The organism is Micromonospora sp. NBC_00389 (assembly GCF_036059255.1).
Lineage (GTDB): Bacteria > Actinomycetota > Actinomycetes > Mycobacteriales > Micromonosporaceae > Micromonospora.
Genome location: NZ_CP107947.1, coordinates 624,915 through 737,393 on the forward strand (window position 1 = coordinate 624,915; position 112,479 = coordinate 737,393).

Consider the following 112,479-nt stretch of genomic DNA (forward strand, 5'->3'; position numbering starts at 1 on the left):
CGTGCGCGGGGCTGCCGCCGAGGCGGGGGCCCTTGGTGGGCGTGGGCATGCTTGGTGCTCCTCAGTTGTGGCGGCAGCGCGGACTAGAGCTGCTCGGTCTCGCGGTAGTCGTCGGTGTCGTAGTCGGCCTCGCCGAAGGTGTCCACGACGTGCGCCGGGTCGAAGTTCGGGGCCGAATCCTTCAGCCCCAGGCCCATCCCGGCGAGCTTCATCTTGACCTCGTCGATCGACTTCTGACCGAAGTTGCGGATGTCGAGGAGGTCGGCCTCGGTACGCCCGATGAGCTCACCAACGGTGTTGATGCCCTCGCGCTTGAGGCAGTTGTAGGAGCGGACGGTGAGGTCGAGCTCCTCGATCGGCAGGGCGAGGTCCGCCGCCAGCTGGGCGTCCTGCGGGGACGGCCCGATGTCGATACCCTCGGCGGTCTCGTCCAGCTCCCGGGCCAGCCCGAACAGCTCCACCAGCGTCGAGCCGGCGGAGGCCAGCGCGGTACGCGGGCCCATCGACGGCTTGGTCTCGACGTCGATGATCAGCCGGTCGAAGTCGGTGCGCTGCTCGACGCGGGTCGCCTCGACGCGGTAGGTCACCTTGAGCACCGGCGAGTAGATCGAGTCGACCGGGATGCGGCCGATCTCGGCGCCGGACTGCTTGTTCTGTGCAGCCGTCACGTAGCCCCGGCCCCGCTCGACGGTCAGCTCCATGTCGAGCCGGCCCTTGCCGTTGAGGGTGGCGAGCTTCAGGTCCGGGTTGTGCACCGAGACGCCGGCCGGGGGCTGGATGTCACCCGCGGTCACGTCGCCCGGGCCCTGCTTGCGCAGGTACATGCTGACCGGCTCGTCGTGCTCGGAGCTGACGCACAGCTCCTTGATGTTCATGACGAGCTCGACCACGTCCTCCTTGACACCGGGGATCGTGGTGAACTCGTGCAGCACGCCGTCGATCTTGATCGAGGTGACCGCCGCACCCGGGATCGACGACAGCAGCGTGCGCCGCAGCGAGTTGCCCAGGGTGTAGCCGAAGCCCGGCTCCAGCGGCTCGATGGCGAACCGCGACCGGGTCTCGTTGATCGACTCCTCGGAGAGGGAGGGTCGCTGGCTGATGAGCATGGTTTCTCTTCTCTTCCGGGACGCCCGCTATTTGACGCCCACGACACAAACTGTTCCGGTGGCCCGCCCCTGAGGGCGGGCCACCGCAACGAGCTCCGACTACTTGGAGTAGAGCTCGACGATCAGCTGCTCCTGGACCTGCGTGTCGATGACCTGCCGGGCCGGGAGGGAGTGCACCAGGATCTTCATCTGGCTGGGGATTGCCTCGAGCCAGGCCGGCACCGCCCGCGAACCCGCCTGAGCCTGCGCCACGATGAACGGGGTGAGCTCCTTGCTCTTGCCCCGGACCTCGATGATGTCGTGCTCCTTGACGCGGTACGACGGGATGTCGACCTTCTTGCCGTTCACCGTGAAGTGACCGTGCTTGACCAACTGGCGGGCCATGTCCCGCGAGTGGGCGTAGCCGGCCCGGTAAACGACGTTGTCCAGCCGCGACTCGAGGATCTGCAGGAGGACCTCACCGGTCTTGGCCTGCTTGCCAACGGCTTCCTCGTAGTAACCGCGGAACTGCTTCTCCAGCACGCCGTAGACACGACGGGCCTTCTGCTTCTCACGGAGCTGGAGCAGGTACTCCGTCTCCTTCGTGCGGCCGCGGCCGTGCTGCCCGGGCGGGAACGGCCGGGACTCGAACGGGCACTTCGGGCCATCGCACTTGCTGCCCTTGAGGAACAGCTTCATCTTCTCCCGCCGGCAACGGCGGCAGTCAGCACCGGTGTAACGAGCCATCTCTCTCTACCTCTCAGACCCGGCGACGCTTCGGCGGACGGCATCCGTTGTGCGGCTGCGGGGTGACGTCGGAGATCTGCCCGACCTCGAGGCCCACGGCCTGCAGCGAACGGATGGCGGTCTCCCGGCCGGAGCCGGGGCCCTTGACGAACACGTCGACCTTGCGCATGCCGTGCTCCATGGCCCGACGCGCGGCGGCCTCGGCGGCCAGCTGCGCGGCGAACGGAGTCGACTTGCGGGAGCCCTTGAAGCCCACCTGGCCCGCGGAGGCCCAGGAGATGACCGCACCGGTCGGGTCCGTGATGGACACGATGGTGTTGTTGAAGGTGCTCTTGATGTGCGCCTGCCCGTGGGCGACGTTCTTGCGTTCCTTGCGCCGGACCTTCTTTACAGCGGCTCCGGCACGAGCCTTCGGTGGCATAAGTCTGTGCGCTCCTAGTTACTTCTTGCCGGGCTTCTTCTTGCCGGCGACGGTCCGCTTCGGGCCCTTCCGGGTCCGTGCATTGGTCTTGGTCCGCTGGCCACGCACGGGCAGGCCCCGGCGGTGCCGGATGCCGGCGTAGCAGCCGATCTCGACCTTGCGGCGGATGTCAGCGGCGACCTCGCGGCGCAGGTCGCCTTCGACCTTGTAGTTGCCCTCGATGTGGTCGCGGAGCTGAACGAGCTCCTCGTCCGTGAGGTCCCGAGCGCGCTTGTCCGGCGAGATGCCGGTGGCGGCGAGCGTCTCCAGGGCGCGGGTACGACCCACGCCGAAGATGTAGGTGAGCGCGATCTCCATCCGCTTTTCGCGGGGGAGATCCACGCCGGCTAGACGTGCCATGTGCGGGCGTACTCCTCGTGATGTGTGGCGGAGGTGTGGACCCGTCCCACCCCGCTACCGGCCGTCCCGTCTTTCCGACGCTGTCAGCGCCGGCGACCGGGATCGGTCGTTGCCCGAGCGGGCCCCGGCCTCCGACCGGGGGTCAGCCACGCAGAAGTACGTCTCGCGTACCGCTCGTGGCTGGGACGAGCATTTGTGTTGTGTGCGTCGCTGGGGATCTGCCCGGACCAACACCACCCGGCCGTGATCCGGCCGGACGGGCTGAGTCAGCCCTGGCGCTGCTTGTGGCGCGGGTCGGTGCAGATCACCATGACCCGGCCGTGCCGGCGAATCACCCGGCACTTGTTGCAGATCCTCTTGACGCTCGGCTTGACCTTCACGGTTGCCTTACTTCCCATCTGGCCCGGGGACGCGCAGAGCACGAGACCGGACGTCGAAGACGGACACGGGACTTCCCGGCCGCCGTCAGGACTACTTGTAGCGGTAGACGATGCGCCCGCGGGTCAGGTCGTACGGCGAGAGTTCGACGACGACCCGGTCCTCCGGCAGGATGCGGATGTAGTGCTGCCGCATCTTGCCGCTGATGTGAGCCAGCACCTTGTGGCCGTTCGCGAGCTCCACCCGGAACATAGCGTTCGGCAGGGGCTCGATGACCCGACCCTCGATCTCAATGGCTCCGTCTTTTTTCGGCATGTCCTCCGCTGTCCTGACGTCGATTGCTCCGGGCGGCCCACAACGTCTTACACGGGAAACTGACCAAGAATCAGAAGCCCGCGCCAGCCGCGGCTCCAGGTCCCACCGAAGCGCAGGGTGGGCATGCCGGAGTGGACGCTGTGCGCCGAGCTGAAAGTGTACGCCGGCCTGCGGGCGGTCGCCAAACCGGCCACCCACCGCACCGCCGTGTCGGCCGCCGGTCCCCCGTCCGAGCGTCCGATGATCTCCGCGGGCGGTCGCCGGCCGGGGTCACCAGACCGGCTCCCCCACGCCGGCGGATCAGCCGGCCGGTCGCGGCTCGTCCCGTTCGTCCGGTCCACCGGCGCGCAGCTCCCGTCGGCGGTCCCGCTTCGCCCGCTTGCGCTGCCGGCGGCGCTCCCGCTGGATCGCCTGGCGCCGCGGCTCTCCCCCGGTCAACCCGGTGACCGTGCGGACCACCAGCACCGCGCCCCACGGCCCGGCCACCCAGGCCGGCCAGAAGTAGAGCAGCTCCCGGCTGAGCAGCGAGGTCACCGCCCAGATGGTCACCACGATGGCGATCACCCGCAGGTACGGCAGCCACACCTCGGCGAGCCAGCGGGCGGTGACGCCACCGGCCGCCACCGGGGCGGGCTGGCCGCCCGTACCGCCGGCCAGCAGGCCGGCAGCCGGCGGGGTGACCGCCGCCAGCGCCGACTGCTCCGGGGGCGTCACCGGTGGCAGGTCGGTGAGCAGCACGTCCAGCTCGGCGTAGGTGCGCGCGGCGTAGGCCCGCTGCAACCGCTCGTCGTACTCGTGCAGGTCCAGTCGGCCTTCGCCGAGGGCCACCCGCAACCGGTCCGCAACCGCCTCACGGTCCGCGTCAGCGGCTCGCATCCCGTCCCGCCCGTCCATGCCGGCAAGCATGCCACCGACACGCCAGCGGCGTCCCACCCGGTCGTCCCGCCTTGATCCACCCGGGTCGCCGCGGCCTCCGGCGCCGGCCCTGCCGGCACTCGCCTGACCGGGTCGCCAGGCTGGCGCTCGTTCGGCCGGGTCGCGGTAGGTGTCGGTCAGGGGGCGGTCGAGGCGGCGGGCTGGCGTGCGGTGACCAGGTCGCCGAGTCGGGCCCGGCCGCCGTCGAACGCGGTGAGCACCCAGACTCCGTCGGGCAGCAGCGCCATCGAGTGCTCGACGTGGGCCGCAACCGAGCCGTCCCGGGTGACCACCGTCCAGCCGTCGGCGAGCTCGACCGTGCGCGGGGACGCCATGGTGATCATGGGCTCGATGGCCAGTGCCATGCCGGGGACCAGCCGTGGGCCCTTGCCCGGCCGGCCGTGGTTGAGCACGTGCGGGTCCTGGTGCATCTCGGTGCCGATGCCGTGCCCGCCGTAACCGTCGACGATGCCGTACCGGCCGCCCTTGCGGACCGCGGTCTCCACCGCGTGGGAGATGTCGGTGAGCCGCCCCTTGCCGCTGGCCGCACCGCGTGCGGCGGCGGCGATGCCGGCCCACATGGCGTCCTCGGCGACCTCGGCCATCTTGAGCAGCGCCGGGTCGACGTCGCCGACCCCGACGGTGATCGCGGAGTCGCCGTGCCACCCGTTCAGCACCGCACCGCAGTCGATCGAGATCAGGTCACCGTCCCGGAGCACCTGCCCCGGCGAGGGGATGGCGTGCACGACCTGCTCGTTGACCGAGGAGCAGATCGACGCCGGAAACCCGTGGTAGCCCTTGAACGACGGGACGCCACCCGCCTCGCGGATGGTCGACTCGGCGATGGCATCAAGGTCGGCCGTGCTCACACCGGGGGCCACCGCCTCGCGCATCCGGCGCAGCGCCTCGGCCACCACCAGCCCTGCGGCCCGCATCTTCTCGATCTGGTCAGGGGTCTTCAGCTGGATGTCCAGCTGGGGACGACGCATGGAGCCATTACCTTTCGTTGCCGAACAGCGGGGCACGTTGCACGTACCCCGCTGTTCGCACTCTATCCGCCGTGGCCCGGCGGGACCTCAGCCGCCGTACGACCGCAGCGCGTCGATGGCCCGGGTGGTGACGTCCTCCACCGGGCCGGTGGCGTCGATTCCGACCAGCTTGCCCTGGGCGCCGTAATAGTCGACCAGAGGGGCCGTCTTCTCGCTGTACTCCCGCAGCCGGGTGGCGATGGTCTCCGGCTTGTCGTCGTCGCGCTGGAACAGCTCGGCGCCGCACCGGTCACAGATGTCGGGCCGGGTGGTGGCGTCGAACTCGACGTGCCAGATCTTGCCGCAGCCCCGACAGGTGCGCCGGCCGGAGAGCCGTCGAATCACTTCGTCGTCGTCGACCACCAGCTCCAGGACCAGGTCCAGTGCGGTGCCCAGGTCGGCGAGGAGCTTGTCCAGCGCGGCGGCCTGCGGAGTGGTCCGCGGGAAGCCGTCGAGCAGGAACCCCTCGCTGGCGTCGGGCTCGGCCAGCCGGTCCCGGACCATGTTGATGGTCACCTCGTCCGGAACCAGCTCGCCAGCGTCCATGTACCGCTTCGCCTCGATGCCGAGCGGCGTGCCCTGGGTGACGTTCGACCGGAAGATGTCCCCGGTCGAGATCTTCGGCACCGAGAGATGGGCGGCGACGAACTCGGCCTGTGTGCCCTTGCCCGCGCCCGGCGGGCCAACCAGAACGAGTCTCATCTACCGCAGGAACCCTTCGTAGTTCCGCTGCATGAGTTGGCTCTCGATCTGCTTCACGGTCTCCAGACCGACGCCGACCATGATGAGCACAGCGGTGCCGCCGAACGGGAAGTTCTGGTACTGCTGGTTGTCCAGCCAGATGAAGAAGAAGTTCGGCAGGATCGAGATGACGCCGAGGTAGAGCGCGCCCGGCAGGGTGATCCGGCTGAGGATGAAGTCCAGGTAGTCGGCGGTCGGCTTGCCCGGGCGGATGCCCGGCACGAACCCGCCGTACTTCTTCATGTTGTCCGCGACCTCGGTCGGGTTGAACGTGATCGAGACGTAGAAGTACGTGAAGAAGATGATCATCAGGAAGTAGACCGTGATGTAGATCGGGCTACTCGGGTTGACCAGGTTGTTCTGGATCCACGCCTGGGTCTTGCCCGGGTCGGTCTGATCGAAGAACTGCAGGGCCAGCTGCGGCAGGTAGAGAAGCGACGAGCCGAAGATGACCGGGATCACACCGGCCTGGTTGACCTTGAGCGGGATGTAGGTCGAGGTGCCGCCGTACATCCGCCGGCCGATCATCCGCTTGGCGTACTGCACCGGAATGCGGCGCTGTGCCTGCTCGATGAAGGTGACCGCGGTGATGACCACCAGGACCAGCGCGATGACCAGGGCGAACATGTCCCAGCCCTTGCTGGTCTTGATCTGCCAGCCCTCGCTGGGCAGCCGGGCGGCGATCGAGGTGAAGATCAGGACGGACATGCCGTTGCCGACGCCCCGGTCGGTGATCAGCTCACCGAGCCACATGACCATGCCGGTACCGGCGGTCATGGTCATCACCAGGATGACCAGGGTCAGCCAGTCCGGGATGCCGGTGCCCGTGGGGATGATCGGGAACTGGTCGCAGCGGTTCTGGAAGAGCTGCCCCGAGCGGGCCAGCGCCACGAACGCCGAAGCCTGCAGCACACCGAGACCAAGGGTCAGGTAGCGGGTGTACTGGGTGATCTTTGCCTGGCCGGCCTGGCCCTCCTTGCGGAGCTGCTCCAAGCGCGGGATAACGACGGTGAGCAGCTGCAGGATGATCGACGCGGTGATGTAGGGCATGATGCCCAGCGCGAAGACCGAGAGCTGTAGCAGCGCTCCGCCGGAGAAGAGGTTGAGCAGGTTCAGCACACCCGTCGACTCACCCTGGAGGGTGTCGAGGCACTTCTGCACGTTGCCGTACGAGACGCCCGGACTGGGGAGCGTTGCACCCAGCCGGTAGACCGCGATGATGCCTACTGTGAACAGCAGCTTCTTGCGCAGGTCAGGCGTACGGAACGCACTGAGAAAGGCGGACAGCAACTTCTTCCTCCTGCGCGAGGCGGGCCGCCGGTGATCCCTGGCGGGTCGGGGTGGATCCCGGGCGAGCGCCCGGAATCCATGGCTGGGATGGGACTCTAACAGCCTCATCCCGGTCCGGGCAGATGCGCCCGGCTACATAAACCGATTCCGATATTACCGGGCGCATACGCCCCAGGCAGACCATGGCGCCCGCCAGTTGCTCACAACTGGACGGGCGCCATGGGTTGTACGCCTTACAGCTCGGTGGTGGAGCCACCGGCGGCGGCGATCTTCTCCTTGGCCGACGCACTGAACGCGTGCGCCGACACCTGGAGCGCCACCCCGCCGAGGTCCCCGGTGCCGAGGACCTTGACCGGGTGACCCTTGCGGACCGCACCGGACTCGACCAGCTCCAGCGGGCCAACCTGGCCGCCGTTCGGGAACAGCTCGGCGAGCCGGTCCAGGTTGACCACCTGGAAGACCACCTTGAACTTGTTCTTGAAGCCCTTCATCTTCGGAAGGCGCATGTGGATGGGCATCTGCCCACCCTCGAACGCCGCCGAGATGTTCTTGCGGGCCTTGGAACCCTTGGTACCGCGACCAGCGGTCTTGCCCTTGGAACCCTCACCGCGACCCACACGGGTCTTCGCGGTCTTGGAACCGGGCGCCGGGCGCAGGTGGTGCACCTTGATCGTCATTACTCGACCTCCTCGACCTTCACGAGGTGGCTCACAGTGAAGATCATGCCGCGGATCTCGGGCCGGTCCTCCTTGACCACCACGTCGTTGATCCGCTTGAGGCCGAGCGAACGCAGCGAGTCACGCTGGTTCTGCTTGGTCCCAATGCCGGATCGGAGCTGGGTGACCTTCAGACGTGCCATCAGTGCGCCACCCCCGCACGCGACGCCAGCATGGCGGCCGGCGCGACGTCCTCCACCGGCAGGCCACGACGCGCCGCGACCTGCTCGGGGGACTCAAGCCCCTTCAGGGCCGCCACGGTGGCGTGCACGATGTTGATCGGGTTCGACGAGCCGAGGCTCTTCGAGAGCACGTCGTGGATCCCGGCGCACTCCAGCACGGCGCGCACCGGACCACCGGCGATGACACCCGTACCGGCCGAGGCCGGCTTGAGCAGCACCACGCCTGCGGCGGCCTCGCCCGTGATCGGGTGCGGGATCGACTGACCGATCCGCGGGACCTTGAAGAAGTGCTTCTTGGCCTCCTCGACACCCTTGGCGATGGCCGCGGGCACCTCCTTGGCCTTTCCGTAGCCCACGCCGACCGTGCCGTCGCCGTCGCCCACGATCACCAGGGCGGTGAAGCTGAAGCGACGACCACCCTTCACGACCTTGGCGACGCGGTTGATCGCGACGACCCGCTCGAGGTGCGGGGTCTTCTCGACGGGCGCGTTTCCGCGGCCGCCCTCACGGCGGTTGTCGCGGCGACCACCCTCGTTGCCACCGGACCCGCCGCCACGGCGCTGTTGACCTGGCATCAGCAGCCTTCCTTATCTCTCGTGACGGGGTTGTTAGAACTCGAGCCCGGCTTCGCGGGCAGCATCGGCAAGCGCGGCGACTCGCCCCGCGTACCGGTTGCCACCGCGGTCGAAGACGACCTTGGAAACGCCGGCGGCCTTGGCCCGCTCGGCGAGCAGCGCGCCCACCTTGCCGGCAAGGGCGCTCTTGTCGCCCTCGGCACCGCGCAGCGAGGCGTCCAGGGTCGACGCCGACGCCAGGGTGTGACCCTTGGTGTCGTCGACGACCTGGGCGACCATGTGCCGCAGGGAGCGGGTGACGACCAGGCGCGGACGCTCGGCCGTACCGCTGACGTTCTTGCGGACGCGGAAGTGCCGACGCGCACGCCCAATGGCGCGCTTGGCGGCGACACCGCGGCGGCGCTTGAGCAGCGTGGCGCTCACTTCTTACCTGCCTTTCCGGCCTTGCGGCGGATGACCTCGCCCTGGTACTTCACGCCCTTGCCCTTGTAGGGCTCCGGCGGACGGATCTTCCGGATGTTGGCGGCGATCTCGCCGACCTGCTGCTTGTCGATGCCGGCCACGTGGAACAGGGTCGGCCGCTCCACCGTGAAGGTGATGCCCGCCGGCGCGGGGACAACCACCGGGTGCGAGAACCCGAGCGCGAACTCGAGATCCGTGCCCTTGGCGGTGACCCGGTAACCGGTGCCGGCGATCTCCAGGCTCTTGCGGTAGCCCTCGGTCACGCCGACGATCATGTTGGCGATAAGCGTACGGCTCAGGCCGTGCAGTTCCTTGGCCTTGCGCTCATCGTTCGGGCGGTTGACGCTCAGCTGCCCATCCTCGGCCCGCTCGATCGTGATCGGCTCGGCGAGGGTGTGCTGGAGCTGGCCCTTCGGGCCCTTGACCTTGACGGTCTGCCCGTCGATCGTGATGTCGACGCCGGCTGGCACCGGGATCGACTTACGTCCAATTCGCGACATTTCTACCTGTCTCCCGTTACCAGACGAAGGCGAGGACTTCCCCGCCAACACTCCGCTTGCGGGCCTGCCGGTCGGTCAGCAGTCCCTGGGACGTCGAAATGATCGCCACGCCCAGCCCACCGAGCACCCGGGGGAGCCCGTCCGACTTGGCGTACACCCGGAGACCGGGCTTGGACACGCGCTTGATGCCGGCCAGGCTCCGCTCGCGGTTCTGGCCGTACTTCAGCTCGACGACCAGTCGCTTGCCGACGGCGCCCTCCTCGGGCTCCTCGACCGACCAGGTGGCGATGTAACCCTCGGCCTTCAGGACCTCGGCAATGTTCGCCTTGATCTTGGAGTAGGGCATCTTCACCTGGTCGTGGTACGCCTGGTTGGCGTTACGCAGACGCGTGAGCATGTCTGCGATCGGGTCGGTCATCGTCATGGATTTCGTCAGCCTTTCTCGCCGGGGTTCCCGGGGCATCGACCCCGGGCCTACGGCGAAGAGCAATACCTAATCGGTGCAGGAGTTCCCGGCCTACAGCCGGGACGCGGTCGCCCTTACCAGGAAGCCTTGGACACACCCGGCAGCTCACCGCGGTGGGCCATCTCCCGGATGCACACCCGGCAGAGACCGAACTTGCGGTAGACCGCCTTCGGACGCCCGCACCGCTGGCAGCGGGTGTAGGCGCGAACCGAGAACTTCGGCTTCGCGGCCGCCTTGATGATCAGCGCCTTCTTGGCCATCTCAGTTCTCCTTGAACGGGAAGCCCAGGAGCTTGAGCAGCGCCCGGCCCTCGTCGTCGGTCGTGGCGGTGGTGACCACCGTGATGTCCATGCCCCGCTGGCGATCGATCCGGTCCTGGTCGATCTCGTGGAACACCGACTGCTCGGTCAGACCGAACGTGTAGTTGCCGTGCCCGTCGAGCTTGCGCCCGTCCAGACCGCGGAAGTCGCGGATACGCGGCAGCGCGATGGACAGCAGCCGGTCCATGAACTCCCACATCCGGTCGCCGCGAAGAGTCACCTTCGCGCCGATCGGCATGCCCTCGCGGAGCTTGAACTGCGCGATGGACTTGGTCGCCCGCCGCACCTGCGGCTTCTGGCCGGTGATCGTGGCGAGGTCGCGGACCGCGCCGTCGATCAGCTTGGCGTCGCGAGCAGCCTCGCCGACACCCATGTTGACGACGATCTTGACCAGCCGCGGCACCTGCATGGGGTTGCCGTAGCTGTGCTGCTCACGCAGCTGCGCCGCGATCTCGTTGCGGTACCGCTCCTTGAGGCGCGGCATGGTCTTTTCGGTAGCCGTGGTCATCACAGGTCCTTACCGGTGCTACGCGCGATGCGGACCTTCTGGCCGTTGTCGTCGATCCGGTAACCGACGCGGGTCGGCTTGCCGTCGGAGTCCAGGACCTGCACGTTCGAGACGTGGATCGCGGCCTCCTGGGTGACGATGCCGCCGGTCTTGGCGCCACGCTGGGTGGTGCTGATGCGGGTGTGCTTCTTGACCCGGTTCACGCCCTCGACCAGGACCTTGTCCTGCCGCGGGTAGGCCGCAATGACCTTGCCCTTGGCACCCTTGTCCTTGCCGGCGATGACGACGACCGTGTCGCCCTTCTTGACCTTCACGGTCACAACACCTCCGGCGCGAGGGAAATAATCTTCATAAACCGCTTGTCCCGCAGCTCCCGGCCCACCGGGCCGAAGATACGGGTACCGCGCGGGTCCCCGCCGTCCTTGATGATGACGGCGGCGTTCTCGTCGAAGCGGATGTACGAGCCGTCCGGCCGCCGCTTCTCCTTGGCGGTGCGGACGATGACCGCCTTGACGACGTCGCCCTTCTTCACACCGGCACCCGGGATCGCGTCCTTGACGGTGGCCACGATGACGTCGCCGATGCTCGCGTAGCGCCGACCGGAGCCACCGAGAACCCGGATGCACAGGATCTCCCGAGCACCCGTGTTGTCGGCGACGCGCAGTCGCGACTCCTGCTGAATCACGTCTATCTCCTATGTCTGCCGGTTCTCCGGCCGCCGTGGCGGCCGGAGCCTGGCGGAACCAACGCCCGACGCAACGCCGGGCGAGCTCGAGCTTTCGCTACTTGGCCTTTTCCAGGACTTCCACGATCCGCCAACGCTTGGTGGCGCTCAGCGGCCGGGTCTCCATGATCAGGACCCGGTCGCCGGTGCCGGCGGCGTTCTGCTCGTCGTGGACCTTCAGCTTGCTGGTCCGGCGCATGATCTTGCCGTACAGCGCGTGCCTGACCCGGTCCTCGACCTCGACCACGACGGTCTTGTCCATCTTGTCGCTCACCACGAGGCCCTCACGGACCTTGCGGCGAGCCCGCACGGTGGCGGTGGTGTTCTCGTCGGTCATGATGCAGTCACCTCAGTCGGCGCGGCCGAGAGCCCCAGCTCACGCTCACGCATGATCGTGTAGATCCGGGCGATCTCCCGACGGATGACCTGCAGCCGCCGGTTGTTGTCCAGCTGCCCGGTTGCGGCCTGCACGCGGAGGTTGAACAGCTCCGCCTTGGCCTCCCGCAGCTTCGTGACCAGCTCCTCTTCGGAGAGCTCACGCAGCTCGGTCGCCTTAACGCCCGCTGCCATCAGGATTCACCCACTTCGCGCGTAACAATGCGGCACTTCATCGGGAGCTTGTGGATCGCGCGACGCATGGCCTCTCGCGCAATCTGCTCGTTGGGGAAGGACATCTCGAAGAGCACCCGCCCCGGCTTGACGTTCGCGACCCACCACTCGGGCGAGCCCTTACCGGAACCCATCCGGGTCTCGGCGGGCTTCTTGGTGAGGGCCTGGTCCGGGAAGATCGTGATCCAGACCTTGCCACCACGCTTGATGTGACGGGTCATCGCGATACGCGCTGACTCGATCTGGCGGTTGGTCACGTACGCCGGCTCGAGAGCCTGGATCCCGAACTCGCCGAACACCACCCGGTTACCACCCTTGGACGCGCCACTGCGGTCCGGGTGGTGCGGCTTGCGGAAGCCCTTCGGGGGCTTGCGCGGCATCAGCATCTGTCAGCCCTCCTGCTGCGTTTCTGCCGGAGCGGAAGCCTTGGCGGCGACAGCAGCGCTGTCGACCGGCTCGCCGCTCGGAGTCTCGGCCTGCTGCGCGATGGTGGTCGCGGCAGCCCGGCCGGCCTCGGTGCCACCGGCAGTCGTGCCGGACGAACCGGACCGACCACGGCGCGGCCGCTCCGGACGGTCGCCACGCTCACCACGACGCGGACGAGACGGACCCGCCTCGGCCGGAGCCTCCCGGCCCGGAACCGCGTCGCCCTTGTAGATCCAGACCTTCACGCCGATCCGGCCGAAGGTGGTACGAGCCTCGAAGAAGCCGTACTCGATGTTGGCCCGCAGCGTGTGCAGCGGAACCCGGCCCTCGCGGTAGAACTCGGTCCGGCTCATCTCGGCGCCGCCGAGACGACCCGAGACCTGCACCCGAATGCCCTTGCAGACCGGGTTCTTCATCGCGGACTGCATGGCCTTGCGCATCGCCCGACGGAAGCTGACCCGGCTGGACAGCTGCTCGGCCACGCCCTGCGCGACAAGCTGTGCGTCCGACTCGGGGTTCTTCACCTCGATGATGTTCAGCTGCACCTGCTTGCCGGTGAGCTTCTCGAGCTCGCCGCGGATCCGGTCGGCCTCCGCACCCTTACGGCCGATGACAATGCCCGGCCGCGCGGTGTGGATGTCGACCCGGACCCGGTCGCGGGTGCGCTCGATGTCGACCTTGGAAATGCCGGCGCGCTCCAGGCCCTTGGACATCATCCGGCGGATCTTGACATCCTCGCCGATGTAGTCCTTGTAGAGCTTGTCCGCGAACCAGCGGGACTTCCAGTCGGTCGAGATGCCGAGCCGGAACCCAGTGGGGTGAACCTTCTGACCCATTACTCGGCGTCCTCCGTCTTGCTCTGCGCTTCGGCCGGTGCGGCCTGCGTCGCCGGGGCGGCCTTCTTCGCCGCGGCCTTCCTCGGCGCTGCCGGCGCGACCGCCTCGACCGCCACGGTGATGTGGCAGGTGCGCTTGCGGATCCGGTACGCCCGGCCCTGCGCCCGCGGCTGGAACCGCTTCATCGTCGGGCCCTCGTCCACGAACGCCTCGCTCACGAGCAGCGCATCGGGGTCCAGCCGCTCGTTGTTCTCCGCGTTGGCGATCGCGCTAGCGAGCACCTTGTACACCTGCTCGCTCGCAGCCTGCGGCGCGAACTGCAGCACCGTGAGAGCCTCCTTCGCGGGCAGGCCGCGGACGAGGTTGACCACCCGGCGCGCCTTCATCGGCGAGATGCGCACGTGCCGCGCAACCGCCCGCGCGCCCGGAAGCACCGGAGCGTCGCCCTTTCCTGGCATCGCTGTAACCCCTTGTTCCCTCTATCCGTATGCCCGCGGCGTCAGCGCCGACGGCTCTTCCGGTCGTCCTTCTCGTGACCCTTGAACGTGCGGGTCAGCGCGAACTCGCCGAGCTTGTGCCCGACCATCGCCTCGGTCACGAACACCGGGACGTGCTTGCGTCCGTCGTGCACCGCGATCGTGTGCCCGAGCATCTCCGGGATGATCGTCGAGCGCCGCGACCAGGTCTTGATCACGTTCTTCGAGCCCTTGTCGTTCTGAACTTCCACCTTCTTGAGCAGGTGGTCGTCGACGAACGGGCCCTTCTTCAGGCTGCGAGGCATGTCTTATCTCCCTCAGCCGCGCTTACGCGTGGCGTAGCGACGGCGGACGATCAGCCGGTCACTCGGCTGGCCCTTACGGCGGGTGCGGCCCTCGGGCTTACCCTGCGGGTTGACCGGGTGGCGACCACCGGAGGTCTTACCCTCACCACCACCGTGCGGGTGGTCGACCGGGTTCATGGCGACACCACGGACGGTCGGGCGCTTGCCCTTCCACCGCATCCGGCCGGCCTTGCCCCAGTTGATGTTCGACTGATCGGCGTTGCCGATCTCGCCGACGCTGGCGCGGCAGCGCACGTCCACCCGCCGGATCTCACCGGACGGCATACGCAGGGTCGCGTACGCGCCCTCCCGGCCGAGCAGCTGGATACCGACGCCGGCGGACCGGGCCAGCTTGGCCCCGCCACCCGGACGCAGCTCCACGTTGTGAATCGTGGTACCGACCGGGATGTTGCGCAGCGGCAGGTTGTTGCCGGGCTTGATGTCGGCGCCCGGGCCGGACTCGACGCGGTCGCCCTGCTTCATGTCCTTCGGCGCGAGGATGTACCGCTTCTCGCCGTCGGCGTAGTGCAGCAGCGCGATGCGCGCCGTGCGGTTCGGGTCGTACTCGATGTGAGCGACCTTCGCCGGCACGCCGTCCTTGTCGACCCGCTTGAAGTCGATCAGACGGTACTGGCGCTTGTGACCGCCACCGTGGTGCCGCGTGGTGATCCGGCCGTGGGCGTTACGCCCGCCCTTCTTCGGCAACGGAGCCAGCAGCGACTTCTCCGGCGTGGACCGGGTGATCTCGGCGAAGTCGGCGACACTGGAGCCTCGTCGGCCCGGCGTCGTCGGCTTGTATTTACGGATAGCCATTGTCTACACCCCTCAGCTGACCGGGCCGCCGAAGGCCTCGATACGGTCACCGTCAGCCAGCTTCACGATCGCCCGCTTGGTCGCCTTGCGCTGACCGAAGCCGGTCTTGGTGCGCTTGCGCTTGCCCTGGCGGTTGAGCGTGTTGACCGTCAGGACGCGGACGTTGAAGATCTGCTGGATAGCGATCTTGATCTCGGTCTTGTTCGCGTCCGGGTGCACCAGGAAGGTGTACCAGTTCCGGTTCAGCTCGCTGTAGCTCTTCTCCGAGACGACCGGCGCCACGATGATGTCGCGCGGGTCGGCGATGGTGCTCACTTGCCACCCTCCTCGGTGGTCTCGGCGGGCACGCCCAGGAACTCGTCCAGGGCGTCCTTGGTGAAGACCACGTCGTCGGCCACCAGCACGTCGTACGTGTTCAGCTGGCCGGACTCGATCAGGTGCACCCGCGGCTCGTTGCGCAGGGACACCCAGTTCAGCTCGTCGGTGCTGCTCAGCACGACCAGGACCCGACGGGCCTCGGTGAGCTTGGTCAGCGTGGCCAGGGCCGCCTTGGTCGACGGCTTCTCGCCCGAGACGAACGCCTCGACGACGTGCACCTGCCCGGCGCGGGCCCGGTCGGAGAGGGCACCCCGCAGCGCGGCGGCCTTCATCTTCTTCGGGGTCCGCTGGCTGTAGTCGCGCGGCACGGGACCGTGCACCACGCCACCGCCGGCGAACTGCGGCGCGCGGATCGAGCCCTGCCGGGCGCGACCGGTGCCCTTCTGCTTGTACGGCTTCTTGCCGCCACCGGCGACCTCGCCGCGGGTCTTGGCCTTGTGCGTGCCCTGTCGGGCCGCCGCGAGCTGGGCCACCACGACCTGGTGCATCAGCGCGACGTTGGCCTGCACGTCGAAGATGTCAGCCGGCAGCTCGACGGAGCCGCTGGTGCTGCCTTCGACGGTGCGCACGTCAACGGTGGTCACTTGGCCGCACCGCCCTTCTTCACCTTGCTCTTGGCCGCGGTACGGACCAGAACCAGCGCGCCCTTGGGACCAGGAATGGCACCACGGACGAGCAGGAGGTTGTTCTCGGTGTCGACCGCCTGGACGGTGAGGTTCTGCACGGTGTACCGCACGCCACCCATCCGGCCGGCCATCCGGGTGCCCTTGAAGACACGACCCGGAGTGGCGCAGGCGCCGATGGAACCGGGCGAGCGGTGCTTGCGCTCGACACCGTGGCTGGCACGCAGACCGTGGAAGCCGTGCCGCTTCATCGGACCGGCGTAGCCCTTGCCCTTGGTCTTGCCGGTGACGTCAATCGTGACGCCGGCCGGGAACTCGTCGACCGTGACCTCCTGGCCGAGCGAGTACTCCCCAGCGTCCGTGGTGCGCAGCTCGACGATGTGCCGGCGCGGCGCCACGTCCGCCTTCGCGTAGTGCCCGCTGATCGGCTTCTTGACCTTGCGCGGGTCGATGATGCCGTACGCCAGCTGGACCGCGGAGTAACCGTCCTTCTCGGCGCTACGAACCTGGCTGATGACGCACGGGCCGGCCTCGACCACGGTCACGGGAACAACACGGTTGTTGTCCCAGACCTGGGTCATGCCGAGCTTGGCGCCCAGGATCCCCTTGACTTGCCTGTCCATTTGTCCGGTCCCTACAGCTTGATCTCGATGTCGACGCCAGCCGGCAGGTCGAGGCGCATGAGCGAGTCGACCGTCTTCGGAGTCGGGTCGATGATGTCGATCAGCCGCTTGTGCGTGCGCATCTCGAAGTGCTCGCGCGAGTCCTTGTACTTGTGCGGCGAGCGGATAACGCAGAAACGGTTGATCTCCGTGGGCAGCGGCACCGGGCCCGCGACCTGCGCCCCGGTGCGCGTCACCGTCTCGACGATCTTCCGAGCCGAGGAGTCGACGACCTCGTGGTCATAGGCCTTGAGCCGGATGCGGATCTTCTGTCCCGCCATGGTGGCTTCTGTTCCTTCTCTCGATGCCGCTGTGTTGCGGGCGCCTGTGCCGGCTGGCACAGGCCCACTTCGCCGACCCCCGCGGTCGGGCGTGTCGCGCCCTCGGGCCGGGCTCCGCCCCGGAACTCCGGAGCGGTCCTGACCGCGCGGTGGGTCAAGGCGCCGATCGCATTACGCGACCTGAACGCCGTGCGAGGGTGGTTGGCGACCCAGGGTCGCCAACCACCCCAACGCTCGACTGTGCCGCCACCCGGAGGTTCAGCGAAGGCCGAACACAGGCGACGAACTGTCGTTACGCAACCTGACTAGTATGCCGCACGACCGGCGGCGGGTCTAATCGGGGTTACCTAGTTCACTTCAAGATCTTGGTGACGAACCCGGCGCCGACGGTGCGGCCACCCTCGCGGATCGCGAACTTGAGGTTGTCCTCCATGGCGATGGGCTGGATCAGCTTCACCGTCATGGAAGTGTTGTCACCCGGCATGACCATCTCGGTGCCCTCGGGGAGGGTGACGACACCGGTGACGTCCGTGGTCCGGAAGTAGAACTGCGGGCGGTAGTTCTGGAAGAACGGGGTGTGCCGGCCGCCCTCCTCCTTGGAGAGGATGTAGACCGTCGCCTCGAACTCCGTGTGCGGGGTGTTCGAGCCCGGCTTCACGACGACCATGCCGCGCTCGACCTCGTCGCGCTTGGTGCCACGCAGCAGCAGGCCGACGTTCTCGCCTGCGCGGGCGTCGTCCAGGGTCTTCCGGAACATCTCGATCGCGGTGACCTTGGTCTTGAAGCTCTTCTCCCGGATACCGACGAGCTCAACATCCTCGTTCGGCAGGAGAACGCCGCGCTCGACCCGACCGGTGACGACGGTGCCACGACCGGTGATCGTGAACACGTCCTCGACCGGCATCAGGAACGGCTTGTCGACGTCGCGCTCCGGCTGCGGGATCGAGGTGTCGACCGCGGTCATCAGGTCCAGCAGCTTGCCGGTCCACTCGGGGTCACCCTCGAGGGCCTTCAGCGCCGAAACCCGCACGACCGGCAGGTCGTCACCCGGGTACTCCTGCGAGGAGAGCAGCTCGCGGACCTCGAGCTCGACGAGCTCCAGGAGCTCCTCGTCATCGACCATGTCGCTCTTGTTGAGCGCCACGACGATGTACGGCACACCGACCTGACGGGCCAGCAGCACGTGCTCGCGGGTCTGCGGCATCGGGCCGTCAGTCGCCGCCACCACCAGGATCGCGCCGTCCATCTGCGCGGCACCGGTGATCATGTTCTTGATGTAGTCGGCGTGCCCAGGGCAGTCGACGTGCGCGTAGTGCCGCGACTCGGTCTGGTACTCGACATGCGCGATCGAGATCGTGATGCCGCGGGCCTTCTCCTCCGGCGCCTTGTCGATCTCGTCGAACGGCGTGTAGGGGTTCAGGTCCGGGTACTGGTCGTGCAGGACCTTGGTGATGGCCGCCGTCAGCGTCGTCTTACCGTGGTCGATGTGACCAATGGTGCCGATGTTGACGTGCGGCTTAGTCCGCTCGAACTTAGCCTTCGCCACTGGTGTCCTCCTGTGGACTTCTTGGTTCGTACGCCCGGCGCGCCGGTCGGCGCTTAGGACTCTGTCGACAGCCTTTCCGGCCTGAACGACCGGAGAGCTTTTGTGGGTTCTGCGGCGATGAAGCCTACAGGCCCGGTCTCACGCAATCCGATCGTGGTGGCCGCGGGCGGGTGAAACCTCCCGCGACCAACCACGAATCACCTGCTCAGAGCGTTACTCGCCCGTTGCCTTGGCGATGATCTCCTTCGCGACGCTCTGCGGAACCTCGGCGTAGGAGTCGAACTGCATGCTGTAGCTAGCCCGGCCCTGGGTCTTCGACCGCAGGTCGCCGACGTAGCCGAACATCTCCGACAACGGCACCAGAGCCCGGACGATGCGGGCGCCACTGCGCTCCTCCATCGCCTGGATGATGCCACGGCGGGAGTTGAGGTCGCCGATGACGTCACCCATGTTCTCCTCAGGAGTGGTGACTTCAACGGCCATCATCGGCTCGAGCAACGCGGGGTCGGCCTTGCGGGCCGCCTCCTTCATCACCATCGAGCCGGCGATCTTGAATGCCATTTCCGAGGAGTCGACCTCGTGGTACTGGCCGTCCAGCAGGGTCAGCTTCACACCGACCAGCGGGAAGCCCGCCAGGATGCCGTACTGCAGGGCGTCCTGCGCACCGGCGTCCACCGACGGGATGAACTCCCGCGGGATGCGGCCACCGCTGACAGCGTTGGCGAACTCGTAGGTCGGCGAGTCGTTGTCCAGCGGCAGCGGCTCGACGCTCACGATCACGCGGGCGTACTGGCCGGAACCACCGGTCTGCTTCTTGTGGGTGTACTCGATCTTCTCCACCTTGCGGCGGATCGTCTCGCGGTACGCCACCTGCGGCTTGCCGACGTTGGCCTCGACGTTGAACTCACGCCGCATCCGGTCGACAAGGATGTCCAGGTGCAGCTCACCCATGCCGGAGATGACCGTCTGACCGGTCTCCTCGTCCAGCCGGACGCGGAAGGTCGGGTCCTCCTCGGCCAGCCGCTGGATGGCCGTGCCCAGCTTCTCCTGGTCGGACTTGGTCTTCGGCTCGATCGCCACCGAGATGACCGGCTCCGGGAAGGTCATCGACTCCAGGATCACCGGGTTCGCCGGGTCGGAGAGGGTGTCGCCGGTGGTGGTCTGCTTGAGACCCTGCACGGCGATGATGTCGCCGGCCTGCGCCGACGGACGCTCTTCCCGCTTGTTGGCGTGCATCTGGTAGATCTTGCCGATCCGCTCCTTGCGGTCCTTGGTGGAGTTGACCACCTGGGAGCCGGACTCGAGCAGGCCGGAGTAGACCCGGACGTAGGTGAGCTTGCCGAGGTGCTTGTCCGTCTGGATCTTGAAGGCCAGGCCGGAGAAGGGCTCCGACTTGGACGGCTTCCGGATCAGCGGGGTCTCGCCATCGGGAGCCGTACCCTCGATGGCCGGAACGTCCAGCGGCGACGGCAGGAAGTCGACCACGGCGTCGAGCATGGGCTGGACGCCCTTGTTCTTGAACGCCGAGCCGCAGAGCACCGGGTTGGCCTTGCCAGCGATGGTGGCACGCCGGATGGCGGCCTTGATCTCCTCAACGGAGACCTCGTCGCCTTCCAGGTACTTCTCCATCACCGAGTCGTCGACGTCGGCCAGCGTCTCCATCAGCTTCTCGCGCCACTCGGCCGCGGAGTCGGCCAGCTCGGCCGGGATCTCCTCGATCGCGTAGTCGTCACCCTTCTGGGTCTCCCCACGCCAGGTGAGAGCGCGCATGCCAATCAGGTCGACGACGCCGATGTGGTCGCCCTCGAGCCCGATCGGGATCTGGAGCACCAGCGGGGTGGCGTTGAGCCGGTCGATCATCATCTGCACGCAGCGGAAGAAGTCGGCGCCGGTCCGGTCGAGCTTGTTGACGAAGCACATCCGCGGGACGTTGTACTTGTCGGCCTGCCGCCAGACGTTCTCCGTCTGCGGCTCCACGCCGGCGACACCGTCGTAGACCGCGACCGCACCATCCAGCACCCGCAGCGACCGCTCGACCTCGACCGTGAAGTCGACGTGGCCAGGCGTGTCGATGATCTGGATCGTGTGGCCCTTCCACTCACACTTGGTAGCAGCGGAGGTGATGGTGATACCACGCTCCTGCTCCTGCTCCATCCAGTCCATGACGGCAGCGCCCTCGTGGACCTCACCGATCTTGTACGTGATGCCGGTGTAGAACAGGATCCGCTCGGTGGTCGTGGTCTTACCGGCATCGATGTGCGCCATGATGCCGATGTTGCGTACGTTGGCGAGCGCGTCTGCGGCGGCCACTTCAATCCCTACTTATCGTCGTCTCGACTCAACTGGTGGCGGTTCCGGCGCCCGAGGGCGCCGGAACCAGGGTGTTACCAGCGGTAGTGCGCGAAGGCCTTGTTGGACTCGGCCATCTTGTGCGTGTCCTCGCGCCGCTTGACGGCGGCACCGAGGCCGTTGCTCGCGTCCAGCAGCTCGTTCATCAGCCGCTCGACCATGGTCTTCTCGCGCCGGGCGCGGGAGTAGGTGACCAGCCAGCGCAGGCCCAGCGTGGTCGCCCGAGTGGGACGGACCTCGACCGGAACCTGGTAGGTGGCGCCACCGACACGACGGCTGCGCACCTCGAGGGTCGGCTTGACGTTGTCCATCGCCCGCTTGAGGGTGACGACCGGGTCGGTGCCGGACTTCTCGCGGCAGCCCTCGAGGGCCGCGTACACGATGGATTCGGCGAGCTGACGCTTGCCACGGAGCAGGATCTTGTTCACCAGCTGGGTGACCAGCGGCGAGTTGTACACCGGGTCAGCGACCAGTGGCCGCCGCGGAGCGGGTCCCTTACGCGGCATGTCAGCTCTTCTCCTTCTTCGCGCCGTAACGGCTGCGCGCCTGCTTGCGGTTGCGGACACCCTGGGTGTCCAGCGAGCCGCGAACGATCTTGTAACGCACGCCGGGGAGGTCCTTCACCCGGCCGCCGCGAACGAGCACGATCGAGTGCTCCTGCAGGTTGTGACCGACGCCCGGGATGTAGGCGGTCACCTCGATCTGGCTGCTGAGCTTCACACGAGCGACCTTGCGCAGCGCCGAGTTCGGCTTCTTGGGGGTGGTGGTGTACACGCGGGTGCACACGCCGCGCCGCTGAGGGGAACCCTTCAGCGCCGGGGTCTTGGTCTTGCTCGTCTTTGCTTGGCGGCCCTTTCGGACCAGCTGCTGGATCGTGGGCACCGGGTTTCTCCGCTCCCTTCGGCCGCAGTCTTGCGGCCGCGCCGTCTGCTCGTTAGCCGGCCTGATGACCGGCTCTCCTACATTCCGACCAGGGCCACCCTGCGGCGGTCCCGGCACCCGCGGTCGGGCGTGTCGCCCAGCTCACGGTCCCGGTGCGGACGCTTTCGCGGCGTACCGGGGTCTGTCACCGGCACGCGGGTCGCCCCGCCCCGGATCTTTGGCTTGTCGTGCCGCCGTCCGGACTCCGGAACCAGCGCACGCACGAGTTGCCCGGGCACGCCCGGGCACAAGGGGAAAGAGTACCTACCACAGCCGCACAGGTCAAAACGGAATGGCCCGGCGAATGACTCACACCCGCCAGCCGGATCTCGTCCTGCCCCGTCGCCCGCGATGGGCACCTACGACTACAAGTGTACCGGCTTCCCCGCCGGACCACCCGTCGCCCCCATCCCGGGCACCCGCGACCTGGTGCGCCACCTGCGCCGACCCCCGTCGGAGGGCTGATCCGACGGTGACCAGCCTCACGCCAGGGAGATCACCAGCGCCAGGCCCAGGCCCAGGAGGCTGAGCAGCGCTCCCCCCGCACCGCAGCTGATCCCCGCCACCGCCAGGCCGCGGCCGGTGAAGCGGACGGCGGGTGGTGGAGCCGGCCGGCGGATCTGCCGCTGACCGAGCAGGCCGGCGACGACCGCGGCCACCCCGGCCAGCACGCCGAGTACGGCGAACGCCCCGGACGCCCACGCCCCTCCGTAGTTCGAGAAGGCCACCCCGAAGCAGGTCACCAGCAGCGCGACGAGGAGCGACGCGATCCCGGCCACCAGCGCCCCGACGGCCAGCCCGGAGGTGACCGGTGGCACGTCCAGGTACACCACGCCGAACGGCGTGCCGGGTACCTGCTCCACCCGCTTCGGCGGCCGGCGCTGGTCGTCGGTCGGTGGCGGCGGCACCGACCGGCCCGGCGCCGCACCCCATGCGGGGGCATGACCCGCCGGCGGCTGTCGCCAGCCCGTAGGCGCCCCATACCCGCCCGTCGGTCCGGACGACGGCGCGGGCGGTGGTGGCGTGCCCCCACCCGGCACGGACGGGATCGGGGCACCCCACTGAGGCGAGGACGCCGGCGCCGTACCCGGGTCGGGGAAGGCGGCGGGCGAGCCCGGCTGCCCGGTCGGATCGGGCCGCGCCCAGCCGCTCGGCTCGGACGGGCCCGGGGCCCGGTCCGGCGCGCCAGGATTCCCGGCTGGTTCGTCCGGGGGCCGCGCCGGTTCCGTCACGAGGTCCTCCTGTCGACAGGGCCGCCACCGCCGCGCGGCGGACACCGGCCAGGCTACCGCCGGGGGCGCCGCCGTCGGCGGCTGCGGGCCGCTCAGTCCATGTTCGAGGGGTAGTCGTGGCCGAACGGCGCGCCGGCCAACCTGACCACGCCGACCACCACCGCGGCCACCACGCTGACCGCGACCAGCACCAGACCCGCCCAGGCCATCCGCTCCCCCTGCCGCAGCCAGGCGCCGCCGGTCAGGAAGCCCCCCGAGGCGTACGCCTCCCGGCGCGCCTGCCTGGCCAACTGGAGCGCCACCGTGGCGGGCACCACCCCGCCGATGAACAGGCCGGTCAGCAGGCCGAGCAACCCCAGCGCGAAGACAGCCCGCGCCTTCGTGCTGCGGGCCGGGTCGGGATCGAGCGGGTGGCGCGGGCTCTGCTGCGCCACGGACACCTGCCCGGGTGCGGTCGTCATGCCTCCATCATGCCGAACCCAGCCTGCGGGTGGGCAGGTCCGGACGCGACGAGGCCCCCGGCGGATGCCGGGGGCCTCGTCGTGCGTTGGTGCTTAGCGGTACGACCCGAAGTCGAAGTCGTCCAGCGGCACAGCCTGCCCGCTGGCCGGCCCGAACCCGTAGTCGGTCTCCGGGTACCCGGTCATCGAGTAGACCTTGGCCTTGGCCTCCTCGGTCGGCTCCACCCGGACGTTGCGGTACTTGCTGATACCGGTACCGGCCGGGATGAGCTTGCCGATGATCACGTTCTCCTTGAGGCCGACCAGCGAGTCGCTGCGCGAGTTGATCGCAGCGTCGGTCAGCACCCGGGTGGTCTCCTGGAAGGAGGCCGCCGAGAGCCAGGAGTCGGTGGCCAGCGAGGCCTTGGTGATACCCATCAGCACCGGACGGCCGGCGGCAGGCTCGCCGCCCTCCGAGACGAGCCGGCGGTTCTCCGACTCGAACAGTGCCCGGTCGACCAGCACACCCGGCAGGAACTCGGTCGAGCCGGAGTCGATGACCGTCACCCGCTTGAGCATCTGGCGAATGATGATCTCGATGTGCTTGTCGTGGATGAGCACACCCTGCGAGCGGTAGACCTCCTGGACCTCCTGGGTCAGGTGGACCTGGACCGCCCGCGGACCCATGATCCGCAGAAGCTCGTGCGGGTCGATGGTGCCCTCGGTCAGCTTCTCGCCGACCGCGACGTGACCGCCGTCGTGGGTCCGCAGCCGGACCCGCTTGGAGATCTTGTCGTAGACGATCTCCTCGCTGCCGTCGTCCGGAACCACGATGATCTTCCGCGAGCGCTCGCCGTCCTCGATCCGGATCCGGCCGGGGGTGTCGGCGATGGGCGCCTTACCCTTCGGGACCCGAGCCTCGAAGATTTCCTGGACACGCGGCAGACCCTGGGTGATGTCCTCACCCGCGACACCACCGGTGTGGAAGGTACGCATCGTCAGCTGCGTACCCGGCTCACCGATCGACTGGGCGGCGATGATGCCGACCGCCTCGCCGACGTCCACGGTCTTGCCGGTCGGCAGCGAGCGCCCGTAGCAGGCACCGCAGACACCCAGCTTCGACTCGCAGGTGAGCACACTGCGCACCCGGACCGTCTCCACGCCGGCGGCGACAATCTTGTCGACCCCGATGGAGTTGATGTCCTGACCCCGCTCGGCGACGACGGTGCCGTCCGGCCCCTTGATGTCGTCGGCCAGGGTACGGGCGTGCACGCTGGTCTCGGCGTGCTCGTGCACGACCAGCTTGCCACCCTCCAGGCGCTCACCGATCTGCATCGGGATCGCCCGGTCGGTGCCGCAGTCCTCCTCGCGGATGATCACGTCCTGCGAGACGTCCACCAGACGACGGGTCAGGTAACCCGAGTCAGCGGTCCGCAGCGCGGTGTCGGCGAGACCCTTACGGGCACCGTGCGTGGAGATGAAGTACTCCAGCACGGACAGACCCTCCCGGTAGCTGGCCTTGATCGGCCGCGGGATGATCTCGCCCTTCGGGTTGGCCACCAGACCACGGATCGCCGCGATCTGCCGGAGCTGGAGCAGGTTACCGCGGGCACCCGAGTTGATCATCTTCCACAGTGGGTTCTCCTGCGGCAGCGCGGTGTCCATCTCCTTGGCGACCTCGTTGGTCGCCTTGGTCCAGATCTCGATGAGCTCGCCGCGACGCTCCTCGGCGGTCATCAGACCACGCTGGTACTGCTTGTCGATCCGGTCGGCTTCCTTCTCGTACTTCGCCAGGATCTCCGCCTTGCGCGGCGGAGCGATGACGTCCTCCATGCCGATCGTGACGCCGGACCAGGTGGCCCAGTGGAAACCGGCCTCCTTGAGCCCGTCCAGGGTGGCGGCCAGCGCCACCTTGGGGAAGCGCTCGGCGAGGTCGTTGACGATCGCGGAGAGCTGACCCTTGCGGATCTCGTAGTTCACGAAGCGGTAGCCCTGCGGCAGCGTCTCGTTGAACAGCACCCGACCCAGCGTCGTGTCCACGGTCAGCGGGTCACCCTCGACCCAGCCCTCCGGGGCGGTCCACTGCTCAGCACCGGCGCCGTTGTCGACCCCGGTCACGCCGCGCAGCCGGATCCGCACCGGCGCCTGCAGGTGCAGCTCACCGTTGTCGAACGCCATCCGCGCCTCGGCGTCCGAGCTGAATGCCCGGCCCTCGCCCTTCTCACCGGGGGTGAAGTGGGTGAGGTGGTAGAGACCGATAACCATGTCCTGGGTGGGCATGGTGACCGGCTTGCCGTCGGCCGGCTTGAGGATGTTGTTCGACGACAGCATCAGGATCCGCGCCTCGGCCTGGGCCTCGGCGGACAGCGGCACGTGCACCGCCATCTGGTCACCGTCGAAGTCGGCGTTGAACGCCGTGCAGACCAGCGGGTGGATCTGGATCGCCTTGCCCTCGACCAGCTGCGGCTCGAAGGCCTGGATGCCCAGGCGGTGCAGGGTCGGCGCCCGGTTGAGCAGCACCGGGTGCTCGCCGATGACCTCTTCCAGCACGTCCCACACGACCGGGCGCTGCCGCTCGACCATCCGCTTGGCGGACTTGATGTTCTGCGCGTGGTTGAGGTCGACCAGCCGCTTCATCACGAACGGCTTGAACAGCTCCAGCGCCATCTGCTTGGGCAGACCGCACTGGTGCAGCTTGAGCTTCGGGCCGACCACGATGACCGAACGGCCGGAGTAGTCGACGCGCTTGCCCAGCAGGTTCTGCCGGAACCGGCCCTGCTTGCCCTTGAGCATGTCGGACAGCGACTTGAGCGGGCGGTTACCCGGACCGGTGACCGGCCGGCCGCGGCGGCCGTTGTCGAACAGTGCGTCGACGGCCTCCTGGAGCATCCGCTTCTCGTTGTTGACGATGATCTCGGGCGCGCCGAGGTCGATCAGCCGCTTGAGGCGGTTGTTCCGGTTGATCACGCGGCGGTACAGGTCGTTCAGGTCCGAGGTCGCGAACCGGCCACCGTCGAGCTGCACCATCGGGCGCAGGTCCGGCGGGATGACCGGGACGCAGTCCAGCACCATGCCGAGCGGCGAGTTGCGGGTGTTCAGGAACGCCGCCACGACCTTGAGCCGCTTGAGCGCCCGGATCTTCCGCTGGCCCTTGCCGGACCGGATGGTCTCCCGCAGGCTCTCGGCCTCGGCGTCGAGGTCCATGTTCTGGACCAGCGCCTTGATCGCCTCGGCGCCCATGGAACCGGTGAAGTACTCACCGAACCGGTCGCGCAGCTCGCGGTAGAGCAGCTCGTCGGTGACCAGCTGCTTCGGCTCCAGCTTGCGGAAGGTGTCCAGCACCTCGTCCAGGCGGTCGATCTCGCGCTGGGCCCGGTCGCGGATCTGGCGCATCTCGCGCTCTCCGCCCTCCTTGACCTTGCGCCGGACGTCCGCCTTGGCACCCTCGGCCTCCAGCTCGGCCAGGTCGGCCTCGAGCTTGGCGGCCCGCTTCTCGATCTCCGAGTCGCGGCTGTTCTCGGACTGCCGCTTCTCGGCCAGGATCTCGTTCTCGATCGTCGAGAGGTCACGGTGACGCGACTCCGCGTCCACGCTCGTCACGACGTACGAGGCGAAGTAGATGATCTTCTCGAGGTCCTTGGGTGCGAGGTCCAGCAGGTAGCCCAGCCGGCTCGGCACGCCCTTGAAGTACCAGATGTGGGTCACCGGAGCGGCCAGCTCGATGTGGCCCATCCGCTCACGACGGACCTTGGAGCGAGTCACCTCGACGCCGCAGCGCTCACAGATGATGCCCTTGAACCGGACGCGCTTGTACTTACCGCAGTAGCACTCCCAGTCCCGCTGCGGACCGAAGATCTTCTCGCAGAAGAGCCCGTCCTTCTCCGGCTTGAGGGTGCGGTAATTGATCGTCTCAGGCTTCTTGACCTCGCCGTGCGACCACTGACGGATGTCGTCGGCGGTGGCGAGACCAATGCGCAGCTCGTCGAAGAAGTTGACGTCGAGCACTATGTCCCCTATGTCGTCGTCTGTACTGCTAATTCTCGGGCGAGGTCGGGGGCCGGCAGGCCGGCCCCCGACCGCTCACCTCAGACCTCTTCGACCGAGCTCGGCTCGCGCCGGGACAGGTCGATGCCCAGCTCCTCAGCGGCCCGGAACACCTCGTCGTCGGTCTCGCGCATCTCCAGGGCCACGCCGTCGCTGGACAGCACCTCAACGTTGAGGCACAGCGACTGCAGCTCCTTGAGCAGCACCTTGAACGACTCCGGGATGCCCGGCTCCGGGATGTTCTCGCCCTTGACGATGGCCTCGTAGACCTTCACCCGGCCGAGCACGTCGTCGGACTTGATCGTGAGCAGCTCCTGCAAGGCGTACGCGGCGCCGTACGCCTGCATCGCCCAGCACTCCATCTCACCGAAGCGCTGACCACCGAACTGCGCCTTACCACCCAGCGGCTGCTGCGTGATCATCGAGTACGGGCCGGTCGACCGTGCGTGGATCTTGTCGTCGACCAGGTGGTTGAGCTTCAGGATGTAGATGTAGCCGACCGCGATCGGGTCCGGCAGCGGCTCACCGGAGCGACCGTCGAACAGCTGCGCCTTACCGCTGGAACCGATCAGCTGGTTGCCGTCCCGGTTGGGCAGGGTCGACGAGAGCAGACCGGCGATCTCCTCCTCGCGGGCGCCGTCGAAGACCGGGGTGGCCACGTTCGTGTCCCCCTCGGACTCGTGCGCGCCGATCGACCGCAGCTGCTTCTTCCAGGACGCGTCGTCGCCCTCGACCTTCCAGCCGGTCTTGGCGACCCAGCCGAGGTGGGTCTCGAGCACCTGACCGATGTTCATCCGGCTCGGCACACCCAGCGGGTTGAGCACGATGTCGACGGGGGTGCCGTCTTCCAGGAACGGCATGTCCTCGATCGGCAGGATCTTGGAAATGACGCCCTTGTTACCGTGCCGGCCGGCGAGCTTGTCGCCGTCCTGGATCTTCCGCTTCTGGGCCACGTACACCCGGACCAGCTCGTTGACGCCCGGAGGCAGCTCGTCGCCGTCCTCGCGGGAGAAGGTACGCACACCGATGACCGTGCCGGTCTCGCCGTGCGGCACCTTCAGCGAGGTGTCCCGGACCTCACGCGCCTTCTCACCGAAGATCGCGCGAAGCAGCCGCTCCTCCGGGGTCAGCTCGGTCTCACCCTTGGGCGTGACCTTGCCGACCAGGATGTCGCCGGGGACGACCTCCGCACCGATCCGGATGATGCCGCGCTCGTCGAGGTCAGCGAGCATTTCCTCGCTGACGTTCGGGATGTCGCGGGTGATCTCCTCCGGGCCGAGCTTGGTGTCCCGAGCGTCGACCTCGTGCTCCTCGATGTGGATCGAGGTGAGCACGTCCTGCTGCACGAGGCGCTGCGACAGGATGATCGCGTCCTCGTAGTTGTGGCCTTCCCAGCACATGAACGCCACGAGCAGGTTGCGCCCGAGCGCCATCTCGCCCTCGTCGGTGCAGGGACCGTCGGCGATGACCTGACCGGCCTCGACGCGGTCGCCCTCGAAGACGACCGGCTTCTGGTTGACGCAGGAGCCGGCGTTGGAGCGGCGGAACTTGTGCAGCAGGTACGTCCGGCGGTGGCCGTCGTCCTGGTGGATGGTGACGTAGTCGGCGCAGAGATCCTCGATCACACCGCCGACCTCGGCGACCACCACGTCGCCAGCGTCGACCGCGGCCCGGTACTCCATGCCCGTACCCACCAGCGGCGCCTCGGCCTTGACCAGCGGCACTGCCTGGCGCTGCATGTTCGCGCCCATCAGTGCCCGGTTGGCGTCGTCGTGCTCGAGGAACGGGATCATGGCGGTCGCGACCGAGGTCATCTGCCGCGGCGACACGTCCATGTAGTCGACGGCGCCGGGGACGACGTCCTCGGTCTCGCCGCCCTTACGACGACACAGGACCCGGTCCTCGGCGAAGGTGCCGTCGGCCCGCAGCGGCGCGTTGGCCTGGGCCTTGACGAACCGGTCCTCCTCGTCCGCGGTCAGGTAGTCGATCTGGTCGGTGACCCGACCCTCGATGACCTTCCGGTACGGCGTCTCGATGAAGCCGAACGGGTTAACCCGGGCGAAGGTGGACAGCGCGCCGATCAGGCCGATGTTCGGGCCTTCCGGCGTCTCGATCGGGCACATCCGGCCGTAGTGGGACGGGTGCACGTCACGGACCTCGAAGCCGGCCCGCTCCCGGGACAGACCACCCGGGCCGAGCGCGCTCAGCCGACGCCGGTGGGTCAGGCCCGCCAGCGGGTTGGTCTGGTCCATGAACTGGGACAGCTGCGACGTCCCGAAGAACTCCTTGATCGCCGCCACCACCGGGCGGATGTTGATCAGGGTCTGCGGGGTGATCGCCTCGACGTCCTGCGTGGTCATCCGCTCGCGGACGACCCGCTCCATCCGGGACAGGCCGACCCGAACCTGGTTCTGGATCAGCTCACCCACGGTGCGCAGGCGCCGGTTGCCGAAGTGGTCGATGTCGTCGGCCTCGTAGCCATCCTCACCGGCGTGCAGCCGGCAGAGGTACTCCACGGTGGCGACGATGTCGTCCTCGGTCAGCGTGCCGGTGGTGATTGGCACGCCGACTTCGAGCTTCTTGTTGAACTTGTAGCGCCCGACCTTGGCGACGTCGTACCTCTTCGGGTTGAAGAAGAGGTTGTCGAGCAGGGTCTGGGCGTTCTCGCGCGTCGGCGGCTCGCCAGGGCGGAGCTTGCGGTAGATATCGAGCAGGGCCTCGTCCTGGCCGGCGATGTGGTCCTTCTCGAGCGTGGTCATCATCAGCTCGGACCAGCCGAACCGCTCACGGATCCGCTCGGCCGACCATCCGACGGCCTTGAGCAGGACGGTGACGGCCTGCCGACGCTTGCGGTCGATGCGTACGCCGACCGTGTCGCGCTTGTCGATGTCAAACTCCAGCCAGGCACCCCGGCTCGGGATGACCTTGACGCTGGAGAGGTCGCGGTCGGAGGTCTTGTCCGGCTGCTTGTCGAAATACACGCCCGGGGACCGGACGAGCTGGCTGACCACGACGCGCTCGGTGCCGTTGATGACGAAGGTGCCCTTGGGCGTCATCATCGGGAAGTCACCCATGAACACCGTCTGGCTCTTGATCTCGCCAGTGGTGTTGTTGGTGAACTCCGCGGTCACGAAGAGCGGAGCGCAGTAGGTCAGGTCCTTCTCCTTGCACTCCTCGATCGAGGCCTTGACCTCGTCGAAGCGCGGCGCCGAGAAGGAAAGTGACATGGTGCCGGAGAAGTCCTCAATGGGACTGATCTCTTCAAGGATCTCCGCGAGACCCGAGCGTGCGTGCGGGTCGTCCGCCGACCGGCCCTGCCAACCCTCGTTGCCGACGAGCCAGTCGAAGGACTCGTTCTGAATGGCGAGGAGGTTGGGGACCTCGAGGTGTTCGGTGATCCTGCCGAATGAAACTCGGCGGGGAGCGAATGCGCTCGACGTACGACTGGTCTTCGCAGGGCGGGAAGCTGCCAAGATGCGTCCTTCCGAGGACCGGTGCTGCAGAACGGCTGGTACGCGTGCACTCCAATGACCCCACCAGAAATATCCGTAAACGGACATTTCCGAGCAGGGGTCTAGTCGGAAGGCAGCGCAAACTAGCAGTGTAGCCGAGAGGCTAACCGCTGTCCAGCCCACCCCGCAGGCCGTTTGCGGAACGTGCCTCGGCCCCCGGAAAACCGGGGTCTGCCGGGCCGCTCGGAACGCAACGTTCCCGCTGGGCCGCTCGGGTTGCAGCGGCTGATGGTGCCGTCGCTGTCATTACCCACTTCGTGGCCGTCGCAAGCGCGGTGTCTTGCTGGTGCCAGCGTGCCTGGCAGCCCGGGGTCGCGTCAAGGGCCGCTATCCGGGTTGTCCGTTCTTTCCCACCGGAGAGCGACCCGCTGCACTCGTCCGGGTACCACAGCGGCGGTCTTCGGCACCCAGCTCAGGACGGTTGCCATGGGCCCACCAACACCGCGGGCGGCGATCCGTGTCGGATCGCCGCCCGCCGCGACGCGATCGTGTCCCGGCTCAGCGAGCCGGGCACAGCGCTGGTGGAACGTCAGGTCACTTGAGGGTGACCTTGGCGCCCTCGCCCTCGAGCTTGGCCTTGGCCTTGTCGGCGGTCTCCTTGTTGACCTTCTCCAGGATGGCCTTCGGAGCGGACTCGACCGCGTCCTTGGCCTCCTTGAGGCCCAGGCCGGTCAGCTCACGCACGACCTTGATGACCTGGATCTTCTTGCCACCGTCAGCCTCGAGGATGACGTCGAACTCGTCCTTCTCCGGCTCGGCCTCGGCGGCGGCCGGGGCGGCACCCGGGCCGGCAACGGCGACCGGAGCAGCGGCGGTGACCTCGAAGGTCGTCTCGAACTGCTTCACGAACTCGGAGAGCTCGATCAGCGTCATCTCCTTGAACGCGTCGAGCAGCTCGTCGGTGCTGAGCTTCGCCATATCTGGCGTCCTTTCCTGAATCTAATAAGTAAGAACTGGTGCGCTCGGACGGCCTCAGGCCGCCTCGGCGCTCTCCTTCTCGCGCTTGTCCTGCAGGGCAGCCGCCAGACGGGCGGTCTTCGACAACGGGGCCTGGAACAGGGCCGCAGCCTTGCTCAGGTTGCCCTTCATCGCGCCGGCCAGCTTGGCCAGCAGCACCTCGCGGGACTCCAGGTCGGCGAGCTTCGTGACCTCGGCCGCGGAAATGGCCTTGCCCTCGAAGACACCGCCCTTGATGACGAGCTTCGGGTTGGCCTTCGCGAAATCGCGAAGCCCCTTCGCCGCCTCGACGACGTCGCCCGAAACGAAAGTCAGCGCGGTAGGACCGGTGAACAGCTCGTCGAGGCCAGTGATGCCCGCGTCCGTCGCAGCACGCTTCGCCAGCGTGTTCTTCGCGACCATGTAGCTGGTCTCGGCACCGAGCGAGCGCCGCAGCTGGGTGAGCTGGGAAACCGTCAGACCGCGGTACTCGGTCAGCACGGTGGCACCCGAGCTGCGGAAGCTCTCGGTCAGCTCTGCGACGGCCGTGGCCTTGTCGGCCCGGATCGGCTTGTCCGCCATGTCCCTCCTCTCTCGTTACTCGAGGCTGGTCCCCGTCGTGGCCGAAGCCGGAACGGGGGCGGAGGCAGCACGACAACGAGAAAAGCCCCGGCGCAGGGCGCACGGGGCGAGGGCCGGCGGATCGTCACGGTCGGCGGACCATGCTCACTGCCGAGTTACGCTTGCCGCCCTGCGCGGGTCGCCCGATGTCGCGGGACCTTCGACCGTGCCGAAGCACGGTGACCAGCGGTCTCTGGGTGGTTCCTCATCCATGACAACACGGATGACGTCTGAAGAGTACGCGACCCCATGACCAGCACCAAATCGCCCCGTGTGAGACAGGCCACCACCGGTCGTCCCCGGGCGCCTCAGCCCCGGGCCCGCCGCCGCCACAGGTAGCCGCCGACGGCCGCGCCGCTCCAGACCACGGCCCAGGCGGTGAGCCCGAGCAGGGTGAGCGCGGCGGCGTCGCCCGCGGTGGTCCGCGCCGTGGCCATGATCGGCGGTGCCAGCCAGGGAGCCACCGAACGGGCCAGGCCGAGCACCACCGCACCGACGCCGCCGAGGGCCAGCACCGCGACGCCGTACCCGGCACCGCCCACGGACGCCCGGCTGGCCAGGGCACCGAGGGCCACCCCGGCGGGTATGGCCAGCAAATGCGCCCACAGCCCGAGCGCGACGCCCACCGGCACCGACCGGTCCGTCGGGTCGACCGGGCCGGTGACCCCACCGACCAGCCACGGGAAAACCAGCGCGACGGCCACCGTGATCAGCGCCGCAACACCGGCGGCGAGCAGCCCCGCCACCCGCTCCCGGGCCACCCCGACCGTGACCTGGGCCAGCCGCCGCTGCACGTCCGGCTCAACGTCCAACAGGATCTTGGTCTGCCAGGCGAGCACCGGGAAGAGCACCACCGCGGAGACGCCGTACGCCTCCGCCGGCTGGGCCCGGCCGCCGCCGTACAGGGTGCCGAGTGCGACCAGGCCGGCGAGCAGCGGTGCCACCGCCCGTCCGGTACGCAGGAAACCGGCCAGCCGCAGCCGGATCAGGGCGATCACCGGGCCTCCCCGGCGGTTGGTTCGACCGCCACGCCCGCACCGTCCACCGGCTCCCCCGGCGGGGCCGTCGATGCGTCGGGGCGTACCCGCAGCACGTGGTGGCCCTCGGCGCGCAACCGGGCGACGGTGCCGGCGACCCGCGCGGCCGGCACCGCGACCTCGACCACCGCGATCGTCTCGTCCGGTGGCGACGTCTCCTCGGTCACGGTGCCGTCGGCCACCATCCAGCGGCGAGCGCCCGGCAGCCGGACCGTTTCACCGCGGTGGTCGCTCACCAGGACCGCACCGCCGGCGATCAGGACCTCGTGGATCAACTCGGGCACCAGCTCGCGAGTGGTGGCGTCCAGGCCCTCCCACGGCTCGTCGAGGACCAGCAGGCCCGGCGGACGCAGCATCGCCTGGGCCAGGCCCACCTTCTGCGCGGTGCCCTTGGACAGCTCCGGCAGGCGGACCGCGCGGAACGCGGCCAGCCCGAGCCGGTCGGTCCAGGTCGTCACCGCCTCGTCGGCCGCCGCGCGGCCCAGCCCGACAATCCGGGCCATCCCGGTCAGGTAGCGGACCACGGTGAAGGGCTGGTCGGCCGGGAAGCGCTCCGGCACCCAGCCCACCCGACCGGGCCGGTCGGTGACCCGCCCCCGGCCCGGCCGGAGCACGCCGGCGGCCACCTGGAGCAGGGTCGACTTGCCCACCCCGTTGCGGCCCAGCACGACCGCCACCTCACCCGGACCGATCCGCACGTCCACGCCCCGCAGCACCCACGGCCCACGCCGGTGGTACCGCAACCAGACGTCCTCCAGTCGCATGCGGCCGAGCCTGCCACACCTGAGACGCGCCGGGGCGCCGCCACAGTGTGGCGGCGCCCCGGTGGAGCGGAGTGTCGGCTCAGGCCTCGGCCGAGCCCTCCTGCAGGTTCTTCACCACGTTCGGGTCGACCGGGACGCCCGGGCCCATCGTGGTGGTGAGGACGACCTTCTTGAGGTACTTGCCCTTCGCCGAGGACGGCTTGGCGCGCAGCACCTCGTCGAGCACCGCCGCGTAGTTGTCCACCAGCTGGCTCTCGGTGAAGGAGGCCTTGCCGATGATCAGGTGCAGGTTGGAGTGCTTGTCCACCCGGAAGGTGATCTTGCCGCCCTTGATGTCCTGCACCGCCTTGGTGACGTCCATGGTCACCGTGCCGGTCTTCGGGTTCGGCATGAGACCGCGCGGGCCCAGGATCCGCGCGATCCGGCCGATCTTGGCCATCTGGTCCGGCGTGGCGATCGCCGCGTCGAAGTCGAGCCAACCACCCTGGATCCGGGCGACCAGCTCGTCGGTGCCCACCTCGTCCGCACCCGCCGCGGCGGCCTCTTCGGCCTTCGCGCCGGCGGCGAAGACGATCACGCGGGCGGTCTTACCGGTGCCGTGCGGCAGGTTGACCACGCCGCGGACCATCTGGTCCGCCTTGCGGGGGTCGACGCCGAGGCGCATGGCGACCTCGACCGTGGCGTCGAACTTGACGTTGGTGGTCTCCTTGGCCAGCTTCACGGCCTCAGAGGGGGTGTAGAGCTTGGACCGGTCGATGACATCGGCGGCCTTGAGGTAGCTCTTGCTGCGCTGCATTGCTGATTGCTCCTGTGGTCTCTGGCGGGCCGCTCGGCGCGGGCCCTCCCACGGTTCGGGTCGTTGGCCGGGGCCGACGTCATTCGTTGACGGTGATGCCCATCGACCGGGCGGTGCCGGCGATGATCTTCTCGGCCTGGGCCAGGTCGTTGGCGTTGAGGTCGGCCATCTTCTTCTCGGCGATCTCACGCAGCTGGGCGCGGCTGACCGAGCCGACCTTCTCGCTCTGCGGGACGCCGGAGCCCTTCTGCACGCCAGCGGCCTTGATCAGCAGCCGGGCGGCGGGCGGGGTCTTCAGAACGAAGGTGAAGGACCGGTCCTCGTACACGCTGATCTCGGCGGGGACGATGTCGCCCCGCTGGGACTCGGTCTGCGCGTTGTAGGACTTGCAGAACTCCATGATGTTCACGCCGTGCTGGCCGAGCGCGGGGCCGACCGGCGGCGCCGGCGTGGCCTGGCCCGCCGGCAGCTGAAGCGTGAACGTCTTGACGAGCTTCTTCTTCGGAGGCATGTCACTTCCTGGGGCTTGGAGCTGGGAAAATGCGGCTGACGCCGCCCTCGAGGCGCGCACGGTCAGCGCGGTGCGACAGCGGCGACGTTCAAGAGTAGCGCAGGCCGCAGCCCACTCGTCCGCCGAGGTCGAGCGGGAGGGCGTACGCCGACGTCGGCGGCGGGCCGGGCCCGCCGCCGACGACCGGTCAGATCTTGGCGACCTGGTTGAAGTTGAGCTCCACCGGCGTCTCCCGACCGAAGATCGACACCAGCACCTTGAGCTTCTGCTGGTCGGCGTTGATCTCGCTGATCGTGGCCGGCAGCGACGCGAAGGCACCGTCGGTGACGGTGACCGAGTCACCCACCTCGAAGTCGAGGACCTTGATCTCGGGCTTCGCCTTCTTCTGCTCGGTCTCGATGGCCGGTGCCAGCCACTTCAGCACCTCGTCGAGGGAGAGCGGCGCGGGCCGGTCGGCCCGGTCGGTCGCGCCGACGAAGCCGGTCACACCCGGGGTGTTGCGGACACACGAGTAGGACTCGGCGGTCAGCTCCATCCGGACCAGGATGTAGCCCGGGAAGACCTTGGCCTGGACCTGGGACCGCTTGCCGTTCTTGACCTCGACTTCCTCCCGGGTCGGCACCTCGACCTGGTAGATGAAGTCCTCCATGTCGAGGCTCGTGATCCGGGTCTCGAGGTTGGTCTTGACCTTGTTCTCGTAGCCGGCGTAGGAGTGCACCACGTACCAGTCGCCCGGCGCGTAGCGCAGCTTCTGCCGCAGCTCGGCGACCGGGTCGTACTCCTCGTCCGGCGCGGGCTCGGTGGTTGGGAACTCCGGCTCGCTGGCGGCCTCAACCGACTCGTCACCAGCCGCCGTCGCGACCGTGGACTGCTCGTCCACCGGTCCGGCGGTCTCGTCGTACTCAGGCACGCTCGCTCACTTCCGTCACTATCGGCTCTGGAGTCAGCCGGTCAGCTCGAGTTGCCGAAGACAAACAGCACGACCTTGGCGAACCCGTAATCCAGCACGGCCACGATCGTCAGCATCACCGCGACGAACGTCACCACCACCGCGGTGTAGGTCAGCAACTCCTTGCGCGTCGGCCAGATGACCTTACGCAGTTCGGCCACGACCTCGCGGAAAAACCGGGCGATGCGCCCGAAGACGCCCACCCGACCGGTTTCGGACCGGGTGGTCGGTCGGCTGTCCGCCGACTCCGCCCGGGCACGGGACCGCGTCGCGGTGCCTCCCCGGGAGACCGGCTCGTCCGCGCTGGTGGCGTCGTCGTCAGCTACCTCGTCGACGACCTCGTCGTCCAGACGATCGTCGCCGGCGTCCTCGCCGCGCCGCTTGTTGTCGGCCACTTCGCCCTCCGTCGCGGAAATCTCGGGTCGCACGCCGGGCGGCGTGCGCGGCGCTGTTCACGCCGGCCGGACCAACCGTCCCGCGACGGGCCGCGGCCGGTGGATCAACCGGGGGCCCGATACCTCGGGACCACCCCGCCAATGCCACCACCACGGGCCGGACGCCGCCATCTCGGCGGCGCGACCCACGGGAACGGTCAGGCCTGAGGCGCAGGGGTGACAGGACTTGAACCTGCAGCCTGCGGTTTTGGAGACCGCTGCTCTGCCAATTGAGCTACACCCCTGTGCGGCAACACTCGCCCCACGCGGCCACAGACGACCGAGCAGGGGTCACTTGCCCCACGGCGGACCAGTGTACGGGTAGCCGCTCGACTTTCCCAACCGGTCTCCCCGCCACGCGTGGCGGGCCTGACTCAACGCTTCGTACGGATGGTGGCGCGGGCCTGCGAGAGCACCTTCTCGCCCAGGCAGGTGGCGGTCACATCGAGCCGGGTGAGGCCGTCCTCGGTCACCTCACGGACCACCGCGGTGACCTCGATCTCGGTCCCCTGGTCGTCGTCGGGGACCACCACCGGCCGGGTGAACCGGACGTTGTAGTCGACCACCGCGTCGGGCGCCCCGGCCCACTCGGTGATCGCCCGGCCGACCAGCGCCATGGTGAACATGCCGTGCGCGATCACCCCGGGCAGGCCCACCTTGGTGGCGAACCGGTCGCTCCAGTGGATCTGGTTGAAGTCACCCGAGGCACCGGCGTAGCGGACCAGGTCCGCGCGGGTCACCTGGAAGGTCTTGGCTGGCAGCTCCATCTCACGCCTCCCCGCGTACGACGATCTTGGACCAGACGGCGACGACTGGCTCGCCGGCGACGGTGCTGACGTCGGTGCGGGTGGTCAGGAAGCCGTGCCCGCCCCGGGTGCTGACGTCCTCGATGGTGCTGGCGCAGACCAGCTCGTCGCCGGCGACCACCGGCCGGGTGTACGCGAACCGCTGGTCACCGTGCACCACGCGGCTGTAGTCGACGCCGAGCTCCGGGTCCTCGACGATCTGACGGCTGGCTGCCATCGTGACGACCACCGGGAAGGTCGGCGGAGCGACCACGTCCGGGTGGCCCAGCGCCTGGGCCGCCGCCGGGTCGTGGTGGGCGGGATCGGTGGCGCCGATGGCGGTGGCGAACTCACGGATCTTTTCTCGGCCCACCTGGTAGGGGGCGGTCGGCGGATAGGTCCGGCCGACGAAGGAAGGGTCCAGAGACATGCCGCGAACCTACACGGAAACACAATCGCCGATCTGCTCGGTCGGCGGCGGTGGAACCGCGCCAGCCCGGTCAGATCGGCGATCGGAGAGCTTCAACGGTGGCCGGCGTTGGAGCCGGCCCCAGGTCAGCGGGTCTCGCGGTGGACCGTGTGCCGACCGTCGCGCGGGCAGAACTTCTTCAGCTCGATGCGGTCGGGGTCGTTACGACGGTTCTTGCGCGTGATGTAGTTGCGCTCCTTGCACTCCACACACGCCAAAGTGATCTTCGGCCGGACATCGGTAGCCTTCGCCACGGCGGAGTGCCTTCCTCGCTAACGGAAACAACTACGACGCGCCAGCCTAGTCGCTGACAGCGCGGACATGCAAAGTGGGCGCCAGTGGCGCCCATCCCCACGACCACCGGAAACAAGCCCGGAAGACGAGAGTAGCGGTGGCCGGACTTGAACCGGCGACACAGCGATTATGAGCCGCTTGCTCTACCATCTGAGCTACACCGCCGTGGTGGGTCCAGCTGAACCCTCGAGCCCCCTTACGGAATCGAACCGTAGACCTTCTCCTTACCATGGAGACGCTCTGCCGACTGAGCTAAGGGGGCCTGCGCGATCTCCCCGTGGGGCGCGCAGAAGTAAGAGTACACGGCCCGGCTCGGCAGGTGAAATCGGATCCCCGGAGATCGTCTACGCCCAGTTCAGGGCACGACACGAAGGCGGGGAAGCTCTCCGACGGAGATCGTTTCCGGGTCGGCCTGGGCGCCGAACCAGGCCGCCAGCCGCTCGTACGGCAGCGGTCGGCTGAACAGGAAGCCCTGCCCGATCTCACAGCCGATGTCCTGGAGCAGCTCCAGGGTCAGCTCGCTCTCCACGCCCTCGGCCACCACCGCCAGGCCGAACTGCTGAGACAGGGTCACCACCGCGTTGACGATGGCCAGGTCCCCCGGATCGGTCGCCATGCCCTGCACGAAGGAGCGGTCCACCTTCACCTCGTGCACCGGCAGCCGCCGCAGGTGGGCCAGGGACGAATCACCGGTGCCGAAGTCGTCCACCGACAGCCGGACGCCGAGATCGCGTAGCCGGTGCAGGGTCGGGATGGGTCGGTCAGTGCCGTCCAGCACCCCCGCCTCGGTGATCTCCAGGGTGAGGCTCTGCGCCGGCACCCCGTACTCGGTCAACAACTCCTGCACCCGGTCGGGGAAATGCTGGTCGGTGAGGGTACGGGCGGAGAGGTTGACCGCGACGGGCAGCGGAAGGTCGGCCTCGGCCCAGTCCCGGCTGCGGCGCAGCCCCTCGCGGAGCACCACCTCGGTGAGCCGGCTCAACTGGCCGGTGTGCTCGGCCACCGCGACGAAGTCCTCCGGGGCGACGGTGCCGTGCGTCGGGTGCTCCCACCGGGCCAGGCACTCGACACCGACCAGGCGACGCTCCCGCAGCGTCACCTTGGGCTGGAAGTAGACCTCCAGCTCGTCCTGGTCCAACGCTCGGCGCAGGTCGCCGGCGAGGCCCAGTCGGCGCAGCGACCGCGACTCCAGCGCCGGGTTGAACAGCTGCACGCTGCCCGGTACCGATTTGGCGGCTGTGGCGGCGAGGTCGACCCGGAGCAGCAGGGTGGCCGCGTCGCTGCCGTGATCCGGGTGTACGGCCACCCCGACGGCAGTGTCCACATCGAGTGTGAGCGCGTCGAAGACCATCTCGTCACGAATTTGGTCGCGCAGTTGGCCAGCCAACTCCAGCGCCGCGTCGGCGTTCTCCAACCGCAGCGTCACCAGGAACTCGTCGCCACCAACCCGGCCGACCAGAGCCGACGACGGTGCGCTGGCCCGCAACCGGTTGGCGACCTCGGCGAGGACCTTGTCCCCGGCCGCGTGACCGAGGGACTCGTTGACCTGGCGCAACCCGTCGACGTCGAAGAGCAGCAGCGCCACCACCTCGTTGGGTGCGCCGATCTTGACCGACTCGTCCAGCGCGCCGGTGATCCGCCGCCGGTTGGGCAGCCGGGTCAGGGCGTCGTGGTACGCGTCGTGCCGCAGTCGATCGACCAGCCGGGAATTCTCCAGCGCCACGGCGGCGTGCGCGGCCACCGTCTCGAAGATGGGAATGTCACCGGGGGCGAAGTGGCCGATGTCGCTGAGCCGGTTCGCCACCTCCAGGGTGCCGATCACCGCCTGCCCGGAGCGCAGCGGCACCACGATCACGTCCTTGATCTCGCGGGCGCTGATCTCGCCGCGTAGCGCACTCTCGTCACCCAGCAGACGGCCCATCGACAACGTCTTCGCCAGGTCCCGCGCCCGCTCCCGCAGTATCGACGGGGTCGGGGCAACATCGAGCAGCCCTGGCGTATCGACCCGGGCCGTCAACAGCACCTCGGGGTGCCGGCCCTGGGCGGGCAGCCAGAGGGTGGCGGACTCCGCCTGCATGAGGGCACGGACCCGGTCGAGCAGGACGTCGGCCAGCGACCCGTCGGCACCGCTGGTCGTGATCAACCGGGCCAGGTCGTACATCCCGGTCAGGGTGCGGTGCTGCCGGAAGAACTGGGCGTAGGACCGGTAGACCAGGGTGAGTGCGGCGAAGAGGGCACCCAGCAGCAACGCGGACCACCAGGTCTGGTCCAGAGCGATCAGGACGAGCAGACCGACGGACGCGTTGATCGAGGTGGTGAGGAGCACCGACGGGGTGGTCCGCAGGGCTTCCCGGCCGGCCTGCCAGCCCTGTAGCAGCACGTGCACGCCGACGACAGAGGCGAGACTGACCAGGGTGATGGTGTTTACCGCGAGGAAGAGACTGCCCCAGGTGCCGGGGCCCACGCCCTCCAGCGGTGGCAGTCGCAGGAGAAGCAGGCTGGCCAGCGACGTGGCCGCAGCGGCCCTCGCGACGTTGAACCAGAACTTCGCTGGCGCGAAGCGCTGCGAGGCGCTCCAGATCAACGAGGCGACCGTGTAGATCAGGATCACGGTCAGCGGTGGCAGGAAGAACAGCCCTACCACGAGTGGGATCTCGGTGAGCGTCACGCCCACGGACTGCCGACGGACGACGAAGTTCAGCACCGGAATGCTGATGCCGGCCATCGCCAGGAAAATCAGGAACGCCAGCCCCCACTCCCCGTAGGGATGGTCGGAGATGACGCTGATCGCGGTGCAGGAGAGGATGGCGACCAGTGCCAGCGGGCCGGTGATTAGCCAGGCGTGGTCCGTGGACTTGCGCCGTTGGTCACGCCTGGCCATACCGCTCCCTCTGAAAGACGCCGCCCGTGGGTGCTGCCCTCATGGGCGACGACCCGCGAGGCTACCGGGAGGCGTCCACGCCCCAGACGACATCACCCAACCCCGCACCCCAAACGACGTCAGTCAGCTGAGCGCTACCTGCGCCGGGAAGGAAATCGGTGCCGAGCAGTCCTCCGAGGACAGCGGCGAGCACGAGGAGCGGGCCAAACAGTCGACCCAGTCTTCGACCAGACATGTTTGCTCCTGTCGGGGAAGTGTCACAGGGATGGTGGAGGTTCCACGATCGTGCCACACGGTCGGTACGCCGAAAAGCGGTGAGTGTGGGACCGGTCCGAGCGTTGAGAAGGTTGCCCCCTTCGGCCCAGTCCCCCGCGACGTGCCGGGCCAGATCAGGGCTGCTTCCTGCGACTTCAGCGCTTCACACAGCGCTTGATACGACCTTCAGCACAATTCACCCACGCCGTTCGGCTTCCGCCGGCGTGATCACGTGCAGTCGCTCTCCGTGACGGATCTGCTGGCCTGGAAACGCGCCGATGCGAGCCGAGACATCGACCACCATACCCGCTTACCGCGTCGACACAAGAAGCCGGACGCGACGAGTGGCACCAACCGCTGACGCCTCCATTGCACCGCTGGAAATTTCGGCGACGGTGGGGACGCGCCGGCAGATCATGTACGGGTGCCTGGTCACGATGCGCTCGCTCGCCTCCAGGGCGCCGCCGTCTTCTGGAGTATCGGGTCGGGCAGTGCAGCCCAGGTGATCGAGGCCGCCTGCGACTGCCTCACGGCAGGCATGGACAGCCCGACCCTCCGGATCCTCGCCGGCATCTCGCCCGTGAAGGGCAACGAGAGTGACGAGTTGCGGCGATGGCTCGACGTCGCTCTGGCGGAGCACTCCCTGACCTACCACCAGGAGGGCAGTCGCGAGGGTGCGGAGGAAGCGCTTCGGATCATGGCTCGGCGACTACTCGCAGAGACCATCGCGCCTCGCGATCTCACGTCCTGGGCGTACAGCTTCATCACGTACGAGGGCACTCCCCGGGCAGCCGAGTTGATGGCCCTCGACAACGCGTACGAGTACGTGGACGCCGTCCATGACGGGAACCTGTGCACCAGTACCGCGACCGTGGACATCGACGCGGACGTCATCGCCGAAGCGCGGCGCCTGGTCGGCGACACCACCGGCGAGAACAGCTGATCGACGACTGCGGGTTGCCTGTCAGGTGTTCCGGCATCCGCCCACCCGTTCACTGGGATGAAGGATCACAAGCTGGGTGGCGTACCCGAAGCGGCGAACGTCCTCACGGCCTGGAGCAGGCGGTCGAGGAAGGTGGACAGGTCCGGAGCCGCCACGTCAAAGTGCGGGTTCTCTGAGGTGTAGATGCCGGTGAGGACGAGGCCCGGCGGGAGGCGGTAGACCGGTGATCCGGCCGGCATGGCCAGCCCGTACTGCAGGCCGCCGCCGTCGCTGGCGAACACGACCACGTCGGCGCCGTGGCGGCTGCGATCGCTTTCAAGATCATGCGCGACGGGCGTCACGGGATTGATGCCGCAGGCGGCAAGCGCCCGGTGAGGAACCCGAGTGCCACGCGCTGACTTCGCAGCCCTCGCCTGTGACCTCCATAGGACTGACCAGGAGGGTCAGGCGCGAACCAGAGCGGGCTCAGGACTACCGCAGCGGCCGGAACGCGGCCCGCACCTCGGCGGAGAAGAGCTCCGGCTCCTCCCAGGCGGCGAAGTGGCCGCCGCGGTCGGCCTCGTTGAAGTACGCGGGGTCGGGGTAGACCGTCTCGACCCAGCTGCGCGGGGCAGCCCAGATCTCCTCGGGGAACGTCGTGAAGCCAACCGGAACCGAGACCGGCGGAGGAGCCTGGCCGGACGCACCGGCTGCGGCCAGGAACCGTCCGAATTCCCAGTACCACCGGGCGGACGAGGCGCCAGTGCCCGTCAGCCAGTACAGCGTGACGTTGTCGACGATGGTGTCCCGGGTGAGACCGCCCACCGGCTTGCCGTCGACGAGCGCGCGGGAGATCTTGTAGTAGCTGTCGGTGTCGTGGTCGAACATCCAGGCCGCCAGCCCGACGGGTGAATCCAGCAGGGAGTAGCCGATCGTCTGTGGCCGGGTGGACTGCTCCAGGAAGTAACCGAAGCCGTCCATCATGAACAGGTTGAGCGCGTCGTGCGCCGCGCGTTCCTGCTCGGACTTCGCCGGCAGTTGGTCCTTGATACCGATCGCCCCGGCGAGCAGGTTGACGTGGATGCCGAGCAGCCCATCGGGTGCTTGGCGGCCCATCGCGTCCGTGACGGCGGCACCCACGTCACCCCCCTGGGCGACGTAGCGCGTGTAGCCGAGGCGGGCCATCAGCTCCGCCCACGCTTGTGCGATGCGGCCGTTCTCCCAGCCGAGCTCGGTCGGCTCGCCCGAGAAGCCGTAGCCCGGCAAGGACGGCAGCACCAGATGGAACGCGTCCTCGGAGGTACCGCCGTGCGCGGTCGGGTCGGTGAGCGGGCCGATCACCCCGAGCAGCTCGACGACCGAGCCCGGCCAGCCGTGCGTCATGATCAGCGGCAGGGCGTTCTCGTGCTGCGACCGCACGTGGATGAAGTGGATCTCCACGCCGTTGATATTGGTCGTGTACTGCGGCAGGGCGTTCAGCTTCGCCTCGAACGCGCGCCAGTCGTGATCGGTCGTCCAGTAGCGGGCCAGCTCCTGGACCGTCGCCAGCTGCACGCCCTGAGAGCGATCGGTGACCAGCTCGCGGCTGGGCCAGCGGGTGGCCGCGATCCGGCGACGCATGTCGGCAAGCGCTTCTTCCGGTATGTCGAGCCGGAAGGGACGGATTTCGTTGTCGTTCGACATGTTCTCCACCTGCCGGATCGGGTCGGCCGACGCCGGGGCGCCGGCGGGGCTGGCACGCGCCCAGTCTCGCAGCGGCCCGGCGACCGGCGTACCGAAACGCGAATTCGTGCTCGGGTCCGACTGACTTCTGTCGTGGAAAGTGCGCCGGTCACGGTGGCAGTCGCCATTGGCCGCACTGAGGCGGAACTGGCCTTCGGTCTATTGCACAGCCGGCCTGCGCGCGGCGCGACGTACATCGCGGGCGGCGTCGGTGGGCAGGAGCCGCGGCTGGGATGGCGGCTTGACGCGGACCTGACCGGCGAGCCCGGCTTCCAGGTCGTGCAGCGCCGTCAGACCGAGGGTTCAACGGCACCCATCACGAGCTGACGCCTAGATCGGGCTGGACGCCCGTGGACTCCACGAGAAAGACCCCGGAGCGCGTTTCCGCAGCTCACGGGGCCGTCTCTGCACCTGGTGGCGGGTAGAGGATTCGAACCTCTGAAGCTTTCGCGACGGATTTACAGTTTTGCCCGTTATCAAGGTTGTCAATGAATGTTCGCGCAGGTCAGGGCCGCTTTTCTCTCCGGCTGGCCGACCTGGGCTCCCCCGCGTGCCCGTTGCGTGCCCCTCCGGAATGATCTTCGGCCTTTCGTGCCCGGTCGAGGAAGGCGGCTACCTCGGCGTCCCGGCCGTCGACTGCTCGGGCGTAGTGGCGAGTCGTGACGCTGGCGTTGGAGTGACCCAGCCTGCGGGCGGCGACCAGGACGCCATGAGAATCAGCCACCCAGCTCCCGTGCGTCGCCCGAAGATCGTGCGGAATCAGGTCAGTCAGGCCCGCCCGCTCTACCGCCCGGTCAAATCGGTACTTCAAGGCGGCCCGCAAGCGGGCCGCGCCGGCCCGGCCCCGGCCTGCTGGCGACCTCCGGCCGGCATCGGCCGGGCCGGCCGGCCACGCTGACGGACGACCAGGACCACGAAGACCTCGGGGCTCCGCCCCGAACCCCGGCCCTCCTCAAAGATGCCGCCGCGGCTCGCCTCGCCAGGCACCACAAGGGCTACCAGCCTCCCCGGACGGGGACCAGGTCGTTCGGCCGGTAGGGCGCTCCACCTGGTCCCCGTCCGGGGAGGCTGGACGGTCTACGACTGCCCGACGAGGAGATCCGCTTGAGTCGCAGGGGACTTGAGCCGCAGGCATTGGAAGCAGACCTGAGCGTGTGGGAGCGTCGACGTTCCACCTGGCGGAGCCGTTGCAGCCGGAGGCAGCTTTATCGCGGCGTGCGGCTCTGGCAGGTGGTTGGCGGTAATCATTGGGCTGGAGATGACACAAGCCAGGGTGAACGTTCGTCAACCAGGCGGGAGTCTTGGATGGGTCCACCGGGAGAACGCAATGAGGATTGGTTCACCAGCGTCTATGCGGCCGATTACCCACACGTGGTGAAGTACGGCCAGCGTCGGCTCGGCAATCTGGACACGGCGGCTGAACTAGCCCAGGAGGTGTTCGTCGTCGCCTGGCGGCGTCGCCGCGAGGTTCCGAACCGCAGCCTGCCCTGGCTGTACGGGGTGGCCCGTCGCCTGCTGGCGAACGAGTGGCGAACTCGGAGAGCTGCGCCGGAGGTGCTACCGATTGCCGACGCCGGCCTTCTGCAGAAGCCGGGCTCGTCCGGCGCCGACGCGACAGTGGGCGTCACCGATCTCCACGCCACTCTAGCCACCCTCGCCGACCTCGACCAGGAGATCCTCCGGCTGGTCGGTTGGGAGGAACTGACAGTTTCCGAGGCCGCTCAGGTCCTCGGCTGTACCCGCACCACCGCTGCCGTGCGTCTGCACCGCGCCCGTAGGCGCCTCAACGAAGCCATGTCGCACCGAGTTGTACCGCCGGCGCAGCAGCCGGTGTTGGCGAGTCCTCGAAAGGCCATGTGATGTTCGGAGAAGAGCGAACGCGTACCCTCCTCGGTCCGGCTGACCCGGCCCGGCACAGCACGATCGCACCGCCCCGGCTGTCGGCACACGATCTGATCGTCCGCACGGAGGCTGTCGCCGAGCCGGCCGCCCATCACCGCCGGGCACGCCCGACGCGCAGGCTGGTTCTGACCGCCGGGGCGCTGACCGTAGCGGTCGGCGCCGCGGCAATCGTCCAGACGTTCGGCCCGTCCAGCCCGGACACCTCGGGGATCGCCGGTCCGCCCGGGGCGGATCCGGGGGTGGTGCTCGTGCCGGTGGCGTACGGCTCTGTCACCCGTGATGCGGGGAGCGAGCTGCGCGCGTTGGCGAGCAGGCTTGTCGATGCGGAGTACGACAACCGCACCGGCCGGTACATGTACCACCACACGAAGACGTGGGGCGACCCGGTGATGACGTCCGCCGACGGTCGCCACCATGTCGCTTTCGCCGACGAGACCAAGGTCTGGCAGGCGGCCGACGGGACCGGTAAGCAGGTCAGGACCCAGCTTGAGCCGCAGTATCCGGACCAGGAGTCCCGGGAGTACTGGCAGCGGAACCTCAAGTCCAAGGCTTCCGCCTCCGGAACGCCCGCGCCCGACGACATGCCGCTGCCACCGGAGGACCTCGCACCGCTGCCGTCGGGTCGAGCCCAGATGAACGACCTGCTCAAGGTCAGGTACGGCGCGGGCGCCGTCAGCAAGGGAGTCAGCACGGTGTACGGGCGATATGTCGTTCCGCGCCAGACGCGAGCTGAGATCCTGCGGGGCCTTGCCGATGTGCCCGGTTTCCTGTGGCGGGGCCAGGTGACCGATCGGGCCGGCCGCAAGGGTGTAGCCATCACCTTCGACGACCGCGAGCACAACCAGCAGTCCCTTCTGATCTTCCACCCGAACACTGGGGAACTGCTCGCCCACGAGCTGCTGACCCTCTCGCCGGTACGGATCAGCTCGTACCAGGTAATCCTCGATACCGCCTGGGCCGATCAACCCAACTGAATCGCCGGTGCCGGGGGCCACTCCTACGGGGTGGCCTCCGGCCACCTCCACGGTCGGGGCTGGGCCATCCACGGGCCACAAGCCGGTGTCAACGGAGGGCATTTCAGGCCGCTCGAGGTCATGTCGACCAGGCAGAACGTAGTGCCCCGAACCGATCTTGTGCGATTCCCAAGCTGACAGTCTGGGAGCCACGCGTGGGAGCCATCGGGGCGGACTGGACCGGACGGGACGGGACCGATCGAGCTGCCGAGCGCCTGAGGACCAGGAGCAGGCGGACGGCCTCGGACGGCATTGACACCTTTTGGGAATCTACGGATCAGATGGCGGCGTGCCAGCCATGTGCCAGTAGCCGGCGCCCCGAACGGGCACGAGTGGGCACGAGCCGTGGTCCAGTCCCCAGCCACGAGCAGGCGTTTCGGGCATCCCGGGGCGGTGATCTTCGTCCTTCCAAACTGACGGTCTGGGTTCCGCGGACAGCTTGAAACTAGTCTCCACCGCCACCCGCGCCCCCATCCGGCGGAGGGTGATGCATGTGGTCAAGCGGCCCGTCGTCGGACCGGGAGTCTCGTGGCCTGAACAGACTGATCACCATGAGCACCAGGAGGGTCAGCAGAATCGCGACGACGACAACAAGCCCCGCCGTCTCAACCATCGACACCACCAGACGAGCCTATGAGTCCCAGGGGGTGAGTCCAGGCGGCTCAGTCCGCATCTAGTCCGCAAGAGGGCGACGGACAGCGGGGGAGTGGTGAGAGGTGCCGAGAGGTATCTCCGCTGCTAGAAGGCCATCCGGGCAGCTCGCCGGGCCGCCCATCTTGATCTCATAATTCTCAGGTCGCCGCGATCTGCCCAGGAGCTCTGTCACGACCCGCCAGGCCACCTGTTGCAGCTCGCCTATCGGCTGGCCGATGCTGCTGAGCAAGAGCACAGCCAAGAGGAGGGGACAGGGTTGCGGGAACAGGCCGACCGCCTCACGCTGATCGATCGTTGGCGCCACTTCGTACTGGACCGACCGGTCCTCGTGCATCCTGGCGAAACGATCTGGCACGAAGACGACCACCTCCTGGTACAGCGGCTCGATGGGCGAGTAGACGCCTACCCCGGCGTTATCAACCGCTGCAGGTGCCGGGACCGGGAGCGATAGCTGACAGCAACCGTTGACAGCAACAGCCTCGGACCACCGAGTACGGACGGAGACACCCACAGGAGCAGGGCCAGCCACGGACGCCGAGGACGGACCGTCTTGGACAGGCTCGCCGAGGCTACGGATCAGGCGGTCGCGGCATGCCAGCCACGTGCCAGTAGTCGGTGTCCCCGACGGGCACCAGCGGGCACGAGTCGTGACCCACTCCCCTAGCGCCAGCAGGCGTTTCGGGCATCTCGGGGCGGTGATCTTCGTCCTTCCAAACTGACGGTGCTATGACTCGCGGTCGTCGCCCGGTAGCAGCCTCGACCAGAGGTCATTCATGAGCAGCATCCCCCTGTCCGTCATTCGGCGATCGTCCTCGGCGTCCGGCGCCTCCCGCACGGCAACGATCACGACGACGCGGCCCTCATCGTCCGCGTCAGACTGGAAGGTAGCGATCTTGTAGCCGAGCCGGCGCCCAGCTCTACGGCCAGCCGAGCGAACCTCGGCGATCCGCTCTGCGTTCCACGCCTCGACACGCTCGACGTACTGCCAGTCGAGTTCAAGGTGCCGCGCGATCGTGAGCACCAGCTCATCAAACTCGCTTATGACGCCAGTCCCCTCGCGTGCCCGATACGTGCCCGATCGGTCGGTCGATCAGGAGCAACGGCGGTCAACAACGGCAGGAGACGACGAAGGCCCCTGACTAGCGTTTCCGCAGGTCAAGGGCCTTGCCGTTGCCTGGTGGCGGGTGAAGGATTCGAACCTTCGAAGCTTTCGCGACGGATTTACAGTCCGCTCCCATTGGCCGCTCGGGCAACCCGCCAGGGCACCCCACCGCGTCGCAACGCGGCGGCGGAAGCAAGGATAGCGGCTCACCCCACCCCCGTCGCAACCGGGTACGGTCAGGGGGTCGTGCCGCTGGTCGGTGGCCGACGGCAGGCCCAGACCTCCGGACAGCAGGAGTAGAAGCATGGCAGCGAACCCGTCGTTTGACATCGTGAGCAAGGTTGACCGCCAGGAGGTCGACAACGCCCTCCGCCAGGCGGAGAAGGAACTCGCGACGCGGTTCGACTTCCGCGGCACCGGTGCGGAGATCTCCTGGTCGGGTGAGGAGGCGATCGGCCTTCAGGCAGAGACCGAGGAGCGGGTACGCGCCGCGCTGGACGTGTTCAAGGAGAAGCTGGTCAAGCGGAACATCTCGCTGAAGTCGCTGGACGCCGGCGACCCGCGCCCGTCCGGCAAGATCTTCAAGATCGACTGCAAGGTGATCCAGGGCATCGAGACGGACAAGGCCAAGGCGATCAGCAAGAAGATCCGCGACGAGGGCCCCAAGGGTGTGCAGGCTCAGATCCAGGGCGACCAGCTGCGGGTCACCGGCAAGAAGAGGGACGACCTCCAAGCGGTCATCTCGCTGCTCAAGGGCGAGGACTTCGGCGTCGCCCTCCAGTTCAATAACTACAGGTAGGACAGCAGGGGAATACTGGGGCCCGGCTAGAAAGATCATTTAGCCGGACGCCACGTCCCGAGGCTAATCTGTCCGCTTTTTACCGGTGAGTGGTCGATGAGAGTTCTGGCTATGCTCCCCGGTCATGAGCGAGACGGTTCCCCAGCCTTCCCCATCAGCAGCTCCCACCGAGGCCGAGTCCCTGCTGTCAGTCCTCGAGCGCAACCGGCGGACCTTCGCCTGGAAGACGTCGGGGCTGGACGAGAAGGGTCTGCGCGCGACCACCGCCGCCAGTGCGATGACGCTCGGCGGCCTCGTCAAGCATGTGGCCCTGGTCGAGGCGGACTGGCTGGCCGTCAAACTCGCCGGACAGGACTACGGAGCCCCGTGGGACGCCGTGGATTTCGACGCCGACCCTGACTGGGAATGGCACACCGGGGCGCTGGACTCGCCGGAAGATGTCTACGCGGTGTGGCGAGACGCTGTCGAGCGGTCGCGCGAGCTCGTTGCTGACGTCATCAAGGAGCGCGGGCTGGACGGACCAGCGTCCTTCACCTGGCCGGACGGCCGCACCCCCACCGTCCGGGACATGTTGTTGGACATGGTTGAGGAGTACGCACGCCACACCGGCCACGCCGACATCCTCCGTGAGGCAGTGGACGGCCGCGTGGGTGAGGGCGCGCCCTCGGACTTCACCTTCTAACCGTCTGCGTGCGGTAAGACCGGGTGGCGCCCTCACTCGCCACCCGCAGGACTTTCCTCGGTCCGCCCCCGCGGGCATCTCATGCGACCCGTAAATTATGTAACGATCAACAAAGTATCCGAATCCCCCTTCGCTGGCCGGAACAGCCTCGCCGAACACCCCAGCAGCGGCGGGCCGCGCGAGGCACGGGTGACTACGGCGACAATTCTTTGGCAGTCGTTCCAGATAACCCTACCGTTGCGGCTGGCCCGCGATCGCGTGGCCGCACTGCGCAACTAGTGGAGCGAGCATGAACCGCCTGCAGTCCAAGGTCGTCATCGTTACCGGAGGGACCTCCGGCATGGGTTCGGCGTTTGCCAGGCGCGCCGCCTCCGAGGGGCAACCGTCGTGATCGGGGCACGTGACAAGGCACGCGGAGAGGCGACCGCTGCGGAGATCACGGCCGACGGAGGCAAGGTCCTCTTCGTCCCGACGGATGTCACGGTCGAGGAGGAGGTCGCCAACCTGGTCGACGTCACGGTCAGGGAGTTCGGGGGCCTGCACGCCGCCTTCAACAACGCGGGCGGCGGCAACATCCAGGGAACGATCCGGGACAGTGCGGCGTCGACCTGGGATCGCACCATCGCCCTCAACCTGACCAGCGTCTTCTACAGCCTCAAGCACGAGCTTCCGGCGATCCTGGCCAGCGGGGGCGGCTCCGTCGTCAACAACGCCTCCGTGGTCGGTGTGGCCGGCGATCCGACGGCTGTCGCGTACTCGGCCGCCAAGCACGGCGTCGTGGGCCTCACCCGCTCCGCGGCGCTCGACGTCGCCAAGCAGGGCGTGCGGGTCAACGCCCTGGTGACGGGCCTGGTGGACACCCCGCTCTGGCGCAACTTCACTGCGGCCAACCCGGATGCCGCGAACGACCTCCTCAGCCAGCAGCCGAGCGGCAGAGCAGCCGGGGAGGACGAGGTCGCCGCCTTCACGGCGTTCCTCCTCAGCGACGAGTCCGCGTTCATCAACGGTGCGGCCCTCGCGATCGACGGTGCACTGACCGCCCGCTACTAGAGCCTCCACATCCGGGCCCGGCCCCGCACCCGGCGGTCCGGGCCCGCGCTGACCCCGCCAGATTGGGCGCGGCAGGTGACTCAACCGACTGCGGGGTTGCATCCGGTACCCGGGTACGGGCTTACCGTCAGGTGGTGAGCGACCGAAACCCAGCGGCGGACGACACGTGGGTCCCCGACTCCTGCCGCCTGCCCACGGCCGAGCTGCCTCTCCGCCTCGCCGAGTTCGACCGGTTCTTCGCCGAGGCGGTTCTTCGAATCGAGCGGCCGTCCGCGCAGCGGCTGCGGCTGCACCTGGTCGGCACGGCGGAGGCCGAGCGCGGCGCCCGGGACCTGACCGCGCGCGAATCGGCGTGCTGTTCGTTCTTCACCTTCGGCGTCACCCGCACCGGCCCGGACGCGGTGACCGTGGACGTACAGGTTCCGGCCTCGCACGTCGGCGTCCTCGACGGCCTGGCCGAGCGGGTGCGGCCGGGCGGCGCACCGGGGGCGGCCGGGGCGTGGCTGCGGAGCGGACAACTGGCCGGCGCGGCGGGGGTGAACCCGCAGACGCTGCGCTACTACGAACGTCGCGGCCTGCTCGCCGCACCGCGGCGGTCCCCCGGCGGACACCGGCTGTACCCGGCGGAGTCGGTCACCCGGCTGCGGATCATCAAGACGGCGCAGCGTCTCGGCTTCACCCTCGGCGAGGTTGCCGAGCTGCTCGACGCCGAGCGGCGCCGACACGACCGCGGTGTCGGCCTACCGGCGCGGGCCACGGCCAAGCTGGCCGAGGTGGAGCAGCGGCTGGCCGACCTGACGGCTGTCCGAGACTCCCTGCGGGCGGCGATCTCCGCCGGCTGCGACGACCTGATCGCGTGCGCCGGCAGTTCCTGCTGCCCCCTGCCGTTCCCGGACCCACCGCCGGTCGATGCGACCACCGCCCGATCCCGCCGAGACCCCGGCTAGGGGCGACGCGCCAGGAAGCCGGGTCGCCGCGTCCGGCGGGTGGCTGGTCCGGCCCAGCCGCGCCGTACCGGTTCAGACTGTGACGGGTTCGTCGGTGCGTACCGTCGAGATTTCCGCGCGGGCGATGGGCCCGGCGGGCAGCGCGGCGACCGCGGCCCCGACGGCGACCGCCGCCCCGGCGAACAGGAATGCCCACGGCACGCCGCCGGCGTTGTCCACGATCAGGCCGGCCACCGCGCCGCCGGCAGCGCTCGCCGCCACCGACATGGTGACCACCCAGGTGTACGCCTCGTTCAGCATTCCGGCCGGCGCGATCCGACCGACCAGGGTGTTCTCCAGGGTCAGCGCGGGCGCGATGGTGGCCCCGCCGACGACCAGCGCGGCACCCAGCGCCAACGGTGTGGGCATCACCGCGAACACCACGAAACTGCCGGCCACCGCAGCGAGCAGCATGGCGAACTGCCGGGTCATGTTCGGCGACGGCCTGCGGACACCGAACCAGAGCCCGCCGGCCGCACTACCGATCCCCCAGACCGCCAGCAGGATCCCGGCCAGGCTCTCCGGGTCGTCGACGGTGTAGTCACCGGCGTACGCCGGGACGATCACGCCCGCGGCGCCGAACGCGATGCCGAGGCTGGCCACACAGACCAGCAGGGCCGGGAAGCCGGAGACCCGCAGCGGGCCCAGCCCCCGGGCGTGGTGCTCGCGCGGGTGCGGACGCCAGCCGCGCATCACCCGGCCGAGGGCCACGGCGGTGGTGCCGACCAGGGTGACCACGGCCGCCCCGATCAGCGCGGCCGCCGCGTCGGCGAGCAGCACGAAGCCGGCGACGAGCAGGGGGCCGATCACGAAGACGATCTCGAACAATGAGGTCTCCGCGGCCAGCGCGGTGTTGCGCAGGGGGTACCGGCCGGAGGCGGGGCCGGTCAGGTCGTTCCACGCGCCACGGATGGCGGCGGTGAGCGGTGGATAGGTGGCACCGGCGACACCGGCGGCCAGGTAGATGGCGGGAAGGGCGTCGTCGCCCGACCGGCTGGCCAGCAGCAGGCCGGTGAGCGCCAGCGGGTGGGCCACGGCGGTGACCAGCAGGACCGGGCTCGGGCCGACCCGGTCGGCGATCCGCCCGGCCACCGGGCTGAGCACGGCACCGGCGATCGCGTAGATCCCGCCCGCCACCGCAGCGAGCGCGTACCGCCCGGTCACCTGCTCGACCACCAGCAGCAGCGCCAGCGGCGTCATGCCGATCCCGAGCCGCCCGATGATGCCGGTGACCAGCAGCATCGGCGCCCCCGGGATCCGCCAGACACCCAGATACTGGCGCAGTGCGGCCACCGTGAACCTCCCGAGAATGTAATGAGCGTGAGCCCTTTAGACCCTAACGCCGGGTGCTTAGCGGGCAGAACCGGATATCGTATCGCGGCCGACACAGCACTCCGCCCGTACTCGGATGCGACCGGGTACGGGCGGAGGCGGAATCAGCAGGTCAGCGCTGGAACTGCACCGGGCCCGCGTTGGCGGCCATCTGCTCCAGCCGGGCGACCCGGTCCTCCATCTTCGGGTGGGTGGCGAAGAGCGTGGCCATGCCGCCACCCTTGAACGGGTTGGCGATCATGAGGTGCGCGGTGCTGGTGAGCTGGCCCTGGGCCGGCAACGGCCGACGCCGGGCCACCGCATCGATCTTGCGCAGGGCACTGGCCAGAGCCAGCGGGTCACGGCTCAACTCGGCACCCGAGGCGTCCGCCTGGAACTCACGGCTCCGGCTGATCGCCAACTGGATGACGCTGGCCGCGATCGGGCCCAGGATCAGGGTGAGCAGCAGCACAGCCGGGTTCGGCCGATCCTCGTCGTCCCCGCCGCCCAGCGGGATGAAGAAGGCGAGGTTCGCCAGCAGGGTGATGATGCTGGCCAGGCCGGCCGCCACGCTGGAGATGAGGATGTCCCGGTTGTAGACGTGTGACAGCTCGTGCCCGATCACACCGCGCAGTTCGCGGTAGTCGAGGATCTCGGTGATGCCCTGGGTCACACAGACCGCCGCGTGCTGCGGGTTACGACCCGTGGCGAACGCGTTGGGCTGCGCGGTCGGGCTGACGTAGAGGCGCGGCATCGGCTGCCGGGCCTCGGCCGCCAACTCCCGCACCATCCGGTACAGCTCGGGGAACTGTGCCTCGGTGACCGGTTGCGCCCGCATCGAGCGCAGTGCGAGCTTGTCGGAGTAGAAGTAGGAAACGCCGTTCATGACCAGAGACACGAGGACGGCGATGAACAGTCCGCCACTGCCGCCGAACCAGTAGCCCACCACGAGGATCAGCGAGGTGAGCAGGCCGAGCAGCGCGGCGGTCTTCAGACGGTTGTGGTGCACAATCACTCCTTCGGTGCACGGATCGCCGGGATCCGCTGACCGGTGTAACAACTCCGTACCCGCCAACCATCCGTCTCAACGCTGAGAAATGACTGAGACCTGCGGGAACGGGCCGCCCGGAGCGGGGCGGTCGGGTCAGCGGGCGGCCAGGTCGAGCACCAGTTGCGGCGCGACACCGAGCACCACGGTGGCCACCGTGGCCACCGCCAGCACCACGGCCACCACGCCCACCACGGGTACGGCCGCCGCGCCGCCTGGGAGCGTCGAGGCCGGTGCGGGCGTCGCCGTCGGCGCCCACAGTGCGGCGGTCACCCGCAGGTAGTACGCCAGGCCGATCACCGCGTTCACCGCCACCACCAGCGCCAGCCAGGCGGCGCCGCCGTCCAGCAGCGCCCGGACCACGGTCACCTTCGCGAACAGTCCCGCCAGCCCGGGCGGCAGACCGGCCAGTCCGACCAGCGCGAGGCCGAGCGCCGCGCCCCGCCACGGGTGCCGGCGGGCCGCCCCGCGCAGGTCGTCCAGGGTGCCGCCGTCCGCACCCGCCGGGCGCAGCGCGGTCACCGCGGCGAACGCGGCCAACTCCAGGACCACAAAGAAGACGGTGTACGCCACCGCGGCGGCGTACGCGGCGTCGCGTGCCTCACCCGTGCGGCCGGCGGCCAGCGCCAACGCGCCCAGCGGGGCGAGGATGTAGCCGGCCTGCGCGACCGAGGACCAGGCCAGCAGCCGGACGGTACGCCGCTGACGCAGCGCGACCAGGTTGCCGACGGTCATGGTGAGCACCGCGAGCAGGGCGAGCACCGGACCGGTCTGATCGCCCGGCAGTGCCCGCTGCACCACGGCGAGCAGCGCGACCACCCCGCCCAGCTTGGACGCCGTGGACAGGTAGGCGGCCACCGGCAACGGTGCTCCGTCGTAGGTGGCCGGCGCCCAGGCGTGGAACGGCACCGCCGCCACCTTGAAGGCCAGCCCGACCAGCACCAGCGCCACCGCTGCGGTGGTCAGCGGCAGGTCGCGCAGCTCCGGCCGCTCGGCGAGCAGCGTGCCGAGCCGGTCCAGGTGCAGCCCGCCGGTCACCGCGTACAGCAGCGCGGCGCCGAGCAGCGTCACTGTGGTGGCCACCACACTGACCACGAAGAAGGTGACCGCCGCCTCGGCACTGGCCAGGCTCCCCCGACGCAGGCCGACCAGCACGTACAGCGGCAGGGTCAGCGTCTCCAGGGCGACGATCAGGGTGATCAGGTCGCCGGCCGCGCCGAGCACCACGCCGCCGGTCATCGAGCAGGCGAGCAGGAAGCAGTACTCCCCCACCGGCGACCGCCCCGCCCGCAGCGCGGGCACGGACAGCCCGAGCACGCCCAGCGTGAGCAGCGCCACCACCGCGCCGACCAGGGCCGCTCGACCGCCGAAGATCCAGGAGCAGTCGGCGCCGACGCAGAACGTCTGTCGCTCCCCACCCGCGCCCACCACGGCGGCGCCGACGGCGGTGCCGAGCGCACCGAGCGCGGCCACCACGATCGTGGCCCGCGGCCGGGCCAGCAGCAGGTCGGTGATCAGCACGAGCACGGCGGTACCGGCGGCCAGGTAGGCCGGCAGCAGCGCCACGCTGTCCACGCTCTGCACCGCGTTCACGGGAAGACCACCCCCACGAGGGCGTCGACCGGGGCCTCGGCGACGCCGAGAACGAGCGCCGGGGCCAGCCCGATGGCCAGCGCGAGCAGGACCAGCGGCACCCACGCGGTCAGCTCCGCACCGGCCAGAGCGGGGCCGACCCGGCCGACCGCAGTGCTCGGCCGACCGTGGGTGACCTGGCGCAGCAGCCGCAGGAAGTACGCAGCGGTGAGCGCGCCGCCGACCGCGGCCAGCACCCCGAGGGTGGTCCAGAGCGGGCCGCCCACCTGGACCGCTGCGATCACCGCGAACGCCTCCCCCCAGAAGCCGGCCAACCCGGGCAGGCCGAGCGACGCGATCGCCGCGAACGCGAGCAGACCGGCCAGCCGGGGCGCGGTCTCTCGCAGCCCGGACAGCTCGGCGAGGCTGCCCGTGCCAGTACGGTCCTTCACCGCACCGGCCAGGAAGAACAGCAGACCGGTGATCACCCCGTGCGCGACGTTGCCGATCAGTGCCGCCTGGATGCCGGTGGTCGTCAGCGTGGCGACGCCCAGCAGCACGAAGCCCATGTGACCCACACTGGAGTACGCGATCAGCCGCTTGACATCGTCCTGCGCCAGGCAGACCAGCGAGCCGACCAGGATGGCGGCGACGGCCAGCACGCCGAGCACCGGCGCCGCCCAGCGGGCGCCCTCCGGCGCCACCCCCACGGCCACCCGGATCAGGCCGTAGGTGCCCATCTTGAGCAGCACCCCGGCCAGCACGACACTGCCGACCGTGGGGGCCTGCGTGTGCGCGTCGGGCAGCCAGGAGTGCAGCGGCCAGAGCGGGCTCTTCACCGCGAACGCGAGCGCGAGCAGGGTGAACGCCGCGAGCTGGGTGCCTCGGGACAGCCCGCCACCACCGGTCAGCGCCACCATGTCGGCGGTGCCGACGGCGGCGACCACGACGTACACGCCGACCAGCAGCAGCACCGAGCCGAGCAGGGTGTAGAGCGCGAACTTGCGGGCCGCCCGACGCCGGTCAGCGCCACCCCAGCCGGCGATGATCGCGTACATCGGCAGCAGGACGACCTCGAAGAAGAGGAAGAACAGCACCAGGTCCAGGGCGAGGAAGGTGCCCAGGATGCCCACCTCGACCACCAGCAGCAACGCCACCAGCGTCCGGCCGCTGCCGCCGTCCGGCACCCGCCACAGCGAGTAGCCGCAGCAGAGCAGGGTGAGCAGCGCGGTCAGCACCACCAGCGGCCAGGAGATGCCGTCGACGCCCAGGTGGAAGCGCAACTCCAGGCCGGGCACCCAGGGCAGGTCCAGCTCGTGCCAGGGGCGCACGGCCGGCGCGCCGGCCGACCACGCGAACCAACTCCGGTCGCCGAACACCAGCGGCACCGCGGCCAGCAGGGTCAGCGCCGCCGCGACCGTGCCGACCAGCCGGGCAGCCCGGTCTCGGGGCGTCGCGGCCACCGCGACCGCACCAAGTGCCGGCACCGCCAGTACGGCCACCAGCAGCACCTGCCCGAAGCTCATCGGGTCCCTCCGATCAGTGCGGCGGCCAGCCCGATCAGCAGCGCGCCGGCCAGCACCCCGGCGGCGGCACGGGGCAGCGCCGCCCGGTGCAGGGCGGCCAGCCCGGCACCGAGAGCGGACGCGGCCCGCCCGCTGCCCTCGACCGCCCCGTCCACGACCACCTCGTCGCCGGTGCGCGCGACCCGGGCGAGTGCGCGGACGGGGCGTACGACCAGGGCGTGCTGGACGTCGTCGAGCCGGAACGCGCGGGCGAAGACCGGTCGCAGCGGACCCAGCGCGGACGCCGGGTCGGCGGCCCGGTCGCGGCGCCAGCCCAGCACCACCAGCCCCGCGCCGACCAGCAGCAGCGCCAGCGGCAGCAGCAGCCCCGGCCCGAGATGGACCAGGCCGTCCTCGGCGCCCGCCACCGGCACGGTGGGGAACCGCAGCCGGTCGGCGAACGCCCCGACGAACCCGGCCAGGCCGAGCAACGCGGCCGGCACGGCCAAGAGCAACACCGGCCAGCGGAGCAGCGCCGGCGGGTCGTGCGGCTGGACCAGCGGCAGCCGGGGAGTGCCGAAGAAGGTCCGCAGCAGTAGCCGGCCGGCGTACCAGGCGGTGATCGCGACGCCGACAAGCCCGGCCAGCCAGACCAACCAGCCCACCCAGGACGGCGCCGGGCCGGTGCCCTCCCGGGCGGCCGCCTCGGCGACGGTCAGCACGCCGTCCTTGCTCCAGAAGCCGGCCAGCGGCGGCACCCCGGCCAGCGCGCCCAGGCCCACCACCGTGCACCAGAAGGTCACCGGCATGCTGCGACGCAGCCCGCCCATCTCCGACATCAACGTGGTGCCCACCGCGTGGATCACCGCGCCAGCGGCGAGGAACAGCAGCGCCTTGAAAGCGGCGTGGGTGAGCAGGTGGAACAGCGCCGCCGACGGCGAGCCGACCGCCAGCGCGCCGGTCATGTAGCCCAGTTGGGAGACGGTCGACCAGGCCAGGACCCGCTTGATGTCGTCCTGTGCGGTGGCCGCGAGGGCGCCGAGCAGCAGGGTGATCGCGCCGATCACCCCGAGCACGGTCAGCGTCACCGGCGCGGCCGTGAACAGCGGGTAGAGGCGGGCGACCGCGTACACCCCGGCAGCCACCATCGTCGCGGCGTGGATCAGCGCGGAGATCGGCGTCGGGCCGGCCATCGCGTCCGGCAGCCAGGTGTGCAGCGGGAACTGCGCGCTCTTGCCGGCCACCCCGGCCAGCAGCAGCAGACCGGCGGCGGTCAGGGTCGCGCCGGAGTGGTCGTGGGCGAGCACGTCGGCGATCCGGAAGCTGCCCGTGGACACGCCGAGCAGTGCGATGCCGAGCAGGAAACCGACGTCACCGACCCGGGTCACCAGGAACGCCTTCATCGCGGCGGCGGGCGCGCCGGGCAGCCGGCGGTCGTGGGCGATGAGCAGGTACGAGCAGAGGCCCATCACCTCCCAGCCGACCAGCAGCATGATCAGGTCGCCGGCGACGACCACCAGCAGCATCGCGGCGGTGAAGAGACTGATCTGCGCGGCGTACGGCGGATAGCGGTGGTCGACGTCGACGTCATCGTGCGGACCGCGCCGCAGGTAGCCGATCGAGTAGACCTGCACGGCCAGGGCGACCGCGGTGACCGCCACCGCGACCAGCGCGGCGGCGCCGTCCAACCGGACCCCCAGGGTCACCGTCAACCCACCGATGTCGACCCAGGTGGTCGACGTCTCCCCCGGTTCGTCGACCGTGACCAGCAGCGCGACGGCCAGCGCCAACGCGCCGGCAGCGCCGGTCACACCGAGCGCGACGGCCACCCGTCGGGCCCGGTCACCGCTCCCCGCGCCAGCGGTGGGATGGCGCGGGGCCGGCGGCAGCAGCAGGCCGAGCAGCCCGGCGACCAGCGGTACGGCGGGCAGCAGCGCCCCCAGCAACCCGGTCACCGGCCCACCTCCGGGTGCTGGCCGGCGCTAGCGGCGGCCGGCTGCGGCATGCCGGCGGGCCGCGGTGACTCGGCGGGCTCGGTCAACGGCACCTCGTCCACCGCCACGGTGGCCCGTAGCCGGTAGAGCTGGAGGACGATCGCCAGCCCCACCCCGATCTCGGCGGCGGCGAGGACGATGACGAAGAGCGCGAAGACCTGACCGGAGTGCGGCAGCACGGAACGCGCGGTGGTGTCCGCGGTAACCAGGATCAGGTTCACCGCGTTGAGCATCAACTCGACCGCCATCAGCACCAGCACCGCGTTGCGCCGGCGCAGCACCCCGTAGACGCCGAGGCCGAACAGCAGCGCGGCGGTGACGTACGGGATGATCGGCCTCACCGTCGACCCCCGGTCTCCACGTCGACCTCGCCCGGCTCGGCTGTGCCGTCCGGCCCGGGACCGGGCCGGCCGATGTCGGGCCGGGACAGCACCACCGCACCCACCAGTGCGGACAGCAGCAACACCGACAGCACCTCGAACGGCAGCACCCAGGACCGGAAGATCTGCTCCCCCAGCCGCTCGGCGGTGCCCGCCCCGGGCAGCGCCACCGTGCTCCACCGGTACGCATCGACGAGCAGGACGGTCAGCCCCAGCCCGGCACCGCCACCGATCAGCGCGGCCGGCCAGCCGGGCCGGTCCAGGTCGTCGGAGGCGCCGATCGGAGCCCGGGTCAACATCACCGCGAACAGCAGCAGCACCACCACCGCGCCCACGTAGATCAGCACCTGCACCCAGGCCACCAACTCGGCGCTGAGCACCAGATAGTCGCCGGCCAGCGCGCCCAGGCAGACCACCAGGTAGAGCCCGGCACGGACCAGGTGTTTGGTGGTCACCACCAGTACGCCGGAGCCGACCGCCACCGCACCGAGGGCGAGCAGCAGCAGGTCCGCGCCGGTCACCGGGCCGCCCTCACAGCTCGGACCGCCCCGCGTCGCGCCGTCACGACGCGGGACCCGGGTCGGTGCCGGGCTCGGGGCGTACCGCCGGCGGGGCCGGGCGTGCGGCAGCCGCCTTACGCGCGGCCGCCGTCTCCTCCTTGGCCGGATCGCCGTTCGGGTCGTGCGCGGGCGGCGGCGGGACGGTGGCCATCCACTGGCCGAGGTGGTCCTTGTCGTGCAGCAGGTCCTTGATGTCGTACTCGGCGTACTCGAACTCGGGCGACCAGTACAGCGCGTCGAACGGGCAGACCTCGATGCAGATGCCGCAGTACATGCAGAGTGAGAAGTCGATGTCGAACTTGTCGAGCACGTTGCGCTGGCGGGGGCGGGCGGCGCCGGGGACCGCCACCTCCTCCTTGTGCGAGTCGATGTAGATGCACCAGTCCGGACACTCACGGGCGCAGAGCATGCAGACCGTGCAATTCTCCTCCGAAAGCGCGATCACACCGCGCGAGCGGGGCGGCAGCTCGGGGACGACGTCGGGGTACTGCTGCGTGGTCGAGCGGCTGGTCATCGTCTTGAGGGTGACCGCCAGCCCCTTTACCAGGCCCGCGCCGGGAAGGCCGCGCTCGCTGGCGCCGGCCGGGTCGCCGTGCTCGCTGGGGTCGCTCATGTGGACCATCCTGCCCTGTGGCCCCGGCGCGCGCGACCACCACCCGTGCGTCGACGGCGGTACCCGTGGTCGCGGGGAGAGCTGACCATGCCGTTGGACCGGATCACGCGCCGGTAGCGGCGATACCTCCGGTCGGCGGGAGCATCTCGACGCCGAGCTGCTGGAGCAGCTGGAGCAGCTCGTTACAGCTCCACACCTCGACGATCCGGCCGCTCGCGTCGAAGCGCAGGAACGTCGCCCCGGAGTAGCTGACCACCTGCCCGGTCGGCGGCACCGGCCCGAACTGCCCGGCCTGGGTGCCGGCCGCCCGCCAGTGCACGGCCACCCGCTCACCGGCGGCCAACACGTCCACGATCTTGTAGCGCAGGTCCGGGAAGGCGGCCCGCCGCTCGCGGTGCCAGGCCAGCGTGGCCTCCGGGCCGGTGCCGCCCAGCCCGGGGCACTCGTCGGCGATCAGCTCGTACGCCGACTCCTCCCGGCGGGCGTTCCACACGTCGGCGATGAATTGCCGGGCCGCCGCCTCCACATCCGTCATCCCGGCAGGTTAGCCGGCACCGAACCGGTCGGGCAGGACCGGTCGGATCGCGAGGCGGTCGTGGCCGGATCGCACGCCGGCGCGCAGCGCGGACCGTAATCCGCGACGATGGGGACGAGACGGCAAGCAACCGGAGGAGTGACGTGGGCGAGGAAACACGCGGGAAGTACGTCGAGCCGGGTGCCGAGTTCACCCGGGACCAGCGGTACATCGCCACCCGGATCACCGCCGACGGGCGGGACGGGTACCCGGTGGAGCCGGGCCGGTACCGGCTGGTGGTCAGCCGGGCCTGCCCGTGGGCCAACCGTCTGATCATCGTGCGGCGGCTGCTCGGTCTGGAGGACGACATCTCGATGGCGGTGGCCGGCCCCACCCACGACGCCCGGAGCTGGACGTTCGACCTCGACCCGGGCGGGCGGGACCCGGTGCTCGGCATCGAGCGCATCCAGGAGGCGTACTTCAAGCGCTTCCCCGGCTACGAGCGGGGCATCACCGTGCCCGCGATCGTCGACGTGCCGACCGGGCAGGTGGTGACCAACGACTACGCACAGATGAGCCTCGACCTGTCCACGCAGTGGGGCGCGTACCACCGCGAGGGCGCCCCGCAGCTCTACCCCGAACACCTGCGGGCGGAGATCGACGAGGTCAACGACATGGTGTTCCGGGACGTCAACAACGGCGTCTACCGGTGCGGCTTCGCCGGCAGTCAGGAGGCGTACGACAAGGCGTACCACCGGCTCTTCGACCGGCTGGACTGGTTGACCGAGCGACTGGCCGGCCAGCGCTACCTGGTCGGCGACACCATCACCGAGGCCGACGTGCGGCTCTTCACCACGTTGGTCCGCTTCGACCCGGTCTACCACGGCCACTTCAAGTGCAACCGGCAGAAGCTGAGCGAGATGCCGGTGCTCTGGGCGTACGCCCGGGACCTGTTCCAGACCCCCGGGTTCGGCGACACCATCGACTTCGATCACATCAAGCGGCACTACTACGAGGTGCACCTGGACATCAACCCGACCGGGATCGTCCCGCTCGGCCCTGACCTGTCCAATTGGATCACCCCGCACGGTCGGGAAGCCCTCGGTGGCCGGCCCTTCGGCGACGGCACGCCGCCACCGCCCCCGGCCGAGCCCGTCGACCCCGCGCACACCCCGCTGCGCTGACCCGCAGTCGAGTCAGAGGGCGATGCGCACGGCGGCGGTGAGCACCAGCTGCGCGAGGGAAGCCGGCACCAGCACCAGCCAGCAGAGCCGCTGGAGCTGGTCCTCGCGCAGCCGGGGGTAGGACACCCGGAGCCAGATGATCACGAACGCCACGGCGAAGACCTTGAGCAGGGTCCAGAGCCAACCCAGCTGATCGTCGGCGAACGGACCCTGCCAGCCGCCGAGGAACAGCACCGTGGTCAGCGCGGCGATCACCACGATGCCGACGTACTCGGCGAGCAGGAAGAACGCGAAGCGCAGGCCGGTGTACTCCGTCATGTACCCGAAGACCAGCTCCGAGTCGGCCACCGGCATGTCGAACGGCGGCCGGCGGATCTCGGCCAGCCCAGCGACGAAGAAGATGATCATCGCGGGCGCCTGCCAGAGCAACCACCACGGCTGCCACGCCTCGACGATGCCCGACAGGCTGAGCGTGCCCGCCGCCATCGCCACCGAGGCGGCGGCCAGCACCAGCGGCAGCTCGTAGCCGAGCAACTGGGCGGCCCCGCGCAGCCCGCCGAGCAGGCTGTACTTGTTGGCCGACGCCCAGGCCGACATGAGCACCGCCACCACACCGACGCCGACCACGGCCAGCACGAAGAACAGGCCGATGTCCAACGGCTGCCCGACCAGGTCGTTCGGGCCGAGCGGAATGACGAGCAGCACCAGCAGGTAGGGCACCAGGGCCACCGCGGGCGCCAGCCGGAAGACCGCCCGGTCCGCCTCGCGGGGGGTGATGTCCTCCTTCTGCACGAACTTGACCCCGTCCGCCACGAGCTGCGCCCAGCCGTGGAAGCCGCCCGCGTACATCGGACCGAGCCGGCCCTGCATGTGCGCCATCACCTTGTGCTCGGCCTGCCCGACCAGCAACGGCAGGGTGAGGAACGCGACCAGCACGCCACCCACCCGCAGCACCAGCTCCACCCAGAGCGGCATCAGGCCGTACCCCCGTCGTGCTCGGTCCGGTCGTCGCCCGCCGGCGGGTCCGCAGCCGGACCGTCGGCCGCGCCGGGCGCGGGCTTGTCCCCCGGGCCGGCTGCGGGCGCGGGCTTGTCCGTCGGGGCCGGGCCGGCGCCGGGCGCGGGCTGGTCGGCCGGGGCCGGGCCGTCGGCGGTGCCGGCAGGCCGGGGAGTACGCGCCGGACGGGCCCCCGGAGCGGGCCGCGCGGGCCGCTCACCGGCCGGTCGGGCCGGGGTGCCGCCACGCGGACCCTCCCCCACGCCGCCCGCGCCGGCCGGGGTGGGCGTGGTCCCCCACTCGCCCGGCGCCGGCACGCCCGGCGGGCGGATCGGTCGACGGCCACCGCCGGCCTCGGACTCGCCCGGTTCCTTCGCGCCCGGCCAGGGTTTGGCCACCCGGGAGGCGAGCACGAACTCCTTGCGCAACGGATGGCCCTCGAACTCCGGCGGCAGCAACAGCGGTCGCAGCTCGCCGTGACCGGCGAAGCCGATGCCGAACATCTCGTGCGTCTCCCGCTCGTGCCAGGCGGCGCCCGGGTAGACGTCGACCACCGAGGCCACCGTGGCCGCGCCGCGGGGCAGCCGGGTGCGCAGCAACACGCCGTGCCGCAGCCGGGTCGACCAGAGGTGCGCCACCACGTCGAAGCCCTCGGCCAACTCGTCCACGGCCGAGAGCCAGTCGAAGAAGTCGCAGGCCAGCTCGGTGTCGTCGCGGGCGGCGCGTACCGCATCCGGCCAACTCGCCGGCGGCACGTCGACGGTGGCCCGGGCGAACCGCTGCCCGCCGGAGACCGACGGGGTCGCCTCGACCGGAGCGAGCAGCGCGACCAGCCGAGCGCCGACCTCTTCGGGAGTCATGCCGCTGATCCTAGGACGTCTGTCCCGCGTGGGCCCGGCCCGCGCCGGTCCACCGCCGGCACCCGGCGATCTGCCCGCTTTGCGGACGGCACGGCGGTCGGCGGGGAAAGATGAGGGGCGTGCGCGCTGTGACTGTGAAACCCGGGGTCGCCAACTCGCTGAGCCTCATCGAGGATCAGCCCGAGCCGCCGCCCGAGGAGGGTGCGGTCCTGGTCGAGGCGCTGGCGGTGGGGATCTGCGGCACCGACCACGAGATCATCGCTGGGGATTACGGCGAGGCGCCGCCCGGCGCGGACCGCCTGATCATCGGGCACGAGTCGCTGGGCCGGGTGCTGGAGGACCCGACCGGCACCCTGCAACCGGGCGACCTGGTGGCCGGGATCGTCCGGCACCCCGACCCGGTGCCCTGCCCCAACTGCGCGGTCGGCGAGTGGGACATGTGCCGCAACGGGCAGTACACCGAGCACGGCATCAAGGCGCTGCCCGGTTTCGCCCGCGACCGCTGGCGGATCGAGCCCGAGTTCGCGGTCGGGCTCGACCCGGCACTGGCCCGGGTCGGCATGCTGCTGGAGCCGACCAGCGTGGTGGCCAAGGCGTGGGACCACATCGAGCGGATCGGGCACCGGGCCGAGTGGCAGCCGCAGACGGTCCTGGTGACCGGGGCCGGACCGATCGGGCTGCTGGCCGCGCTGCTCGCCACCCAGCGCGGGCTCGCCGTCCACGTGCTGGACCGGGCGACCTCGGGGCCGAAACCGGAGCTGGTTGCCGCACTCGGCGCCACGTACCACGCGGTGCCGGTCAACGACCTGCCCTTCGATCCGGACGTGGTCGTCGAGTGCACCGGTGCGCCCACGGTGGTCATCGACGTGATGTGCAAGGCGGCCCCGACCGGGATCGTCTGCCTGGCCGGGGTGTCCAGCGGCGGCCGGACCATCGACTTCGACGCCGGGGCGCTCAACCGGGCACTGGTGCTGGAGAACAACGTCGTGTTCGGCTCGGTGAACGCCAACCGGCGGCACTGGACCATGGCCGCGCAGGCGCTCGCCCGAGCCGACCAGTCCTGGCTCGAATCGCTGCTCACCCGTCGGGTGCCGGTGGAACGGTACGCCGAGGCGTACACCGCCGAGGCGAACGACATCAAGGTGGTGCTGGAGTTCGCCTCCTGATCAACGCGCCGCCGGCTCAGATGCCGGGCAGCCGGCCGTTGCGGAACAGGTCCACGAAGAGCTGGTGGTCCTCCCGGGCGCGCAGCCCGTACGCGTGCGCGAAGTCCACCAGATGGGTGACGAAGCCCGACTCGTCGGCGCCCACCACGGCGACGATCGCCTCCTCGGTGGAGTAGTCCACCAGGTCGTGGCTGGACTCGTCGTCGGCGACCGAGTGCATCCGGGCCACCGCCCGGCCGAGGTCGACGAGCACCCCGGTCAGCTCCTCCGGCTCGTTCACGTCGGACCAGTCCAGGTCGGCGGCGTACGGGGAGACCTCGGCGACGAGCTGGCCGGCCCCGTCCAGCTCGGTGAAGCCCAGCCACGGGTCTGCGTGCGCCTGCAACGCCCGCTGCGACTCGGCGGTCCGGTGGCCCTGGTGCTGGAAGTAGCCCCGGACCGACTCGTCGGTGACGTACCGGGCCACCGCCGGCACCTGCGCCTGCTTCATGTAGATGACGACGTCGTTCTCCAGCGCCTGGGTGTGCCCCTCCAGCAGCAGGTTGTACGACGGCAGCCCGGCCGAGCCGATGCCCACCCCCTTGCGCAGCACCACGTCCTTGATCTGTGCCGCCACCGGGCGCGGCCGGGCCGAGGCGGTGGGCAGGGTGCCCAGGTAACCCTGGAAGGCGGCGAGGACCTTGGCCCGGGTGTCCCCGTCGATCTCGAAGACCCCGTCGCTCACGGAGAAGCGTCGCTCGTAGTTGTCGATGGTGGTCTGCGTGGCGAGCAGGTCGACCCGGGTGTTGAGCCGGGCCTGCTGGAGCACCCGGCGCAGCACCCCGTCGGCGTTGTCCAGGGTGATCGAGCCGATCGCGTCGTCCCCACCGGCGGCGATCGCCCGCAGCTCGGTCAGGTACGACCGGGCGAAGCCGGCCACCAGGTTGCCGATCACCGTGTCGGAGAGCGCCTTGCTGTAGCCGAGCAGCGCCACGCTGGCCGCGAACCGCCGCAGATCCCAGGTGAACGGCCCGACGTACGCCTCGTCGAAGTCGTTGACGTTGAACACCAACTGCCCGGAGGCGTTCATGTAGGTGCCGAAGTTCTCCGCGTGCAGGTCGCCGTGGATCCACACCCGGCCGGTCCGCTCGTCCAGGAACCGGTCGTCGGCGAAGTCGCCGCGCTGGTCGGCGTAGAAGAGCGCGGCGCTGCCCCGGTAGAACGCGAACGGCGACGCCGCCATCTTGCGGAACTTACGGCGGAAGGCGGCCGGGTCGATCGCCATCGAGGCGCCGAACTCCTCGGTGAGCACGTGCAGGATGTGGGCGGACCGCTGGTCCACGGGGTTGCTCATGGTCCGCAGGCTAGCCCGGCCCCACCACCCCGGGTGATCAGACAACCGACTGGTCCGCTCGGGCCGACCGGGCGAGGTGGGGGCCCGTCTCAGTCAGCGGTGGGCGGGCGTACCGGAGGTGCGGTGAGCGAGTCGACAGAACGCGGGGCGGAGGCTTCGCGGGGCGGGGCGTCCAGCGGCGCGGCGAGCAGATCCGGGCGGGGCACCCCGCCAATGCCGGACTGCTCGGCGGCGATCTTCTCCTGCAGGCGCAGGATGCCGTGCAGCAGCGCCTCCGGCCGGGGCGGGCAGCCGGGCACGTAGACGTCGACCGGGATGAGCTGGTCGACGCCCTTGGTCACCGAGTACGAATCCCAGTAGGGGCCGCCGCAGTTGGAGCAGGCGCCGAACGAGATGACGTACTTGGGCTCCGGCATCTGGTCGTAGAGCCGCTTGATCGCCGGGGCCATCTTGTCGGTCACCGTGCCGGAGACCACCATCAGGTCGGCCTGCCGGGGGCCGTGGGCGAACGGAATGACGCCGAGCCGCATGAAGTCGTGCCGGCCCATACTGGTGGCGATGAACTCGATCGCGCAGCAGGCCAGGCCGAAGTTGAAGACCCAGAGCGAGTAGCGGCGCCCCCAGTTCAGCACGAACCGGATCGGCTCTCCCAGCACTGCCGGTAGCTGCACGACGCCCCCCTCCTGTCACCCACTGGACAGTCAACCACAGCGTCCGGCGGCAACCCCGAGGGCCGTTGTGGACTTCTATCGGGGTACGGCGCCGAGAACGGCCGGGCCCGGATGTCCCGCACCCGACATAGAACCTCCGCCGTCGTGCGCAACCGGCCGGCGCGTCCGGTTGTGTGACCGGTGCTGGCGGACTCACCGCCTGCGGCCACCACGGGGAGGACGAGTGCTTGTGACGAGAGACGTACGGGTGGGTGGACCCCCACCCGAGCCACCGGGAACCACAGTCCCTCCGCCGGCCAAGCTGGTCTTCGACGACTTCTATCACGCCCACTTCCGCGGGCTGGTGGTGCAGCTCACCGCGTACACCGGCGACCGCGGGCAGGCGCAGGACCTGGTTCAGGAGGCGTTCTGTCGGGCGTACACCCGGTGGGACCGGCTGGCCCGGTACGAGGACCCGCTGGCCTGGGTGCGCCGGGTCGCCTGGAACCTCGCCCACAACCGCTGGCGGCGGCTGCGCACCGCCCAGGCGTGGCTGCTGCGGCAGCGGGAGACGCACGTAGCGGGGCCGAGCCCCGACCGGGTCGCCGTCGACGCTGCGCTGGCGCAGTTGCCCCCAAAGCAGCGGCGGGCCGTCGTACTGCACTACCTCGCCGACCTGTCGATCGCCGAGATCGCCGCCCAGGAACGGGTCGCCGAGGGGACGGTCAAGTCCTGGCTGCACCGGGGGCGGGCTGCCCTCGCGACACACCTACGCGACACCAACGAGGAGGTGCGGGATGTCTGAGCAGGAGACCCTCGGCTTCGCCGAGGAGTTCGCCCACTACCGCCGTACCGTGCTGGCCGAGGTCGAGGTGCCCGGACCCGCTGCCGTCCGGCGGGCGGCACGAGGGCGCGGCCGTCGCCGGTTGGCGGCGACCACCACCGTGGTGCTCGCGCTGTTCAGCGGGTCGGCCGTCGGGTACGCGGCGATGAACGACCCGGAGCTCCGCCCGGGTCCGGTCGAGCCCACGCCAAGCGCGCCGGTGTCGCCGTCGAGCGCCCCACCCAGCCCGACCGCCAGCCCTTCCGCGACCAGCGCCAGCCCGACCTCGCCCGGACCCGACGGTCGGCTCAGCCGGTCGCAGCTCCTGGGCGCGCCGGTGACCCTGCCGGCGTGGCGGGCCGGACGCGGCTGCCCGACGTCGGGCGTACGGCTCACCGCCGACGCCAGGGAGGGCGCGAACTGGCTCCAGGCGCTCGACCACGGCGACGTCGACGGGGACGGCGCGGTGGAGACGGTGGCGCTGGTGCAGTGCGTGCTCGGCACCGGCGGTCCGCAGCAGGTGGTCGTCTTCGACCGGGATGGCACCGGCCGGCTCGTCACGCTGGGTCGGGTGGTGGCGACGACCAAGGACAAGCCGCAATGGCTGTTCGCGCTCGACGTCGTCGTCGACGACGGCACGGTACGGGTGCAGGTCGGCGACATCGCGCCCGGAGGCGGCTGGCCCGGCGAGTGGTCACAGCGGCAGTGGCGTGGCTACCGCTGGCAGGGTGACGCCTTCGCCCAGGTCTCCGGCCCGACCAGCTTCGGCCCGAACCCGCACTCGGCGGATCTCGCCGTGACCGCCACCGATCTGGTGCTCGGCACCGCGTCGGACGGTTCCCACACGGGTACGACGACGGTACGGATCCGCAACCGGGGCGCCGGGCCGGTCCCGTACGTGGCGCTGCGGCTGAACGTGCCCCCAGTCGTGCGCCCGGACGTCGACGGCTGGGCCCCGTGCCGCAACGAGCCGCAGACGACCCAGGAGCCGGTGACCTGCGACCTGGGCAGGCTGGAGGCAGGGGCCGAGATGACGCTCACGCTGAGTTTCCGAGCCGGCCAGGGCGTCACGGTGGGCACGGGAACCGCCGAAGTGGACGCCCGGCCGATGGACAGCGGGTTCAACTTCCTGCTGGACACCCACGACGCCGACAACGTGGTCCGGATCGCCTATCGGTGAAGCGCTCGACGGGTTCGCGACGGCCGTGCAGCACGCCGGGTGGCGTGCGGCACGGCCGTCGCTCCCGTCACCAGCTCGGGCGTTGCAGCAGGCCGACGAACTCGACCAGCAGCCGCTCGCGCAGCGCCGGCGGCGCGGCGTTGAGCAGCGTGTTCACCACCGCCATCCGCTCGGGCAGCGGCCCGACGCCCGAGTCGCCGTCCGGACCCGGCTCGGCCCCCAGACCCAGCCCGGCTGCCAGGCCGACGACCAGCTCCGGGGTCAACGCGTCCGGCGTGAGGGCGCCGACCACGGCGGTCAATTCCGCAGGCAGCCGGACCGGGCCGGCCGCCCGGGCAGCCGCCACCGCGTCGGCCAGGTCCGGCCCGAACTCGGCCACCCGGGGCGCCACCGCGGCGGTCACCGTGAGGTGCACACTGGCCGGCAGGCCGGCGTACGACAACTGCGGCTGGGTGTGCCAGCCGCGCGCGGTCAACTCGTCGACGAGGACGAACAGGTCGGGGCCGCCCTCGGTGGCGGTGAAGCAGACCACGGTGGACTCCGGCTCGGCCATCAGCCGCAGCCCGTCGACCCCGCGCACGGCGGCGGCCAGCCCGGCCACCGCTTCCCGGGTGCGCTCGGCCAGCGCCAAATACCCGGCGTCGCCGAGGTGCCGCAGGGTCGCGTACGCGGCGGCGATCGGCCCGCCCGAGCGGGTGGAGGCGATCACCGGGTTGATCATCGTGTAGCCGGGCCAGTCCGCGTAGGCGAAGTACTGCGGGGCGCGTAGCGCGGCGTCGCGGTGCAGCAGCACGGACACCCCCTTCGGCGCGTACGCGTACTTGTGCAGGTCGACCGAGATGGAGGTGACCCCGGGTACCGCGAAGTCGAACGCCGGCACCGGGGCACCGAGGCGGCGCAGGTACGGCAGGGTCCAGCCGCCGAAGCAGGCGTCCACGTGGCAGCGCACCCCGGCCTCGGCCGCCGCCGCCGCGATCTCCGCGACCGGGTCCACCACGCCGTGCGCGTACGACGGCGCGGAGCAGGCCACCAGCACCGTCTCCGGGCGGATCGCGGCGGCCATCGCGGCCGGGTCGGGGCGCAGCGTGTCCAGGGAGACCGGCACCACGTCCAGCGCCACCCGCAGGTAGTGCGCCGCCTTGGCGAACGCCGCGTGCGCGTTCGCCGGCACCACGATCCGGGGTGCGGCCAGCTCGGGGTGGGCGTCCCGGGCCGCCTTGACCGCGAGGATCAGTGACTCGGTGCCGCCACTGGTGACACTGCCGACCACGTCCGGGGCGGTCGTGCCCGGCCCACCGCCGAGCACCCGGCCGGCCGCGCCGACCAGCGCGTTCTCCATCGCCAGCAGGGACGGGAACGCGGTCGGGTCCAGCCCGTTGACGTGCGCGCTCTCCCGGTGTGCGGCGGCGGCGAGGTCGTCCAGCCCCGGCACCGCCGGGTCGTAGACGTACGCGAAGAGCCGCCCGCCGTGGGTGGGCCGATCGCCCGCGCGCAGCTCCCGAACCTCGGCCAACGCGACGTCCGCCGCCACCCCGTCCCGGGACAGCGCCCCGGCCCACACCCTGTTCTCGTCGATCATGGACCTGTGGTGCCCTTCTCGTGACGGTCAATGGCTTTCGTCCCCCACCACAACCCCATGATCGACGCGTCGGTTGTGCGTGGCTGCGGCGAGGAGGGCGGGGGTGAGGGTGTAGCGGCGCAGGAGGAGGACGGGGAGACCTACCAGCAGGGCGGGCAGGACTGTGAAGCCGAGCAGGACGCCGAGGCGGGCGGTGTCGGACTGGGCGGCCGCCGTGCCGGTGTCGGAGGAGACGTAGCCGGAGAACTGGAGCACCAGGCCGTAGATGCCGGGGCCGAGGGCCAGACCGAAGGTCTCTCCGGCGGTCCAGAGGCCGGTGAAGACGCCGGCCTGCCGCCGGCCGGTGCGCGCCGTGTCGTACGCGATGCAGTCCGGCAACATGGCCAGCGCGAACACCTGCTGACCGGCGTAGCCGACGCCGATCACCGCGACCAGGAGATAGACCGCGACCGGCGGCAGTGCCGGCGCGGCGACCAGGGCGAGTGCCCCGGCGGCGAGGATCAGCGCGGCGGCGACCAGGGCGGCTCGCTTACCCAGCCTGGCCCCCACCCGGGTCCAGAGCGGCATCACCAGCAGCGCCGGCCCGACGAAGCAGACGAAGAGCAGGGTCGGGCCGCTCTGCTCGTCGCGCAGGATCTGCCCGGCGAAGTAGTTGACCCCGGCCAGGATGGTCGCCACCCCGGCGGACTGCACCACGAAGCAGATCAGCAGCGCCCGGAACGGCCGGTTGGCGCCGGCCACGGCGAGCTGGGCGCGCAGCGTCGGCTCGCTGCCGCCCACCGTGCCGGTCGGGGCGGACCGGGTGCCGAAGAACGCGCCGACGGCGCCGAGGGCGATCAGCAGCGCCACGAACAGGCCCATCCACCGGTGCCCGGGCAGGCCGTCACCGCTCGCGGTCACCACCAGCGGGGCGACCGCGCCGGAGACCAGGATGGCCAGTGCCAGCACGGCGATCCGCCAGGTCATCAGCCGGGTACGTTCGGCGTAGTCGTCGGTCAGCTCCGCCGGCATCGCCACGTACGGCACCTGGAAGAAGGCGAACGCGGTGGCGGTGGCGAGGAAGGCGAGCGCCACGTACGCCGGGGCGGCCGGGCCGTTGCCGAACGGCGCGGCGAAGATGGCCGCGAAGAGCACGGCGAGGGCGAGGCCGGCGACGAGCAGGTACGGCCGGCGGGCGCCCCAGCGCGACCGGGTGCGGTCGGAGATTCGCCCGGCGACCGGGTTGACCAGCACGTCCCATGCCTTGGGCAGCAGCACCAGAAGGGCGGCCACCCCGGCGGCGACGCCCAGCGTGTCGGTCAGGTACGGCAGCAGCAGCAGACCGGGCACTGTGCCGAACGCGCCGGTGGCCAGTGAGCCGAGCGAGTACCCGGCGTGCACCGACCGGGGCAGCGGACCGGCGGCGGGCAAGCCGGCGTCACCCGGCGGCGGGTTCATGGGGCCGAATGTTACTCACGTTATGGCGCCGGTCACATCCCCTCATCCGGCGACCAACCCGCGGCCCGGATGTCCACGCCCTCGCCGCGCAGCGGCGCCCCCTCGGCGCGCAGCCGGGCCCGCGCCTCCCGCTCGTGCCCCGGGGGCAGCCGACCGGCGGAGGTGACCACCCGGTGCCAGGGCACCGAGCCGCCGTGCCGAGCCATGATGCTGCCCACCAGCCGGGCCGACGCGCGGCCGGAGCGCTCGGCGAGCGCGTCGGCCACCGCGCCGTACGACATCACCCGCCCGGGCGGGATCCGCTCGACCAGGTCCAGCACCGCCTCGACGTACTCGTCCGGAGTCACAGTCCGCCACGATATGGGAACGCGACCGGGCCGCGCCGCACCGACCACGCAGAATGGGCGGGTGCGCGACGCAGTCACGGCGGCCCGACGGGTCGTCGTCAAGATCGGATCCTCCTCGTTGACCACCGCCAGCGGCGGGCTGGCCGACGAGCGGGTCGACGCGCTGGTCGACGCTCTCGGCAGGCTCGCCGCCGAGGGGCGCGAGGTGGTGCTGGTCTCCTCGGGCGCCATCGCCGCCGGCCTGTCCCCGCTCGGGCTGGCCCGACGCCCACGCGACCTGGCCACCCAGCAGGCCGCCGCCAGCGTCGGGCAGGGCCTGCTGATCGGCCGGTACGCGGCCAGCTTCGCCCGGCACCGGCTGACCGTCGGGCAGGTGCTGCTCACCGTCGACGACGTGACCCGACGGGCGCACTACCGCAACGCGTACCGCACCCTGCGCAAGCTGCTCGACCTGCGCGCGGTGCCGATCGTCAACGAGAACGACACGGTGGCCACCGACGAGATCCGGTTCGGTGACAACGACCGGCTGGCCGCGCTGGTGGCCGCGCTGGTGCACGCCGATCTGCTGCTGCTCCTCTCCGACGTGGACGCACTCTGGACCGGCGATCCGGCCCGCCCGCACTCGACGCGGATCGCGGAGGTCCGCGACGAGGCCGACCTCGCCGGGGTCGCCATCGGCAAAGCCGGCCGTTCCGGGGTCGGCACCGGCGGCATGGTGACCAAGGTCGAGGCCGCCCGGATCGCCACCGGCTTCGGCATCCCGGTGGTGCTCACCGCCGCCGACCTGGCCGCCCCGGCGCTGGCCGGCGAGCCGGTCGGCACGCTGTTCCACCCGCAACGGCAGCGCCCGGCGGCCCGGCTGTTCTGGCTCGCCCACGCCACCTCACCACGGGGGCGGCTGCACCTCGACCCGGGCGCGGTTGCCGCCGTCGTCGGGCGGCGCAAGTCGCTGCTGCCGGCCGGCATCACCGCCGTGGACGGGACGTTCACCGCCGGCGACCCGGTCGACCTGGTGGACACCGCCGGCGCGCCGGTCGCCCGAGGGCTGGTCAACTACGACGCGGTGGAGCTGCCCGGGCTGCTCGGTCGCTCCACCTCCGAACTCGCCGCGGCGCTCGGCCCGGCGTACGAACGGGAGGTCGTCCACCGCGACGACCTCGTACTGCTGTGAGCAGCTTGTCATCACGTGAGGAGTGCAGGATGAGCGTCGTCGAGCAGGCCCGACGGGCGCGGGACGCCGCCGCGGAACTGGCCGTGGCGACGCGTACCGCCAAGGACGCGGCGCTGGCCGCGATGGCCGACGCCCTGGTGGCGCGTACCCCGGAGATCCTCGCCGCCAACGAGACGGACCTGGCGGCCGGCCGGGACGCCGGGCTGACCGCGGCCGTGCTGGACCGGCTCGCCCTCGACGCGGGCCGCGTGGCCGGCATCGCCGACGCGCTGCGCCAGATGGCCGCGCTACCCGACCCGGTCGGCGAGGTGGTCCGCGGCTCGACCCTGCCCAACGGCCTGGAACTGCGCCAGATCCGGGTGCCGTTCGGGGTGGTCGGCATCATCTACGAGGCGCGTCCCAACGTGACCGTGGACGCGGCCGGGATCTGCCTCAAGTCCGGCAACGCGGCGCTGCTGCGCGGGTCGTCCTCGGCCGCGCACTCCAACGCGGCGCTGGTCGCGGTGCTGCGTGACGCGGTCGCCGGGGCGGGGCTGCCGGCCGACGCGGTGCAGCTGCTCGACGCCAGCTCCCGCGAGTCGGTCAAGGAGCTGATGCGCGCCCGAGGGCTGGTCGACGTGCTCATCCCGCGCGGCGGCGCGTCACTGATCCGCACCGTGGTCGAGGAGTCGACCGTGCCGGTGATCGAGACCGGGGTGGGCAACTGCCACGTCTACGTGGACGCCGCCGCCGACGTGGCGAAGGCCGTCGCGGTGACGCTGAACGCCAAGACCCAGCGGCTGTCCACCTGCAACACCGCCGAGTCGCTGCTGGTGCACGCGGACGTCGCGGACGCGTTCCTGCCGCCGATGCTGGCCGCGTTCGCCGAGGCCGGCGTGACCGTGCACGGTTCGCCCGAGGTCGCGGGACACTCCGCCGCCGTGGTCCCGGCCACCGAGGAGGACTACGCCACCGAGTACCTCTCCGCGGACATCTCCGTCGCGGTGGTCGACTCGCTGGACGCGGCGGTCGCGCACATCCGGCGCTACGGCACCGGGCACACCGAGGCGATCCTCACCGACTCGGCGAACGCCGCCCGCGAGTTCGTCGCCCGGGTGGACGCGGCGGCGGTCATGGTGAACGCCTCGACGCGGTTCACCGACGGCGGCGAGTTCGGCTTCGGCGCGGAGATCGGCATCTCCACGCAGAAGCTGCACGCCCGCGGCCCGATGGGCCTGCCTGAGCTGACCAGCACCAAGTACGTGGTCACCGGGGACGGGCACCTGCGCTAGCGGTACGGGCCGCGCCTCAGCCGGCCGGCGCCGGCCGGCAGGCCCGGATGGCGGAGAGGGTCGAGTGCACGTCGAACTGGTGCCCGTCGTCGCTCTCCCAGCCGCCGTCGCTGCGCTGGGTCTCGGCCAGCCGGCGAAGCGCCCGCACCATGATCCAGTCCTGCGGGTCGATGCCGACCCGGCGCAGCGTGGCCGCCAGCCAGGCCACGTCCCCCGGTGACATCCCGGGCATCCGCTCGGCGAGCACCACCTGGATCCGCGCCGACTCCTGGAACATGTCCTGCCGGTGCAGCACCGCCGCGCTCAGCCAACCGGCGGCCAGGAAGGACGGCCAACTGCCGTCGGGGCGCAGCCGCTTGGCGAGCGACTGGGCCGCCCCCTGCACCACCCCGGCGTACGCCCCGCCGACCCGGTGATCGAGCGGACCGGCGGCACGGGCGTCCAGGCCGGCGACGGTGAGCCAGAAGCCGGCGTTCGCGGTGAGGAAGAGCCCCGCCTCCGGGTCGCCGGGGCGGGCCCACTCCGGAGCCGACCCGGCCAGCGAGGGGTCCTCCTCCCAGCCCCCGTCGGGCTGCTGCCGGGACGCCAGCCAGTCCAGCGCCCGGCGCGCGGCGGGACGGCCGAGCGCCCCCAGGTCGTCCAGCTCGGCGAGCCGGAAGCAGGTGGCGTCGATCGAGGCCATCTCGCCGCCCCAGGTCGCCGGCCAGCCGCCGTCGGGAGCCGGGGCGACCTCGACCGTCTCCAGCAGCTCGGCGGGCACCGGCGTGCCGTTGCGCAGCCAGGAGAGGCGGGCACGTTCGACCGCATCTCCGTGCGCCACGACGAACCCGATCGCGGCTTCCAAGTCGACCACGGCGGAGACGCTACCTGCGCAGACACGATTCCGCCTCGGGGAATCGGCCAGCCGGGAATGGCTGCGTCGCTCCGCTCGGAGGGCTGCTCGGGGTCACTTGCGTCGATTCGCCAGCGGACGGCGCCGGCCGGGCCACGCCGGAGCCGGGGCGGCGGTGTGCGCCGCCCCGGCCGGCCGGTCAGTACGCGGGCAGCGAGGGGTCGATCTGCTTGATCCAGGAGAGCACGCCGCCCTGCACGTGCACGGCGTCGCGGAACCCGGCCGCCTTGAGCGCGGCGAGCGCCTCCGCGGAGCGGACACCGGACTTGCAGTGCAGCACGATCTGGCGGTCCTGCGGCAGCTGGGCCAGCGCCTCGCCCGAGATGATGTCGCCCTTGGGGATCAGGGTGGCGCCGGGGATCCGGACGATCTCGTACTCGGCCGGCTCCCGGACGTCGACCAGGAAGATGTCCTTGTCGGCGTCCTGCCACTCCTTGAGCTCCAACGCGGTGATGGTCGAGTCGACCACCGCCTCCTGGGCCTCGTCGGAGACCGCGCCGCAGAAGTCCTCGTAGTCCTCCAACAGGTCGGTGACCGTCGGGTTCTCGCCGCAGAGTGCGCAGTTCGGGTCCTTGCGAACCTTGATCTTGCGGTACTCCATCTCCAGGGCGTCGTAGACCATCAGCCGGCCGACCAGCGGCTCACCGATGCCGGTGAGCAGCTTGATCGCCTCGTTCACCTGGATCGAGCCGATCGACGCGCAGAGCACACCGAGCACGCCGCCCTCGGCGCAGGACGGGACCATGCCGGGCGGCGGCGGCTCCGGGTAGAGGCACCGGTAGCAGGGGCCGTGCTCGGCCCAGAACACCGACGCCTGGCCGTCGAAGCGGTAGATCGAGCCCCAGACGTACGGCTTGCCGAGCAGCACCGCCGCGTCGTTGACCATGTACCGGGTGGCGAAGTTGTCGGTGCCGTCGACGATCAGGTCGTACTGGGCGAAGATCTCGCGGACGTTCTCCCGGTCCAGCGCAGTGTTGTGGATCTCCACGTTGACCAGCGGGTTGATCTCGCGGATCGAGGCGGCGGCGGACTCGGCCTTGGACCGGCCGACGTCGGACACGCCGTGGATGATCTGGCGCTGGAGGTTGGACTCGTCGACGGTGTCGAAGTCGATGATGCCGAGCGTGCCGACCCCGGCCGCGGCGAGATACATCAGGGCGGGCGAGCCGAGGCCACCGGCGCCGACACAGAGCACCCGGGCGTTCTTCAACCGCTTCTGCCCGGTCACCCCGACGTCCGGGATGATCAGGTGGCGGGAGTAGCGGCGGATCTCGTCAACGGTCAGCTCGGCGGCGGGCTCGACGAGCGGGGGCAACGACACGGTGGACTCCCCGGGATCGGCGGTGTGAACCGCGCCATTGTTGCTCGCCGGGGCCCCGCTCGGCCATGAGGGAGGACACGTGGCCCGCAATGCGGGAGGGGAATAACCGACGGACCCATCGATCAGGGGACGAGGTCCCCCGCGTACCGACGGCCGTCGAGGTAGGGCCAGGCGTTGGCGACGCAGCCCTCCAGGCCGTACGTCTGCTGCTGCATCACCGGCGCCGGCTGGCCGGGGCCCGGGCAGGCCTCGTGCTCCTCACCGAACTCGTGGCCCACCTCGTGGTTGATCACGTAGGTGCGGTACGTCTCCAGCGGCGCGCCGTAGTCGGGGACCGCCTCCATCCAGCGGGCCAGATTGATGATGACCTGGCCGGGGAGCCGGCAGGAGGTGTATCGCTCGGTGGTCAGCCCGCCCTCGGCGCACATCCGCTCGGAGGTGACCGGGGTGGCCAGGTAGATCGTGAAGTCGGCGGCCCCCGCATCGGCCACCCGCTGCACGCGCAGCTCACCGGAGGCGATCCAGCTACGCGGGTCGGTCAGCGCCTCGTCCACCGTGCCGGCGAAGGCGTCGGCGTCCTGGCCGGTGCCGTGCTCGACCACGACCCGGTAACGGCGCAGCGGCCCGTCCTCGCCGTGCACCGGGGTCTCACCGTCGGCCGCGGTGAACCGTCCCGCGCCGACCGACGGGTAACTGGTGGGCGCCGGGTGCGCGCCCGCTCCCCCGCCGTGACCCACCCGGCCCTGGGTGGCGGCGGGCGCCTCGGCTGGCGGTTCGCCGCCCCACGTCAGCGTCACTCCGGCGCCGACGGCGAGCACGACCACCAGACCGAGCAGCAGACTGCGGCGGCGTCGCCGGCGCATCCGGAACAGCGCAGGCCGCACGCCCGACGCCCGGTATGCGGGTCGGCCGGGCGATTCGGGCGGGCCGTAAGGGGACGACGGCGTCATGACGTCCAGCTTGCCAGATTAATCGGGCATTTCTCCGCTTTCACCGCCAATAACGCAAGACACCTTATAAAGGCGTCGATTGGGTGCCGTGGCAGGCGCTCAGAGCATAGGACCGGCGTAGCGGCGACCGTCCAGGTACGGCCACGGATTGACCCGGCACCCGTGCAGGAAGAGGGTCTGCTGCATCATCACCGGCGCTGGCCGACCGGAGCCCGGGCAGCGCTCGTGCCGGTGCCCCAACTGGTGGCCCACCTCGTGGTTGACCACGTACGTCCGGTAGACCGACAGCGGCACACCGGCCTGGACGTAGTGCGGCACGGACAGCCGCCACCGATCCAGATTGATGATCACCCTGCCCGGCGTCCGGCAGGACGTGTACGGCCGGCCGCCGACCCGGATGTCCACCCCACCGTCGGCGCACATCCGGCCCGCCGTACGGGCCGTGGCCAGGTAGACGGTGAAGTCCCGGGGCGAGCCCTCGGGCACCTGCTGCAACCGCAGCCGGCCGCTGTCGACCCAACTGCCCGGCCCGGCGAGCGCGGTCTGGACCGCCTCCCCGAACGCGGCGGCGTCCTCGCCACTGCCCGACTCGACCGCCACCCGATAGCGCCGCAGCTCGCCCGCGCGGCCCAGCACCGGGCCGGCGCGGTCGTCGTAACCGAACCGGCCGGTGCCGGCGGTCGGCACCGCCCCGGACAGGCGCAGCACCGGGGACGGGCTCGGCGGCGCGGCAGGCGACGGGTCGGCCGACGGCCGCAGCGGCGCCGCCAGCAGGGGAGGCGGTGCGGCCGGCGACGGTGTGCGGATCTCCTCAGCGGCCAGCCGCTCGGCGCCGGGGTGCCCGCCCGGCCCTTCGGCGATCACGGAAACCGCCGCGCCGACGGCCAGCACCACGGCCACCAGTTGGGCGATCAACGCGAATCGCCGCTGACGGTGACCGGGGCGGCCGGCGGGGGTGGGCACCCGGTTCAGCCTGCCAGATCAGGCCGCCGGGCGGTCTCCTCCGTTTCGGCGAGCAGGCCGACAACCGCCCGGGCCACCAGTCGGGGGACCTCCAGTTGCGCCACGTGGCCGACGCCGTCGAGCATCAGCAGCCGGCTGTCCGGGATGGTCCGGGCGGTCTGCGGCGCGACCCGCACGTCGACCAGCCGGTCCTGCCGGCCGCCCACCACCAGGGTCGGCGCGCGCACCGCCGCGGCGAGCCGCCACAGCGAGCCCGGCCCCGGCAGGTACGACCGCAGGAAGCTGGAGACCAACCCGCGGAACGTCCGGACGTACGCAGACGCGTAGTGCTCCGCCTCGTAGCGCACCAGGATCTCCTCCAGCGCCTCGGCACGACGCTGCTCGCAGATCCGGCTGAGGTCGGCGACGCAGGCCTCCAGGACCTGCTCAGCCATGACCTCGGGGGCGAGCTGGGTGAGCCGCCAGGCGACCAACCGTTCACCCCCGGGGATGGCCAGCACCGGCAGCATCCGCCCCTGCAACGAACGACGGAAATCCAGGAACGGCAGCGCAGGAGAGATCAGGGTGAGGGTACGGACCAGGTCGGGCTGGAGCCCGGCCACCTGGACCGCGACCGCACCGCCCAGGGAGTTGCCGAACAGGTGCACCGGCCCTCGACCGGAGTGCTCGATCCAGCGGACCACCAGATCGGCGAAGGCCGGAATGGTGTAGCGGCGGCCCGGCTCGCTGCGGCCGAACCCGGGCAGGTCGATGGCCTGGCCGTCCAGCCGGTCGGCGAGCAGCCCGGCCAGGTCGGTCCAGTTCTGCGACGAGCCGCCCAGCCCGTGCACGTACAGCGCCGGCTCCACGCCGACGGCGGTGGCCGGGGTGTCCCGCACGTACGTGACCACGCCGTCGAGGCGGACCTCCCGACCCGGCCACGGCGGCGGGACCCGGTCCTCGGGAAGGAGATGGTCCGGCCAGAGGGTGGCGCGCTTCATCGCTCCAGTCTGCCCTGGACCACTCAGGACAGCAGCGCTTCCAGCCTTCGGTTGACCGCCGCCAGCGTCGCACGGACCACCGCCTGGCGCGGGTCACCGGCGACCAGGGCCGAGCCGGCGAGCTGCTCGACCCAGCCGTCACAGACCAGCAGCACCACCACGGTGGCCACCTCGCAGTTGCCGAACGGCACCACCGCCGCGTGCTCGACGAAGCAGCGCCCCCGCTCGGCGTTCTCGGCGCCACGCAGCAACTCGTCCACGGCGGCGGCCGCAGCGACCGCGCAGAGCCGCAGCACGTAGCCGTCGACCGCCGGCCCGGTGGCGTACCCGGCGGCACTCTCGCCGCCGGCCAGCAGCCGGACCTCCACGTTCGCGTCCAGGCCGAAGGTGCTGACCTGGACATGGTCGATCACCACCCGCGGCCCCGGCGCGCCGCCGGTGTCCAGCGGTCGGGACGGTGCCGACTCCGTCGTGGTCACCTGACCACCGGAGTACGACGTACCGGCCGTCGCCGGACTGCCGGTTGCCGCGCCAGCGGGCGCGGCCGAGACCGAGCCCGGCTCCTCCACCGTGGCGCGACCCCGGTGCGGGGCGCTCGGCCGGCGGCGACGCGAGCCGTCCGCCCCGACCTCCTGCTCAGGGCCTACGGGCGTGGCCTCGACCCGACCACCCGACGGCCGACCGACCGTGGGCGACCCGGTGGGCAGCACCTCGCCGGTACGGAGTTCCGCACCGGCGTCGCGCGGCTCGGCGCTCCGGGGGTCGGCGCTCCGGGGGTCGGCGCTCCGGGGGTCGGCGCTCCGGGGGTCCGGGGTACGCCGCTCGGCGGCCCGGGGCTCGACAGCCCGACGGCGGACCGGCGGGACCGGCGTGGTGGGCGGGCCGGGCAGGTTCTGCGGTGCGGCGGCCAGCCCCATCCGCTCCTGAAGCAGCCGGGCCACCTGTCGGCTCACCTCGGCCGGGTCGGCGCCGTCGGACAGGTCCAGCCGGAGACTGTGCGCGCCGGCCGGGGTTCGGCGCAGCGCCGCGTCGCGTACGCCGGCGACTTCCCGAACGGCGTCCAGGATGGCGTTGACGTCGAACCCCTCGGGGCGCTCCCGCAGCGGTGCGGGTTCGTCGTCGCGGCGTAGGTGGGTGGCGATGCGGGCGAGCTCAGGGGTTTCTGCGGGTGGCTCCACGGCTGGCGGCTCCGGCACGACGGGCACGTCCGGTTCCGCAGGGACGCGCTGCGGCAGCACCGCCAACGTCGGGTCCGGCGACCGACCGTCGTCGGCCGGTTCGGTCGGCGACGCCGGGTCGGGGGCGGATCGGCGAGCCGCGTAGGGAGGGGCGCTCGTCGGGGCGGGCGCGGGTGAGGTCCGGTCGCGGCGCCCGGGCCCGCTCGTGGCAGGGGCGACACCGGTCGAGGTCGGCGGGATGGCTGCTGGTGACGTGCCGGTCGCCGAGGGAGCTGAGCAGGACGGCTCGACCGGGGACGGCAGGGGCGGCTCAGGAGTCTCCGACCGAAGCCGGAACGGTGCGGCCGGCCGGGCTTCGGGCCGGAGCGGGCCGGACGGCTCATCCGCGCCGCTCGCGCGGGGCGTGCTCGCCGACCGACTGACCGGCCAGGAAGGGCGCTCGGTCGGGGTGCCAGCCGGAATGCGTCCCTCGGACCAGTCGGGTCGCTCGGCCCGCGTCGGGGTCGTCGGGGGCTTCGGGGTCGGCGGGGTCGTCGGGGTCGTCGGCGACCCGCCGGCCCAGGAGGGCCGCTCCCTCAGCAGCGCCGGTCCGGCCGGGGCCGGTGGCGCGTCGGCCAGCGCGGGAGGTGGTCCGGCCGGCGCCTCGGGCGGCGCCGGTGGCGGTGCTTCGGTCGGCGCGGGGTCGGCCCAGGACGGCCGCTGGACAGGGGGCGCACTGGTGGGCGCAGGGTCGCCGGCCCGGGCTGGCGGGCCACTGGCCGGGGTCGACCCGCCAGTCGGGGCTGATTCGCCAGTCAAGGACGGGCGCGACGGCCGGGCGCTGGCCGGCGTCGGGTCCGAACCGCCGGCCCAGGACGGCCGGCCGGGCGGCGGGGCACTGGTCGGGGCCGGACCGGCCCAGGACGGCGGGGACGGCGCGCCGCTAGTGGGCGCCGGGTCCGGGCCGCCGGCCCAGGACGGCCGATCGGCGCGTGCGGCACTGCTCGGCGCGGAATCGGCCCGCGAGGGCCGCTCGGCCGGTGGGCCACTGGTCGGAGCGGACCCGCCGGCCCAGGAGGGGCGATCGGCCGGTGGGCCACTGGTCGGAGCGGACCCGCCGGCCCAGGAGGGGCGATCGGCCGGTGGGCCGCTGGTCGGAGCGGACCCGCCGGCCCAGGAGGGGCGATCGGCCGGTGGGCCGCTGATCGGCGTGGGGCCGCCGGCCCAGGAGGGGCGATCGGTGGCGGGCGGCGCAGCCCGCGGCACCGGTGGCCCACTGGTCGGTGTCGGGTTCTCGCCGCCGGCCCGGAGCGACCGATCGGCCGGCGGGGCAGCGGTCGGCGCCGGACCGGCCCAGGACGGGCGGTGCGTCGGCGGCGCGCTGGTCGGCTCGGCTGCCGGCCCGCCCGGCCAGGAAGGCCGGTCCGCCGGGCCGGCCTCGGACGACGAATTCGGGGCTGTGCTGGTAGGGCTCGTCGCAGGGCGTCCGCCCGCCCAGGAGGGGCGATCGGCCGGGCCGCGCTTCGCGACCCGCTCCGGCGACGCCTCGGGCTCAGGTTCGTCTCGGGCGATGTCGCGCCCGCTGGGCGGGTCGACGCGTACGGGCTCGTAGGGGCGGGGTGACTCCACGCGCGCCGGCTCGTACGGCCGGTTGGGCTCGGCGACCAGGCCCGGCGCGGGCTCGTCCCGGGCCGGACGGCCAACCGGCTCGCCATCCTGCCGCGACCAGGGCGGGGCCCAGCCGCTGCCCCAGCTCGGGCGGTTCCAGCTCGGCCCGGACCAGTCCGGCTCGATGGCCGGAGGCTCACCGGCCCGGGGCACGTCCCCGCCGCGGTCGCCCCTGGCGGCGCGACCCGGCTCGGAGTCCTCGGCGTGCCCGGCCCCGTCCGGGGTGCGTCCCGGCTCAGCCGACGCGTCCGGGGTGAGCGGATCCCGCCAGCCGCGCGGCGCGGCCGGCGGTTCGTCGGTGGCCAGCCGCTCGGCGGTGGGCGCGTGGAAGCCGGGCGGGACCTCGAAGCCCGAGGCGGCGGTGCCGACGGGCGGCACCTGGACAGCTGGCGGCGCCGAGGTCGGCAGACCGGGCTCGGCCCAGCGGGCGCCGTGGCCGCCGGCCGGGTCCGCAGTGGAGTACGGGGCGGGGCCGGTGTCGGGCTCGCCGGTCCCCTGCTCCGGCGGCGGTGCGGGGCGCTGGGCGGGCACCACCAGCCGGTCGCCGGCCTGGTCGGGCCGGTCCTCGGCGGTCAACCCGGGCGGCGCGCTCACCGGCGCGGGCCGGCCCGCCGGGGGCTCGGCGCCAGGGTGGCGGACGCCATTGGCCTCGGCACCGGGGTGGCGGACGCCGTTGGCCTCGGTGCCGGCGTGGCGGACGCCGTTGGCGTGGTGGCCGTTGACCCGGGCCGGCGGCTCGAGGGCGTCGGGCAGCCCGGACACAGGTGGCGGCAGGTCGCCATGTCGCGAGGAAGAGGTGCGCCAACCGGACGCGGGGTCGGGCTGCCAACGCGGTGTCTGCTCCTGGGCACCCTCGTGCTCGGCGGCGCGGGACCATCCGCCCGCCGAGGGCGCCCACCCGCTGACGGGACGGCCCGGGTCGTCGTGCTGACCCGCTCCGTCGCCGTGCTCTCCCGGGGTGGGGACTCCGGGTTGCCCTGTTTCACTCACCGCGCGCTCCTTGGTCGCCCTCGCTGAGGCTACCGTGTGGTGACAGTGGCGATAAGTTACAGCGGCGGGCCATTTCCACGACGCGGGTCACGGGCTTCGCCCGGTCTGGGGGGAAAATGCCGGCTCGTACGCAGAACTCGGAGGAACCCATGACCGCTGCGGGCAACGGTGCGCAGACCGCCGGCAGGCCCACCCGCCTGCCTCGTTCCGCGCGCCGCAAGCAGTTGCTGGCGGCGGCGCAGGAGGTTTTCGTCGCGCAGGGCTACCACGCCGCCGCGATGGACGACATCGCCGAGCGGGCCGGGGTCTCCAAGCCGGTGCTCTATCAGCACTTCCCGGGAAAGATGGATCTCTACCTGGCTCTGCTGGACACGCACTGTGACGCCATCGTCGCCAAGGTGCACGACGCGATGCGCGGCACCAACGACAACAAGGAGCGGGTCGGCGCGTCGGTGCGGGCGTACTTCGACTTCGTCGATCACGAGAGCGAGGCGTTCCGGCTCGTCTTCGAGTCGGACCTGCGCAACGACCCAGCGGTGCGGCAACGCGTCGAGCGGGTCGAGCAGGGCTGCATCGCCGCGATCACCGACACCATCATCTCCGACACCGGGGTGAGCCGGGCGCACGCCGAGCTGCTCGCCTCCGGGCTGGTCGGTGCGGCCGAGACGGCGGCGCAGTTCTGGCTGGCCGGCGGCCGGCAGGTGCCGAAGGCCGAGGCCGAGGCGTTGGTGGCCGCGTTGTCCTGGCGGGGCATCGCGAGCTTCCCGCTGCAAGGTGAGTCAGCCTGACCACTGCCCCCGTGATCGGATAGCCTTCGCAGGGCGGTTCTTTCGCCCCAGTTGAGGAGGCACAGTGGAGGTCAAGATCGGCGTGCAGTACGCGCCGCGCGAGCTGGTTCTGGACAGCGCGCAGTCGCCGGCCGAGATCGAGCAGATCGTGACCGACGCCTTCGCCGGCAACGGCGGCACGCTCTCCCTGACCGACGAGAAGGGCCGGCGGGTCATCGTGCCGGTCGAGAAGGTCGCGTACGTCGAGATCGCCGAAGCGTCGCCCCGGGCGGTCGGTTTCACCGTCCGCTGACCGGTCCGGCCGTCGCGGCAGGTCGGCGCTGGCCCACCTGCCGCGGGCCGGCACCGCACCCGGCGGCCCGGGTGGTCAGTTGTTGAGCCCGACGGCGGCCATCCGAGCGGTATGCGCGGCGGTGAGCCGCCGGAACAGCCCCGACACGTCGACCCGGTCGCCCTGCGCGATCAGCGTGGTGAGCGCGGCCCGCTCGGCGGCGACCCGGCCGGCCTGGGACAGCGCCTCGCCGACCAGCCGCCGGGCCCACATGGAGAGCCGGTCGGCCACCCGGGGGTCGGCGGCGACCGCCACCCGGATCTCGGCGGCGGCGAACTCCGCGTACCGGGAGTCGTGCAGCACATCCAGCACCAACTGCCGGTCGGGCTCGTCCAGCGCGTCGGCGATCTCCCGGACGAAGTCGTCGGTGATGGCGTCGCCGACGTACGCCTTGGTCACCACCTCCGCCCAGTCCCGCGGCTCGGTCGAGTCGTGGTACGCCTGCAACGGCCGCAGGTAGGGCGCCATCGCGTCCTCGGGCGGCACGCCCAGCGCGGTGAGTCGGTCGGCGAGCCGGCGGTAGTTGGCGATCTCGGCCGCGGCCATCTCGCTCAGTGCGGCGCGGCGGCGCAGGTCGGGCGCGAGCCGGGCGTCGCCGGCCATCCGTTCGAAGGCGAGCAACTCACCGAAGGCGACCAGGCCCAGCAGGTCGGCGACGGCGGGACCGGGGGTGGTCGGCGCGGACACGAGCGCAGGTTACCGTGCGCGGCCCGGTGGTGTGGCCCGCGCGTGGTACGACCCAGACATCGACCCATCGTGTGACGCAGGTCACATCTGATGCCCCCACGTGGCGGGTGCCCGACGGGGAATCGGGACGGGTGCCTGCCTGTTCAGGTAGCATAGAGCAGTTGCCGTGGGCGCCGATCTGATCGAAGCTCAGCCCGCGGCGCGCGTGCGGCCCGGTCCGGCTCGGCAGTCTGCCCCCGACCGTGTGGCCCGCGTCATACCGACAGCGCCCTGAGGACATGATGGGGCGCACCCACGAGAGGGCACCCCCAAATCCATATGAGCGAGCTGACTCAAGATCTGATGGACGGCCAGGAACTGGCCCCCACCGCCCCGGTTCGACCCGAGGCTCCCACCTTCGCCGCACTCGGCGCCCGCGAAGAGACCGTCGAGGCGCTGGCCGCGGCCGGCATCACCCGCGCCTTCGCCATCCAGGAGTACGCGATCCCGATCGCGCTCCGTGGCGTCGACCTGATCGGCCAGGCGCCCACCGGTACCGGCAAGACCCTCGGCTTCGGCGTACCGCTATTGGAGCGGGTCTTCGCGCCGAACGAGGGCAGCGACGGCGTGCCGCAGGCACTGGTCGTCGTCCCCACCCGTGAGCTGGGCATCCAGGTCGCCAAGGACCTGGCCGCCGCCGGCCGGACGCGGGGCGTCCGGGTGCTGCCGATCTATGGCGGCGTGGCGTACGAGCCGCAGATCGACGCGCTGCGCAAGGGCGTCGAGGTCCTGGTCGGCACCCCCGGCCGGCTGCTCGACCTGGCCAAGCAGAAGCACCTGCGTCTGGACCGCGTACACGCGCTGGTGCTCGACGAGGCCGACCGGATGCTCGACCTGGGCTTCCTCGACGACGTCGAGAAGATCCTGGCGATGCTGCCGGAGGATCGGCAGACCATGCTCTTCTCGGCCACCATGCCGGACCCGATCGTCACCCTGTCCCGGCGCTTCCTGCGCCAGCCGATGACGATCCACGCCGGCCACACCGCCGAGACCGGCCCGTCGCCGCAAACCCAGCAGCTGGTCTACCGCACCCACTCGATGAACAAGGTCGAGATCGTGGCCCGGATCCTCCAGGCCGAGGGGCGCGGGCTGACCATGATCTTCACCCGCACCAAGCGGGCCGCCGACCGGGTCGCCGAGGACCTCGACTTCCGCGGGTTCGCGGTCGCCGCGGTGCACGGTGACCTCGGCCAGGGTGCCCGCGAGCGGGCGCTGCGGGCGTTCCGGGCCGGAAAGATCGACATCCTGGTCGCCACCGACGTGGCAGCCCGCGGGCTGGACGTCACCGGCGTCACCCACGTGATCAACTACGACTGCCCGGAAGACCAGGACACCTACACCCACCGGATCGGCCGCACCGGCCGGGCTGGCGCGACCGGTGTCGCGGTGACCTTCGTCGACTGGGACGACATGCCGCGCTGGCGGATCATCGACAAGACCCTGGGTCTGGAGATGCCGGAGCCGCCGGAGACGTACCACACGTCTCCGCACCTCTACACCGACCTGCACATCTCCACCAGTGTCGCCGGCACCCTGCCCACCGCGGAGCGGACCAGGGCCGGGCTCTCGGCCGAGATCGAGGAGGACCTGGGCGGGACCCGTTCCCGCCGGGGCGACAGCGGTGGCCGGGGCTCCCGACGCGGTGAGAGCCGCAGCGAGGGCAGGAGCGACGGCCGGGGCGAGCGCCGCGGCCGGGGCGATGACCGCCGGGACCGCACCGACGCCGGCACGCCGGCCGCCGAGGCACCCGCGGACGCCGCCGCCGGCGAGGAGGGCACCCGTACCCCGCGCCGCCGGCGTCGCCGCCGGGCCGGCGAGGCGGTCGCGGGCGAGCCGACCGCGGTGATCTCCACCGAGGTGGCTCCGGCCGAGCCAGCCGCCAGCGCCGACGGTGAGCCGTCGAAGCCGCGTCGCCGCCGGCGTCGCCGTGGTGGCGGTTCCGGCGCGGGTACGCCGGCCGAGGCGACCGCGGACTGACCCACAGCCACACCCGACATCCCCCGCACCGCCCCGCGCGGTACGGGGGATGTTCCCTTCCCACCCCACCTTTGGAAGATGGAACGATGCCCGAACCGCTCGACGCCGCCCTCACCGAGGTCCGGGCGCTGCTACTCGACCCCGCGCTGACCCGGGCGGTCGCCGCCGGGCGCCGCCGCGGACGCCGCCCCACGGTGGTCCGGGCCGAGCTGCGGCCGGTGACGCTCAAGGCCGGGCCCCGGCTCCAGATCACCACCTCCGACGGCGCCCGCCCGTACACCCGCAATGTCGCCCCCGGAGCGGAAACGGCCGCGGCGGTCGACGAACTGCTGGCCGAGCCATTCGGCAACTGGCACCTGGAGACGGCCGACGCGACGCTCCAACTGCGGGTGACCAAGTCGGGCGAAGCGCAGGTGCACCGGGCCGCGACGGCGCGGCCGGCGGCGACACCGGGCGGGAACGACCGGGCGAAGGAGTACCTGCTGGACCCCGGGGACGAGATCTTCACCGAGATCGGCGGCTCGGCGGCGAAGCGCCGCCAGGTGGACGCGTTCCTGCGAGCCCTGGCCGCAACCCTGCCCGACGAGCTGACCGGCCCGCTGCGGGTGGTCGACCTGGGCTGCGGCAACGCCTACCTGACCTTTGCCGCGTACCGCTATCTCTCCGGTCGGGGGCTCGACGTCAAGTTGATCGGCGTGGACGTCCGGGAGGACCAGCGGCGGCGCAACACCGAGTTGGCGCAGCGACTGGGCTGGGCCGACCAGGTCACCTTCGTGGCCGGCACGATCGCCGACGCCGTCGTCGACCCCGCACCGGACCTGGTGTTGGCGCTGCACGCCTGCGACACCGCCACCGACGAGGCGCTGGCCCGCGCGGTGCGCTGGGAGGCCCGCTGGGTGCTCGCCGCGCCCTGCTGCCACCACGACCTGGCGAAGCAGCTACGCGCCCACCCCGCCCCGGCCCCGTACGAGCTGCTGACCCGACAGGGCATCCTGCGCGAGCGCTTCGCCGACGTGCTCACCGACGCCCTGCGGGCCGGGCTGCTGCGGGTGCACGGGTACCGGGCCGAGGTGGTGGAGTTCGTGGACTCCCAGCACACGCCGCGCAACCTGCTGATCCGGGCCCGCCGTACCGGCGCCGGGGCCACCGACCCGCAGCGCGCGGAGTACCGCGAGCTGGTGGACCAGTGGCGGGTCACTCCCCGGCTGCAGACCCTGCTGGCCGCCGACGAGCCGCCCTCCGCCTGACGAGGACGGCGCCTCGGCGGTGGTCCGGTTGGTCGCTGCCTGAGACAAGTCCCATCAACGGGACAGTTTGTGCGGTCAGTCAATTGTTTCCGGCGGTGGGCGTACTACCCTCGGAAGGCGCATCGTCCCAGTGCTCCGGCCGGGAGGAGAAGACCCGCGAGGATGGCTTCCGCAGACGTTTCGCCGCAGATGGCGTTCGCCCGCTTCGTCCGGCGAGCCATCGATGACGCTCGCGACGAGCGCGGGTGGACGGTGACCGACCTCGCCTCCCACACGGGTGTGGGCCGCTCCACGGTGTTCCGTTGGCTGGCCGGTGACTGGCAGGACTACCCCGAACTGGCCAAGGTCCGCGGCTTCTGCGCCGCACTGGACCTGCCGGTCGCGGCCGCGTTCCGGGCGCTCGGGCTGCCCGACGCCGGCCCGGCACCCCGCCGGCGTAACGACGAGGGCCCGGTCGAGGCGGACGTCCGGGCGATCCTGGACCGGCTCGCCGACCCCACCGTCCCCGCCGAGGAGAAGCACCACATCCGCGATCTCCTCCGCTACCTGGCCCGCCGCCCCATCCGCCGCGCCGGCTGACCTACCCCGCCGGGGGTCAGGGGACCGTAAGGGTGAACTCGGCGGTGTGGACCTTGGCGGCGACCTGGAAGTCGAGGTAGAGGCGGTAGCGGCCAGGGCCGGGGGCGGTCAGCCAGAACTTCACCTGGCCGTCCACCAACTCCGGCTCCGGGTGCACGTGCAGATAGCCCAGGTCGCCCTCGCGCAGCGCCACCAGGTGCCCGTACGCCCCGAGGTAGCGCTCCAGCGGTGCGGCGCCGCCAGCGGCGTCGACCCGGAAGGTCAGCGGCACCGTCTCCCCGGCCTGCGGGTTGCCCTGGTAGCCGACGGTGAACCCGTCCACCGTCGTCGAGGTGGCTGGCGCCGGCAGCGCACAGGGCTGATACCCGCCGGGCGCGACCAGGTCCGCGCCGAGGGTCACCGCGGTCTGGCCGCCGTCGTCGGCGACCACGGTGAAGTCGGCGTACGCCCGCCAGACGCCGGGCTGCGCGAGGGTCAGCGGCACGGACCAGGTGCCGTCCGGAGCCATGGTCGGGTGCAGATGCTGGTAGCCGGTCAGGTCCCGGCGGACCACGATGAGGTGCAGCGGCTTGTCGTGCACGACGGCGAAGCGGGTGACCGGCCGGCGCTGCGCGTCCCGCACCTGGAACCGGAGCTGCCCCGGGCGACCGGCCAGGAACTCGGTGGCCAGCGGGGCCAGGGTGTACCCGGCCGAGCTGACCGACAGGCCACCCGGCTCGCTGCCCACGCCCTGGTCCGTGCCCGTGGCGCTGCCGTGGTCGTGCGGCTCCGTGCCCGCCGGGTGGGTGTGGTCGGCGGCCAGCGCCGAGCCGCCGGTGGTGGTGGTGGCGCCGTCGGCGTTCATCCGGCCGAGGCCGAAGCCGAGCAGCACCGCGAGCACCAGCCCACCGACCACCAGCGCCAGTCGGAGCGTGCTCCGGTCCGGCGCGGCGGAGATCTGGTCAGGCACCGCCGGCGTCCAACGCGTGGCCGGCCTCGTCGACGGGCTGATCGGTCATGCCGCCCACGGTACCGCCGCACCGGGCCAGGCCCGGCCGACGTCGGGACGGCGTGGCGACGGTCGCAATCCGTCCTGCCCGGGAACTTTTCCGCCGCGAGCGCGCGGCGGGCTCAGCCGGCCACGGCGAGGGCGAGCGGGAGCACGTCCGGCGCGCCGGCCCGGCGTAGGGCGCGGGTCACCATCGTCATCGTCCAGCCCGAGTCGACCAGGTCGTCCAGGAGCAGCACCGGCCCGGCCAGTTCGGCCAGCGCGTCGGCCAACTCGGCCGGCACGGTGAACGCGTCGTGCAGCGCGCGTACCCGCTGGGCGCTGTTGCCGCGCGGCCCGCCGGGGCCGCCCGGACCGGTCCGGGTGACCTCGCCCAACAGCGGCAGCCGGCCCACGGCGGCGACCCGCTCGGCCAGCGAGCCGACCAGCCGGGGCCGCCGACGGGAACCAACCGCGACCACCGCCACCGGGCGGCGAGGCCACGGGTCGTCGCCGTGCGCCCACGCCTTGAGCACCTCCACCACGGCGCCGGCCACGTCGTCGGGCACCAGCGCGTCGGGCGCGTCCGGGCCGACCAGGCCGCGCAGCCGGCCACCCCACCCCAGGTCGGAGAGGCGCCCGACGGCCCGGCCCGGCAGCGCCTGCTCCGTCGGGGGGATCCGGCCCTTCAGGGGTACGCCCACCGCGTCCAGCCCGGTCGGCCAGAGCTTCTTCGGGGCAATCTCCACGCCGGGTCGGCCCAGGAACGTCTGCGCGGCGGTCAGCGCGGCCGTCGACACGTCCGAGGAGAACAGCGGGTCAGCGCACCGGTCACACCGACCGCAGTCGGCTGTCCCGGTATCGTCCAGGCACTCCCGCAGATACCGCATCCGGCAGCCGGACGTGGTCGCGTACTCCCGCATGGCCTGTTGCTCGGCGGTGCGCGCCTCGGCGACGCGCCGCAACCGGGCCTCGTCGTAGACCCAGGGCTCGCCGGTGGCGAGCCAGCCACCGCGCACCCGGCGGACCGCGCCGTCCACGTCGAGCACCTTGAGCATCAGCTCCAACCGGGCCCGACGGAGGTCGACCAGCGGTTCGAGTGCCTGGGTGGAGAGCGGTCGGTCGCTCTGCAGGGCAGCCAGCACGGCCCGGACCTGCTGCTCGGGCGGGAACGCCAGCGAGGCGAAGTAGCGCCAGATCGCGGCGTCCTCGGCACCGGGCAGCAGCAGCACCTCGGCGTGCTCGACGGCCCGGCCGGCGCGGCCGACCTGCTGGTAGTACGCGATCGGCGAGGGTGGCGCGCCGAGGTGGACCACGAAGCCCAGGTCTGGCTTGTCGAAGCCCATGCCGAGCGCGCTCGTGGCGACCAACGCCTTGATCTTGTTGTCCAGGAGGTCCTGCTCGGCGGCCCGCCGGTCGGCGTCGTCGGCCTGCCCGGTGTACGAGGCCACCGGGTAGCCCCGGGTACGCAGGAACTCGGCCGTCTCCCCCGCCGCCGCGACGGTCAGCGTGTAGATGATGCCGGAGCCGGGCAGCTGGTCCAGGTGGTCGGCGAGCCAGGCCAGCCGGTGCGCCGGGGTGGGCAGGTCGAGCACGCCGAGGCGCAGTGACTCGCGGTCCAGCGTGCCGCGCAGGACGAGGGCGTCCCCCAACTGCTCCGCCACGTCCTGGGTGACCCGGGCGTTGGCGGTGGCGGTGGTGGCCAGCACCGGGGTGCGCTCGGGCAGGTTGCCGAGGAACGTGCGGAGCCGCCGGTAGTCCGGCCGGAAGTCGTGCCCCCAGTCGGAGACGCAGTGCGCCTCGTCGACCACCAGCAGCCCGGTGGTCGCGGCCAGCTTTGGCAGCACCCCGTCGCGGAAATCCGGGTTGTTCAGCCGTTCCGGGCTGATCAGCAGCACGTCCACCGCGCCGGCCTGGATCTCCGCGGTGATCTCGTCCCACTCGTCGAGGTTCGCCGAGTTGATCGTGCGAGCCCGGATGCCGGCCCGGGCGGCCGCCTCGACCTGGTTGCGCATCAGCGCCAGCAGCGGCGACACGATCACCGTCGGGCCAGCGGGGCGCTCGCCCTGGCGTAGCAGCGCGGTGGCCACGAAGTAGACCGCCGACTTGCCCCAGCCGGTGCGTTGGACGCAGAGCACCCGGCGCGCGTCGACCACCAGCGCCTCGATGGCCCGCCACTGATCTTCGCGCAGCCGGGCGTGGTCACCGGCCAGCCGGCGCAGCACCGCCTCGGCCCGCTCCCGTACCGCCGCCCGCTCTTCGCTCACCCGGCATTTCTACCAGCCCCGCCGGAAAACCCCGCGATCATCAGGGCCCGGCTGGCTCCGCCTTCACCGCCGCGGGGGTGCCTGTGGGCGGGGCGGGTGGCGGCAGGAAGAGCAGGACGCTGCGAAGCGCGTCGGTAACCGCGAGCGGCAGCGGGCAGCGCGCGGCCAGCTCCTCCATCGACGCGTACGGGCCGCGTACCCACCGGTCCATCGCCACCTGCCGGCGTTGCGCGTCGGTGAGCCCGGGCAGTGTGGCGAGTACGTGATCGGGTACGGCGTTGACGTCGATGAGCCCGCCGTCGTCGAAGGCGCGGGCCAGGTCCGGTCGGCCGATGGCGAACTCCTGACGCGCCGAGGGGTAGCGGTGTAGCAGGTTCCGCGCCTGCTGGCGGCGAACCCGTCGCTCCTCGTCGCGTGCCTGGGCCACGAGCGGCCGCCCGGTGACCCGTCCCCAGACCCATCGGTTGAGCAATACCACGTGTGCGGCGCCCACCACCCAGCAGAGACCGATCACGCCGAGCCCCAAGAACGCCTCCGCCGCCGAGTCCTCCGTCTCGAGGTCGTCGGTGGCGATCATGTAGACCAGCAGCGACGCGGTGATGAGATAGCCGACGGCCGCAAGGCCGAGCCGTCCACTGCGCCGCCGCACCGCGTACGCCAGCATCACCAGCCAGGTCCCGGTGCCGAACGACAGCAGTGGCAGGAGGGTGCCGGCGACGGTGGCCGTGGTGCTCACCCACGTCGGCAGCGGGTGCCGCTCCTGGCGCGGCTGGTCGACCCCGAACGGGGAAGGCGGGCCGGCGGACAGACCGCCCAGCGCGGGGTACAGCGGCGAGGGGAGATCCGCGTAGGGCGGGACGGCCGCCGAGAACGGCGGGGCCGACGCCTGGACCGGGGTGGTCGAGGCGGGCGGCGAAGCGGGGGGCGGCACGGTCGGGTTGAGGGCCGGGGCAGCCGGATGTGTGTCGGCGGACGGATGCGCCGGCACCGGGGGCACCATGCTCTCCGCCTGCTGTGCGGCGGGAGCCGAAGCGGGCCACCCCGATTCCGGGACGCCAGCGGTGAGGGTCGGGTCCGCGCGCAGTATCCGCCCGTGCAGCTCGCGGAGCGCCGCACCGGGCCCGATGCCGTACTCCTCGCGGAGGAAGCTGTCGATCTCCCGATACGCGGCCAGCGCCTCCGCCTGCCGTCCGCTGCGGTACAGCGCCAGCATGTACTGGTGGCGCAGCCGCTCCCGGACCGGGAACTCGGCCACCAGCTCGACCAGCTCGCCGACCAGCTCGCGATGCCGCCCGCTGTCCAGTTCCAGCTCCACGCGGGTCTCCAGAGCAACGGCCCGCAGTTCCACCAGTCGGTGCCGGGCAGCCTCGAAGACTCCTCCGGGGACGCCGGCGAACGGCTCTCCCCGCCACAGGTCCAGGGCAGCGGTCAGCTCGGCCAGCGCCTGCTCCGTACGTCCGGCCGCGTGCCGCTGCCGTGCGGCCTGGACGCCCCGTTCGAAGCGGACGGCGTCCACCGCCTCGGGATCCACCCGGAGCAGGTAACCCGCGTCGGTGAGGCTCAACACCTGCCCCGGCGTACGCGGCGACCGGTCGGGCTCCAACACCCGACGCAGTCCAGCGACATACTTCTGCACCACGTTGGGGCCGTTCGCGGGCGGATCGTCCGGCCACACCGCCTCGACGATCTGCCCGGTGGAGACCGAGCGACCGGCGGAGAGCAGCAGTACGGCCAGCACGGCGCGCTGCTTACCGGGGCCGAGATCGAGCTGGCGGTCGGCGTACCAGGCCCGCTGAGGCCCGAGGATCTCGAAACGCAGCGTTCCTGACATGCGAGTTTCCGCTCCTGACACCCCCGAGGGCGCCGGACGGCAGTGCCCGGCAGCCGGACGGCAGCATATCGGCAGCCGGACCGCCGTGCCGGCCGGCAACCTCGTCGTCGGCAGAAGCCACGCAGCGAGAAAGAGAAGTGCGATGACACAGGCAACGGGCACCGCCGGCACCATCCGACGGACGGTCGGCACGGTCGCCGCCGTGCTGGCCACGACCACCCTGCTCGCGGGTTGCGGGTCCAAGGACGAGCTGACCGCGGCACCGCAGAGCAGCCCGACCGCCAGCCCGAGTGCCAGCCCGAAGGACGCGCTCCTGGACGCCGTTCCGGATGGCACCGAGGGGGCGTTCCGGTTCAGCGGCAAGGACTCGTCCAGCACGCTCAGCGGCCGGATCGACCCGGAGGCGAAGGCGTTCGAACTCAACACCACCATGGCGCCGGACTCCGACGGCATCGTCGTGAAGATGTCGTTCCTGGTGATCGAGGACGAGAACTGGATAAAGGCAAAGTTCAGCGGCCGCCCGGGCCTGCCGAAGTTCCCGGACAAGTGGATGAGGCTGGACCGCACGAAGCTGACCGATGGCGGGAGTATCCCGACCTACGACGGCGTGGACCAGGGCAACGCCGGTCCGCTCATCCAGGCGGCAACCTCGGTCGAGGAGCAGAGCGCCGGGCGATACGTCGGATTCATCGACGTGAGCGACACGGAAGCGGCGAAGGCGCTGGATGACGGTGAGGCGGCGGCGCTCGGCGAGGCCGCCAAGAAGGTTCCGTTCACCGCCGTGGTCGGTGCGGACAAGCACCTGGCCTCGCTGACGCTGAAGATCCCGGCCGCTGGCAAGGCGAAGGCGTACGACTACGTGGTCACGTACGCCGACTACGGCAGCACTCCGAAGATCAGCGTTCCGACCGGCGCCGCCGCGACGAACGCACCGAAGATGGCGTACGAGATGTTGAACAACTGACCCACGACGCAGGGAGGGCGGCGGCCACACGGGGGGCCGCCGCCCCTTCTGTCGTACCTGGACGCTTGTGCGCTCAGCGGCCGAGTACCGAGCCCCCGTTGACGCCGAGCACCTGACCGGTGACGTAACCGGCAGCCGGGCTGGCGAGATAGCGAACGGCCTCGGCGATGTCGTCCGGCACTCCGGCCCGCCCGACCAGGGTCGCCGCCACCCGCTTGGCGTGCCCCTCGGCGGTCATCCGGTCACCGAAGAACTCGGTCTCGGCGACGTAGCCCGGGCTCACCACGTTGACCGTGATCTGTTCCGGGCCGAGCTGCGCTGCCAGGTCGTACGCCCAGCCGTGCAGGGCGGCCTTCGCCGCCGAGTACGCCCCGGCGCCGCCGCGCTGGGCGGCGATCGAGCTGATCAGGATCACCCGGCCGCCGGGGCGACGCAGGGCCGGACGCAGCGCCTCGGTCAGCAGCACGGCGGTGAGCACGTTGGCGTCCAGGTTGGCCCGCCAGTGCGCGGCGGTTCCGGCGAGCGTGTCGGTGTCCCCGCCGAGGTAGCCGCCGGCGTTGTTGACCACCACGTCGACCGGCCGATCGCCGATCGCCGCGAGAACCCGACCGAGCTGCCCCGGGTCGGTCAGGTCAGCGGTAACGGTGGTGACGGCGTCGGTACGACCACAGCCGGCGGAAATCCGCTCGGCGGTATTCGCCAACACGTCCGCCCGCCGCCCGACGATCAGAACGTCGTACCCATCCCCCGCGAGCACCCCCGCAACGGCCGCGCCAATCCCAGTCCCGCCCCCACTAACAACCGCAACCCGCCCGTCCATCTCCCGACCTCCCCATGCAGAGAACCCCGTCGATCATGAAGTTATCGCCCTCGGCCACGACGCGTCGTGGCAATAACTTCATGATCGACGGGGTGGGGGGTCAGCGTGAGGGGCGGAGGGATTTGCGGAGGTGGGACAGGCGGGGGGCCAGGCTGGCCAGGCCGCCGGGGAAGAAGTAGACGGCCAGGATGAAGACCGTGCCGAGGACGAACAGGGGCTGGCTCAGGGGGTGACTCAGGACGGCGGGCAGCTTGTCGACCGCGTCGGAGGTGCCGAAGGCGGTGAGCCGGTGGTCCAGGTACATGTAGAGGACGCCGCCGAGCACCGGCCCCCACCGGGTGCCCGGTCCGCCGAGAACCACCATGACCAGCAGCGACAGGGTCAGCTCGGAGGACGTGATGTGCGGCGACGCGCCGCCGACGATCAGGCAGTAGACCACCCCGCCGGCCGACGCGAGCCCGCCGGCCAGGGTGAACGCCACCAGCTTGTAGCGGTACGGGTCCAGCCCGAGCACGCCGATCCGCCGCTCGTCGTCGCGCAGCCCGGCCAGCACCCGCCCGGTCGGCGAACCGCTCACCCGGTGCACCACGAAGACCACCAGGGTCAGGTACGCCAGCGCCAGCCAGTACAGGTTGACCGTGTTGGTCACCCCCACCAGCCCGGCGGGCAGCCCGGACACATCCAGCGGCAGGCCCTCCTCGCCGCCGGTCAGCCCGCCGAAGTCCCGTGCCACCAGGATCGCCCCGACCTGAGCGAAGGCCAACGTGACCATGGCGAACGCGATGCCCACGGTACGCAGCGCCACCGCGCCGAGCAGCGCGGCGAGGATCGTGCCGCCGGTGACGGTCAACAGCGCCGCCTGCCAGAGCGGCAGGCCGGCCCGGGTGACCAGGATGTCGGTGCCGTACACGCCAGCGGCGAAGTACAGCGCGTGCCCGAAGGAGAGCATCCCGGTCCGGCCGAAGAGCAGGTCGTACCCGGCGGCCAGCCCGCCGAAGATCAGGCAGATGGCGAGCAGTTGCAGGGTGCCGGGCGAGTTGACCGGCCCCTCGAAGATCCCCGGCAGGGAGATCGTCGAGTACGGCAGGATCGCGAAGACGGCCAGCGCGACCAGCGGCAGGAACGGACGGACACGGTGCCACCGCCCCCGCTGCGGGGTCAGCTCGTCGGGTACCTGCGCGGGGGGCGCGTCGACCACGGAGTTCGTCATGCCGTTGCCACCTTTCCGGCGATGCCCTGCGGACGCAGCAGCAGCACGACGGCCAGCAGCCCGACCACGCAGATGTCGCCCAGACCGGACGTGCCGTAGTAGTTGACGAACTGTTGGACCAGCCCGACCACGACCGCCGCGTACGCGGAGCCGACCACCGAGCCCATCCCGCCGATCACCACCACGATGAACGCGAAGATCAGCAGTGAGCTGCCCTGCCCGGGCGAGACGGTGCCGAAGTAGACCCCGCCGAGTGCACCGGCGAGCGCGGCGGCCGCCCCACCGATCGCGAAGACGAGGGTGAACGCCTTACGCACGTCGATGCCGAGCGCGGTCACCATCTCCCGGTTCTCCACTCCGGCCCGGATCACCAGGCCGTACCGGGTCCAGCGCAGGAAGGCCAGCAGCGCGCCGAGCACCAGCACTGCCGCGATGATCAGCAGCAGGCCGCCGTTCGGCACCTGCGCGCCGAGGATCCCGGTGACCTGCCGGGTCCAGTCGGGGCGGGGGAACGGTCGGGCGTCCGCACCCCAGGTGGCCTGGAGCAGCGCCACCCCGGCCAGCGACAGGCCGACGGTGACCAGCACCTGCTCGATGGTGCGGGAGTAGAGCGGGCGAATCAGCACCAGCTCGACCAGCACCGCCACCAGCGTGCCGGCGGCCACCCCGAACGCGACCGCGAGCACGAAGCCGAACCCGTCACCACCGGCGCCCGGCAGGTTGCCCGCCGCCCACCAGGTGGCGTACGCGCCGACACCGAGGAACAGCCCGTGCGCGAAGTTGAGCACGTCGGCCAGGCCGAAGACCAGGGACAGCCCGGAGGCGACCAGGAAGTACAGCGCTGCCAGGCCGAGCCCGGTCAGCGTCAACAGGATGACGGTGCCCATCAGTGCGCCACCTCCGCCGAGCCGACGCCGAGCAGCGACTTGGTCAGCGCGGTCTCCAGCAGCAACTCGCGGGCGTCGCCGGTCCAGGCGACCTTGCCGGCTGCCAGCACCACCGCGTCTCGGGCCAGCCGCCGTACCACTGCCAGGTTCTGCTCGACGAGCAGCACCGGCACCGACTCCGCGACTCGTTCCAGCACCTCGGCCACCTCGGTCACCACTTTCGGCGCCAACCCCTTGGTCGGCTCGTCGACCAGCAGCAGCCGGTTGTCGTTGAGCAGCACCCGGCCGATCGCGAGCATCTGCTGCTGCCCGCCGGAGAGCGAACCGGCCCGTTGCCGTCCGCGCCGGTCCAGCTCCGGGAAGAGCGCGAAAACCTTGTCGTACGCCGGAGCGACGCCGCGCCGCTCGGCGAGCCGCAGGTTCTCCGCGACGGTGAGGCCGGCGAACACGCAGCGGTCCTCGGGCACGTAGCCGAGCCCGCCGCGAACCAGCCGGTGGGTGGGGCGGGCCAGCAGGCTCTGCGCGCCCATCCGGATGGTGCCGCGGATCTCCCCGGCGGGCGGGGTGAGGCCGACGATCGCGCGCAGCGTGGTGGTCTTGCCAACCCCGTTGCGGCCGAGCAGGACGGTCACGCCGGTCGGGGCGACCGTGAAGGACACCCCCTGGAGGATGTGCAGCCCGGAGATCCGGACCGACAGGTCCTCCACGTTGAGGATCGGCTCGGTCATAGCGACTCTCCGAGATAGGCCTCTTGCACGGTGGGGTTGGCCATCACCGTCTCCGGGGTGTCGCAGGCCAGCAGCGCGCCGTGGTGCATGACGGCGATCCGGTCGGCCAGCTCCAGGATGACGTCCATGTGGTGCTCGACCATCAGCACCGCCCGGCCGCTGTCCCCGGTCAACGACTTGATCACCGAGACCAGCTCGGGCACGTCCTCGGCGCTGACCCCGGCCATCGGCTCGTCCAGCAGCATCACCCGCGGTTCGCCGGCGAGCAGCAGAGCGATCTCCAGCTTGCGCTTCTCGCCGTGCGCCAGGGTGCCGGCCAGCGCCGTACCCCGGTGGCCGAGACCGACCCGGTCGAGCGCCGCGTCGGCGGCGGCGGCCACCTCCCGGTCGGCCGCCGCCCGCCGCCACAGTTTCATCGAGCCCCCGCGGTGCGCCTGCACGGCGAGCCGGACGTTCTCCCGCACGCTGAGCGAGCCGAAGACCGAGGACGCCTGGAAGGTACGGCCCAGCCCGAGGCGTGCCCGCCGGTGCGGCGGGAGCGCCCCGATGTCCTGCCCGTCCAGGGTGATCCGGCCCTCCGTGGCCTGGCGCAGGCCGGTGATCAGGTTGAACAGTGAGGTCTTGCCGGCGCCGTTCGGCCCGATCACGCCCAGGAACTCCCCGGGCGCCAGGTCGAGGTAGACGCTGTCGACGATGGCGACCTCACCGATCCGCCAGGTCAGACCGCGGGTGGCGAGCATGGTTCAGCCCTTCATGGCCACGGCCGGCGGCGCGGACTCGTCACCGGTGAGGCTCTTCTGCGCGGTTGCCGTGAAGGCGGTGCCGCTGCCGGTCAGCTTGGCCTGGAACATCGGCTGGAGCAGCGCGTGGTCCGCGGCCCGGATGGTCATCTTGCCCTTGACCCCGTCGAAGCTCCAGCCCTCCAGGGCGGTCACCATCTTGTCGACGTCGTCCCCGCCCTCCTGCACGGCGCGGACCACCATCTGGGCGGCGGCGAAGCCGTCCGGGTGGAACAGGTCCAGCGTGCCGCCGGGGATCTTCGCCTTGGCGGCCTTGGACGCCTCGGTGTCGCTGGCCCCGTCGAAGTAGTGCGACAGGAAGGAGATCTTCGTGCCGGCGGCGCCGAACGTCGGCCAGGAGGAGCGGATGTCCAAGCCGGTGACGACCGTGGTGGAGGAGAGCACGCCCTGCTGGTCGAGGCTCTGCCACATGGCCGGGGCGGTGGTACCGGCCCAGGCGACGAAGAGCAGATCCGGCTTCGCCGTCTTGATCTGGCTGGCGAACGGGGTGAACTCGGTGGCGCTGGCCGGCGCCCGGACGCTGCTCACCGTGGCGCCCGCGCCGCCGATGACCGCCTTGACGGCGGCCTCGTTGGCGTCGCCGAACGCGCCGTCCTGGGCGAAGACCACGACCTTCTTGCCGGACGGGTCGCCGATGAACGACTTGGCGGTCACCACATCCTGGTAGGACTGGCGGCCAGAGCGGAAGGTGTACTTGTTCGCACCGGTCACCGCGTCGGTGGCGGCCGGCCCGGAGATGAACAGGACCTTGTTCTGCGCCGCGATCGGCGCGACCTGGAGCGCCACGCCGGAGGCGGTGGAGCCGGCAATGATCTTCGTGCCCTTGCCGATCAGGTCCTTCGCCGCGGAGACCGCCTTGGCCGGGTCGCCCGCGTCGTCGACCTCGGTCAGCTCGATCTTCCGGTCACCGACCTTGCCGGTGCCCTGGGTGGCGAAGTCGAGCCCCGCCTTGAACCCCTCGCTGTACTGCTTTCCGTAGCTGGCCAGGGCTCCCGACTGGGAGTACACCAGGCCGACCTTGACCGGTGCGGCGCTGTCGCCGCCGCCGGTGGCGGTGTCCTGCGGGCTGCCACAGGCCGTGGCGGCCAACGCCGCGGCCATCATCGTGGCGGCGGAGAGGAACACCCGCCGCGTCGTCCGGACCGTCATTGCGACTCCACATGAGGACTCGGAGGGAGAGAACTTCTTCGTGTCGGCTCACGCTAGAAGTGACGTCACCCACGAGCTATGTGGCGGAAACACACAAGTAACAGGAATGAGGTGGCCGGGCGTTACAACGGGCCGACCTACCACGCGAAAGCCCGGTCGCCCGATGGCCCGCACCCCCACGGACCGCCCGAGCCCTGTGTCGTCGCGCGCCATCCGCGAGCCCGGGGCGATCTTGCGAGCGGGTCGTCGGTGAGCGTGAGTGGCGCGGGGGTGGAGGTGCCGCTGGCCCGCCGTCCGGGTGACGGACGACGGGCCAGCCTGCGAGCCAGGCGCGGATCAGCCCGGCGGTACGGCTCGGAGCCGATCAGCTCCGGGCCGGGTCAGCTCTCGGCGAGACCGGCGCGGGCGGCGACGGCGGTGTCCGGGTGGTCGGTGAAGACGCCGTCCAGGCCCAGGCCGAGGAAGAGCTCGTACTCCGCGGTGATGTCGCCGCGGCCGTTCGGGTCGGTACCGATCCGGAAGTCCACCGGCAGGAACTGGTTCTCCGCGCGGAACGTCCAGGAGTGCACGAGCAGCCGCTCCCGGTGCGCGTCGCGCACCACCGTGGTCGGGGCGAGCAGCGCGCCGGCCGCGTCCCGGGGCACGATCAGGTTCTTGTTCGCCCCGATGCCGTCGGCGTACGCGGCGATCCACTTCAGCCCGGCCGGCTTGGCCAGGTCCTGGTAGCTGCGGGAGTCACCGGCGACGGTGAAGTCGTACGGGCGGCCGGTGGCGTCGAGCAACTGGACCAGGTTGACGTCGATCATCCGGTTCAGCTTGCGCAGGTTGGCCGTCTCGAACGACTGGATGAAGACCGGCGCGTTGCGGTTGGTCAGCTTGTTCTGCCGGAGCACCCGGACCAGGGGCTCCTCCAGCGGCAGCCCGATCGAGGCGAAGTAGCTCGGGTGCTTGGTCTCCGGGTAGATGCCGATCGTGCGGCCCCGTGCCCGCCCCTCGGCACGGGCCAGGTCGATGACCTCCTGGAGAGTGGGCACCTCGAAGCGACCGTCGAACGCGGTGTTCGCAACCCGGACCTGCGGCAGCCGCTCCTTGGCCCGCAGTGTCTTCAGCTCGGCCAGGGTGAAGTCCTCGGTGAACCAGCCGGTGACCGCGACACCGTCGATGGTCTTCGTCGCCTTGCGGGCGGCGAATTCCGGGTGCGTCGACACGTCGGTGGTACCCGAGATCTCGTTCTCGTGCCGGGCGACCAGGATGCCGTCGGAGGTGGAGACCAGGTCCGGCTCGACGTAGTCGGCGCCCATCCGGATCGCCAGCCGGTACGCCTCCAGGGTGTGCTCCGGCCGGTAGCCGCTCGCGCCACGGTGACCGATCACGATCGGCCGGTCGGACGCCCGGGAGCGGTCCGTCTTGGCCGCCGGGTCGGCGGTGGCGATGGTCGGTACTGCCACGGCGGCGGCGAGCAACACGCCGGCCAGGCCGAGGGTCGAGAGGGTACGTCGCAACGCCGTCTCCTGTCGTCGGGGGAACCGCTTCAGCAGATCGGCTTCGATTGACCGGGAGTTGGTCGGTGACTGGCCGGCAGATGAATCTCCGGAATGAGCGTTCCCACTCCCCTGATGACACGGAAAAGGAAGATTGTCTGGTGCGCCGGTTTCTCCGCAACCCCGTGCGGCTGGTGCCGTTCGGGTTCCTGGTGCCGATCCTGCTCGGCACCGGGCTGCTGATGACGCGCTGGGCGACCGTCGACCACCAGCGCCCACCCCTGGTCACCGCGCTCTTCACCGCCACCTCCGCCGTGTCGGTCACCGGCATGGCCGTCACCGACACCCCCAACTACTGGTCCGGCGGCGGACTGTTGGTGATCACCCTGCTCACCCAGCTCGGCGGCCTCGGCATCCTCACCGTCGCGGCGCTGGTCATCCTGGTGGTCTCCCGCCAGCTCGGGCTGCGTAACCGGCTACTGGTGCAGGCCGAGACGGCGGAGTTCGGCATCGGTGACGTGGGGCGGCTGCTGCGCCGGATCGCGGTGACCGTCTTCGCCTGCGAGGCGGTGATGACCGCGCTGGTCGCCGGCCGGCTGTGGCTGGCCTACGACTACCCACCCGGGCGCGCCCTCTGGTCGGGCGTCTTCCACGCCGTCCAGGCGTTCAACAACGGTGGCTTCGCGCTCTACTCCGACGGTCTGCTGGCCTTCGACCGCGACCCGTCGGTGTCGCTGCCGCTGGCGTTCGGCGCGATCGTCGGTGGGCTCGGGTTCCCCGCCCTGTTCGAGGCGGTCCGCGAGTGGCGGCAGCCGACGCGCTGGGCGGTGGCCACCAAGCTGACCATCTGGGGCAGCGCCGTGCTGCTGCTGCTCGGCTTCGCCGGCCTGCTCGCCGCCGAGTGGACCAACGACGGCACCATCGGGCCGTACGACGTCCGGGGCAAGGCGCTCGCGTCGTTCACCCAGATCGCGCTGAGCCGCACCGGGGGCTTCAGCGTCCTGGACACCACCGCCCTGCAGGAGGAGAGCTATCCGCTACTGATCGTGCTGATGTTCATCGGCGGCGGCAGCGCCAGCACAGCCGGCGGGATCAAGGTCTCGACGTTCTTCCTGCTGGCGTTCACCCTCTGGGCGGAGCTGCGCGGCGAGCCCGACGTGACGGTCGGGCACCGCCGGGTGGCCACCGCCAGCCAGCGACAGGCCATCACCGTGGCGCTGCTCAGCGTCGCGCTGGTCACGGCCGGGACGATGACCCTGCTGCTGCTCACCGAGGGGGTCCGCTTCGTCGCGGCCCTGTTCGAGGTCACCTCCGCCTTCAGCACCACCGGCCTGACCATCGGGCTGGCCGGCACGCTGCCGGCCAGCGGCCAACTGACCCTGACCGTGTTGATGTTCATCGGCCGGGTCGGGCCGCTCACCCTCGGTTCGGCGATCGCCCTGAACACCCGGCGCCGGCTCTACCGCTACCCCCAGGAACAACCCGTTGTCGGTTAGCAGCAAGGAGGGTCGAGGTGTCAGCTAGGCGCGCGGACGGCCGCGGCGTCGTGGTGATCGGGCTGGGTCGGTTCGGCTGCCACCTGGCGGGGTCGCTGAGCCGGATGGACCGCGAGGTGCTGGCCATCGACCGCAACCCGGAACAGGTCCAGCGCTGGTCGGCTCAGCTCGACCGGGTCGTCCAGGCCGACGCGACCGAGGAGGGGGCGCTGCGGCAGCTCGGCGTTGCCAGCTTCGGGCGGGCGGTGGTGGCCATTGGGGCCTCGGTGGAGGCGAGCGTCCTCACCGTGCTGGCGCTGGTCGAGCTGGGCCTGCCGCAGATCTGGGCGCGGGCGACCTCGCAGAAGCACGCCAAGATCTTGTCGTCGGTCGGTGCGCACCACGTGATCTTCCCCGAGGCGGAGACCGGGGACCGGGTGGCGCACCTGATCGTCAGCCGGCTGCTCGACTTCATCGAGTTCGACGACGACTTCGCGATCGCCACCGTCCGGGTGCCGGAGTCCCTGGTCGGGCGGACCCTGCTCGACCTGCGTCCGGAGGAGCGCTACGGGGTCCGGGTGGTCGGCGCGAAGCTGCCGGGCGAGCGCTTCCGGTACGCGTCCGACAGCATGGCGCTGTCCGAGGGTGTGCTGCTGGTCGTGGAGGGCGGGATCGACCAGGTGCAACGGTTCGCGGGGCAGCGCTGAGCGGTCCAATTCTTCCCGCCGCCGTGACCCTTGGTCACTCTTCCGCTTTTCCCAAACCACCACCCTTGCCCTTGCTGGGCTTCGCGGGCTTGGCCTTCGTGGTGCCACTGCCCGAGCCCGAGCCGCCACGGACCGTCGCCGCCTTCGCCGGGGCCTTCGTGGCCGGCTTCTTCGGCGGGGCGGTGGACGGAGCGGTGCCGGCCACCCCGGAGACCCGTACCCCGCAGGTCGCGTCGCCGAGCCGGAACTCCACCGGCAGCGGGTTCGCCCCGCTGTACTTCCCGGCCAGGGTGAGCTTCTCGGCCGCGCCGGGCGCCAACGTGGCGCGCTGGGCCGCCGGCCGGATCAGGACCGTGCGCCCCTGCTGGTGCACCGGGGTCGGCTCCGCCTTCGTCACCGTCTGCTGACCGGGAAAGGTGAAGCTCATCGTCCAGTCACGCAGCTCGCTGCCCCCGGTGTTGGTCAGGGTCAGCTCGGCGGCGAAGTCCTTGCCGGAGTCCGCACGCAGCGCGTACGCCACCTCGCAGGGCGCCGCCTTCGGCAGACCCATCCGGGCCTCGGTAGGCGGCCGGTCCTCACCGCTGGCCGGGCTTCGCGAGGTGAACCCCCACAGCGCCCCGGTGACGGCGATCAGGCTGGCGGCGGCCACTCCGGCCTCCACCCGCCGGCGCCGGTTCGCCCGCCGGATCCGGTTGCGGGTACGGGACAGCGGCAGCGCGTCGGTCTCCGCCGACCAGGGCAGGATCGTGGTGCCCGCGCTGGCCAGCGCGGCCGGGTCCAGCGGTCCGGCGGCCGGCGAGACCGGCACCGCCGCCAGCATTCCGGCCGCGTCGGCGAGGGTGCGGGCCAGCTCGGCGGTGGCCGGCCGGTCCCCGGGCTGCTTGGCCAGGCAGCGCCGCACCAGGTCGGTCACCTCGTCGGGCAGCCCCGGCACGGCCTGCATCGGCTCCGGTTCGTTGTACATGTGCGCGCGCAGCATCTGCGTGGTCGTGCTGGCCTGCCACGGCAACCGGCCGGTGAGCATCCGGTAGAGCAGCAGCCCCACGGCGTACACGTCGGTGGCCGGGGAGACCTGGCCGTTGTCCAGCCGCTCCGGTGCGAGGTACGCGGGCGTGCCCAGCAGTGTCCCGTCCGGGCCCTTCTCGCTCTCCCCCACCAGCGCGGAGATACCGAAGTCGACCACCTTGACCCCGGTCGAGGTGAGCATCACGTTGCCCGGGGTCACGTCGCGGTGCACCACGCCGCGGGCGTGCGCGGTGGCGAGCGCGGAGCTGACCTCCGCGCCGACGGTCACCGCCTCCCGCCAGGGCAGGCGGCCTTCCCGGCCCAGCCGGTTCGCCAGCGAACCGCCGTCGACCAGCTCCATCACCACGTACGGCACGGTCAGGCCGACCTGTTGGGACTCGCCGTAGTCGTACACGTTGGTGATGTGCGGGTGGCAGAGCCGCGCGGCGGCCTGCGCCTCGATCCGGATCCGATGCCGGAAGGCCCGGTCGCTGGCCAGCCGGGAAGCCAGCACCTTCACCGCGACCTGGCGGCCGAGCACCTCGTCGTAGCCCCGCCAGACCACCGACATGCCGCCCGCGCCGAGCTGCTCGACGAGCCGGTACCGCTCATCGAGGAGTTGCGCGCTGTTCCGGTCCTCACCACCCATGGTGGCCGTTGTTGCCCGCACGGGGCCCGGCTACACCTCAAGTATCGGAATCGGTCAGGAATGTCACCCGTTCAGGCGGTCGCCAGCAGTTGGTCCACCGGGGCGTAGTCGTCGGTCAGCACCAACGCGGCACCGATGAAATCCGTCAGCTCCGGGCCGGACAGCAGGCTCACCTGCCGATCGACCTCGTCCAGCCGGGCGCGGACGGCGGCCAGCGGCAGTGGCGCGTCGGAGGCGACGATGAGGAAGTTGGCGCCCTGCTCCTCGGCGAGCGCCTCCGGCGGGGCGATCAACGCGATGTGCTCGAACTCGGCGGCCACCGTGGCCAGCTCCGCGCGGATGAACCGCAGCGGCGGATAGTCGATGACGTTCTGCACGTACACCCCACCGGGGCGGGTCACCCGCCGGACCTCGGCGGCCATTTCGCGGGTGGCCAGGTGCCAGGGCACCACCAGGTGGCCGAACGCGTCGCCGACCACCAGGTCACGGCTGTCCGTCGGCTCACCCACGACCAGCATCCGGGCGTCACCCACCACCGCCCGCAGCTCCGGCCCCGGGCGTACGCCCAACTCCCGCTCGCCCAGCTCGACCAGCCCGCCGTCGATCTCGAACACCACGTTGTCGGTGCCCGGCCGGGTGGCGGACAGGTAGCGCGGCACGGTGAACCCGCCGCCGCCCAGGTGCAGCGCGTCCAACCGCTGCCCGGCCGGCGCGGCCACGTCGGCGACCGCGCCGATCCACTTCGTGTACGCGTACTCCAGGTGCTTCGGGTCGGCCAGGTCCACGTACGAGTGCTGGGCCGAGTTGAGCAGCAGCGTGCGCCCGCTGGGCCGGTCCGGGTCGGACGTCACCCGGGCGCAGTGGTACGCCGTCTCGATGTCGCACGGGTTCGGCGCCACGGTGGTCAGCCCCGCCCCGACCAGGCCGAGCACGGCCAGCGCGGCCCGGGCCCGGGCCGGACCGGGCAGCTCGGTGGGCGCCTGCCGACGCAGGTACCAGCCGAGGCCGATGCCGGCCAGACCGAGCGCGATCGCCAGCGCGAGCAGGATCACCGTGCTGGGTAGCGCGGCGACCAGCACGAAGCCGGTGAGCAGGGTGGCGGTGATGCCGCCCAGGGTGCCGATCCCGGACAGCCGCCCGACCACCTGGCCGGTCCGGCGCAGGTCGGCGAGCTGGAGCTTCACCACCAGCGGGGTGACCGCCGCCAGCAGCGCCGCCGGCACGAACACGGCCAGCGCCACCAGCAGCAGGATGGCGGTCGCCGCACCGCCGCGCAGCACCTCACCGGCGTACCGGACCACCGGCAGGGTGATCGCGGTGGCGATGCCGGCCAGCACCAGCGCCGGCGCCAGCAGACCCCGCGGGTTGCGCCGGTCGGCCAGCCAGCCACCGGACCACGCCCCGTACGCGATCGCGGCCAGCGCGATGCCGATGACCGAGCTGGTCACCTGGAGGGTCACCCCGACGTACGGGCCGACCAGGCGCAGCGCGACGGTCTCCAGCACCAGTACGGCGCCGCTGGAGAAGAAGACCAGAAAGGCGGCCAGGCCGTTGGGCAGCGCCCGGCCGGTGATCGGCACGGACGAGGCCGAGGACGCCTGCGGGGCCGCCACGTCGGACGGTGGGGAGCTCATCGTCGCGATGGTACGCAGCGAAGCTGATGCTCCGGGTCAGTACATCGAGAGATGAACATGGTTCGTGTGGCTCGCTGCCGGGCTGCCGCTGCCGCTATACGAGCGCCAGCCGGTGCCGGGGTGCCAGATCTGCCGGTACCAGATCACGTAGAGCACGCCCAGCCGGTCGGCGTTGCGCACGTGCCAGGCGGCCAGGCTGTCCCCGTACGCCTTGTCGCCGCCGGTCGCGTTGCGGTCCTCGAAGCCGTTGGTGGCAGCCGCGAAGTCGCAGGCCCGCCCCTTCGGGTGCTCACCGCCGCCACCCTCGCGTTTGCAGGAGACGTACCGCTTGTAGCCGGCCGCCTGGGTCTGCTTGAGCGCGTTGAGGGTGCGGGGGGTGATGCAGCCGGAGGTGGTCGGGTCGTCCACCGAGCAGGACTCCGACGGCCAGGAACCGTCGGGGTTGCGCGGCGCCGGCTTCGCCGAGGCGGAGCTGCCGCCGCTGAAACCGTTGCTGCTGCCCGAGCTGACCTCGGCGAGCGCCGCCTCGGCCTCCTTCTTCTTCTTCGCCATCACGGCGAGCTGCTTCTGCTGCTCGCGGACCTCGGCGTCGATGGCGACCTTGGCCTGCTGCGCCTGCTGCCGGGCGTCGGCGAGATCGCGCAGCCGCTTGCTGTCCCGCTGCGCCATCAGGTCGAGGTCGGAAGCGCGTTGCAGGAACGCCTGCGGCGTGGCGGTGTTGAGCAGCATCGACGCCGGAGTGAGCCGACCGACCCGGTACGACTGCGCGGCCACCTCGCCAACCTGGGCGGTGAGCCCGACCAGCCGGGCTTCGACGGTGGTCAGCTCGCCGGTGAGGGCGGTCTGCCGGCGCTTGGAGTTGTCCAGCTTGGCCTTGGCCTCGATGTGGCCCTTGGCGGTCAGCTCCAGCGCGTCCTGCAGCTTCTTGCTGCCGCCCTCACCGGGCTCCGCGTACGCGGGCACCGCACCACCGGCGAGCACCAGCGTGACGGTAGCGAGCAGAGCGAGCAGCTGACTGAGCCTGGTCCTGGGCACGAAAGCGTCCTTCCGTCGACCGCCGGCCCCCGGTGAACTCCACTGCACGGCGGCGTCCCCGCCGGCGCCGATCGGCGGCCTGCTGGCGGAGACCGCCGGTCACGATACCGGAACGAGCGCCGGTGACCAGCCCCGTGCCCGCCCCGCCGCTCCGGTGTCGACGCAGCGTGCTGCCACCGTCGCGGACTGCGTGGATCAGGAGCCGAGCAGGGCGTCGTGCACCTCGGCCCAGACCTGCTCGTTGGCCGCGACGAGCAGGCCTCGCCCCTCTCCGGCAGGGTGATAGTCGACGCCGTCGAACCGGCGGGCAACGCCACCGGCCGCGCGGACCAGCAGGGCGCCTGGGGCGTGGTCCCACGGCAGGGTGCGCCAGAAGAGGGTGAACTGCTGCTCGCCGGTGAGGATGTCCAGGTACTCGCGGCCGGCGCAGTGCTGGCCGGGCAGCAACTCGCCGAGCCGCCGGCCGCCGGCGCGGACCCGGTCCCGGGCCTCCGGTGGCAGGAACCGGGTCATGGCCGCGCCGCGCAGCTCGCCCAGCGGCGGCACCCCGACCGCGCCGCCCGCCGGCCGACCGTTGAGCAGGGTGCCGTCGTCGGCCCAGCCGGCAGCCAGGGTCTCGGCCATCGGGTCGAGGATCCAGCCGGCGGTCAGCCGCCCGTCGGTCAGCAGCGCCACCATCAGCGCGAACGGCCGGCGGCCGGCGGCGAAGTTGGCGGTGCCGTCGATCGGGTCCACCAGCCAGACGTCCCCGCCGTCGCGCAGGTGCCGCAGCAGCCCTGGATCGTCGGCGACCCCCTCCTCACCGACCACCATCGAGCCCGGCCGCAGCCGGCGCAGCCTCGCGGAGATCAGCTCCTCGGCCCGGCGGTCGGCGATGGTGACCACCTCGCCGGGCGCCTTCTCCGACACGTCCGCCTCGTCGAGCTTGCGGAACAGCGGCAGCACGATCTGGTCGGCGGCCTCCCGGAGCAGGTCACTGACGTCGTCGAGCAGGGTGTCAGCCACGCGGCGGCAGCTTGACCACGCTGACGAAGAACTCGTCGATCTGGCGGACCACCGAGATGAAGCGCTCGAAGTCCACCGGCTTGGTCACGTAGGCGTTGGCGTGCAGCTGGTAGCTGCGCAGGATGTCCTCGTCGGCCTGCGAGGTGGTGAGCACCACCACCGGGATCCGGCGCAGTTCCTCGTCCTTCTTGATCTCTTCCAGCACCTCCCGGCCGTCCCGGCGCGGCAGGTTGAGGTCGAGCAGGATCAGGTCGGGCATCACCGCGTCGGCGTACTGGCCCTCCTGCCGCAGGTAGGCGAGCGCCTCGGCGCCGTCGGACACGACGGTCAGCCGGTTGCGCAGCTTGTGCTCCTCGAACGCCTCCTGGGTCATCAACACGTCACCCGGATCGTCCTCCACGAGCAGGACCTCGATCGGGCTCTTGCCGTCCGCTGGCGCGGTCATCCCACCGTCTCCCTCATGTCACCCGTTCTACCGCTTTCCCGGGACCCGTCGGCCCGGTCCGGCCGGTCCGCCTCGGCGGACTGCTCCGGCAGCGCGGGCGGCGTCTCGGCCGAGGGCTCGGATTCGCCCGTCGCGTCACCCTCGACCGGCGGCTGCTCCGGCGTCTCGGCGGCCGTGGCGGCCGCCTCGATGGCCTCGGGCAGCGCCGGCAGGGTGAACCGGATGGCGGTGCCCTCCGGCACGTCGGTGTCCACCCAGACCCGGCCGCCGTGGTATTCCACGATCTTCTTGGCGATGGCCAACCCGATGCCGGTGCCCGGGTACGCATCCTTCGAGTGCAGCCGCTGGAAGATCACGAAGATCTTGTCGGCGAACTCCGGCTCGATCCCGATGCCGTTGTCCTGGCAGGTGATCTCCCACTCGGTCCCGACCAGCCGGGCCGAGACGTGCACCTTCGGCGGCACGTCCGGGCGGCGGAACTTGATCGAGTTGCTGACCAGGTTGGCCAGCAGGTTGGTGAGCAGCGGCT

Annotated in this window: 115 protein-coding genes, 4 tRNA genes and 2 pseudogenes (2 of these 121 running past the window's edge); 22 read left to right on the forward strand and 99 right to left on the reverse strand. The window is 71.0% G+C overall.

Annotated features, from left to right (window positions below; translation table 11 throughout):
* The 55 genes from rplQ to OG470_RS03200 form a co-directional block, all read right to left on the reverse strand.
* Window positions 1-49, reverse strand: partial view of a 50S ribosomal protein L17 gene (rplQ, locus tag OG470_RS02930; RefSeq protein ID WP_328420494.1) — the 5' portion only. The gene continues 509 nt to the left of window position 1, outside the view; 49 of the gene's 558 nt are visible here — the first part of the coding sequence; it begins with the start codon at window positions 47-49; its stop codon lies beyond the left edge, outside the window.
* Window positions 50-83: 34 nt separating this feature from the next.
* Window positions 84-1,106 carry a DNA-directed RNA polymerase subunit alpha gene (locus tag OG470_RS02935; RefSeq protein WP_089018953.1) on the reverse strand — a complete coding sequence of 341 codons (1,023 nt, stop codon included), beginning with the start codon at window positions 1,104-1,106 and terminating at the stop codon, window positions 84-86.
* A gap of 99 nt (window positions 1,107-1,205) precedes the next feature.
* Window positions 1,206-1,832: a 30S ribosomal protein S4 gene (gene rpsD / locus OG470_RS02940; RefSeq protein ID WP_089018952.1), complete on the reverse strand. Its 627-nt coding sequence runs from the start codon at window positions 1,830-1,832 to the stop codon at window positions 1,206-1,208.
* A gap of 13 nt (window positions 1,833-1,845) precedes the next feature.
* Window positions 1,846-2,253: a 30S ribosomal protein S11 gene (gene rpsK, locus OG470_RS02945; RefSeq protein ID WP_007073011.1), complete on the reverse strand. Its 408-nt coding sequence runs from the start codon at window positions 2,251-2,253 to the stop codon at window positions 1,846-1,848.
* A gap of 18 nt (window positions 2,254-2,271) precedes the next feature.
* Window positions 2,272-2,652, reverse strand: a complete 381-nt coding sequence (gene rpsM / locus OG470_RS02950; protein ID WP_184178702.1) for a 30S ribosomal protein S13 — start codon at window positions 2,650-2,652, stop codon at window positions 2,272-2,274.
* A gap of 266 nt (window positions 2,653-2,918) precedes the next feature.
* Entirely contained in the window at window positions 2,919-3,032 is a 114-nt protein-coding gene (gene rpmJ / locus OG470_RS02955) for a 50S ribosomal protein L36 (RefSeq protein ID WP_012184307.1), read from the reverse strand.
* Between the two features lie 91 nt (window positions 3,033-3,123).
* Window positions 3,124-3,345 carry a translation initiation factor IF-1 gene (gene infA, locus OG470_RS02960; protein WP_007073013.1) on the reverse strand — a complete coding sequence of 74 codons (222 nt, stop codon included), beginning with the start codon at window positions 3,343-3,345 and terminating at the stop codon, window positions 3,124-3,126.
* 300 nt (window positions 3,346-3,645) lie between these two features.
* Window positions 3,646-4,239, reverse strand: coding sequence for a DUF1707 SHOCT-like domain-containing protein (locus tag OG470_RS02965; RefSeq protein ID WP_328420505.1), 594 nt, complete (start codon window positions 4,237-4,239; stop codon window positions 3,646-3,648).
* 158 nt (window positions 4,240-4,397) lie between these two features.
* Entirely contained in the window at window positions 4,398-5,249 is an 852-nt protein-coding gene (gene map, locus OG470_RS02970) for a type I methionyl aminopeptidase (protein WP_328420507.1), read from the reverse strand.
* Between the two features lie 87 nt (window positions 5,250-5,336).
* Window positions 5,337-5,990 carry an adenylate kinase gene (locus OG470_RS02975; RefSeq protein ID WP_328420509.1) on the reverse strand — a complete coding sequence of 218 codons (654 nt, stop codon included), beginning with the start codon at window positions 5,988-5,990 and terminating at the stop codon, window positions 5,337-5,339.
* Window positions 5,991-7,319, reverse strand: coding sequence for a preprotein translocase subunit SecY (gene secY / locus OG470_RS02980; RefSeq protein ID WP_328420511.1), 1,329 nt, complete (start codon window positions 7,317-7,319; stop codon window positions 5,991-5,993).
* 233 nt (window positions 7,320-7,552) lie between these two features.
* Window positions 7,553-7,996 (reverse strand): 50S ribosomal protein L15, encoded by a 444-nt coding sequence (gene rplO / locus OG470_RS02985; RefSeq protein ID WP_112584816.1) that lies wholly within the window; start codon window positions 7,994-7,996, stop codon window positions 7,553-7,555.
* Window positions 7,996-8,178: a 50S ribosomal protein L30 gene (gene rpmD / locus OG470_RS02990; RefSeq protein ID WP_151488125.1), complete on the reverse strand. Its 183-nt coding sequence runs from the start codon at window positions 8,176-8,178 to the stop codon at window positions 7,996-7,998. The genes rplO and rpmD overlap by 1 nt, the downstream gene beginning before the upstream one ends.
* Window positions 8,178-8,792: a 30S ribosomal protein S5 gene (gene rpsE / locus OG470_RS02995; RefSeq protein WP_328420521.1), complete on the reverse strand. Its 615-nt coding sequence runs from the start codon at window positions 8,790-8,792 to the stop codon at window positions 8,178-8,180. The genes rpmD and rpsE overlap by 1 nt, the downstream gene beginning before the upstream one ends.
* A 33-nt stretch (window positions 8,793-8,825) precedes the next feature.
* Window positions 8,826-9,215 carry a 50S ribosomal protein L18 gene (rplR, locus tag OG470_RS03000; RefSeq protein WP_328420523.1) on the reverse strand — a complete coding sequence of 130 codons (390 nt, stop codon included), beginning with the start codon at window positions 9,213-9,215 and terminating at the stop codon, window positions 8,826-8,828.
* The gene (rplF, locus tag OG470_RS03005; protein WP_328420525.1) at window positions 9,212-9,754 is read right to left on the reverse strand and encodes a 50S ribosomal protein L6; all 543 of its coding nucleotides are present in this window, start codon (window positions 9,752-9,754) and stop codon (window positions 9,212-9,214) included. The genes rplR and rplF overlap by 4 nt, the downstream gene beginning before the upstream one ends.
* Before the next feature lie 16 nt (window positions 9,755-9,770).
* On the reverse strand, window positions 9,771-10,178 hold the full coding sequence (gene rpsH, locus OG470_RS03010) for a 30S ribosomal protein S8 (protein WP_007465270.1): 408 nt from the start codon (window positions 10,176-10,178) through the stop codon (window positions 9,771-9,773).
* Window positions 10,179-10,294: 116 nt separating this feature from the next.
* A complete protein-coding gene (locus tag OG470_RS03015) occupies window positions 10,295-10,480 on the reverse strand; it encodes a type Z 30S ribosomal protein S14 (protein ID WP_007465272.1) in 186 nt (61 codons plus the stop codon).
* A 1-nt stretch (window position 10,481) separates the two neighbouring features.
* Window positions 10,482-11,048 carry a 50S ribosomal protein L5 gene (rplE, locus tag OG470_RS03020; RefSeq protein ID WP_196929473.1) on the reverse strand — a complete coding sequence of 189 codons (567 nt, stop codon included), beginning with the start codon at window positions 11,046-11,048 and terminating at the stop codon, window positions 10,482-10,484.
* Window positions 11,048-11,368 carry a 50S ribosomal protein L24 gene (rplX, locus tag OG470_RS03025; RefSeq protein WP_328420528.1) on the reverse strand — a complete coding sequence of 107 codons (321 nt, stop codon included), beginning with the start codon at window positions 11,366-11,368 and terminating at the stop codon, window positions 11,048-11,050. The genes rplE and rplX overlap by 1 nt, the downstream gene beginning before the upstream one ends.
* Window positions 11,365-11,733: a 50S ribosomal protein L14 gene (gene rplN, locus OG470_RS03030; RefSeq protein ID WP_015619002.1), complete on the reverse strand. Its 369-nt coding sequence runs from the start codon at window positions 11,731-11,733 to the stop codon at window positions 11,365-11,367. The genes rplX and rplN overlap by 4 nt, the downstream gene beginning before the upstream one ends.
* A gap of 97 nt (window positions 11,734-11,830) precedes the next feature.
* Window positions 11,831-12,109 (reverse strand): 30S ribosomal protein S17, encoded by a 279-nt coding sequence (gene rpsQ, locus OG470_RS03035; protein WP_328420534.1) that lies wholly within the window; start codon window positions 12,107-12,109, stop codon window positions 11,831-11,833.
* A complete protein-coding gene (gene rpmC / locus OG470_RS03040) occupies window positions 12,106-12,342 on the reverse strand; it encodes a 50S ribosomal protein L29 (RefSeq protein ID WP_007465283.1) in 237 nt (78 codons plus the stop codon). Before rpmC ends, rpsQ begins: the two co-directional genes overlap by 4 nt.
* Window positions 12,342-12,767 carry a 50S ribosomal protein L16 gene (rplP, locus tag OG470_RS03045; RefSeq protein WP_007465292.1) on the reverse strand — a complete coding sequence of 142 codons (426 nt, stop codon included), beginning with the start codon at window positions 12,765-12,767 and terminating at the stop codon, window positions 12,342-12,344. Before rplP ends, rpmC begins: the two co-directional genes overlap by 1 nt.
* Before the next feature lie 3 nt (window positions 12,768-12,770).
* On the reverse strand, window positions 12,771-13,643 hold the full coding sequence (rpsC, locus tag OG470_RS03050) for a 30S ribosomal protein S3 (RefSeq protein ID WP_328420536.1): 873 nt from the start codon (window positions 13,641-13,643) through the stop codon (window positions 12,771-12,773).
* Window positions 13,643-14,101 carry a 50S ribosomal protein L22 gene (gene rplV / locus OG470_RS03055; RefSeq protein ID WP_089018943.1) on the reverse strand — a complete coding sequence of 153 codons (459 nt, stop codon included), beginning with the start codon at window positions 14,099-14,101 and terminating at the stop codon, window positions 13,643-13,645. Before rplV ends, rpsC begins: the two co-directional genes overlap by 1 nt.
* Before the next feature lie 41 nt (window positions 14,102-14,142).
* A complete protein-coding gene (gene rpsS / locus OG470_RS03060) occupies window positions 14,143-14,424 on the reverse strand; it encodes a 30S ribosomal protein S19 (protein ID WP_007465299.1) in 282 nt (93 codons plus the stop codon).
* Window positions 14,425-14,436: 12 nt separating this feature from the next.
* The gene (rplB, locus tag OG470_RS03065) at window positions 14,437-15,276 is read right to left on the reverse strand and encodes a 50S ribosomal protein L2 (RefSeq protein ID WP_053653944.1); all 840 of its coding nucleotides are present in this window, start codon (window positions 15,274-15,276) and stop codon (window positions 14,437-14,439) included.
* Window positions 15,277-15,288: 12 nt separating this feature from the next.
* Window positions 15,289-15,591, reverse strand: a complete 303-nt coding sequence (gene rplW, locus OG470_RS03070; RefSeq protein WP_007465304.1) for a 50S ribosomal protein L23 — start codon at window positions 15,589-15,591, stop codon at window positions 15,289-15,291.
* Window positions 15,588-16,238 carry a 50S ribosomal protein L4 gene (rplD, locus tag OG470_RS03075; protein WP_234583436.1) on the reverse strand — a complete coding sequence of 217 codons (651 nt, stop codon included), beginning with the start codon at window positions 16,236-16,238 and terminating at the stop codon, window positions 15,588-15,590. Before rplD ends, rplW begins: the two co-directional genes overlap by 4 nt.
* Window positions 16,235-16,900, reverse strand: a complete 666-nt coding sequence (gene rplC, locus OG470_RS03080; protein ID WP_328420545.1) for a 50S ribosomal protein L3 — start codon at window positions 16,898-16,900, stop codon at window positions 16,235-16,237. Before rplC ends, rplD begins: the two co-directional genes overlap by 4 nt.
* A gap of 11 nt (window positions 16,901-16,911) precedes the next feature.
* Entirely contained in the window at window positions 16,912-17,220 is a 309-nt protein-coding gene (gene rpsJ / locus OG470_RS03085) for a 30S ribosomal protein S10 (protein WP_007073037.1), read from the reverse strand.
* A gap of 352 nt (window positions 17,221-17,572) precedes the next feature.
* On the reverse strand, window positions 17,573-18,766 hold the full coding sequence (gene tuf, locus OG470_RS03090) for an elongation factor Tu (RefSeq protein WP_328420547.1): 1,194 nt from the start codon (window positions 18,764-18,766) through the stop codon (window positions 17,573-17,575).
* Between the two features lie 213 nt (window positions 18,767-18,979).
* Window positions 18,980-21,076 carry an elongation factor G gene (gene fusA, locus OG470_RS03095; RefSeq protein WP_328420549.1) on the reverse strand — a complete coding sequence of 699 codons (2,097 nt, stop codon included), beginning with the start codon at window positions 21,074-21,076 and terminating at the stop codon, window positions 18,980-18,982.
* A gap of 74 nt (window positions 21,077-21,150) precedes the next feature.
* Window positions 21,151-21,621, reverse strand: coding sequence for a 30S ribosomal protein S7 (gene rpsG / locus OG470_RS03100; RefSeq protein WP_007465317.1), 471 nt, complete (start codon window positions 21,619-21,621; stop codon window positions 21,151-21,153).
* A 1-nt stretch (window position 21,622) separates the two neighbouring features.
* Entirely contained in the window at window positions 21,623-21,997 is a 375-nt protein-coding gene (rpsL, locus tag OG470_RS03105; RefSeq protein WP_014440718.1) for a 30S ribosomal protein S12, read from the reverse strand.
* Between the two features lie 521 nt (window positions 21,998-22,518).
* Window positions 22,519-22,899 (reverse strand): hypothetical protein, encoded by a 381-nt coding sequence (locus OG470_RS03110; protein ID WP_328426107.1) that lies wholly within the window; start codon window positions 22,897-22,899, stop codon window positions 22,519-22,521.
* 461 nt (window positions 22,900-23,360) lie between these two features.
* Window positions 23,361-23,729, reverse strand: coding sequence for a hypothetical protein (locus OG470_RS03115; RefSeq protein ID WP_328420551.1), 369 nt, complete (start codon window positions 23,727-23,729; stop codon window positions 23,361-23,363).
* Window positions 23,730-23,822: 93 nt separating this feature from the next.
* A complete protein-coding gene (locus OG470_RS03120; RefSeq protein ID WP_328420553.1) occupies window positions 23,823-27,713 on the reverse strand; it encodes a DNA-directed RNA polymerase subunit beta' in 3,891 nt (1,296 codons plus the stop codon).
* Between the two features lie 80 nt (window positions 27,714-27,793).
* Window positions 27,794-31,225: a DNA-directed RNA polymerase subunit beta gene (gene rpoB / locus OG470_RS03125; protein ID WP_328420555.1), complete on the reverse strand. Its 3,432-nt coding sequence runs from the start codon at window positions 31,223-31,225 to the stop codon at window positions 27,794-27,796.
* A gap of 573 nt (window positions 31,226-31,798) precedes the next feature.
* The gene (gene rplL / locus OG470_RS03130; protein WP_328420557.1) at window positions 31,799-32,182 is read right to left on the reverse strand and encodes a 50S ribosomal protein L7/L12; all 384 of its coding nucleotides are present in this window, start codon (window positions 32,180-32,182) and stop codon (window positions 31,799-31,801) included.
* A 54-nt stretch (window positions 32,183-32,236) separates the two neighbouring features.
* Complete coding sequence (rplJ, locus tag OG470_RS03135) at window positions 32,237-32,782, reverse strand: 50S ribosomal protein L10 (RefSeq protein WP_328420559.1); 546 nt, start codon at window positions 32,780-32,782, stop codon at window positions 32,237-32,239.
* Window positions 32,783-33,129: 347 nt separating this feature from the next.
* A complete protein-coding gene (locus OG470_RS03140) occupies window positions 33,130-33,819 on the reverse strand; it encodes a hypothetical protein (RefSeq protein ID WP_328420561.1) in 690 nt (229 codons plus the stop codon).
* Window positions 33,816-34,622 carry an ABC transporter ATP-binding protein gene (locus OG470_RS03145; protein ID WP_328420563.1) on the reverse strand — a complete coding sequence of 269 codons (807 nt, stop codon included), beginning with the start codon at window positions 34,620-34,622 and terminating at the stop codon, window positions 33,816-33,818. Before OG470_RS03145 ends, OG470_RS03140 begins: the two co-directional genes overlap by 4 nt.
* 79 nt (window positions 34,623-34,701) lie before the next feature.
* Entirely contained in the window at window positions 34,702-35,418 is a 717-nt protein-coding gene (rplA, locus tag OG470_RS03150) for a 50S ribosomal protein L1 (RefSeq protein WP_328420565.1), read from the reverse strand.
* A 79-nt stretch (window positions 35,419-35,497) separates the two neighbouring features.
* Window positions 35,498-35,929, reverse strand: coding sequence for a 50S ribosomal protein L11 (rplK, locus tag OG470_RS03155; protein WP_328420567.1), 432 nt, complete (start codon window positions 35,927-35,929; stop codon window positions 35,498-35,500).
* Window positions 35,930-36,116: 187 nt separating this feature from the next.
* The gene (nusG, locus tag OG470_RS03160) at window positions 36,117-36,839 is read right to left on the reverse strand and encodes a transcription termination/antitermination protein NusG (protein ID WP_328420569.1); all 723 of its coding nucleotides are present in this window, start codon (window positions 36,837-36,839) and stop codon (window positions 36,117-36,119) included.
* Between the two features lie 41 nt (window positions 36,840-36,880).
* Window positions 36,881-37,273: a preprotein translocase subunit SecE gene (secE, locus tag OG470_RS03165; protein ID WP_328420571.1), complete on the reverse strand. Its 393-nt coding sequence runs from the start codon at window positions 37,271-37,273 to the stop codon at window positions 36,881-36,883.
* Window positions 37,274-37,484: 211 nt separating this feature from the next.
* Window positions 37,485-37,557 (reverse strand) — tRNA-Trp (locus OG470_RS03170).
* A 129-nt stretch (window positions 37,558-37,686) separates the two neighbouring features.
* Window positions 37,687-38,079 (reverse strand): MaoC family dehydratase, encoded by a 393-nt coding sequence (locus OG470_RS03175; RefSeq protein ID WP_328420573.1) that lies wholly within the window; start codon window positions 38,077-38,079, stop codon window positions 37,687-37,689.
* A 1-nt stretch (window position 38,080) separates the two neighbouring features.
* Complete coding sequence (locus OG470_RS03180) at window positions 38,081-38,527, reverse strand: MaoC family dehydratase N-terminal domain-containing protein (RefSeq protein ID WP_328420575.1); 447 nt, start codon at window positions 38,525-38,527, stop codon at window positions 38,081-38,083.
* Between the two features lie 125 nt (window positions 38,528-38,652).
* Window positions 38,653-38,820 (reverse strand): 50S ribosomal protein L33, encoded by a 168-nt coding sequence (gene rpmG / locus OG470_RS03185; protein WP_007073056.1) that lies wholly within the window; start codon window positions 38,818-38,820, stop codon window positions 38,653-38,655.
* A gap of 132 nt (window positions 38,821-38,952) precedes the next feature.
* A tRNA-Met gene (locus OG470_RS03190) sits at window positions 38,953-39,025 on the reverse strand.
* A gap of 24 nt (window positions 39,026-39,049) precedes the next feature.
* Window positions 39,050-39,122, reverse strand: a tRNA-Thr gene (locus OG470_RS03195).
* 93 nt (window positions 39,123-39,215) lie between these two features.
* Window positions 39,216-41,741 carry a putative bifunctional diguanylate cyclase/phosphodiesterase gene (locus tag OG470_RS03200; protein WP_328420577.1) on the reverse strand — a complete coding sequence of 842 codons (2,526 nt, stop codon included), beginning with the start codon at window positions 41,739-41,741 and terminating at the stop codon, window positions 39,216-39,218.
* Window positions 41,742-42,420: 679 nt separating this feature from the next.
* Here OG470_RS03200 and OG470_RS03205 point away from each other — a divergent pair.
* Window positions 42,421-42,939: a hypothetical protein gene (locus OG470_RS03205; protein WP_328420579.1), complete on the forward strand. Its 519-nt coding sequence runs from the start codon at window positions 42,421-42,423 to the stop codon at window positions 42,937-42,939.
* Window positions 42,940-43,004: 65 nt separating this feature from the next.
* Here OG470_RS03205 and OG470_RS03210 read toward each other — a convergent pair whose 3' ends face one another.
* Entirely contained in the window at window positions 43,005-43,280 is a 276-nt protein-coding gene (locus OG470_RS03210; protein ID WP_328420582.1) for a hypothetical protein, read from the reverse strand.
* 130 nt (window positions 43,281-43,410) lie between these two features.
* Window positions 43,411-44,601 carry an epoxide hydrolase family protein gene (locus OG470_RS03215; RefSeq protein WP_328420584.1) on the reverse strand — a complete coding sequence of 397 codons (1,191 nt, stop codon included), beginning with the start codon at window positions 44,599-44,601 and terminating at the stop codon, window positions 43,411-43,413.
* A gap of 132 nt (window positions 44,602-44,733) precedes the next feature.
* On the opposite strand from OG470_RS03215, the gene OG470_RS03220 reads away from it, so the two are divergent.
* A complete protein-coding gene (locus tag OG470_RS03220; protein WP_328420586.1) occupies window positions 44,734-44,967 on the forward strand; it encodes a hypothetical protein in 234 nt (77 codons plus the stop codon).
* A gap of 178 nt (window positions 44,968-45,145) precedes the next feature.
* Here the strand turns inward: OG470_RS03220 and OG470_RS37145 are convergent, their stop codons facing one another.
* A complete protein-coding gene (locus tag OG470_RS37145) occupies window positions 45,146-45,463 on the reverse strand; it encodes a tyrosine-type recombinase/integrase (protein WP_442931034.1) in 318 nt (105 codons plus the stop codon).
* Between the two features lie 482 nt (window positions 45,464-45,945).
* On the opposite strand from OG470_RS37145, the gene OG470_RS03225 reads away from it, so the two are divergent.
* Both OG470_RS03225 and OG470_RS03230 read left to right on the forward strand, forming a co-directional pair.
* Entirely contained in the window at window positions 45,946-46,500 is a 555-nt protein-coding gene (locus OG470_RS03225) for an RNA polymerase sigma factor (protein ID WP_328420588.1), read from the forward strand.
* Window positions 46,500-47,516, forward strand: coding sequence for a CU044_5270 family protein (locus OG470_RS03230; protein ID WP_328420590.1), 1,017 nt, complete (start codon window positions 46,500-46,502; stop codon window positions 47,514-47,516). Before OG470_RS03225 ends, OG470_RS03230 begins: the two co-directional genes overlap by 1 nt.
* A gap of 1,417 nt (window positions 47,517-48,933) precedes the next feature.
* Here the strand turns inward: OG470_RS03230 and OG470_RS03235 are convergent.
* Together OG470_RS03235 and OG470_RS03240 are read right to left on the reverse strand one after the other, a co-directional pair.
* A complete protein-coding gene (locus OG470_RS03235) occupies window positions 48,934-49,230 on the reverse strand; it encodes a hypothetical protein (protein WP_328420592.1) in 297 nt (98 codons plus the stop codon).
* Between the two features lie 154 nt (window positions 49,231-49,384).
* Window positions 49,385-49,468: transfer RNA gene (locus OG470_RS03240), tRNA-Tyr, on the reverse strand.
* Between the two features lie 147 nt (window positions 49,469-49,615).
* Here OG470_RS03240 and OG470_RS03245 point away from each other — a divergent pair.
* From OG470_RS03245 to OG470_RS03260, 4 genes are all read left to right on the forward strand, one after another.
* Window positions 49,616-50,110: a YajQ family cyclic di-GMP-binding protein gene (locus OG470_RS03245; RefSeq protein WP_328420594.1), complete on the forward strand. Its 495-nt coding sequence runs from the start codon at window positions 49,616-49,618 to the stop codon at window positions 50,108-50,110.
* A 124-nt stretch (window positions 50,111-50,234) separates the two neighbouring features.
* Window positions 50,235-50,792 carry a DinB family protein gene (locus OG470_RS03250; RefSeq protein ID WP_328420596.1) on the forward strand — a complete coding sequence of 186 codons (558 nt, stop codon included), beginning with the start codon at window positions 50,235-50,237 and terminating at the stop codon, window positions 50,790-50,792.
* Between the two features lie 387 nt (window positions 50,793-51,179).
* Window positions 51,180-51,842 (forward strand): SDR family NAD(P)-dependent oxidoreductase, encoded by a 663-nt coding sequence (locus OG470_RS03255; protein WP_328420597.1) that lies wholly within the window; start codon window positions 51,180-51,182, stop codon window positions 51,840-51,842.
* A gap of 134 nt (window positions 51,843-51,976) precedes the next feature.
* Window positions 51,977-52,789, forward strand: a complete 813-nt coding sequence (locus OG470_RS03260; protein ID WP_328420599.1) for a MerR family transcriptional regulator — start codon at window positions 51,977-51,979, stop codon at window positions 52,787-52,789.
* 72 nt (window positions 52,790-52,861) lie between these two features.
* Here OG470_RS03260 and OG470_RS03265 read toward each other — a convergent pair whose 3' ends face one another.
* The 9 genes from OG470_RS03265 to OG470_RS03305 form a co-directional block, all read right to left on the reverse strand.
* Window positions 52,862-54,121 carry an MFS transporter gene (locus OG470_RS03265; protein ID WP_328420601.1) on the reverse strand — a complete coding sequence of 420 codons (1,260 nt, stop codon included), beginning with the start codon at window positions 54,119-54,121 and terminating at the stop codon, window positions 52,862-52,864.
* A gap of 151 nt (window positions 54,122-54,272) precedes the next feature.
* Window positions 54,273-55,148 carry a zinc metalloprotease HtpX gene (gene htpX / locus OG470_RS03270; protein ID WP_328420603.1) on the reverse strand — a complete coding sequence of 292 codons (876 nt, stop codon included), beginning with the start codon at window positions 55,146-55,148 and terminating at the stop codon, window positions 54,273-54,275.
* Window positions 55,149-55,283: 135 nt separating this feature from the next.
* A complete protein-coding gene (locus OG470_RS03275) occupies window positions 55,284-56,780 on the reverse strand; it encodes an NADH-quinone oxidoreductase subunit N (protein WP_328420605.1) in 1,497 nt (498 codons plus the stop codon).
* Complete coding sequence (locus tag OG470_RS03280; RefSeq protein ID WP_328420607.1) at window positions 56,777-58,285, reverse strand: complex I subunit 4 family protein; 1,509 nt, start codon at window positions 58,283-58,285, stop codon at window positions 56,777-56,779. Before OG470_RS03280 ends, OG470_RS03275 begins: the two co-directional genes overlap by 4 nt.
* Entirely contained in the window at window positions 58,282-60,219 is a 1,938-nt protein-coding gene (locus OG470_RS03285; RefSeq protein ID WP_328420609.1) for an NADH-quinone oxidoreductase subunit 5 family protein, read from the reverse strand. The genes OG470_RS03280 and OG470_RS03285 overlap by 4 nt, the downstream gene beginning before the upstream one ends.
* Window positions 60,216-60,599 carry an NADH-quinone oxidoreductase subunit NuoK gene (gene nuoK, locus OG470_RS03290; RefSeq protein WP_328420611.1) on the reverse strand — a complete coding sequence of 128 codons (384 nt, stop codon included), beginning with the start codon at window positions 60,597-60,599 and terminating at the stop codon, window positions 60,216-60,218. The genes OG470_RS03285 and nuoK overlap by 4 nt, the downstream gene beginning before the upstream one ends.
* Window positions 60,596-61,159 (reverse strand): NADH-quinone oxidoreductase subunit J family protein, encoded by a 564-nt coding sequence (locus OG470_RS03295; protein ID WP_328420613.1) that lies wholly within the window; start codon window positions 61,157-61,159, stop codon window positions 60,596-60,598. The genes nuoK and OG470_RS03295 overlap by 4 nt, the downstream gene beginning before the upstream one ends.
* 40 nt (window positions 61,160-61,199) lie before the next feature.
* Complete coding sequence (locus OG470_RS03300) at window positions 61,200-61,820, reverse strand: NuoI/complex I 23 kDa subunit family protein (RefSeq protein WP_328420615.1); 621 nt, start codon at window positions 61,818-61,820, stop codon at window positions 61,200-61,202.
* A 94-nt stretch (window positions 61,821-61,914) separates the two neighbouring features.
* Window positions 61,915-62,346 carry an ester cyclase gene (locus OG470_RS03305; RefSeq protein WP_328420617.1) on the reverse strand — a complete coding sequence of 144 codons (432 nt, stop codon included), beginning with the start codon at window positions 62,344-62,346 and terminating at the stop codon, window positions 61,915-61,917.
* A 143-nt stretch (window positions 62,347-62,489) separates the two neighbouring features.
* On the opposite strand from OG470_RS03305, the gene OG470_RS03310 reads away from it, so the two are divergent.
* Window positions 62,490-63,509 (forward strand): glutathione S-transferase family protein, encoded by a 1,020-nt coding sequence (locus OG470_RS03310; RefSeq protein WP_328420619.1) that lies wholly within the window; start codon window positions 62,490-62,492, stop codon window positions 63,507-63,509.
* A 12-nt stretch (window positions 63,510-63,521) separates the two neighbouring features.
* Here the strand turns inward: OG470_RS03310 and OG470_RS03315 are convergent, their stop codons facing one another.
* Window positions 63,522-64,484: a complex I subunit 1/NuoH family protein gene (locus OG470_RS03315; RefSeq protein WP_210917475.1), complete on the reverse strand. Its 963-nt coding sequence runs from the start codon at window positions 64,482-64,484 to the stop codon at window positions 63,522-63,524.
* Between the two features lie 284 nt (window positions 64,485-64,768).
* Window positions 64,769-65,365: pseudogene (locus OG470_RS03320) on the reverse strand (NADH-quinone oxidoreductase subunit C); the annotation flags it as partial.
* A 119-nt stretch (window positions 65,366-65,484) separates the two neighbouring features.
* On the opposite strand from OG470_RS03320, the gene OG470_RS03325 reads away from it, so the two are divergent.
* Window positions 65,485-66,531 carry a glucose 1-dehydrogenase gene (locus OG470_RS03325; protein WP_328420626.1) on the forward strand — a complete coding sequence of 349 codons (1,047 nt, stop codon included), beginning with the start codon at window positions 65,485-65,487 and terminating at the stop codon, window positions 66,529-66,531.
* Window positions 66,532-66,547: 16 nt separating this feature from the next.
* Here OG470_RS03325 and OG470_RS03330 read toward each other — a convergent pair whose 3' ends face one another.
* Both OG470_RS03330 and OG470_RS03335 read right to left on the reverse strand, forming a co-directional pair.
* Window positions 66,548-67,864, reverse strand: a complete 1,317-nt coding sequence (locus OG470_RS03330) for a DUF2252 domain-containing protein (protein WP_328420628.1) — start codon at window positions 67,862-67,864, stop codon at window positions 66,548-66,550.
* An 89-nt stretch (window positions 67,865-67,953) separates the two neighbouring features.
* Window positions 67,954-68,535: an NADH-quinone oxidoreductase subunit B gene (locus OG470_RS03335; RefSeq protein WP_328420630.1), complete on the reverse strand. Its 582-nt coding sequence runs from the start codon at window positions 68,533-68,535 to the stop codon at window positions 67,954-67,956.
* A 223-nt stretch (window positions 68,536-68,758) separates the two neighbouring features.
* Between OG470_RS03335 and OG470_RS03340 the strand changes: the two genes are divergently transcribed.
* Window positions 68,759-69,319 carry an RNA polymerase sigma factor gene (locus tag OG470_RS03340; RefSeq protein ID WP_442931035.1) on the forward strand — a complete coding sequence of 187 codons (561 nt, stop codon included), beginning with the start codon at window positions 68,759-68,761 and terminating at the stop codon, window positions 69,317-69,319.
* Window positions 69,312-70,517: a hypothetical protein gene (locus tag OG470_RS03345; RefSeq protein ID WP_328420632.1), complete on the forward strand. Its 1,206-nt coding sequence runs from the start codon at window positions 69,312-69,314 to the stop codon at window positions 70,515-70,517. Before OG470_RS03340 ends, OG470_RS03345 begins: the two co-directional genes overlap by 8 nt.
* A 67-nt stretch (window positions 70,518-70,584) precedes the next feature.
* Here the strand turns inward: OG470_RS03345 and OG470_RS03350 are convergent, their stop codons facing one another.
* The 3 genes and pseudogenes from OG470_RS03350 to OG470_RS03360 form a co-directional block, all read right to left on the reverse strand.
* On the reverse strand, window positions 70,585-72,096 hold the full coding sequence (locus OG470_RS03350) for a pyridoxal phosphate-dependent decarboxylase family protein (RefSeq protein ID WP_328420634.1): 1,512 nt from the start codon (window positions 72,094-72,096) through the stop codon (window positions 70,585-70,587).
* A pseudogene (locus OG470_RS03355) lies at window positions 72,093-73,533 on the reverse strand (MFS transporter). The gene OG470_RS03350 and the pseudogene OG470_RS03355 overlap by 4 nt, the downstream one beginning before the upstream one ends.
* Window positions 73,534-73,565: 32 nt before the next feature.
* Window positions 73,566-73,880, reverse strand: coding sequence for an MGMT family protein (locus OG470_RS03360; protein ID WP_328420638.1), 315 nt, complete (start codon window positions 73,878-73,880; stop codon window positions 73,566-73,568).
* A 13-nt stretch (window positions 73,881-73,893) separates the two neighbouring features.
* Between OG470_RS03360 and proB the strand changes: the two genes are divergently transcribed.
* Both proB and OG470_RS03370 read left to right on the forward strand, forming a co-directional pair.
* Window positions 73,894-75,051 (forward strand): glutamate 5-kinase, encoded by a 1,158-nt coding sequence (gene proB, locus OG470_RS03365; protein ID WP_328420640.1) that lies wholly within the window; start codon window positions 73,894-73,896, stop codon window positions 75,049-75,051.
* 29 nt (window positions 75,052-75,080) lie between these two features.
* A complete protein-coding gene (locus OG470_RS03370; protein ID WP_328420642.1) occupies window positions 75,081-76,322 on the forward strand; it encodes a glutamate-5-semialdehyde dehydrogenase in 1,242 nt (413 codons plus the stop codon).
* A 16-nt stretch (window positions 76,323-76,338) separates the two neighbouring features.
* Here OG470_RS03370 and OG470_RS03375 read toward each other — a convergent pair whose 3' ends face one another.
* The 6 genes from OG470_RS03375 to OG470_RS37150 all read right to left on the reverse strand — a co-directional run bounded on the left by OG470_RS03375 (window position 76,339) and on the right by OG470_RS37150 (window position 83,851).
* Complete coding sequence (locus OG470_RS03375; RefSeq protein ID WP_328426111.1) at window positions 76,339-77,226, reverse strand: prenyltransferase/squalene oxidase repeat-containing protein; 888 nt, start codon at window positions 77,224-77,226, stop codon at window positions 76,339-76,341.
* Window positions 77,227-77,353: 127 nt separating this feature from the next.
* Window positions 77,354-78,535, reverse strand: coding sequence for an adenylyltransferase/sulfurtransferase MoeZ (moeZ, locus tag OG470_RS03380; RefSeq protein WP_386987895.1), 1,182 nt, complete (start codon window positions 78,533-78,535; stop codon window positions 77,354-77,356).
* Between the two features lie 122 nt (window positions 78,536-78,657).
* The gene (locus tag OG470_RS03385) at window positions 78,658-79,398 is read right to left on the reverse strand and encodes a DUF3152 domain-containing protein (protein WP_328420644.1); all 741 of its coding nucleotides are present in this window, start codon (window positions 79,396-79,398) and stop codon (window positions 78,658-78,660) included.
* Between the two features lie 186 nt (window positions 79,399-79,584).
* A complete protein-coding gene (locus tag OG470_RS03390; RefSeq protein ID WP_328420646.1) occupies window positions 79,585-80,448 on the reverse strand; it encodes a DUF3152 domain-containing protein in 864 nt (287 codons plus the stop codon).
* A 5-nt stretch (window positions 80,449-80,453) separates the two neighbouring features.
* The gene (locus OG470_RS03395; RefSeq protein ID WP_328420648.1) at window positions 80,454-81,428 is read right to left on the reverse strand and encodes an alpha/beta fold hydrolase; all 975 of its coding nucleotides are present in this window, start codon (window positions 81,426-81,428) and stop codon (window positions 80,454-80,456) included.
* 23 nt (window positions 81,429-81,451) lie between these two features.
* Window positions 81,452-83,851, reverse strand: coding sequence for a hypothetical protein (locus tag OG470_RS37150; protein WP_442931175.1), 2,400 nt, complete (start codon window positions 83,849-83,851; stop codon window positions 81,452-81,454).
* Window positions 83,852-85,392: 1,541 nt separating this feature from the next.
* On the opposite strand from OG470_RS37150, the gene OG470_RS03405 reads away from it, so the two are divergent.
* Both OG470_RS03405 and OG470_RS03410 read left to right on the forward strand, forming a co-directional pair.
* Window positions 85,393-86,031, forward strand: coding sequence for a TetR/AcrR family transcriptional regulator (locus OG470_RS03405; protein WP_328420650.1), 639 nt, complete (start codon window positions 85,393-85,395; stop codon window positions 86,029-86,031).
* A 64-nt stretch (window positions 86,032-86,095) separates the two neighbouring features.
* On the forward strand, window positions 86,096-86,323 hold the full coding sequence (locus OG470_RS03410; protein ID WP_030329796.1) for a DUF3107 domain-containing protein: 228 nt from the start codon (window positions 86,096-86,098) through the stop codon (window positions 86,321-86,323).
* 75 nt (window positions 86,324-86,398) lie between these two features.
* Here the strand turns inward: OG470_RS03410 and OG470_RS03415 are convergent, their stop codons facing one another.
* The gene (locus tag OG470_RS03415) at window positions 86,399-87,049 is read right to left on the reverse strand and encodes a ferritin-like fold-containing protein (protein WP_328420655.1); all 651 of its coding nucleotides are present in this window, start codon (window positions 87,047-87,049) and stop codon (window positions 86,399-86,401) included.
* A gap of 318 nt (window positions 87,050-87,367) precedes the next feature.
* On the opposite strand from OG470_RS03415, the gene OG470_RS03420 reads away from it, so the two are divergent.
* The 3 genes from OG470_RS03420 to OG470_RS03430 all read left to right on the forward strand — a co-directional run bounded on the left by OG470_RS03420 (window position 87,368) and on the right by OG470_RS03430 (window position 90,891).
* Window positions 87,368-89,065, forward strand: coding sequence for a DEAD/DEAH box helicase (locus OG470_RS03420; RefSeq protein WP_328420657.1), 1,698 nt, complete (start codon window positions 87,368-87,370; stop codon window positions 89,063-89,065).
* Window positions 89,066-89,151: 86 nt separating this feature from the next.
* Window positions 89,152-90,312, forward strand: coding sequence for a class I SAM-dependent methyltransferase (locus tag OG470_RS03425; protein ID WP_328420659.1), 1,161 nt, complete (start codon window positions 89,152-89,154; stop codon window positions 90,310-90,312).
* 162 nt (window positions 90,313-90,474) lie between these two features.
* Window positions 90,475-90,891, forward strand: a complete 417-nt coding sequence (locus OG470_RS03430) for a helix-turn-helix domain-containing protein (RefSeq protein ID WP_328420661.1) — start codon at window positions 90,475-90,477, stop codon at window positions 90,889-90,891.
* Window positions 90,892-90,907: 16 nt separating this feature from the next.
* Here OG470_RS03430 and OG470_RS03435 read toward each other — a convergent pair whose 3' ends face one another.
* The 3 genes from OG470_RS03435 to OG470_RS03445 all read right to left on the reverse strand — a co-directional run bounded on the left by OG470_RS03435 (window position 90,908) and on the right by OG470_RS03445 (window position 95,956).
* Window positions 90,908-91,840: a hypothetical protein gene (locus tag OG470_RS03435; protein WP_328420663.1), complete on the reverse strand. Its 933-nt coding sequence runs from the start codon at window positions 91,838-91,840 to the stop codon at window positions 90,908-90,910.
* Between the two features lie 161 nt (window positions 91,841-92,001).
* Window positions 92,002-94,125 carry a RecQ family ATP-dependent DNA helicase gene (locus OG470_RS03440; protein WP_328420665.1) on the reverse strand — a complete coding sequence of 708 codons (2,124 nt, stop codon included), beginning with the start codon at window positions 94,123-94,125 and terminating at the stop codon, window positions 92,002-92,004.
* 40 nt (window positions 94,126-94,165) lie between these two features.
* Window positions 94,166-95,956: an AfsR/SARP family transcriptional regulator gene (locus OG470_RS03445; protein WP_328420667.1), complete on the reverse strand. Its 1,791-nt coding sequence runs from the start codon at window positions 95,954-95,956 to the stop codon at window positions 94,166-94,168.
* 142 nt (window positions 95,957-96,098) lie between these two features.
* Between OG470_RS03445 and OG470_RS03450 the strand changes: the two genes are divergently transcribed.
* Window positions 96,099-96,920, forward strand: a complete 822-nt coding sequence (locus OG470_RS03450; protein ID WP_328420669.1) for a hypothetical protein — start codon at window positions 96,099-96,101, stop codon at window positions 96,918-96,920.
* Window positions 96,921-96,993: 73 nt separating this feature from the next.
* On the opposite strand, the gene OG470_RS03455 is transcribed toward OG470_RS03450, so the two are convergent.
* From OG470_RS03455 to OG470_RS03485, 7 genes are all read right to left on the reverse strand, one after another.
* On the reverse strand, window positions 96,994-97,740 hold the full coding sequence (locus OG470_RS03455) for an SDR family NAD(P)-dependent oxidoreductase (protein ID WP_328420671.1): 747 nt from the start codon (window positions 97,738-97,740) through the stop codon (window positions 96,994-96,996).
* Window positions 97,741-97,840: 100 nt separating this feature from the next.
* Window positions 97,841-98,950: a branched-chain amino acid ABC transporter permease gene (locus tag OG470_RS03460; protein WP_328420673.1), complete on the reverse strand. Its 1,110-nt coding sequence runs from the start codon at window positions 98,948-98,950 to the stop codon at window positions 97,841-97,843.
* The gene (locus tag OG470_RS03465; RefSeq protein ID WP_328420675.1) at window positions 98,947-99,837 is read right to left on the reverse strand and encodes a branched-chain amino acid ABC transporter permease; all 891 of its coding nucleotides are present in this window, start codon (window positions 99,835-99,837) and stop codon (window positions 98,947-98,949) included. Before OG470_RS03465 ends, OG470_RS03460 begins: the two co-directional genes overlap by 4 nt.
* Complete coding sequence (locus tag OG470_RS03470) at window positions 99,837-100,565, reverse strand: ABC transporter ATP-binding protein (RefSeq protein ID WP_328420677.1); 729 nt, start codon at window positions 100,563-100,565, stop codon at window positions 99,837-99,839. The genes OG470_RS03465 and OG470_RS03470 overlap by 1 nt, the downstream gene beginning before the upstream one ends.
* Window positions 100,562-101,305, reverse strand: a complete 744-nt coding sequence (locus OG470_RS03475; protein ID WP_328420679.1) for an ABC transporter ATP-binding protein — start codon at window positions 101,303-101,305, stop codon at window positions 100,562-100,564. The genes OG470_RS03470 and OG470_RS03475 overlap by 4 nt, the downstream gene beginning before the upstream one ends.
* A 3-nt stretch (window positions 101,306-101,308) precedes the next feature.
* Complete coding sequence (locus OG470_RS03480; protein ID WP_328420681.1) at window positions 101,309-102,514, reverse strand: substrate-binding domain-containing protein; 1,206 nt, start codon at window positions 102,512-102,514, stop codon at window positions 101,309-101,311.
* A 380-nt stretch (window positions 102,515-102,894) separates the two neighbouring features.
* Window positions 102,895-104,016: a glycerophosphodiester phosphodiesterase gene (locus OG470_RS03485; protein ID WP_328420683.1), complete on the reverse strand. Its 1,122-nt coding sequence runs from the start codon at window positions 104,014-104,016 to the stop codon at window positions 102,895-102,897.
* 140 nt (window positions 104,017-104,156) lie between these two features.
* Here OG470_RS03485 and OG470_RS03490 point away from each other — a divergent pair, with 140 nt between their 5' ends.
* Together OG470_RS03490 and OG470_RS03495 are read left to right on the forward strand one after the other, a co-directional pair.
* Window positions 104,157-105,491: a TrkH family potassium uptake protein gene (locus tag OG470_RS03490; RefSeq protein ID WP_328420685.1), complete on the forward strand. Its 1,335-nt coding sequence runs from the start codon at window positions 104,157-104,159 to the stop codon at window positions 105,489-105,491.
* A gap of 17 nt (window positions 105,492-105,508) precedes the next feature.
* Window positions 105,509-106,177 carry a potassium channel family protein gene (locus OG470_RS03495; protein WP_328420687.1) on the forward strand — a complete coding sequence of 223 codons (669 nt, stop codon included), beginning with the start codon at window positions 105,509-105,511 and terminating at the stop codon, window positions 106,175-106,177.
* Window positions 106,178-106,211: 34 nt separating this feature from the next.
* On the opposite strand, the gene OG470_RS03500 is transcribed toward OG470_RS03495, so the two are convergent.
* From OG470_RS03500 to OG470_RS03525, 6 genes are all read right to left on the reverse strand, one after another.
* Entirely contained in the window at window positions 106,212-107,831 is a 1,620-nt protein-coding gene (locus tag OG470_RS03500; protein ID WP_442931176.1) for a protein kinase domain-containing protein, read from the reverse strand.
* 71 nt (window positions 107,832-107,902) lie between these two features.
* The gene (locus tag OG470_RS03505) at window positions 107,903-109,465 is read right to left on the reverse strand and encodes a fused MFS/spermidine synthase (RefSeq protein ID WP_328420691.1); all 1,563 of its coding nucleotides are present in this window, start codon (window positions 109,463-109,465) and stop codon (window positions 107,903-107,905) included.
* 36 nt (window positions 109,466-109,501) lie between these two features.
* On the reverse strand, window positions 109,502-110,476 hold the full coding sequence (locus OG470_RS03510; protein WP_328426113.1) for a coiled-coil domain-containing protein: 975 nt from the start codon (window positions 110,474-110,476) through the stop codon (window positions 109,502-109,504).
* 219 nt (window positions 110,477-110,695) lie between these two features.
* The gene (locus OG470_RS03515) at window positions 110,696-111,505 is read right to left on the reverse strand and encodes an inositol monophosphatase family protein (RefSeq protein WP_328420693.1); all 810 of its coding nucleotides are present in this window, start codon (window positions 111,503-111,505) and stop codon (window positions 110,696-110,698) included.
* Complete coding sequence (locus OG470_RS03520) at window positions 111,498-111,950, reverse strand: response regulator (protein WP_328420695.1); 453 nt, start codon at window positions 111,948-111,950, stop codon at window positions 111,498-111,500. The genes OG470_RS03515 and OG470_RS03520 overlap by 8 nt, the downstream gene beginning before the upstream one ends.
* A protein-coding gene (locus tag OG470_RS03525) for a sensor histidine kinase (protein WP_328420697.1) crosses the window boundary here: on the reverse strand, window positions 111,947-112,479 show its 3' end. It continues 1,210 nt past the right edge of the window; 533 of the gene's 1,743 nt are visible here — the last part of the coding sequence; the start codon falls outside the window, past its right edge — the gene reads right to left on this strand; its stop codon occupies window positions 111,947-111,949. Before OG470_RS03525 ends, OG470_RS03520 begins: the two co-directional genes overlap by 4 nt.

Bases quoted from the DNA above. Each gene is read 5' to 3' on its own strand.
- OG470_RS02935 (WP_089018953.1), bottom strand. From the start codon at position 1,106: ATGCTCATCAGCCAGCGACCCTCCCTCTCCGAGGAGTCGATCAACGAG.
- rpsD (WP_089018952.1), bottom strand. From the start codon at position 1,832: ATGGCTCGTTACACCGGTGCTGACTGCCGCCGTTGCCGGCGGGAGAAG.
- rpsK (WP_007073011.1), bottom strand. From the start codon at position 2,253: ATGCCACCGAAGGCTCGTGCCGGAGCCGCTGTAAAGAAGGTCCGGCGC.
- rpsM (WP_184178702.1), bottom strand. From the start codon at position 2,652: ATGGCACGTCTAGCCGGCGTGGATCTCCCCCGCGAAAAGCGGATGGAG.
- infA (WP_007073013.1), bottom strand. From the start codon at position 3,345: ATGCCGAAAAAAGACGGAGCCATTGAGATCGAGGGTCGGGTCATCGAG.
- OG470_RS02965 (WP_328420505.1), bottom strand. From the start codon at position 4,239: ATGGACGGGCGGGACGGGATGCGAGCCGCTGACGCGGACCGTGAGGCG.
- map (WP_328420507.1), bottom strand. From the start codon at position 5,249: ATGCGTCGTCCCCAGCTGGACATCCAGCTGAAGACCCCTGACCAGATC.
- OG470_RS02975 (WP_328420509.1), bottom strand. From the start codon at position 5,990: ATGAGACTCGTTCTGGTTGGCCCGCCGGGCGCGGGCAAGGGCACACAG.
- rplO (WP_112584816.1), bottom strand. From the start codon at position 7,996: ATGACGATCAAGGTGCACCACCTGCGCCCGGCGCCCGGTTCCAAGACC.
- rpmD (WP_151488125.1), bottom strand. From the start codon at position 8,178: ATGGCACGTCTGAAGGTCACCCAGCTCCGATCCGGCATTGGGACCAAG.
- rpsE (WP_328420521.1), bottom strand. From the start codon at position 8,792: ATGCCAGGTCAACAGCGCCGTGGCGGCGGGTCCGGTGGCAACGAGGGT.
- rplF (WP_328420525.1), bottom strand. From the start codon at position 9,754: ATGTCGCGAATTGGACGTAAGTCGATCCCGGTGCCAGCCGGCGTCGAC.
- rpsH (WP_007465270.1), bottom strand. From the start codon at position 10,178: ATGACGATGACCGACCCGATCGCAGACATGCTCACGCGTCTGCGTAAC.
- OG470_RS03015 (WP_007465272.1), bottom strand. From the start codon at position 10,480: ATGGCCAAGAAGGCGCTGATCATCAAGGCGGCCGCGAAGCCGAAGTTC.
- rplE (WP_196929473.1), bottom strand. From the start codon at position 11,048: ATGACCACGGCTACCGAAAAGACCATGCCGCGCCTCAAGGAGCGGTAC.
- rpsQ (WP_328420534.1), bottom strand. From the start codon at position 12,109: ATGACCGACGAGAACACCACCGCCACCGTGCGGGCTCGCCGCAAGGTC.
- rpmC (WP_007465283.1), bottom strand. From the start codon at position 12,342: ATGGCAGCGGGCGTTAAGGCGACCGAGCTGCGTGAGCTCTCCGAAGAG.
- rplP (WP_007465292.1), bottom strand. From the start codon at position 12,767: ATGCTGATGCCGCGCAAGCCCCCGAAGGGCTTCCGCAAGCCGCACCAC.
- rpsC (WP_328420536.1), bottom strand. From the start codon at position 13,643: ATGGGTCAGAAGGTTCACCCCACTGGGTTCCGGCTCGGCATCTCGACC.
- rplV (WP_089018943.1), bottom strand. From the start codon at position 14,101: ATGCCAGGAAAGGGCGACGCTCCGGTGCTTCCGGGCGCGCGGGCGGTT.
- rpsS (WP_007465299.1), bottom strand. From the start codon at position 14,424: ATGCCTCGCAGCCTGAAGAAGGGCCCGTTCGTCGACGACCACCTGCTC.
- rplB (WP_053653944.1), bottom strand. From the start codon at position 15,276: ATGGCTATCCGTAAATACAAGCCGACGACGCCGGGCCGACGAGGCTCC.
- rplC (WP_328420545.1), bottom strand. From the start codon at position 16,900: ATGGACAGGCAAGTCAAGGGGATCCTGGGCGCCAAGCTCGGCATGACC.
- rpsJ (WP_007073037.1), bottom strand. From the start codon at position 17,220: ATGGCGGGACAGAAGATCCGCATCCGGCTCAAGGCCTATGACCACGAG.
- rpsG (WP_007465317.1), bottom strand. From the start codon at position 21,621: ATGCCGCGTAAGGGACCCGCTCCGCGGCGGCCACTGGTCGCTGACCCG.
- OG470_RS03115 (WP_328420551.1), bottom strand. From the start codon at position 23,729: ATGACGACCGCACCCGGGCAGGTGTCCGTGGCGCAGCAGAGCCCGCGC.
- rplL (WP_328420557.1), bottom strand. From the start codon at position 32,182: ATGGCGAAGCTCAGCACCGACGAGCTGCTCGACGCGTTCAAGGAGATG.
- rplJ (WP_328420559.1), bottom strand. From the start codon at position 32,782: ATGGCGGACAAGCCGATCCGGGCCGACAAGGCCACGGCCGTCGCAGAG.
- OG470_RS03145 (WP_328420563.1), bottom strand. From the start codon at position 34,622: ATGCGACTGGAGGACGTCTGGTTGCGGTACCACCGGCGTGGGCCGTGG.
- rplA (WP_328420565.1), bottom strand. From the start codon at position 35,418: ATGCAGCGCAGCAAGAGCTACCTCAAGGCCGCCGATGTCATCGACCGG.
- rplK (WP_328420567.1), bottom strand. From the start codon at position 35,929: ATGCCTCCGAAGAAGAAGCTCGTCAAGACGTTCACGCTTCAGCTGCCG.
- OG470_RS03175 (WP_328420573.1), bottom strand. From the start codon at position 38,079: ATGGAGCTGCCAGCCAAGACCTTCCAGGTGACCCGCGCGGACCTGGTC.
- OG470_RS03180 (WP_328420575.1), bottom strand. From the start codon at position 38,527: ATGTCTCTGGACCCTTCCTTCGTCGGCCGGACCTATCCGCCGACCGCC.
- OG470_RS03200 (WP_328420577.1), bottom strand. From the start codon at position 41,741: ATGGCCAGGCGTGACCAACGGCGCAAGTCCACGGACCACGCCTGGCTA.
- OG470_RS03215 (WP_328420584.1), bottom strand. From the start codon at position 44,601: ATGTCGAACGACAACGAAATCCGTCCCTTCCGGCTCGACATACCGGAA.
- OG470_RS03225 (WP_328420588.1), top strand. From the start codon at position 45,946: ATGGGTCCACCGGGAGAACGCAATGAGGATTGGTTCACCAGCGTCTAT.
- OG470_RS03230 (WP_328420590.1), top strand. From the start codon at position 46,500: ATGTTCGGAGAAGAGCGAACGCGTACCCTCCTCGGTCCGGCTGACCCG.
- OG470_RS03245 (WP_328420594.1), top strand. From the start codon at position 49,616: ATGGCAGCGAACCCGTCGTTTGACATCGTGAGCAAGGTTGACCGCCAG.
- OG470_RS03250 (WP_328420596.1), top strand. From the start codon at position 50,235: ATGAGCGAGACGGTTCCCCAGCCTTCCCCATCAGCAGCTCCCACCGAG.
- OG470_RS03280 (WP_328420607.1), bottom strand. From the start codon at position 58,285: ATGAGCTTCGGGCAGGTGCTGCTGGTGGCCGTACTGGCGGTGCCGGCA.
- OG470_RS03300 (WP_328420615.1), bottom strand. From the start codon at position 61,820: ATGGTCCACATGAGCGACCCCAGCGAGCACGGCGACCCGGCCGGCGCC.
- OG470_RS03305 (WP_328420617.1), bottom strand. From the start codon at position 62,346: ATGACGGATGTGGAGGCGGCGGCCCGGCAATTCATCGCCGACGTGTGG.
- OG470_RS03315 (WP_210917475.1), bottom strand. From the start codon at position 64,484: ATGCCGCTCTGGGTGGAGCTGGTGCTGCGGGTGGGTGGCGTGCTGGTC.
- OG470_RS03330 (WP_328420628.1), bottom strand. From the start codon at position 67,864: ATGAGCAACCCCGTGGACCAGCGGTCCGCCCACATCCTGCACGTGCTC.
- OG470_RS03345 (WP_328420632.1), top strand. From the start codon at position 69,312: ATGTCTGAGCAGGAGACCCTCGGCTTCGCCGAGGAGTTCGCCCACTAC.
- OG470_RS03350 (WP_328420634.1), bottom strand. From the start codon at position 72,096: ATGATCGACGAGAACAGGGTGTGGGCCGGGGCGCTGTCCCGGGACGGG.
- proB (WP_328420640.1), top strand. From the start codon at position 73,894: ATGGGAACGCGACCGGGCCGCGCCGCACCGACCACGCAGAATGGGCGG.
- OG470_RS03370 (WP_328420642.1), top strand. From the start codon at position 75,081: ATGAGCGTCGTCGAGCAGGCCCGACGGGCGCGGGACGCCGCCGCGGAA.
- OG470_RS03385 (WP_328420644.1), bottom strand. From the start codon at position 79,398: ATGCGCCGGCGACGCCGCCGCAGTCTGCTGCTCGGTCTGGTGGTCGTG.
- OG470_RS03395 (WP_328420648.1), bottom strand. From the start codon at position 81,428: ATGAAGCGCGCCACCCTCTGGCCGGACCATCTCCTTCCCGAGGACCGG.
- OG470_RS03405 (WP_328420650.1), top strand. From the start codon at position 85,393: ATGACCGCTGCGGGCAACGGTGCGCAGACCGCCGGCAGGCCCACCCGC.
- OG470_RS03420 (WP_328420657.1), top strand. From the start codon at position 87,368: ATGAGCGAGCTGACTCAAGATCTGATGGACGGCCAGGAACTGGCCCCC.
- OG470_RS03425 (WP_328420659.1), top strand. From the start codon at position 89,152: ATGCCCGAACCGCTCGACGCCGCCCTCACCGAGGTCCGGGCGCTGCTA.
- OG470_RS03430 (WP_328420661.1), top strand. From the start codon at position 90,475: ATGGCTTCCGCAGACGTTTCGCCGCAGATGGCGTTCGCCCGCTTCGTC.
- OG470_RS03445 (WP_328420667.1), bottom strand. From the start codon at position 95,956: ATGTCAGGAACGCTGCGTTTCGAGATCCTCGGGCCTCAGCGGGCCTGG.
- OG470_RS03450 (WP_328420669.1), top strand. From the start codon at position 96,099: ATGACACAGGCAACGGGCACCGCCGGCACCATCCGACGGACGGTCGGC.
- OG470_RS03455 (WP_328420671.1), bottom strand. From the start codon at position 97,740: ATGGACGGGCGGGTTGCGGTTGTTAGTGGGGGCGGGACTGGGATTGGC.
- OG470_RS03460 (WP_328420673.1), bottom strand. From the start codon at position 98,950: ATGACGAACTCCGTGGTCGACGCGCCCCCCGCGCAGGTACCCGACGAG.
- OG470_RS03465 (WP_328420675.1), bottom strand. From the start codon at position 99,837: ATGGGCACCGTCATCCTGTTGACGCTGACCGGGCTCGGCCTGGCAGCG.
- OG470_RS03470 (WP_328420677.1), bottom strand. From the start codon at position 100,565: ATGACCGAGCCGATCCTCAACGTGGAGGACCTGTCGGTCCGGATCTCC.
- OG470_RS03475 (WP_328420679.1), bottom strand. From the start codon at position 101,305: ATGCTCGCCACCCGCGGTCTGACCTGGCGGATCGGTGAGGTCGCCATC.
- OG470_RS03480 (WP_328420681.1), bottom strand. From the start codon at position 102,514: ATGACGGTCCGGACGACGCGGCGGGTGTTCCTCTCCGCCGCCACGATG.
- OG470_RS03500 (WP_442931176.1), bottom strand. From the start codon at position 107,831: ATGGGTGGTGAGGACCGGAACAGCGCGCAACTCCTCGATGAGCGGTAC.
- OG470_RS03505 (WP_328420691.1), bottom strand. From the start codon at position 109,465: ATGAGCTCCCCACCGTCCGACGTGGCGGCCCCGCAGGCGTCCTCGGCC.
- OG470_RS03520 (WP_328420695.1), bottom strand. From the start codon at position 111,950: ATGACCGCGCCAGCGGACGGCAAGAGCCCGATCGAGGTCCTGCTCGTG.